The following is a 115,343-nucleotide window of genomic DNA, read 5'->3' on the forward strand; positions in this document are numbered from 1 at the left end:
ACAGCTTAATAAACATGGGGAACAAATTGACAGCTACAATAATCAGAATCACCGCGATCGAAGCTTCAAAATAAAACCCAGCTCCCGATGCGATACCAAGCGCTGATGCAGCCCAAACCATGGCAGCGGTTGTCAATCCTGAGATCACATCGTTCTGCCTTCTTAATATAACACCAGCCCCGATAAAACCGACTCCACTTACGATTTGGGCAGCAAGCCGCAGCGGATCCATATTGTTTTGCCCGGAGATTGCGTATTTGTGCGCCGCTTCAATCGACACAATGGTAATCAAGCAGCTCGCTACTGAAATAACCATGCTCGTTTTCATTCCTAAAGGCTTATGCTTCAACTGACGGTCTATACCGATCAGAAATCCCAGAAACAGCGACATACATAATTTAAAAACAACATCATACATCATTTACTGCAACACCTCTTCTCTCTCATCCCATGTAAAGCGCTTAAACTCAAGTTCTTTTTTTTGCTTAGTATAGAGGATAGCACCCCACTTAGCAATCCCTTTATGCAACAATGTTAGATTTGTTAACCTAGAAAAAATAAGAGGCTGTCCCTTTTGAGACAGCCCCATACTCAGCCTTACTTTAAAAACTGACGAACCAAGCCAATTAATAAGAGCCACGGATATTGGCGTGCACTTCTTGTTCATAAAATGCCCGCAGCCTCTCATGTTCTGTAGAGCTAAAGGATGCTGTGTCCAGCACTCCCAAATTGTCCTCAATCTGAGCAACATTCTTAAACCCAGGAATAACACATGTAATATTCGGGTTATCCAAAATCCAACGCAAGGCAGCCCGCGTCATGTTTCCTTTGCCCTCTGCAATCCAGGAAAGCTCGCGGCTCAAAGCAACGCCTTTCTTGAATGGTAGACCGGCAAACGTTTCTCCAACATTAAAGCTGTCACCATTTTGGTTATAATTACGATGGTCTTCTTCCTCAAACACCGCGTCTTCCTTGAATTTCCCTGTTAACAAACCGCTGGCTAAAGGCAGCCGAACCAATATTCCAACACCCTTCTCTTTGGCTTTCGGGAATAACTCCTCTTGCGGCTTTTGTCTGAAAATGTTATAGATAACCTGCAGCGCCTTCACATTAGGAGACTCCAGGCATACTAAGCCTTCCTCCACGCTTTCCACGCTAACGCCGTAATGCCTGATTTTACCTTCCTCTTGCAGCTTATCAAGCACACTGAACACGGATCCGTCACGTAAAATTTCAATCGGTGGGCAATGGATTTGATACAAATCAATACGCTCGCGCTGCAGCCGCTTTAAGCTTTGCTCACAGAAAGCTCTTACTGATTTTTCCGTATATAGGGCGGGATCATGAATATCGCCGGCACGGCAAAATTTTGTTGCAATATGAATATTGTCTTCTTTTCCTTTAGTTGCCTTTGCCAGCAGCTCTTCACTATGACCGCTCCCATACACATCTGCTGTATCAAAAAAGTTGACGCCCGCCTCCATTGCACGCTCCAAAGCACGCAACGATTCGTTGTCATCTACCTTTCCCCATGAACCTCCGATGGCCCAAGTGCCGAAGCTAACCTCGCTGACCGATAGCTCTGTCGAGCCCAATTGTCTGTATTTCATATATGGCTCCTCCTTATATTCAAGTCACAAGCTTATTACTGACTACTTTGCTCATTATACATGGTAGATAAAGAAGTCAAAATAACGCAATAATAGTTGACTTACTTACTTCAGAGTAAGTGACCCTCTATTAATCAGCTTTGCTGACGGAAGCAAGACGCAGCAAAGCATCGCCGCTCACTTTGGATAACTGATTAATGAATTCGATTTGGAAGCTGCCCGGTCCTTCATGCCCCTTCTTATCAGCAGCCACTTGGGCTGAGACACCATAATAAGCAAGTGCAGCCGTTGCAGCCAGAAGCTTGTCCTGCTCGACCGCGGCAAACGCACCGATTACAGAAGTGAGAAGACATCCTGTACCCGTCACTCTTGTAAGAAGCGCATCTCCATTGTTTACCAAATAGGTTGTAGAACCATCTGTAATAACATCGGTTTTACCTGTGACAACAGCCAGGCAGCCCAACTGGAGCGCAGCTTTTTGCGCCAGCTCCATTACATTTCCAGTGCCTTCGCCTGCATCTACCCCTTTGATTTTCCATTGCTCACCAACCACATTTGCAATTTCAGCAGCATTTCCGCGTATAACCGACACTTTCACTTCTTTCAAAATTTTTCTGGCTGTATCGGTTCTATAACGGGTTGCTCCCGCACCTACAGGGTCCAAAATAACAGGAACACCATGCTCATTGGCTGATTGGCCTGCGATGATCATAGCTTCTACTTCCGTTTCGTTCAAGGTTCCAATATTTAATACAAGTGCGCCCGCAATAGCGGCCATATCAGCAACCTCTTCCTTGGCATAAGCCATTACAGGCGATGCTCCGAGTGCAAGTAGTCCGTTAGCGGTAAAGTTCGTAACGACCACATTCGTTATGTTATGAACAAGGGGACTAACACTTCTAACCCGATTTAAGCAGTCAATAATTTGGTTAATTTCCACAATCATTCTCTCCTTTTGTCCTCTGCCGAATTCACTCTTATAGCAACTCGAGCATTGAACACTATTATAATTAAAAAGTGTACCACAATATGGAGCATCTTGATAAATACGAAATAAAATTTAACCCACATTTCCTACTTGAATTATCGGATTTAATATGTTACCATTTCACTATCCATTACACATAATGAAGCCAATTGGACCGCCAAAGGCTCCCCAGCTGTCAGATTTTCTGATCAAGCTTCCGGGGGCCTATTTTAATTCAGGGGTGAAATCGATCATGAGTAAATCTGACCGCAAGCTTCATCTTAATCTATTCATGAACAGTATGGGTCATCATGAAGCCGCATGGCGTCATCCCCATTCTGATGCTAATCTGGTTATTGATTTCTCACATTTTCAAAAACTCGCTCAAAAAGCCGAACGCGCAAAACTGGATTCGCTCTTTTTTGCCGATAGACTGTCAACAAGTTTAACCGCAGCAAAATACGGGGCAGTGGGCGGTCTTGAGCCTCTGACACTGCTAGCTGCTCTGGCAGTGGTGACTGAGCGGATCGGCCTGATCGCTACGTTATCAACCAGCTTTAACGAGCCTTTCAACATCGCACGACGTTTCGCTTCACTCGATCATCTTAGTGGAGGCAGGGCAGGATGGAATATAATCACCTCCGGTACCGACGGCGAAGCCCGTAATTTCAACTACGAGCATATCCCGGAGCATAGCAATCGATACGAGAGAGCCCATGAATTCGTTGATGTCGCTATCAAGCTATGGGACAGCTGGGAAGAGGATGCCCTCATCCGAGATAAGAATGCCGGCATTTATGCTGATAGCAGCAAGGTGCATGAACTAAACCATAAAGGTACTTTCTACTCGGTCAAAGGACCGCTCAATGTTACCCGCTCCCCTCAAGGTCGACCTGTTCTCGTGCAGGCAGGTTCTTCTGAGAATGGAAAAGAGTTCGCCGCTCAATATGCCGAAGCCATATTCACTGCACAGCAAACCTTTGAGGATGCCCGCGCCTTCTATGCCGACCTTAAATCGAAGCTTGCCCGGTACGGAAGATCTCCCGAGCATGTCAAAATTTTGCCGGGCATCTGCCCAATCATTGGGCAAACCGAGGCTGAGGCTAAGGAAAAAGAAGCTGAGCTCCACGAGCTGACGAATCCTGAGTACAGTCTGCAGCAGCTTTCCAACCGGATAGGCTTTGATTTATCCTCCTATCCATTGGATGGACCGCTTCCTGAATTACCGGATACCGAGCAGATCAACGGTCACCAAAGTCGAACCCAATTAATCAGGGAGCTAGCCCAAAGGGAACAATTGACGATTCGCCAGCTGCTGCTCCGTCTTGCCGGCGGTCGCGGTCACTACACGATTGCAGGCACCCCTAAGCAAATTGCCGATCAGCTGGAAGCATGGTTTGTGGGGGGAGCTGCTGACGGATTTAACATCATGCCTCAGCTAATGAACGGCGGCTTGGACGATTTTCTGGACTATATTGTCCCTGAGCTGCAGCGCAGAGGCTTATTCCGGACCGAATACAGCGGACGGACATTGCGTGATCACTATGGTCTTCCTTATCCCACAAACATTTATAGCCAAGAAAGCAAGCAGCACAAAGTAAACCACATCGTTTGAATTAGCAAGAAATTTAGTTAGGCAATTTAGTTAGGAAACAACCATTAAGAAAAGGGGATTGTAACTTATGAACAAGAAAAAATGGACCATTTCATCGCTTGCACTTATTACGGCATTATCATTTATCGTACTTACGGCTTGCGGAAAAACGGAGGCAACAGGTGCAGGGGCAAAAAGCCAAGCAGCGGGAAGCGATAAGCCCAAGGAAAAGGTTGTCGTGAATATCGGCGTTCAAGGTAAAACAGGTATTTTTCCATACGCTCGTGAAAAAGGATATTTCGAAAAAGCTTTTGCCAAAGTCGGTGCCGAGGTCAAATGGAGCGAATTTGCCAGCGGTCCTCCGCATTTTGAAGCTTTAACGGCAGGCAGGCTGGATTTTGGAGCCGTAGGCGGGACACCGGTTGTCTCCGGACAAACTGGGGACGTTGATTTCAAGGCGATTGCGGTAACAGCAGACGGTAAGAAAGGCAACTTTATTGTCGTGCCGAAGAATAGTCCAATCAAGGACCTCAAGGATTTGAAGGGGAAAAAAGTAGGGGTGGCTAAAGGCAGCAGCGCCTATAACTTTCTCTACATGGCCATTGATAAAGGAGGGCTAAAGGGCGATGATATTAAAGCCATTCAGCTCCAGCCTGACGAAGCAAGACCTGCATTAGACAGCGGGGCTCTGGATGCTTGGTCGATCTGGGAACCGTATGCCGCAACGGCTGTTTTCCAGACAGGGGCCAAAATATTGGTTAGCGGACAAGACTTGAATATTAATGCGCCCAGCTTTATCGTTGCTAGAACTAAATTTACACAGGAGCATCCCGATCTGACTGTGGCATTTCTGAAAGCCTACGAGGAAGCGCGTACTTATTACGTTGGACATTTGGATGAAGTAACCGATGATTTGGTCAAATCGCAAAAGCTGGACAAAGAAATTATTAGCACTGTTTTGAAAAATTCCGAGCCAATCCTTTCTCCAATAACACCTGAGTTTGCCAAAGCGCATCAAGAACAGGCAGACTTCCTTTTCTCAGTTGGAGCCATTAACAAGAAGCTGGACACATCTAAAGTGATGGAGAGCAAATTCGTGGAGCAGGCCTTAAAGGAAATCAAAGAGAAGAAGTAACCAGAGAGAAGCATTTAGAAAATAGAGAATATCTAAAAGAGGAATATGATTTGAGATGAAATGAAAGATGAGGGGAATGGTTCCCTCGTCTTTTTGTTCGTATAACTAATAAATAGCCAGCATACGGTATTAAAAACGTAACTAATTGGAGGTTATACATGTGCCGGATGCATTTGTAATACGGTCTATTGATGAAATACGTTTTTGGTCCCGCATAATGAAGGAGCATTCGCTCTTTCTAAGATTAGGCTTTCGCTGTGAAGATACACAACTTATTAATGAAGCCAATTATTTTTATAAATTGTTCGAAGGGATTGAGCAGCGTTCTCACGCCTTTGGTGTGGATACAGATCCTACAACTATTCAAAAATTCAACATCGAAGTTCACACGGCCGCATCTCATATTTGGGCTTTTAAAAGAAAAATATTAGGACTTATATTAACCTGTCAGCTTCCCGGACAAAATAACTTTCCCTTATTAGTAGATCATACAAGCCGAGAAGCGAATTATTTCAGGAATCGATTGGTGGAGCTTAACCAAGGGAAATTGGAGCCCTTGCAGGATGCTATTATTGATGAAAATGTGTTTTTCTTAAAAATCATGGCTGATCACGCCAAATTCATTGGGCATCTTCTGGATCCTTCAGAGCGCAAGCTAGTTGACCAGGCTCGAGAATTTAGCCATGATTTTGATCAATTACTGTTCCAGGCACAGGACTTGGATTCGATGCGGCCACAATCCCAAACACAACCTCTTTTAAATCAATTTCTAGACCAAAACAGAGTTTCTGTAAAAGCATTGCGTGATTTCAAGCAAACAGCTAGAGATTTAATTAATCAATGCAAAATTAAAAGCATTATCCATCCATTATTGGCGGATCATGTCTTCCGGGAAGCGGAGCGGTTTTTAGAAATTATTGATATGTTCGAAGGAGCGCTAACAGGTACGGACAAACGAGTAAGTTCAACTCACTAAGCCCCCCATCAAAGCAAATGCGGAACGACGATGCCTTATTTGTTCCAAAAGACCCTCCATCGTAGCAACTACGGAACGACGATGCCTTATTTGTTCCAAAAGACCCTATATCGTAGCAACTACGGAACAACGATGCCTTATTTTGCTATTTGCAGCCATATAGACGCAGATATGCTGAAATAAGGTACTGTCGTTCCGCTAAGGGCACGTTTTCATACCAAAAACCACAAATAACGAATCGTCGTTCCGCCTGCCGATGGCTCCCCGTTTCCTTTTCGTCCTATCGTTGTGGACAAGTCAAGCATAGAATGAAGACGCCTCTCTTCATTTTCAATTCCCTTGTCCTGAACGGTACAGTTCATCATAATCATCCGGTTCAAAGCTATACAATTGTTGGGACGGAATTCCGGAATCCCCATGAAGATCGCTTATCTCTTGAAACCGAAATACTTTTTGCAGCGCCCTCTCGACCTGATCCCCACGTCCGGACTGCTTGAGCAGCTGCATGAATTCGTAATCGCGAATCCCGCGCTGAAGCCACTTATATCGCAATGATAAGAGGGGTTTCCCGTTTGGCCCGGGGTACACGAAATTCGTATCACCAGCAGGCCACACCGTAGGACGGCAAATTATATTTTCAAGCGGCCGGTCCGTCCATGCAGTGTAGTTCCAACGCAAAAATCCATCCAACTTCAGCTTCTCCACCATCCACGGGATTACACGCGCCTCGATAGAGGGAGATTTCAGAAATGTATTTGGCCTGGAAGGCTCACAACATACATAGTATACCAGCTTTCCGGGAATGAGCGGACGCATGCTTTGAAGATACTCATATTCCGTCACAACAGCAGAGAACAAAGGCACGTAATCCTTAATACCTGTTGCCTCTTTACGTATAAACTCGACATGGTTGATAGCCGTCTTGTACGAAAAGGCCGGGGCAGCTTCCCTCAGAATGGTCATCCTTTGCTGAAACAGCTCCCAGTCGGCAGGCTCATCGGCAACAATCCTGACGCGGTCTATCCACTCTTTCTCCACACAATGTGTTTCCAGCGCCGAAATGTAATCCTTAACCTGAGCCGCCTCCCTCATAAACCGGTAGCAGCCGCCAGCTTCATCGTAATATCGAATTCGGATTGCATCGGGATACCCCTCTACAATGGCACCATACCCGGCATCCGGGTATTGCCAGTTGTTCAATAGTCCGAATATTTCGATTTCCGAAGTGATCCCGTATTTTTCACCTAAAGCTATGTAACGGTCAAGGAATGAAAAATCATAGAAGAATGTACCATCCGATGCTCTGCGAACCGGCACGATACTATATTCAAATAAATCATGAGGCTCCCTGTCGAGGTAGGTCTGCTGGCCGTTCCAAGCAGACTCGGAGATAAGTACGGACAACGCCTTTTGTCCCAGATCAGCCAGCTTTTGCAAATATTGCTCCAGAATACCAAAATGCTCATCAGACCAATACTCCACCTGGTATTTTCGTGCAATGTTACAGTTGTGCTGCCATAAATCGAGGTAAAAGGTGTAATCCCTTGCTTCAGGAAGCTGCTCCTCATTTACAGTAACAGTAAAGGTAAGCTCCTTTTCCAGTACCTCATCCTCAAAAAGCGTATGCGAATAAAACTTGAGCTTTCCCTCATAACTTCCAGCCGGCGTATTTTCCCCCGCTTCAAATTCAAGCCAGACCTGCTGTATTTGCCGCTTGCTCACGAAGATATGACGGTCTTCCAGAAGCACGTCTGATTTCAGCGACCGGTCATCGTCTTCGATGAATCCGACAAGCTTTACCTCGGAGGTTAACGAGCCTTCCATTTCAAGCTCCATCCTTACGATTTTGAGCGGCCCCCCTTTCCAAAAAAATGAATCCTTACTAACCGCCAGCACAAAATCTTCAACATCCGAGCAAACTACTGCCTGTAGAGCTGCACTATCCCTTCTATTGCAACATAAATTCATATTATAAACGGCTGTATCCTTGCGACCTTGATCCCAGAAATTTTTTGCCCAAGTATATTTGTAAAACATCGACTGCAAACCGAAGTGCATAGTTATCCCCCCAGCTTTTGGAAAATTCCTCTCCTTCCTACCCTACACTTTTTCCCATATCTGTGTCTATATAAAAAAATCCCCACAAAGTGGGGTTTTGCTTCGAAGTTGATTCAGATACTTTGCGGGGAGCCCCTAACATATAAATTCTGGCCGTAAAAAAAGCCAACCCGTCATGGATTGACTTCTTTCAGCTATAATTGTGCTTGCATCGTCCCCACACACTAATCAGCCAACGCTACGATGGAGCCCGGCAACCCGCTACTTTGCAGCCGATAATCATTATTCAGTCACCATCCAATCGCCAAACCGTCTCCCCGCGGATCTGCCGCCCCGCTCAATTGGCCGTCTGGGTGAATCATAATCCCTTGGGCTTGCCCTGTTGCAGGGTCCCATGTTTCTAATACTTCGACCCTATGCCCCCACGCGCGGAGTTGATTAATCGTGGAGTCCAGCTTGCGATTTTCCATCTTCAACGTATCGCTGTCCACCCCCCAGGTCCGTCCGTACACCCAACGAGGCAATGCAATGGCTTCTTGAATGGAGCAGTTGTAATCGAGCACGCCGGTTATCAACGAAAGCTGAGTTTGCGGCTGCCCTTCACCGCCCTGAGTACCCATAAGCAGGAAGGGTTTTCCTTCACGCAAAACCATTCCTGGCATTAAAGTATGGAAGGTTCGTTTGCCCGGAGCCAGCGCATTTACATCACTCGAGTCCAATGAAAAAAAAGAACCGCGGTTTTGCATAATGACTCCCGTATCACCCGCGGTATACGCGCTTCCGAAATCATAATACAAGCTTTGAATAAAGGACACCGCATTGCCTTCATCATCGACTGCCGCCGCATAAGCTGTATCTTGGCCCATAGCCTTGGATAAGAATGCTTCTCCCTCAGGAGGGGAGAGCTGAATTTTCCGGTAAAGCGTTCTTGCATACTCTTTGGACAATAACCGATCCAATGGAATTTCATTAAAATCAGGATCTGTCAAATAGGCATCGCGGTCACTGAACGCTTTCTTAACTACTTCCGTTAATAAATGGTAAAACTCAGCAGAATGCCGGGGAATTTCGGATAATTCCGTTTGTTCCAGCATATTCAGCATCATGAGTGCCGAAAAACCTTGCGAATTAGGAGGCATCTGGACAATGGTGCTGCCACGGTAAGTGCTTGAGACCGGCTTAACCCATTCGCCGCGATGGGAACGGAAGTCATCCTCGATGAGGATTCCTCCATCCTTGCGCATGGCATCGACTATGCGCTGCATAAGTTTGCCTTTATAGAAGACTTCCCTGCCTCCATCACTAATCATTTTTAATGTATCTGCAAGCTCGGGCTGAAGAAGCTTTTCTCCTATTTGAAGCGGTACGCCATTAGGCATGAACGTGCTCCGCATTGATTCCTGTGTAATAAGAATTTCTTTATCCTTAACGATCCACCGGTGCAAATCCCGGGAAACCGGTACACCTTTCTCCGCATATGCAATGGCTGGCTCCAGCAGCTTTTCCCAGGCAAGCTTTCCGTACTCGGACCATACCTCCCACCACGCATCAACCATACCCGGGACTGTAATGGAGCTTAGTACACCGCGCTGCGGGATAGCCTTCAACCCTTTGTCCAAATAAAACCCGGGTGATATCTGACTCCCCGAACGACCGCTCCCGTTAAATCCTTTCACTTCACCGCTTTTTGCATCATAGATGAGGAAGAAGGCGTCTCCGCCCAATCCCGTCATGTGGGGATAGACGACTGCTAGTGTCGCACTGACAGCAACTGAGGCATCGAATGCATTGCCCCCCTGCTGCAAAATCGAGCAGCCGACAACGCTGGCCAAATGCTGCGGCGAAGCAACCATGCCTCGATAAGCGACAGGCATAATATTATTCATCGAGTATCCCTCCCATACACATCAAGAGCAGCTTGAACCGCTTGGCCCGCATACACTTGAAAGCCATGACGAAGCAGCACAGCTTCGAGTGCTCCAAGAGTCAGCAGAACATTTTTCTTATTGCAGCTAAAACCCATGGTTCCAATTCTCCATATTCTCCCTTTTAGAGGGCCGAACGAGCTTGCAATTTCGATTCCAAATTCCTGAAGAAGCATGCTTCTGACAGATTCACCGTCCACTCCATCCGGAATAAGTAGGCAAGCAACAACCGGGAGCTTGCAGGATGGGTCGCCGAAGAGCGCAAGTCCCATAGCTTCGATACCAGCAATTAGCGCTTGCTCATGATAGGAATGGCGAGCAAAGCGTTCTGTCAAGCCTTCCTCCAGCACAAGTCTTAGTCCCTCACGGAGTGCATACAGCATGGAGGTGGCTTCCGTATGATGATTCAGCCTTGCTGAGCTCCAATAATCCTGAAGCTGGCTCAAGTCAAAATAATTGCTCCGCACTACAGCCCCTTCTGCAAAACCAGATGCGCCAGGGTCCCGAAGTCCACGCTCAATCCTTTTGCGCTTCAGCACTTTAGCCTCCGCTCTCTCATTGTAAGTAATCGGCGCCATACCAGCCGGAACCGACAGGCACTTCTGGGTGCCGCCTATTACAGCATCAAGCATCCACTCGTCTGTTTTCACTTCTGTTCCGCCAATAGTAGCCACTGCATCAACCACAAGTAACGCATCCAGCTCCCTGCAAGCTTTTCCTATATCGGTAAGCGGTTGAATTCGGCCAGTAGAGGTTTCCCCATGCACAATTGCAACTAGATCAGGACGTATTTCCCTGATGCGTTCAATGATAGCTGCGGGCTCAAATACAAGTCCCCACTCTTGCTCCATCGTTATTACCTCAGCGCCGCATCGTTCTGAAATTTCTACCAGCAGATGGCCGAAACGTCCAAAAATCGGCACCAGTACCCGGTCTCCCGGTTCGATTAAGCTGGTAAGCACCGCTTCAATACCCGAACGCGATGTCCCATCAATAGGAAAAGCCCACCGATTATTCGTTTGAAACAATTCCTTGAGCATCTCCATAGTTTCATTCATAATATCTGTAAATTCAGGATCGAACTGTCCCAAAATAGGGAGCGACATGGCGCGCAAAACGCGCGGATCAACCTCAACCGGTCCCGGGGTCATAATTATTCGTAAGGATGGGGCTAGATCTCTGTATTTTTTCATATTCCGCTTCCCCCTACATAGTTTCGCAAAAAATACTTCATGAACATTCCGTTGTATAGTTTGTTCGAGAATGCCCCATTGGTTCTCTCACTTGTATGCTAGTGAATAGAGCAGGTCCAGCAGCACAATGATTCCTGCACCAAGATCAGCCGGTTCCGTGTATTCAGCCGGTGAATGACTAATCCCTTTATGGCTTGGAACGAACAACATAGCTGTTGGGCATATCGGTGCGAACAATTGGGCGTCATGACCCGCCCCACTGTACATCTTTTTGAAGCTTAAATTCCGGGAATTACAGCTGCTTTGAAGCAAATCCGTTAATTCCGTATTCATTAGGATAGGAGCAGCGTCCATCCATTGTTGGGCGGATAAAGTGAGGCCGCAGCTCTCTGCGATTCGTTGCAGCTTATTTATTACAGTCGTGCAAAATCCATTCAATTCCATTTCACTAGTATGCCTGACATCCAAAGTGAATTTCACACATCCAGGCACTACATTGGATGCTCCCGAAACAACCTCAAGCTTACCAACCGTAGCCACCAACGGATCACCATAGTTAAGCGCTTCATTACGAATAGCAATGATCATTTCGCTTGCTCCGCATAATGCATCACGTCTGTAGCCCATTGGAGTCGTGCCAGCATGATTAGACTCACCTGTCACCTCAAGGGTAAACCTTCGTTGTCCAACAATTCCTTGTACGATTCCAATCGATTGACGCTCCCGTTCCAATACATTGCCTTGTTCTATGTGAAGCTCTATAAATGCAGCCCAGTCGGATCGATTGCCTGGCTGGTAATGACTCAATCCAAAGCCTGCTTGATACATGGCATTAGCCAATGTCACACCTTCGCTGTCGCAAACCTCAGGAGGAGTCTGTGTTGAGAACAAACCCGTCACATTGCCCGAGCCCCAAAAGGTTAACGGGAAGCGGCTTCCTTCCTCTTCCGCGAAGGATACGACCTCGATTGTACGCAGCGGTTGACCATACTGCTCCTTCAAATACTTTACGGCCAGAACAGCCGCCACAATGCCGTAAGCCCCGTCATAACGGCCTCCACTTAGCACAGTATCGATATGGGAGCCCGTTAGTACAGCCCCTGCTGCCGCCCGACTTCCTTCCATTCGTCCAAACAGGTTTCCCGCTTCATCATAATAGGGGCTAAGTCCTGAAGCCAGCATATGATCCTGTAATGCGGATTGCGCTTCCTGCCAGACCTGACTGTACAAAAGGCGAGTAACCCCTCCATCTGGGTCACCTCCGAATTGCGCTAACCACTCCAGCATACTGGCAGCTTCCGAAGCAAACCTGCGGACGAGTTCATCCTTGGATGAGGGAGCCTGATGTATACTTTTTTCCATAGATTCCTCCATTTCCGCATTGGCATTGACGCTTGGAGCAACTTGGGTTACTTGAAGTACTTCGAGTACTTGAATTACTCGGAGTCAAGAGCTATAAAGCAGCCACTTTCCTATTTCATCCGCTCCAGCGCCAGCCTGCATGCTTGCGTTATATACGAATTCGCCTCTCACAAGCGTGGCACTCACACGGCAGGAGAACATCCTGCCTTCATAAGGGCTATGAGGATGACGATGCTTCAACTGGTTAGCCTTTAATGTGTAGGAATGATTCAAATCGATGATGGCAAAATCCGCATCCGCTTCTAGGTTGATTTCACCCTTGCGAGGATATAGGCCGAATCTTTGTGCAGGGTTTAAAGACAGCAAACGACTAATCAACGGCATTGGAAGTCCACGCTTTATATGACCTTCATCCACCATTAGCTCAAGCGAGCTCTGTGCTCCGGCAATTCCGCCCCATGCCTCGAAGAAGCTCTCAGCCCGTTTCAATTCAGGCGGGCTTGGCGAATGGTCGGAAGCAATGAGATCAATCTGCCCGGCTGCCAGAGCGTTCCACAGCTTCTCCTGCTCTTCTTTGCTGCGCAAGGGAGGAGCGCACTTAGCTACAGGGCCGAGATTCACCATATCATCCTCGGTCAGAGTGAGATAGTGCGGACAAGTTTCCAGCGTCACATCAAGACCCTGCGCCTTCGCGGCATGAATGAGCTCCACGGCTGCAGCGCTACTGATATGAACAAAGTGCAGCGCACAGCCGGTGTGCTCCGCCATTAGCAGTGCCTGGCGCACCGCTTCACACTCTGCGGCAACGGGTCTTGATGCGGCGTAATCCAGTGCGCCGCTCTTACCGCTGCTGGCCGCTTGCTCAGCCAGCATAACCGTCATCGCCTCATCCTCGGCGTGCAGGGCAAGCACCCGATTCAGCTTGGCGATGCGCTTCATGCCCTCCAGCAGCGTGACGTCATCTACGCGCTGGAACCGTTCCTCGCCTTCACCTCCCGGCTCGGACATGAAAGCTTTAAAGCCGATAACTCCCGCATCTGCCAAAGGCTTCAGCTGGTCCAGCTTGCCGGGCACAAGTCCGCCCCATAAAGCGTAATCCACCCTGGAGCTTCCGGCAGCTGCCTTCAGTTTGCTCTCCATTGCAGCCACGGACACCGTGGGCGGCAGACCATTCAGCGGCATATCTATATAGGTTGTGCATCCACCGGCTGCCAAAGCTGCCGATCCCGTTGCAAAGCCTTCCCAATGCCCCATAGCTGGTTCATTAAAGTGAACATGCGCATCCACCATACCTGGCATTACATGCTTTCCATCAGCTTTATAGTGCCGGGCAGCAGCCTCGTCAACCAAGCTTTCTTCCAGCCGGACAACCCTGCCGTCCTTGACACCGATATCCAGACGCTTGACCTCATTGCGCAATACAACAAGTCCTCCGGTAATTATTAAATCCAGCATCGGCTTCCCCTCCTCGTTCCCAAGAAATTAACTGCCTCGATAGGTACTATATCCTCCAGGTGCAACCAACAGCGGGACATGATAATGCTGTTCTACATTACTTATTTGAAAACGAATCGGGACTTCTTCCAGAAACATCGGTGATTCTGTTGCTTGCCCTGCCCCTATACCTTTATTCCGGTAATAATCCCCCACATAAAACAACAATTCATACGAACCTGCTACCATGCCTTCTCCGCTTAAAAGCGGTCCATCCAGACGTCCATCACTGTTCGTTACCGCTTCTTGAAGCTCGACTGCCGCTCCTCCTTGCGAAAAGTAAAACAAGGCTACCCGCATTCCTTGTGCAGGTCTTCCTGCTGACAGCTCCAATACATGAGTCGTTAGCCGTCCGCTCATTTGAGCTCCGCCGAAGCAGCGGCCTCCAGTACATTGCGAGCCTCCTCCAAGTCGCTTTGCGTCAAAGAAAAGCCTTGAAAGCCATAAGGAGGACGAGGCTCGGTATACACTCTGCCCTCAGAGCCGGGAACATTTTCAACAATCGTTTCCCACGTCCGGTTATTGGACTCAAACCAAACCTTGCCAAGCTGCGGGAACCGCTCCAAAATCCGCAAGCCTATATCATAAATCAGCTTTTGAATAGAAGGGCTCTTGAGCTGGTGGAACAGGGTGTGGGCAATATCACTGATTTGTTCAGAAGCCACGTACTTAGCCTCACCTTCGCCCACTGCATCTTCATAATCCGCATACTCCCAGCCGATATTAAGATAAATGTATAAAGGACGGTCAAAGCTCTCCGGCAGCGTAGTATATTCATCGCGTACAAAACCGGCAAACATACTGCCTTTCACCTTGATCAAATGCAGGTTGGACAACAGCGCGGAATGTCCCAAAACTTCGTAACCCGTTTCTCCACGCTCCATCTTAAAAGTGAACACACCGCTCTCATTTCGGGAATGCCTGAAAACAAGCCCACTATCTGCGAAAGAATCTTCCCCCAATGGGACCCTTACTGAATCAAATGGAATACGCTCAGCAGACAGCTCAATGCCTGTTAGATGGGTATATTTGTCCATGAACAAGGTTGCCATATGCCGTAAATAAGCTTCAACCGTATTTCCAGTAAAATCAGCCGTATGCCGTAAAATAAAATTTTTCATCGAATCTGTAGCTACAACAGAGGTGTTGTCCCCTTCCGTAAACGAGGTCAGGAGAATATCTCCCCATACAGAGATTTTGACATTTAAGGCGAATATAACGTTATCCGTGCCCGTATAAGTGGATTCAGGCACCGGCTGAACACGAAGCGGTTTTGCAAATGTGCGATAAACCAATACGTCCCCTTTTCCATAATGCATAGTTCGTTTAGCTGTACTAGTCTCCATGGGTTGATCCCCTCCGTTATTAGTAATTATCAGGTCATTGATACGAAAGCGGGTGATGTCGGCGATCTGTCTTAACGCTTGTTGCTTTTCGGCTTCTTTTTCCAATGTTATTCTGTACTTCATCGCTTCCAAAATCATTGCCTTGGATTTCCCTTTAACCGCGATAATAAACGGAAACCCGAATTTCCGGGTGTACTCTGTATTGCAAGCTTGGAACTCGGCATATTCTTCCACTGTAAGATCCGATAGTCCGGATTGCCGTTGTTCATTTACCGACATTGAACTCATTTGCAAACGCCCTCCCAAATCAGGGTGAGCGCGGATCAGCTTCAGCTTCCTGTCCTCATGAGCTTGCTTTACAACGTTTAGCATAGCTTCGTGCAGCTGCTCTTTATCCTCAAATGGCCGGGAGGCCCAGGCTCCTTCGGCGACCCAAGGGGAATGCTCAAAAATATCTCCCAGCGTCTTTGTAAATAAGCTCTGATTCATACGGTTCAGCTCGTTGATGGTATAAGACTTCATGAGATTTCACACCTTTCTTGACCAGCCTGCCTTTTTAATCTCCCACTCAAATAGGTCCCGCCGCCTTGCAGCTGTTTCGCACAGCTGTCTCCGCCGCCCGCATAATACCTCCGTAACCCGTGCAGCGGCATATATTGCCGGATAACCCTTCTGTTAGATCATCATGAGTTGGCGCAGGGTTAGCACCCAATAAGCCAACAAGGGATATAACCATCCCCGGTGTACAGTACCCGCATTGAAAGCCGCCCTCCTCCAAAAAGGCCTGCTGCACGGGATGCAGCTCGCCACTAACGGCCAAACCTTCTATCGTAACGATTGAACGTCCCTCCAACTGGTAAGCCATCATTAGGCAAGCATTAACCGGTTGGCCGTCCATCAAAATCATGCAAGCTCCGCAGCGTCCAATTTCACATGAAATTTTAGTACCTGTCATGGCCAGATCGTCCCGTAATATATCGATGACACGACGGGATGGCGATGTATCCAGCTCAAGCGGCTTGCCGTTTAATTGAAAGGACAGCTTATTGTCTGGTATTGGTTGTATCATATGCCGTTCCCCCTACTTGAACATTTGATCGGACATTAGCTCCTCTGGCGCAATCGGAAGGTGCTGAACCCACTTGCCTACCGCTTGATGAACGGCGGCAATAATAGCCGGAGCTACGGCAACCGTACCAATTTCTCCTACACCTCGCGGACCGAAAGGATCTCCCTCCGGAAGCTCATCGATAGCATCCAATTGCAGGTGGTCCGGAACATCCTTGATTGTCGGAATTAGATAGGTATCGAAGTTATTCGTCAGGTACCGTCCATCCTTCATTACAGCATCCTCCGATAATGTAAATCCAAGAGCCATGCTGCTGGCACCTTCAATCTGCCCTACATACCCCATTGGATTCACAACAGGTCCGGCTGCAACCGCATGGTATTGATCCGTCACTTTTACTTTCCCGGTCAGCAAATTGACCTCTACTTCGACTGCCACTGCCGTATACGTATGCAAATAATGAGCTCCAAATATTTCATCGGGAGTCGTTGGAAAATCAAATTGCGACTCACACTCGATTGACTCGGCTTCAGTTTGCTCCGCAAGCTCACGATAGCTAATGACCGGTCTGGAACAGGTTTGAGACTCGATCAAGGCTCCTGCTTCGATGTTCTGCTTGCTTTGTGCAGCTTCATCTCGGTCTTGCTCCATTGTCTCCGGATACTTGCGCCAAATACCGCCCAAGCCGGTTGTCAGCGAAGCCGCCGAGATGCCAGTCAGCTCCGAAGCGGCTTCCAGCAGCTTTTCGGAAAACACAGGACCCATCCGAGCCAATGCCTGCCACATCATACTGGTCGCTCGTGAAGCCGTGCTTGATCCGCTATGCGGAACACGTGCTGTATCGCCAATTACAATTTCAATATCCTCTTTACCGCAGCCGAATCTTTCGATAAGTAAAATTTGTAAGGTAGCAATAAGCCCTTGCCCAAATTCTTCGTAGCCAAAGGATGCTTCAATCAGACCTTGCCTGTTCAGTCTTAGGCGACCCCCGGCAGGATCGGGCAATCCGTATCCAAGCCCCGACCCGTGCATAGCTATGGCAGCTCCAACTCCGTGCCGTATCCACGGCGGACTTGACTTATCTATGGATGCACGCTTTTTCATAAGCTCGGAGCCTGCCACCGACTCCCACACCTGCCGTGCTCCATCCGTAGGTACGATACGCTGCTCGAACGGTCCAAGATCAGTACTTTCCCGAAGGTTCAGACTTCTTAGCTTCCAGTAATCAAGTCCCGCGGCCTCTGCCAAACGGTTCATCTGTCCTTCAAGGGCAAAGATGATTTGATTGCCCCCAAAGCCGCGAAACTCACCCGATACACCATTATTGGTGTAGACGGATACCCCCTCTATAGATACATGAGGGATACGGTAGGGACCCTGCGCATGCTCAGTGGAAAAGTTAAGCACCGGAGCGCCCAGTGTCGCATAAGCGCCAGTATCGGCCACAATCTGTACCGTATGTGCCAACAGCTTGCCATCCTTATCCATGCCCGTCTTCATCGTGACGGTCATCGGATGCCGTTTCAATCCGGCTCTCACCGATTCAAAGCGCGATTGATGCAGCTTGACAGGACGGCCGCTATTGAATGCAAGCAGTGCTCCATACGGCTGCACGTTCAATTCATCCTTGCCGCCGAACGAACCGCCAATCGGGCTGGAAACGACACGTATTGCGGATTCCGGAATCGCAAGAATGCGCGATAGCTGCATCCTGTCCTTGTATCCGTGCTGAGTAGGAGCGTATACCGTTAATCCGCCATCCTTCTCAGGTACGAACAGTCCTCCCTCTGTTTCCATATAAGCATGCATTTGGCGGGGTGTCCGGTATGTGTTCTCTGTTACATAAGCACATTCTGCAAAAGCATCCATAGCGCCGCCCCGATGGTATTCAGTCCGGTGAAGCACATTGCCGTTCGGATGAAGCTTTGGCGAATCCGGATGCAGCCCCGCTTCAGGGCTATCTATTACCGGCAAAGGTTCATATAGGACATCAATCAATGAAAGGGCATATTCCGCTATCTCCACAGTTTCAGCCGCAACCGCCGCTACTGCATCTCCGATATATCGAACACGATCCTCGCAAAGCACCGGCTGATCGGGAGTAGCTATACCGAATAAATTCATTCCGGGAACATCCTTGTAAGTAATTACCGCGTGTACTCCCGAAAGCTGCTCCGCACGCTTAGTATCTATAGAAAGAATCCATGCATGAGGATGAGAGCTCCGCAAAATTTTGCCAAACAACATATCCGGTAACCTCATATCCGTCAAGTAGGTGAGCTTACCCGCCACTTTATCAATTCCATCAGGCCGGACATGCCACCTTGAACCAGCCGTTTCTTTATCAAGCAGCATAGCGCTCACTCCCTTCTCAGCGGTTTTGACTGGAAATCCGGCTCCATAGAGCAGCTGCAATCATATTTGCAGCGGCCTGCCTCCGGTACTCGTTCGAAGCAAAAGCATCCGCGCCTCCGTTAAATTGCTGCTTAATTAATGGGTGAGTATATTCGATCAGCCTGAGGCTGAGTTGTTGTCCTTCTAATAAGGCCTCCGCATCCGTTAGCCGCATTGCCATCGATGCAGCGCTGCCTGCGGCTAAGCGAATGCTTCGAATGTTGTTTTCTGTATCCGTATGAAGCTCCCCTGCGATTGTAACAACGGAGGGACAAAACGCTTCTCTTCTGCCCAGCTTTTCATAAAAAGAATCGACGAAACCATCCGTTGCAGCTATCCTGGGAACTATTATTTGCAGCAGCAACCTGGGTTCTTTAGTTAAAAGAGCTGCTCGTCGCTGCTGCAGCCATTCTGCTGTTGTTTGTGTGATCATGTTCTGCCCATTAAACCAAACCAAGCGGGCATCGGTTGCTAATAAGGCTGGAAGAGAGTCTCCAACAGTCGACATAATGTTCCCGCCCAAGGTGCCCATGTTTCGTATAGACGGTGCAGCAATATTCAGGCAGGCATTCTTCAATAGCGCCGGTGTCCTTAAATCCCGCAAGCAAGCTGCCAATGTGACAGCCGAGCCAATGCGAGTTTCTTGTTGATCCGACTGTATACCGTGTAATTCAGGGAGAGATTCGAGACTAATGAGATGCTGAGGCGGCAATAAGGCTCCAGATTCCCATTGCGTTCTTAGCAAAGTGCCTCCGGATACAAATACAGCCTGCTCCGCGAACTGCTGCTTCAACTGCCATGCCTCCACAATTGTTCGAGGTTGCCATACTTGCCTGGGAAATTCAGGATTCGAATACAGTTCCATGGCCATTTGATTTCCCTCCTTAGCAACTGGGTATCTAAACTATACAAACGCGTTATATATACGTCAATAAATATGACAAACATTCGTATTCGATAACAATTTGATCTATAGTTTTTGTAAAATATCCAATATTCCAAAGAAAAGCGTCATATTACATTACACAAACACTCAATTATTTATCGATACAGCTATACATTTCTACATCCTGAGGAGTATCCAAATCTACAAAAAGTCTTCGATCCGACTCCTCCAGCATCCTTCCCCGAAACTCCGGCTGCAGCAGGAGCTTACGTGCACCCTCATCGCCTTTCAGCCCTCTCAAAGCATCAAACATAGAAGCTGCTAATAACACCGGAGGTTTTGCCACTCCTTTATCACCACAAGCAACATAATCAAGAGAAGGATCCGATTCGAAAACATGGATTAAACGGTCCAGCATCTCAGTATTAATAAAAGGCTGATCTGCCAGTACCACTAGGATTGCATTAGGAACATCCTCTTCCACCGCCGCTTGCAAGCCCGCTTGAAGCGAGTAAGCCATCCCTCGCTCAGCTTCTGCCGCTACAACAAAGCTGCACTGATACTGCAGCACTGAATCATCTTCCTGATAGGGCAGCCAATCAGGCAGCCCCGCTTCTCTCAAAACTACTACAATACGGTTGAGCCCGGACTCCAAAGCTCTGGCAATCGCAAATCCGCCCATTTTCCCCTTATTGTTGAGCGGTATAGAAAGCTTCGGAACCCCCATACGCCGGCTTTGTCCAGCCGCCAAGTACACTCCCGTTACTTTGATTCCCATATGCGTTCACCCCTCGACCCAAATCAACTGCTTTACGCTTGACAGCTATCATTTCCGCAACTACGCTAATCGCAATTTCAACCGGACCTTGAGCTCGAATCGGCAATCCTACCGGATACCTGAGCCAAGCCGGCGGCGTGCGCCCTGCCAGCTGCTGTATCGCCCTTGTCCTCGACCCGAGAAGACCTACGTACCGAGGAGAGAGCGGCCATAGTGCTTCCAAGCATTGACGATCCCGTTCCAGCTGATGGCTCATTATTACAACGTAGTCATTCTCATTGATTCGCAGCTTCCCAACCAACTCATTGGGGGATCCAACGACCGTTTCACATGCTTCCGGGAATCTTCCACTGCAGCAAAGCGCCTCTCTCCAATCAGCCACAACAACGCGAAACCCCGCTTGCTTCGAAAGTGCAACCAGCGGCTGCGCATCCGTTCCAGCTCCAAACACTATTAACCGCGGGCGAGGTTCACAATAAAACTGGAGCGAAGTCCTTCCTGCTGCCGCTTGTAACCCATGCATAACAGCAGGCTCAATCTTGTAGCTAACATTACCTCCTGCATCCCACTCCCTGCTCAGCAAGCACACTTGCCCCAGATCAAGCATCTCCTTTACCGCAGACAGAACCAAGTCAAGCTTTTCCGTAATAGGCTCAACGAGCACATGAATGCTCCCTCCGCAGCCAATTGCTTCCCCCCAAGCAAAATCTTCCGCATTTCTCATGTCGTATTCAACATACAGAGCTCTTCCAAGCGCCAAAACTTCTGCAACCCTTTCATGGAGATCAGCCTCCAAGCAGCCGGGGCTTATGCCTCCTACCCTCTCCCCATTCTCAAACAACAGCATTGAAGCACCGATTTTACGGTATGCGTGGCCTTGAACCTTAACGATGGTTGCAAGAGCTGCTTTTCTCGCCAACTTCTCCCTATCCCAGCAGTCAAGCAAATCATGTAAATCCATAACAACTCCCCCTTTGTTATAAAATCCGCTTTCAGGTCTAAACCTTATTTCTTCTCTTCCAGCATTTTTCGAAAGACGAACGCCAGCTTCAGCCTCATCAGATCGTTAATTTTTTTAAAATCGACCCCCAGCATCTCTCCGATTTTCTCCAATCGATAAGCCGCGGTGTTCCGATGTACAAACAAATGCTTCGCCGCCTCATTAACTTGACCGTCATGCTCCAAAAACACCTCAAGCGTTCGCAGCATCTCTTGTGAATAATCAGGGTCCTTGGCCAGCAGCTCCGACAACACCTCGTCACTGTAAGCCTTCATCTTTTCTTTGGTCACATGCTGAAAAACATACGCCAGCTCAATGGAACCAAACTGGATAATCCGATCCGTCATCCCGAGCCTCCCTGACAGCTTCAACGCATCGGAGCATTCCAGATATGCTTGGCGCAGCATTTCCCGCTTCATTTTCTTAGCGCTTACCGACAGCTGAATTTGCGGCAGAATACTTTTATTCACTATAAATTCAAAGGATCGGGTCAATAAATTAGGCAGTTTACCCGCATTTTCGAACGTGTCTGCCCCAAAGATCGAGAACACCCCTTCTTCCACGAGAAAATGCACCACACTCAAATCGCGGAACACAGGATTGTATTCGTATTCCTCCCGAATCTCCTTTACTATCAGCTTTCGCCGGCCATCTCTGTCATCAGCATTAACCCTTGTCAATACACACTGGAATGCCCCTCCCAGCACTCGAATGCCCAAATCCTCCGCATAGTCCGCCAGCATCTCAATTGGAATATTTTGTTTTAAATAACGGGTAAACAACTCCCCCAAATCCTTGTTCAAAGACTGCTCAAGCGCATCTCTAAAAATATAACTCATATGGTGTGCAATCATTTCCGAGGTTTGATGGAACAGCCCCTCTTCCTCCTTCATAAGGAGCGTTTCAGGTGGAAAGAACAACACCGATCCTATACACTCTTGCTTGTAATCCAGTGAAATCCGGTAATGCCCCCCATATTCGGTACGGACCCACTGATCCTTTTTGTGCCAGGGCCATTGCTTTAACAATTGACCATCCGGATAAGCAGTTGCATTAAAAACCATTTGACCACGGGAGCTAACCACTGCAAAAGGATAACCGATAATAGCGAGCACCTTACTGAAAAAATCCGTTTCAAAGCTGGATTTCAGCGCGAACTGCATCAGTTTCTTTTGTTTTTCAAGCAGCTTGTGGAGCGAACGTGTATTGCGTTCCATCTCGGCATAGAACAAGCCGCTCATCTGATCGGAAAATGTAAACTGAAACGGGAGCTCTATTAGAGGAAATTGCAGCCGATCCGCCTCTTCGACGATAGGCTCAGGAATACTGGACCAAAATCGGCCCAGCTTGACGCCAAGTCCCGCAGATCCCCTGGCATCCAGCTTGCGGAGCAGCCCCACCGCCTCCTCAGGATGATCCTTCATAATATAAGCCGTTGTGAATAACATCTCGCCTTCTTTAATCCATTCTGTAATATCAGGGGCATCCATTACATTGACTGATTTCACGATCCGCGAAGCTCCACCTCTACCGGCAATTAACTTGCCTTCAGAAAGCGGGTAAATACCTAACGCCTGCTCCACTGTAATATTCATTCGGATCTCCCCCTTACAAGTTTGAATTTCAAAAAACATTCATGCTATAACAAATCGTCTTAACCAATGTAAGTTTATATAACATTATATTCAGATATAGAGAAAAGAACAATCATTAAAATCACATTTTATAGCTAGAAAACCTCCAAACAGCATAATCATGTGTCTTTTTAAAGAAAAATTAGTGAGATTTACAATATTTACACTTAATATATGTTATTTAATCTTACATATAATTGTCATAACAAACCCGCATTTTGCTTCACTTTCTAATTTACACCCCTCCCAACCTTCTACACCTAAAAAAACTGCCCGCTTCTCTACAAGAGAAACCAGACAGCTCTGATTACAATTTATTCATTTCCTATGGATGTAAAGAAGCTGGTGACCGCGGGGAGCGTCTCGGCGACAATACGCCCATTACTCACAACATAACGACACACCGGCTGTCGCCTAATAAGATCAACATAATCGGTTGCATCCACAAGCACGAAACTTGCCGGTTTATTAACCTCCACTCCATAGTCACCTTCAATTTGAAGCGTCTTGGCAGCACGTACCGTCACCATTCTCACAAGCTCAGCTACCTCTTCAAGTCCAGTCATATGAGCAAGATGCGCCGCCATATTAGCCGCTTGCAGCACACTCCCTGTACCGAGCGGGTAAAAAGGGCTCTGAATATCATCATGAGCAATACTAACATTCACACCCGCTTGCCACATTTCTTTGATTCTGGCAATACCGCGCCCCTTCGGATAGCTGTCTAATCTTCCCTGCATGGCACTGTTAATCAAAGGGCAGCAGACTACATTAATGCCAGAACGGGATAACAACCCCAGCAACTTCTGAAAATACGCCTCTCCATAATAAGCAGATGCATTGGCATGACTCGCAGTGACCCGTTCCCGCAATCCTGAAGTCATGGCGAGATGCGCTACCGTCTCTATAAAATTCGAATGCTCATCATCTATCTCATCACAGAAAACATGAACGAAGCATCCATGCTCCTTTGCGATCCGAAAACAAACTTCAAGCGACGCTATCCCTTCCTCGCGAGTCGGCTCCATATGCGGAATTGCACCAATTCCATCCGCCCCAAGCTTAAGCGCCTCCACAAGTCGGTGTTCATTATCCGGACAAGCTCGGATCCCATCCTGAGGAAAAGCAATCACCTGCAAATTGACATACGGCTTAACTCGCTCACGAAGCTCGAGCAGCGCACGTAAAGCGACAAGCTTCGGATCTGAGATATCAGCCTGTGTGCGTATGTGCAAAATACCGTGCGACACCTGAAGTCGAAGCACCCTTTCCGCACGCCTGAGCACATCCTCCACAGTCAGGCTTAGCTTACGCCGCTGCCACAAGCCAATCCCTTCAAATAGAGTACCACTCTCATTCCACGCAGGCTCCCCAGCTGTCAGCACCGTATCCAGATGTATGTGAGATTCAATAAACGGAGGCAGCACCAGCAACCCTCGACCATCCACATCCTGCAAGGAAGCTTTTTGGGGAACATCACCAATTAGAGCAATTTTCCCATCACGCAGTCCGATATCCACCAGCCTAGACTGCGTCCCTTCTGGAAGAAGCACGTTGCGGAACACCAAATCCAACATAAATTTCACCTTCTTTTTCGTACCGCATCATTTTTAATTTTCCTTACTCATTTCCGATTCATGCCAGGAGCTCAACATCCATTTTGCAAAAGCATTAACTATCAAGAAGAAGCCTATGCCAAGCACCGAGGCCGATAGCCCGCAAGCGAATAAATAAGCCGTTTTCAAACGAGCTGCCGCATACGTAATCGCATACCCAAGCCCACCTGCATCTCCGCCGATTCCGGCAATATACTCACCGACAATCGCTCCGATCACACATAGCGTACAGGAAATTTTTAATCCGGCTACTATATAAGGCAATGCAGCAGGTATGCGCAGCTTCCACATCGTCTGGAATGGATTGGCATTGTACAGGTAAAATAAATTGCTCATATTATGATCGGTTGCATTCAGGCCGATTAACGTATTCGACAGCATCGGAAAAAAACCGATAAGAAAAGCAATAATAACAATGGCATTCATGCCCGCGTCGAACCAAATGACGATAAGAGGAGCAATCGCTACTATTGGAATGGTCTGCAAAATAATGGCGTAAGGATACACGCTCCGCTCAATCATTTTCGAGCTGGCCAGCAGTATTGCACCCAACACCCCTAACACAACACTTAAGAAAAAACCTATTACCGCCTCTATAGTCGTTGTAGAAACTGAAACCCAGAGATCATGCCTATTGGCTATAGCCGCGCCTACAATATCCGTAGGTTTAGGAACAAGGTAGACAGGAATATTCAGCAAAGCAACAACCAGCTGCCACCCCCCAATAAAGACGATAAAAGCAATTAGCGGCGGCAATACACGCTTTATAAATTTATTAAGGGCGCCCCCGCTCATCACACCTTCATCTATTCTATAAGTCCAACCTGCACGCTCGCGAGGCGGAAAAATTTCTCCTTCAAATAGTTGCGCATAAGCTTTATCCATGGCCATAATAATTCCCCTCCCACTTACATGACATAATTAATTTTACCTGGATTAAGCAGGCCCTGCGGGTCATTCTGACGTTTTCTTCTTTCCATACTTCCCACTTCACCGCGCCCGCCGTTATCCAACACCCATGTATGAGGATCGAAAATTTTTACACCGATCGATTCGAAATAGCCGATAATTTCATAAAGCCTTTCCTCACTCTTATAAAAAACGAGCGGCAAGCAAGTCGGCGTAACATTCCCTCCGCTGCGAATCCACTCGAAGTGAAAGAGCACCTCATCCCCAAATTGCTTCTTAATTAAATCCATCTGTTCCATATAGGAGCCCAAATTAAAACCAGCTTGTAAATAAGTTAAAGTCGCATCGGTTTTCATTGCCCACAACGTTGTATGGTTCCAAGTAAAGTCAGAAACCCCAATCGTTTTCCGGTATTTCTCCGATTCTATCACATGCCCGATATGACCTCCATAGCTTTGCGCCAGCACCTCAACCTCCGGCAGCAGACCATCGGCAATCTCCAGCATAACCGCCGCCATATCCGATTCAATGACTTTGCTAAGCGGAGTGAAGTACGAGGGAACAGGCCATTCCATTGGACTGATCAAACGTTTGTGTATGGCACCATCTTTAGCCAAAGCTTCACTAAACCGCATGGATTGCTCGAATGAAGGAAACTGTGCAATCACCTGTACCCACTCCGTACGCGGAGCAAGAGGGATGGTCACCTCCGTCATAATTCCCGTCGTTCCATAATTATGAATATAATCATATAATTCCTTGCCGGCGACAACTAACCGTTTCGGCGTCTCTTCCATCGTATAAACGACAGCTTCCAGAACATTTCCGTCCCATAAATTCCCATAAGTAATGGAGCCAATCCCACCGGAACCTCCACTTACAAATCCGCCTACTGTTGCTTTTACATAAGTACTCGGATAAATTCGAATTTCTTGCCCTGCTTCACGAGCGGTTTTGTCCATCACCCCAAGACGTACCCCACATTGCAACCTAGCGAACCCTTCTCCAATTTCCAAAATTCGATCCATTCGACTCAAATCCAGCACAATGCCGCCTTGCAGCGGGACAGCCTGGCCATAATTGCCTGTGCCCGCTCCCCGGACCGTCACCGGAATCTGATAGCGGTACCCGAATGCAAGGACGGCAGCCACCTCCTCTTCATTACGAGGCAGAGCAACTCCATCAGCCGGTTTATTGTCCTTCAATCGGTTATCAAGCACTGGTGAATACCAGTAATAATCCTTTGATAATTTCTCTCTCGTAGCCATATCAAACACAACAACTTCTTCACCGAGCAGCTTCATCATTTCTTTTTCCCACTCTAAATCTGTAGCCATCAAAACCTCACTCCTTCTCTTAATGATGCAAGGCAGCAGACACTTGTCGAACAAGCTCATTGAATTGGGTAGAGGTTCTATATTCATCATCCCTGGGAAACGGGACAGGAATATCGATCTGCCCTGATATTTTGCCCGGACGTGCCGTCATAACAACCACACTGGTAGACAGGAACACAGATTCAAAAACATTATGAGTTACAAAAAGCACTGTCATTTTTTTATCCTGCTGCCATATATTTAACAGTTCGTTTTGCAGGGTTTGCCGTGTAATTTCATCCAAAGCTCCGAAAGGCTCATCCATCAACAGCAGCTTAGGCCTGGAAACTAGCGCTCTTGCTATAGATACACGCATTTTCATCCCGCCGGACAACTGTCTCGGCAGCACCTTCATATAATCCTTCAAACCAACCATTTCAAGAACACGCTCTGCTTCCTGCTTCTGTGTTTTTTTATCTACTCCGCGCAATTCCAGAGGAAGTCTAACATTGGATTCAACAGTCGACCAAGGCAAGAGGGTGTGATCCTGGAACACGAAGGAAATGTCACTTTGCTTGCGCGCCTCCTTAGGAGTAGTTCCAAAAACATCTAAAGTTCCCGTGCTAGGAGCGCTAAGTCCGGTAATGATTTTGAAAATGGTCGATTTCCCGCAGCCGGACGGGCCAACAAAACAGAGAAATTCTCCTTCATTTATCGTCAAGTTAACGTCTTGAAGAGCCACCGTACCATTGGGGTATATTTTCGACAAATTCTCCATGCTAACAAAGCCCTTTTTTGCGATAACATTGACCGGAGCCGCAAGGATTTCAGGTGCTTCCATAATGTCAGATTCATTCCGCATTCCAATCATCTCCCGTCCCTCTTGAATTAATCCATTTCTATCTTGAATGATTTCATATCAAATCTGGACATGTCCATCAACGCTTCAGCAAGATGCTCACCATACCGCTTTACCATCGCCTCACCCTTAGACACCGTTGCTTTAGAGGCATCACCGGATATCCCGGATCGAGACAGGTCATCCATTACCCAAGCGAAGGCGCGGCTACGAAATTGAAGATATCGCGAGTCAGGAAACTGAGGAAATTCTGTCGGAGCCAGCTCCATATGCACCCAATCAGGCTGCGCAGCAAGGACAAGAGAAGTTTCAACATCACCCGCATGAATCCCATACTGCTTCTCCACAGGTGTAATCCACCCATCCGCCGAACCAAGCCCTCCAGGATCCAGCCGAAAAACAGCCATGCCCGTTTCTACCCGAATCTCTCGCGCCATCATATTCAACAAATCCGTGTTGCCGCCATGGGTATTCACAAGAACCAACTTCTCAAACCGGCTCATTCGCAAGCTCTTGGCGATATCCATCAAGACTGCCATCAATGTAGTTGCAGATAACGAAATAGTGCCCGGATGACCCAAATGCTCCGTACTTTTTCCATACGGGATAGCTGGAAGGAGCCATATATTAGCATCGTCCGGCAATTGCTCGAACGCTTCAGTAAGAACCGTTTCGGAAATTAATGTATCCGTAAATACAGGCATATGCGGACCGTGCTGCTCAACAGCTCCTATCGGCAAAACTAGCAAAGCGTCATCCTTAGAGAGCCGCTCCACCTCCAGCTTGCTTAATCGAGGATAAAAACGTTGATCCCACGCCTTTCCCGCTCCCCTATATCTTCCAGTCTTCAAAAGCAACACCTCCCAAAAATCTTCCAATTCCAATCCAGTACTCTTAATCAAGCATTTATCAAGCTCTACAAACACAGCTCGCTGCAGCATTTGATTCATTTCAAATTTTGTATTGCTTTAAAGCAGCCGCCACATTCGCCACCCTTTCACCCAACCGGGCCGCCATAATTAATTCACGCTTATCTGGCAGCAATGAACTATCTGGCCCAGCCAAGGTTGAAGCACCGCAAGGTGAGCAACCAATTGCATCCGCCGTCAAATATTCAGGATTTTCTGTATAGGACAATCCCACAAAAATCATTCCAAAATGAAATAACGGAACCATCGAAGTTAAAATCGTCGCCTCATGCCCCGTATGAATCGAAGCCGTGCTATTAAAAATGCCCGTAGGTTTTCCCTCCAAGGCACCGTCAATACAAAGCTCCCCCGCAAACTCAAGGAATAACTTCACCTGAGCAGGCATCATTCCGTAGTAAGTAGGAAATCCCCATAAAATTCCGTCCGCCCACCGCAAATCTTCATTCGTCGCAACGGGAATTTCCCGCTGCTGCTCCAGCACAGCTTCATATTTACTGTAGCGATCCCTCAACCTAAATCTTCCCGATAATTCTCGCTCCGCCTCACCTTGGCCTGTTTTATCTTGCTTCAACTCAAACTCAGATTGTTCCGGTTGAACCTTTTCCTCTTCTTGCTTATTCCTATCCAAATTGATCGTCCGATTTAAAGGTGACTCCATCTCCGCAATCCGCACAATGCGAACTGCATTTCCATCCGCCCGTTCCGCCCCATCCGCAACAGCTTGCGCCATTTGGTAAACATGGCCGAACGCACTGTAATATACAACGAGTATATTTGCCATTACGAATATCCACCCCATTTCCGAAACGAAGAAGATGATTTCAAAAGAGAGCTTCCTTAATTATCCGAACGTTTCCGGAAAGAGACCTCCTCAATTGCCTGCTCCCAATATCCAGCTAATAGACTATCTTTCCATTGCGCCTTGCCCGCCGCCATACGAACCCACTTCCCTTGACTGTACACCCAGCGACGATCAGGCAGCAAAGTGAACAATTCTTCAGGAGATTGACAATCTATTATTACAAAATTAACATCACAACCGATTTTGACCCCATAGTGCTCAAGTCCAAGCACAGTTGCCGGTACGTCCGTAATCATCCGCAGCAAGGTACGAAGATCTGCCGGCCGCCCCATATGAGCTGCATACGATGCAATCAACGCAATCTGAACCAAATCACCCCGCCCGAACGGGTGAAACGGATCATGTATATTATCTGAAGCTACAGCTATCGAAATGCCCGCTTCCCAAATTTCCTTCAATCTGGTAACCCCTCGTCTAACCGGAAATCCCTCTCCTCTACCTTGCAGATACAGATTCACCGCAGGCAGCGAAACAGCCTTCAACCCCGAATCCGCCATTCGTTCAATTAATTCATGAGCATCCCTATCGGTCATTGAAGCAAGCGCACATAGATGGTCAACTGTAACTCGACCACTATACCCATATTCCTCCGTTCGCCTTGCAGTATGTTCAACCGTACGCATCATAGGATTATCCGTCTCATCCGAATGCAGATCAATAGGCAGATCATACTTCTCAGCCAGAGCAAAAATTCGATCAATATCTCCCTCCGGAGTCGGAGACAAGTGGGGAGCTCCCCCAATTCCATCTACCCCCATTCGCAGCGCCTCTTCAACCGTCTCGACCTCCAATTGGTTTAAGCCATAAGGAATCATCGGGAATAGCTGCAAACTGATATAAGGTGACAATACTTCTTTCGCCTCAAGCGCCGCTTCAATTGTGCGCAATGCCACTTCTCTTGAAGCTCTAATATTAAAATCAAGATGCGTGCGAATATATGTAGTACCAAAGGACAAAGCCTGCATGGATGAGCGCATGATTCTTGACTTGATTTCGGATTTAGTAAAAGCCGGAGACGCCACAGAGTAATTGCGGACCGCCTCCTCAAGTGTACCGCTTATATTTTCAACTGATGTTAATGAAAACGATTTATCCAGATGCATATGGGAATCAACAAAGCCCGGAAGCAGCATCTTTCCTTCCAAATCTATTTGGCAAACAGCGGAAACATCCGCCGCTTTACCAAGATCACACTTCTCCAACGAAACAAAATCAGGCTGTGCAGCATTGGCTTCCTGCGCCTCGATACGAGTCCATTTACCATCACGAACCGATACCCGGTACAACAAGGATTCATTTTCCATAGGAAGTCTTACATTCAGCAGATCCAAGTTCAACAACGAAGCCAATACCGCCACCCCCTGAGATTACTTACTTTTTAATCAGTCTATTTCTTTGGTAAAAATTTAGTCGTGAACACTTTATCAACATCCTCTTCCTTCTTCAAAACACCCACATCCACAAGCTGCTTTTGCACCTCAGCCCAACGCTCCTTGGTCATAATACCCGTTCCCTTAGTAGCAGCGTCGCCGCCGTACACAAAGTCCATTTCTTGCTGTGCACTAAACTTCATCATGTCTAAGCCCATATCAGGGTTTTTCTCTTTAATAGCCGGATGAATTTCTTCGGAATGATCTTTGTAATAATCCCAACCCTTAACCGTGGCCTCAACAAATGCTTTCACTTGATCAGGATGCTCAGCAATCATCTTTTCCGTAGTAAAGTACACACCTGCATAAATTCCATAACCGGAATCCGCAACCAACAGCGTACCAATATCCACATTTTGCTGCTTGAGTGTGAAGGGTTCAGAAGTAATGTAACCTTGCGTCAAAGCATTTGGATCGCTAACAAAGTTAACCAATTGGCCTGTATATTTCATTTCTTGCGCACTGTCCAGCTTGTATTTTTTCTTAATGAATTGCCAGAAGCTTGCAGTGGAAGCTACATACACCTTATGCCCATTCAAATCGCCGAAATCTTTAATGCCTTTATCCTCTTTGTGGTAAAAAATAGCTTGCGGACTCTTCTGCATGGATGTAGCAATAGCTACAATCGGAATCCCCTCTTGTCTTGCCACCAAAATATCATCACCGTTAGCCATACCGAATTGAGCTTTTCCGGAAGCAACAATCTGCGTTGCCGAAACCTGCGGACCGCCAGGCATAAGCGTCATGTCAAAGCCCGCATCCTTATAATACCCTTTAGCCAAAGCCGCAAAGTTACCTCCATGCTCAGGTTCGGCAAACCAGTTTAAAATCAACGTAGTTTTCACCAGTTCTTTTGGAGCAGGTGCAGGCGCTGGCGCAGCCGCATCAGCAGGCTTTGCAGCAGGTGCTGTTTCAGCCGGTTTGGCACTCCCGCAAGCTGACAGCACACCTAAAATCAACACTAAACAGAGTGACATAAACGCATTGCGTTTGACCAAAACCTTAGTAGCATGATTGAATAATTTCATTTCCTTTCCCCCTCCTAATTTTGATCAACTGATCTACCTCGGTATACATGTGTACCACCGTTGTTATGAACTAAAATATACGGTACGCGTCATGTATTAGTCAATATATATTACATAGCTTTGTGTTTTTTGCCAATAAAACGAACTATTTTTGTAAATTTTCATTTTAATGTTAATTATTCTTACATAGTATTAGGTTTTCTTTAATAATTTTTCTGATCCCCCCACACCTAACGCATGTTTACAATCAGAAAAAGACATCTTCCTTAGTCGTGAATTACGGTCAGGTCAAGAGACACAGCCCATTCACTGTAAGTTAGATGTCTTTTTTTATTCCACTGCTTAAATCGTGCCTACAACAACACCCAATTCATTCAACCAACGGCGATACGCAACCGAAAAAAGATCAACCCTATGATTTAATTCAACCTGCAAGTCAAGCGGAAGTAATTCCGGTTTCTGAGTTTCGATAATTCTGGCATCCTGATCAAATACAATATCTTGAAACTTAATAAAATTTTCATCCGGCACATCAAAGCCATAATTACGCGAGACGACCATAAATACCAGGCATTCTTCTGCGGTAACCGGCAGTACAGTAAGCATGATCCACAGAGTTTGACCGTTACTAGGGTCTGCTTTAGACAATCGCGCCGACAAAGGACGGTATACTTCTTTCATATATACATAAGTGGTACCCTCCTTCTTATCTGAGCCCGAATGTGCGACCGGCTGAAAGATAGGGATATTCTCGATGTAAATACGATCTTTTTCTTTGTTTACCTTAAAATCCGGCAGCTCCGCATAATCTGGATGGCCAAGCAAGCCTTGATGAACAAACATAAGATGTGCAAAATCAGTGAAATTCTCAATCACTCGTGTTCCAGCTGCATTTACTTTGTAGGGACCACAGGCCAAAGGACGAAACTCTTCGCTATCAAATTCTTCAAAATGAGGTAAATCAGCTGCCGGCTCGCCAATACATACCCAGATAAAGCCATACTTCTCCACACAGCCGTACGCATCTACTTTGGCCCTTGACGGGATAGCCTCACCTTTAGGCTGAGCAGGAATACAGACACATTGTCCCGATGTATCGTACTTCCAGCCATGATAAGGACAGACAAGCACCTCATCCTCAATTCGACCCTTGGAGAGCATAGCTCCCCGATGAATGCACAAATCTCTAACAGCATGCACCCCTTTATTCGTACGATAAATAGCTACACGTTCTCCCAACACTATTACACCAATCGGTTGATCCCTTAATTCAGAAGCAAGATAAACAGCATGCCAATCATTCTCTAACACGGGGTCCTGCAGACGCTGCAAATACATAGAAATCATCCTCTCCTGATTAGGGGTAATTATTTAATCAACACTTGAAAATATAGGGTATTTCGCAGCCAGTTTACTACGAAGAATATCAACCCTCGCCTGCGCCCGCGCAAGCACTTCGCGCTCATCTATCCATACAGACTCCCCATTCTCAACAACAACACTCCCCCCGACAATGACAAGTTCAACATCGTTGCCATTAGCATTGTAGACGATCGCCGAGGATGCCCGATGTAGAGGGCTTATATGGGCCTTCATCATGTCTATGGCCACCAGATCCGCCTTCTTCCCAACCTCCAAGCTTCCCAAGTCATGACTTCTGCCCATCGCCTTGGCTCCATTGATCGTAGCCATACGTAGCACATCCATCGGAGGCAGCAATGTTGCGTCTAGTGCATTTACTTTGTGCAAGCAAGCCGTAAACTTAAGAACCTCCAGATTATCCTGGCAATTATTGCTGCCCGGCCCATCCGTTCCCAATGCAACATTAATCCCCATACGCTGCATCTCAGGAACTCTGGCCACACCTGATGCAAGGTACATATTAGAAACAGGACAATGAACTACCGATGCTTTCTTAGCGCGAATAGTCTCCAGCTCACCATCATCAAGCCAAATACCATGGACTACCTGTGTATGCTCACCCAACAAGCCCACATCATTTAACAGCTCCAAGTTCCGTAATCCATAACGTTCCATAGTATTGTCAATTTGTCCGCTTGTCTCAGCTACATGAACATGAGAGATCAGCTTATGATCGCGGCTGAACTTGGCTGCATTCTCAAGGTACCCGCGCGAGCAGCCGTACAAATTAAGAGGCCCGAGGGCAATTTGAATTCGTCCCGATGCGGCGCCATCCCAGTCATCCAACAGCCTCTCGGTACTTGAGAATATTTGCTCCTCCGTTTCACGCAAGCGAGGCTCGTTACTTAAATCAGATCCACCACGTGCCAAGTGGCCCCTGATCCCGGAATCAACCATCGCCCTCAAAACCCCCGAATCATTTTGCGGAGAAGTGTGAATATAATGATGATCCATCACATAAGTCGCGCCGGACTTCAGATTCTCCATACACCCGACTAATGCAGCTAAATAAAAATCCTCCGGCTCCATCGACAAGCTAAGCGGCCATATAATTTCACGCAGCCATTGAGCAAGCGGCAAATGATCGGAAACCCCTCGCATAAAAGTCTGGAATAAATGCGTATGTGAATTCACAATCCCTGGAATGACCGCTTTCCCTGCAGCATTGTAAACAAATGTCGATTTGGCAATCAGATGATCCAGGCTGCCATCCGCTTTCCACTCCCCCACCTCTTTAATAACATCGTGTTCAACATAAACATACCCCGGTTTAAACACTCGATTACCCTCATCCATCGTCAGCACTGTACCGTTATAAATCAATTTACTGGCCACCAATTCACCTCCACGTCAGATTACATTACGCAATTGTATTAAAAATCCATTAATCAATAAGAATTTCTAGATCCAACTAATCTGTTGTTATATTTGTTAACACGATTATATGCAGGCAACAACATGTCGTCAACACCTTTTGTAATCTATAACATCTTGATTTCTTTCGTTTTGTAATTAATTACAATATTTTAGTTTTCAATTGGCAATAAATTATCAGATTGTTATTTCTTTTCGTTAATTATGATAAAATATTCAAAATACGCTTCAAGGGGGATGTACGATGCTGGAACTACCAAATTTGGATCAGATCGATCAAGAAATTATTAAATTACTGCATGAGAATGGTCGCATGTCGTATGCGAAGATCGGAGAACAACTGAATCTTTCTCGTGTAGCCATTCAAAAAAGAGTCGAGGCTTTGGTAGAAAATGAGATTATTGAGAACTTTACAATCCGACTCAACGCCACCAAGCTGGGGAAAGTCGTCAGCGCCTTCTTCGAGGTTGAAGTCGAGCCCCGTTTTGCCCAAAATGTTGGCAATTCCTTAAGCGCTGATCCCAATGTGATAAGCATTTACCAAATGACCGGCCCAAGCACCCTGCATATGCATGCTTTATTGAAGGATGAGGATGCTCTGGAGAAATTTCTATACCAGCACATCTATAACTTAGAGGGTGTCGTCCGAGTCAACACACAAGTTGTCATCAAGCGCTTTAAGCAAGGTACCGGACTGGAATTGTAAAGCATGAAAAAAAGGGGCGATCCTTCAGTCTGAATGACTGCCGGATCGCCCCTTTGCCTTATGGCTCCAAGAAAATTATGAATAGGATCAGTTAATGAACTCTACAAATTGCAGCAAGCGTTTAAGCATAACCGCAGCTTCTGCGCGAGTTGCTTGATTGTTAGGTGCATAGGATTTGTCCGTTATACCATTGACAATACCAGCGTTAACCGCACCCGCTACGGCATCCTTGGCCCAAGCGGAGATTCGGGAGCTATCCTCGAAGGCTGCCAGCTTTTGAGCATCTGTATTGCCTTTCTTGCCTGCAAGCTCAATCGCACGCACAATCATAACTGCAATTTGCTCACGAGTGATCGTTGCTCCCGGTTGGAACGTACCGTTCTCGAAACCGTCAACCAGACCGGCTTTGGCGGCTGCTCCAACAGCTCCGGCGAACCAATCATTCGCTTTTACATCGGAGAACTTCGTCGTTGCTTCTTCTGTAAGACCAGTAGCGCGCACTAGAAGAGCTGCGAATTCCGCTCGTGTGATTGGATTTGACGGCGCGAAGCTTTTCTCTGTCAAACCGTTAACAAGCAGCTTGGATGCAAGCAGCTCAATATCTGCTTTTGCCCAATGCTCATTAAGATCACTGAATGTTTTGTTCGCTTGTACAACGGAATAAATACTGTTGCCTGGACGAGTTATCGTTACCTTTGTGCTGCTTCCATTGGTGCTGAATTTAGTCGGAACAAAGGTCATCGTACCGGTAGTCGGGTTATACATAACCCCTGTAGCATTCTTCGTATCAACTGAGCTCGAAATCTCGAATGTTCTGGATACATATGTTTTTCCAAAGTCATTGACCGTTGTTTTCTTGCCGTTCGCTTCAGCCGTAACCGTGAAGTCTATAGCACCTGCCAGCTGGGTTGCCCCATTTTTGTTAGCAATCGCATCAATAGCTCCAGCGGCTGCACCGCTAACCTTTTCAACTGTTATGCTGAACTTCACGTCTTTGGCCTCTGCACCAAGTGACTTAGCTAAAGCTGTTATATCTACCGCTTTAACAGGTAAGTCGTAAGTAGTTCCATTAGCTTTGATAGACAAAATTGCGTTTGGCAATTTCGATGCCGCTTCAAGCACTGATGAAGCCGGAACTTGAACGATGGATACCTGCTCGGTTCCTTTTACTTCGATGGTGATTGTGTTTGCACTAGCTGTGAGTGTTTCAATCGCTTTAGTCAGCGCCGCTGCATCAAGTGTAACCTGCGCAGCTGATTTTCCATCTACGGTTACTTTTTGCGGCTCCGGACTAATTACAGCGTTAGTTGATGGAGTTGTAACAGAAGCTGCTCCACCGCCACCACTACCACTGCTGCCACTGGAACGATGGGAAACATTTTGTATGACAGGCGCTATGAATTTCAGGAAGTTTCCTAAGATGATATTACCTTCAGCATCTCTTTGATAAGGCAGAGCAGGCTGCAGGCTTGCAAAGTTAGCATCCGAAAGCGTTTGGCCTATACTGTTTACAGAGCTTGTTCCGTTAAACATAAAGTTGCTGTTGTCAATTAGCTCTGCTGGATAATTATCTTTAGCTGTGTAGCTTTTTTGGTAAGAAACAAAGCCATTAATTTTGAAATCAGTCGGAATACCTGTATACGTTGTAAAGTTCAAGTTTCCTTTTGCATTATTAAACGAAATATTATTGCTTTCAGCTCTAACGCCAGGGTTACTATTGCTCGCAAAGCCGTAAGCTCCATTCCCAAAAGCAATACTGTTGCGGATAATATGAGGTACGTGGATTCCTTCTCCCCCAAGCTTAAATCCGTTTTTGTCCCCTGCACCTACTGTTCCATCAGTCAAAGTACCGTTGTTATAGGCGATACTGTTTTCAATGATAACAGCTCCGATAGCTCCAGTTCCTACCTTGGTATATAGATCCCAACCATCATCAATATTGTTATGGGCGATATCACCTCTGAATATGTTGCCTACACCGGAAGTAAGCTTCGCGGCAAAGCCGTCTGCATTATTGTCCGCTGGGTCGCGGTTATCGAATGATTCGCAGTTCAGAATCAGGTTGTATGACGGCCAACTCGCCTTGTCTTCGGAATCATCGGTACGGCTGATCTGCAAACCAGTATCACCGTTCTCATAGAAACGGCTGCCTTCTACAGTATTGTAGCTTCCACCTACGGTAAAGCCTTTTGTGTTGCCTGCTGTGCGTGTAAAGTCTATGCCTTTCACATGCCAGTAGTTACCACTTAGTACTACACCTTCGGATTTCTTGTCGAAATCAATAATCGGTTTAGCGCCAGGAGCAGCTACAAGATACTTCTTGGCTGTCGCGGTACCGACGTTCCCTTTCTTGATCTCAATTTTGGAAGAACGTACGTATTTGCCATCCAGCATTAAGATTTTTTGTCCTTCTCTTACATAAGCGATGGCTGTATCCAGATCAAGAGGGCTGTTAATAGTACCATTACCCTTACTTGTACCAGCCGGAGATACGTAGATGTCTCCATTCTCCACATACGATTTCATATCGACAGTCAGGTTTTTGACCAGTTTGCCGATGGAGGCTAGATTCTGAGTGTCATCCGGTATAAAGCTTGCGCTAAAGTTTGTATACGTATTAGCTGTAACCGTAGTTTTCAGCGAAAGGGTTGCACCCGCTTGAACAACTGTATCCTTGGCAATAACGTTCTGACCTTGTTTGATCGTAAAGCTGCCTTTAACGTTCGATTTGACGCCTAATGTGTACGCCTCTTTAGAAACCTGGTTCAAAGAAACGAAGTTAAAATCAGGTGTAGCTTTTACAGGAGGCGCTTCCACCTTCGGTGAATCTGTTTGTGCAGCAGTTACTTTCAAATCAATATGACTAACCTCGATCGTCGCAAGACGAGCCGCAAAGAAACCGACATACATTTTAGAGTTTTGTACTTTTAGAATGTCCGGCTCGAAATAAAACGCCTCAGTTCCGTCCGTTGATTTACTATTACCATTTACTTTAGCTGTAAAGCCGCTGTTTGTTTTGACCAAAGTAAGCTTGTAGTCTTTAGCCGGGTACGTATTGGTTATAGCTGGCCTTTCATTGACAAGCATTGTGTTCAATACACTGCCTGTACCTTTGCGGATAAATAATTGCGTTCCATTTGCTTTGGTCGTTCCGCCGCTATATCCGCCAACAGCTGCAATATTGGATGTGAACACGCTGGAATCGCCTGCAGTACCGTTAGCATCTCTCGCCATGATACCGAAGGATTCTTGTCCGTCATATGGCGTTTTGGCGTATTCAATAACTTTGATGTCAGCTGATAATTCAAAATTATCCTGGTTTGCATCAAGCTCGGTATAGTAATAGGATATGCCATCATGATCCCCGGTTACTTTACCTCCGCCTTCCAAAGCGATAATTTGAACGGTTCCATCATCTTTCACGACTACTTTATTGCTGGCATCGGAAGTAGATTGTCCAAATCGGATTGATTTCCATTGATACTGAATCGCATCTTTCACTGTTGCTTTAATTGTGATGGGTGCAATCGACGTATTCAACGGGTTGATTGCAACATTATAGACTCCTGCTTTTGAACCGTCGAAAGCAGCTGGATTGATCGTATATTGACCTACCGGCAGCACTGTTTTATAGGTGCTATCGAAAACCGTCTTGTCATAAAGAGTAGATACTTCTAACCCAGCAGAGTCAAAAGCTTGGCCCACTTGATAGGTGGTCTTAGGATATTTCGTAACCTGAATTCCAGTAACTGCAGGCTGCTTCACATTAACGTCTACAATAGCTGTCTTGGTCTTATCCGTAATATGTGTAACTTTAATTTGCTTTGTACCCACTGTCGAAGAATTAAGAGCTTCAATCGAATATTCAGTGTCTCTCATAAGCCGCGCTTCAGAACCATCGCTATATTTAGCATAGACAATCATTCCGTCCGGCACGAATTGGTCGCCGACAAAATACTGTGTCCTCTTCGGCTGCTGTCTGATTTCAAGTCCAGTAAGCTGGACATTTTTGACCTCAATGTCGAAGCTTGTACTAGTGGTCGGAGTGACTGCAGAAGCGACTTTCACTGTTTTAATACCTGGAGTAGTGAAATACGTCGACTGTGTAACGGTAGAACCGGCAATAGAAAGCGTGTACTGATTGCTGGAGAGCTCTCCATTGACAGGTCCATTATTGTAACCGCCTAATACAGTTAATCCTTGCGAATCAAACAAGTCTCCCAGATTGTAAATGGTTTTGGCAGGGAAGTATTTGATTGCCATACCCGTTACAACTAACGGTTTAACATTTAAATTAATAGGCGCTGTTTTTCCATTGAAATTAACAGTTATTGTGTTAGTTCCAGTCCTGGTGTTGTCAAATCCTGTTACGATATAATCGCTTGGGCTAAGATCGTCCTCGTGTCCGTCCGCGTAAACTGCGGTTGCCTTTAAACCAGTTAAGTCGAGGCTGTCACTAACGAAATATTCGGTTTTCATGGAGGATGTATCCAACTTTAATTGAGTAGGTGTCCTTGAATCCACTGTCACAGCAAAGTTGCTGAAGGTGACTTCCGCATCCCTTGCAATATAAAAACCTGCGTATAACTTATTATTGTATACCGAAGCAGAGAACATATTGTCCAACTTTATTTTTTCACTTTTGCCATTAACAGAAACTTCATAACCATCCCCTGATTTTTTGATACTTAAATCGTATGTCTCTCCAGATGTAGGGGAATTAACACCACTAATCGTCACACTATTGGGGTTAGGTGGTGACGAGGTATTTTGACCGGATGTAAATACTGTCGTTACTCCCGTTTTGTACGTATATTTTATAATAGGCGAGGCACTAGCAACTCCAAAACCACCTATCGCTAAGTAATTAGAGGTTATTGCAGTAGTAGTATTGGGTGCATCAAATCCAAGATTACCTCTAATCATTAGGCCAAATGATGATTGTGCAGGAGTATTACTTGATACAGATAAACTCTTTACTACCGCTTTTGTACGAATCTCAAAATTGGCGTTTGCGGGTAATTGCTGATTATAGAAAGCCAGGCCCTCATCAGTGCTTGCAATTTTACCGCCATTAACACCTTGAAGGGTTATGGAACCATTACTATTTACAGACATCGTGTCTTTGGTATTACTTGTATTACCACCAAACACGTTAAATTGCCAAGCCGTAGCATCTGCCGACGCCGTAACTGGTAACATCGACATAATCAGACTCAAAGACATAATCAAAGAAAATAATCGTTTATAATTCCCTAGTTTCAATAAAATGCACCTCTCAAAATCATAGTTAATCATTAAGTAAATGCTTTCTTCTTCTCCTACTCCCGCAAACCGTTTTTTAATAATGTGACATAACAAGTATGTAACCACTACGCTTACCTCACACATCCTTGAAAATAAGCGCTATCATCCCCTGCCTCTCTTTCTAGCTGTATCAAGAAACAAAACATCAAAATCATCATATAAGGAAAGCTGCAATTTAACATCGCCATATTTTAACCAGTTATTAATCATGGCTAATATCCGACTTTTTCGGGGGATATGCTTATTTTAACCTGAGTATGCTGAAAGCAAATTATTGGCCACGAACAGCTTATAAACAATAAAGTAGCCACTTTTACAAAAGAAAAAAAGCCTAGGCACAATGCCCGGCTCTCTACGTTCCAGTATTACAAATGTGTAGGGAATGTTCTATCTCATCCCACTTTGAAAATATTCCCTCATACCTTCTTTGGCTTCTTCTATCGCAGGCAGCTCCAGCGTCAAATAAACTTGCAGATTGAAAAATTTAAGCAGCTGCGACAAATACATAAACACCTGCTCATTAGCAGCCCATATCTCCAAAGGAAGCAATCCCCTCTGTTCAACAATATTTATAAAACTGGCCACAGCTGCGTTAGGCATAAGAGACTGTTCCTCTAACGCTATATTCAGGATTTGTCCCGATCCCTGATCCACTATCATGAGCATCATTGGATAATACGGTTTGTCTCCATCTTTAATAGGAGTCGGTGCAAAGAAACAATCCATCTCCCAAATTCCGGCTGAGCCTTGAATACTCTTTTTAATTTTGGCTAATCGAAACTCGTCTATAGGATCAGCGGCTGGTATTGGAATATCATCAAGCTCCCTCGGCTGCTTCCATTCACTTGTCCAAGCCAGGCTACCATCCGATTTCATAGCAACTCTCGTAAGAAAGGCCTCATCCTCCCCTTCAATAAGAGCATCGGGGTTGGATTTAAATTCATTAGCAACTTCAATTGCCTGCTGCAGAACCAAAGTTAAGAAAACGACCTGTTCTTGGCTCTTGATCGGCCATGGAACAAATCCGGGTTCGTACTCCCTGAAGGTGGGCCAGGTTTTAGCTCCACGGAACGACAAGCCCAGCTCCTTAATCTGCTTCAGCTCCTGCGGATGCAGCTCCTTGCGATCATCAAAAGAAAGCATTAGACAATGCTGGCTGTATAAAGGGTCTTCATCCAACTCCCCCGTCAACATACCAACGAAGGTTTCCAGTCCCGCAGTACCCAAATATACAGCCAGACCAAACATCTCACCGCCATTGCCCATTACACAACAATACCCGATTTCGCCATCAACCGGATTTTCTACGCCGAATATATGTCCGTTAGAGAGCCATTCCCAACAGCCCACTCGCTTAAACTCCGCTGCAGCTTCATATAGTTGTTTCCATTGTTCTATTGAAGGTATCATCCTTTTACTCCTAATCGATAAATTTTTCCTGTTTATTTCATTATAACGGATAAGTATAGGATCTTACAAAAATCTACAAATAGAGCATGATGTTTGGCACACTGGATGATTTCCTTCGTTCCGAACATGGAGAAATTAAATAACCGAAGCGTCATAAGAGGTTCGGCTCAAAGGTATGAAGAGTATAAAAGTCGGCTTGGGCCATTGCTTTTCATAGTAACCAACTGCGCAGCCTCAGCATTGCTTGCAAATCCATTTACTTCCCAATAAATTCCTGCTGACACTTACTCAACTTAAATTAGTCTTTCGCCTTACTATATCTCAGGTTGCCGCTTTAAATCTGTATGGCTTATCACATAAACGTTAGTTTTTTCCAAATGATTTAAGAAAAGCTTCTTTCGAAATCATCCTTATGAAGACATATGTGTTTTAAAAAGCAGCTTAGTATACAATCTACGTTGGTGCGTTCGAAAAAAAATGGATCTGGGGATCCGGCCGCTGCTTGGGGAGGGAGGTGGGACTGAAGCCGCTGTAGAAGTCGTGTTCCTATGATAAGCAATCTTGCCACGATAGGAACACGTCTTGCACCAAAATCAAAACTTGACGAGGCAACAGGCAGATATCACAATAACTAGCAGGAAATCCTCCAGTTAATTCCAGTTGATGAGCGATTTTTTCACAAACAGCTGGAAATGATCCCGTTAATTCCAATAGTTTATTACATTTAATCTGAAAATCTCTATATTAGCATGATAATTTCCAGTTAAGTTCCTCAACATGCATATAACGGATGAATTAGCTCCAGAAATTCCAGTTAACCTCTCCCTCTACGGTTGGGAAAATCTATTCATAAAATACTTTCAACTCAATAAGGGATAAGCTCCCCTCACCCCAAAGCCTGTAAGTTCTGGCGACAAAAAAATGTCCAAGCCATGTCGGCCTGAACATCATTTGTTTACTCTTAGTTCTTCAGCAAATATTTTTCCAGATCGTCCAGCATCAAATTTGCTGAAATAATGCCACCGGATGAATTCCAAATCCCATCATACACCTTATGGATTTTTCCTTTTTTTACAACGTTCAGGTTATTCCAAAGCGGGTCCTTCTGCCACTCTTGCTCCGCTTTCACAGCCTCTCCCTTTTCGTTGTCATAGGTGAAATAAAACAAGATATCTCCTTCCATATCCGGAATTCTTTCCTTCGCCACATCATCGGCAAACTTGCTCTGATCCTGTACAGCTGGGCGCTTCAGCCCGATCTTTTTCAATAGAACCCCGGAGAATGTATCATTATAGTAAATGCGGACGATCCCGCCCGGATTAAAACGCACGATGGATACCGCGGTATTGATTTTATCCCCCAACTTAGTTCTGAGTCCGGATACCTTGCTCTCGAATTTAGCAAATTCGGCATTCCCTTCTTCCTTCTTATTCAACGCTTCCGCATATAGCTTGTAATTTATCTGCCAGTCTCCGTTAATCCGTTCCGAGAAAACCGTTGGCGCTATTCGGCTTAGCTGCTCATACACCTTTTCCTGCCTGAGTTTATTCCCAAGAATAAGATCAGGCTTCAAAGTGGCGATTAGCTCCAGGTTGGGCTGATTTTCATCCCCAATAATAGTTACATCCTTTAATTGCTCAGTAAGATGCTGATAAATCGGATCCATTCCCCATGCTTTGACGATCGCTATTGGCTTGATTCCAAGCGACAACGCAGCTTCTGTGCCTTCATTAGTCAGAACTACTACTCGTTTCGGAGTCCCTTTAATGGTTGTAGCACCCATAGCATGCTTTACCGTATATTCCTTCTCCGCATTCCCGACTCCGCCTGTCTTGGCTGCTTCTGTCGAAGACTGTGAGCCTATTGCAGACTTATCAGCCGAAGTTGATGCTGGCTCCTGCTTAGCTTGCCCCCCTCCACAACCGGACAAAACAATCGCTAATGAAAGCAGCATACCAACTATTGTCGAGACCATCTTGCTCTTTTGACGCATTTTTAACTTCTCTCCCTTTTAATTGAAAATGATAATTGTTATCATAGAAGAGAATATATCATGTGCACTTTCTGGCATCCATGCCTCTATGTGCCCGTTTTCTTGTCTAATAGTATCCTTTATCTGAAATAACCCGGTAAGGAGATCCCGTACGATGACCGCATTGTCCTTTAAAAATCGGAAGCTCTACCTGCTTTCATCTATCCGCCGAATTAATTTAACCAATAATAACACAACAAGATGCAGGACATCGCCCGCCCCAACGCTAGTTTTTTTCACCAAAGGAGACGTAAAACTTAGCACAAATGACAATCTATGGTTCGCGGAGCCGCTTCAATTATATTATTTCCCTTCAGGAATGCATGTTGAGGCTTCCATTCAATCCGAAGAAGTGGATTACTATATGCTCATCATTAAACCATTAACCATATCCCGGTCCAATAAGCAGTGGTTCTCCGACCTTTCTGCCGATGCACCATCTATGCTTACAGCGGGCCGTATTTCGCTTCGTGATACCGAGCAAGCATTATTGAGATTCGAACGTCTATATGAAGCGAGCCGCAACAGTTCAGACACTGGACATTTGGATTTACAGCTGCAAGAAATGCTGCATTTTATTGAAGGACAGTCATTAGTTCAAGAAAATACTCAACCATCGGACAATGGAATCGAGTTGAGCATAGCCTATATGCAGCGGCACTTTCATGAGAAGATTAGCAGAGAGACATTGGCCTCCATAGCCAATCTTACTCCAAGCTCCTATTGCCGCAGCTTTAAAAAAGCCAAAGGTTTGGCGCCAACCGACTATCTGAACCAAATACGCATCGAGCAGGCAAAAAAACAATTAGCATCCGGCCATTCCATCAAGGAGGTTGCCGAATCAGTTGGTTATGGGAACGAGTACTATCTTAGCCGGATATTCAAAAAAATTGCCGGAATTCCTCCAACTCTATATGTCAAAAGGAATTGCTTGAGAGTTGCCGCAGCTTCCCGCTTCGGTTTTCATGATAATTTGAACTCGGTCGGAGTGCGCCCGGTTGCTATGGTTGACTGCTACAGACATCCCGGACTGCAGGAAGCCGACTATGAACGGCGCCTGAAGACGCAGCTGGAAGAGCTAAAAATTGCACGCCCAGACCTGATTATCGGAGATTATTCCCATCTCGAGCATTATGAAGCCTTCAAACGGATCGCGCCAACCTTCATCCTCGATTTTAATCTGGATTGGCGCGTGCCTCATATGAAAGTTGCGGAGCTCGTAGGCCGTGAGAAGGAAGCACAGCAAACCTTTAATCAACTGGATAAAAAAATCACGGAGGCTCGTACCAGGCTGGATGCATCAGCAAATAACAAGAGCGTCGCTCTGCTGCAGATTATGCATGACCATGTTATGCTGCAGGGAACCGTTAATCACCCCCTAAACCAGCTTCTTTATACAGAATTGGGCTTGAAACCCGACAAGGCGGCTCCTATCAATAAAATGAGGCTTGAATTATTTCCGCAGGACGTTCCGAAGCTCACTGCCGATCATCTGTGGATTCGGATGTACATGGATCACACTGAGGTTGATCAAACGTTTGCTAAAATACGAAAGCTCGATTTCTGGAATTCGATTCCAGCTGTACAACATAATAAAATCCGGTTTATATCCAACTGGCTCATTATGAGCTGGACGCCTCAAGGAAGAAACAAAATCATCGATGAGGTTATCGAGCTGGTGGCCCCAGACGCTACATCCGGTTAAATCCCTGCTTAGCAGGGTTCTTGAGCCTGAAGCTTCACACCATCTGCCACCAGCTTTATCCGCGAACGCCACTCTAACTACCAGCTCCCCCTTTTCTTCCTCTATTACGAAAAGTTCGGACTGCTCCCATATCTTTCAGCAGTTAATTGCTTCCTCCTTACTCTCCAAGGTCAAACCTTGAAATGAATGTTCTCGCCTTATCACCGTTTACATATATACATAAAAGCTTATATTTCGCGTACGTGTATACCAAGAGAACTAGGGTCCTTTACCGAACTTCAGAAAATAGGCCTCCGTCCTACTCACATAACCCCCCGGGACTTGAATATATTTAGTAACAAGCACTTTTTTCAATCTGCTACTATTTATGTCACACCGCCTGTTTTATCGACTGCACAAATCAAGCAAGCCCATTTTGTATGCTACTTACTTTGTAGTCTTGCTTTCAACGCTTACGAAGCTAGCTTACCTACGAAAAGAAGAGCCCTCAGGAGGTGTCCCGCATGACAGAACCGCTGTTTATTGTATCCCGAGAGGATTGGTCCCTTCATCGCAAAGGTTATCAGGATCAAAACCGCCATCAAGAAAAAGTTCGCGACGCGATCAAACAAAACTTGCCGGACCTGGTTACCGACGAAAGCATTATCATGTCTGACGGCAAGCAAATCATCAAGGTTCCGATCCGTAGTCTGGATGAATATCGGCTTCGCTATAATTTCAATAAGAGCAAGCATGTTGGTCAGGGCGATGGAGATAGTCAAGTAGGCGACGTGCTGGGGGTGGACCCGACTCCTGCAAAAGGACCGGGTAAAGGAGAAGGCGCTGGCGACCAGCCTGGCGACGATTATTACGATGCAGAGGTGCAGATGGAAGAGCTGCAATCGATGCTGTTTGAAGAACTTGAGCTTCCTAATCTGCAGCAGAAGGAAAAGGATATCCTGACCACTAAAGATGTCATTTTTAACGATATCCGCAAAAAGGGCATCATGTCTAACATCGACAAGAAACGAACCATATTGGAAAATTTGCGCCGTAATGCTACGGCCGGTGTTCCCGGCATTCATGGCATCAATCCTGACGACCTTCGTTTCAAAACCTGGGATGAAGTTATTACCCCACAATCCAATGCTCTTATTATCGCTATGATGGATACGTCCGGTTCCATGGGCTCCTTCGAGAAATATATAGCGCGCAGCTTCTTTTTTTGGATGACGCGTTTTTTACGCACCAAATATGAGCATGTTGAGATCATTTTTATTGCTCACCATACAGAGGCAAAGGAGGTTACGGAGGAGGAATTTTTCACTAAGGGAGAGAGCGGCGGCACGATTTGTTCCTCGGCTTACCAATTGGCCTTAGAACTAATTGACCGACGCTATTCTCCGTCCAGATATAACATTTATCCTTTTCATTTCTCTGATGGTGATAACTTGACTTCGGATAACGAACGCTGCGTTAAGCTCATCAACGAGTTGATCAAGCGCTGCAACCTATTCGGTTATGGAGAAGTAAATCAATACAACCGGAGCAGCACGCTAATGTCGGCTTATCGCAATTTACATGATCCCAAGTTTGTCCATTATGTTATTCGTGAGAAAGGCGAGGTATATAAAGCTTTGAAAACCTTCTTCCCAAGATCGGAAAGGGGAATCGCACGATGAATGCCGATGATATCAAAAAACTTGAATATGCTATAGCGGAAATTACCGAGGTTGCGGATGGATTTGGATTGGATTATTTTCCGATGCGCTATGAAATATGTCCTGCTGACATCATCTATACATTCGGAGCATACGGCATGCCTACCCGATTCAGCCATTGGAGCTTTGGAAAAACCTTCAACAAAATGAAAATGCAGTATGATTTTGGACTTAGCAAAATTTATGAGCTGGTCATCAACTCCGACCCTTGCTACGCCTTTTTGTTAGATGGAAACTCGCTAATTCAGAACAAATTAATTGTCGCGCATGTGTTGGCACATTGTGACTTTTTTAAAAACAACGCCCGTTTTTCCAAAACCAACCGCAACATGGTCGAAAGCATGTCCGCCACAGCTGAACGTATCCGTCAATATGAAATTTTGTACGGTACGGACGAGGTTGAACGTTTCATTGATGCCGTTCTTGCCATCCAGGAACATGTTGATCCTCTGATTTCGAAGCCTTACGATGCAGAACGATATGGTAGAAATATGGAAAAATCTCGCAAAACAGAGACAAAGGAACGAAAGCTGGGTTATGAGGATTTATGGGATTTGGATAATCCTACCGAGATAGATGCGCCGCGCAAGCAGGAAGCAGTTAAATTTCCGGCTTCCCCGGACAAAGATCTCGTTTTGTTTATTGAAGAGCACGCCCCTTATATGACCGATTGGCAGCGTGACATCATGACGATGCTGCGCGACGAAATGCTCTATTTCTGGCCGCAGCTGGAGACGAAGATCATGAACGAAGGCTGGGCTTCTTACTGGCATCAACGTATCTTACGAGAGCTGGATCTGACTGTGGAAGAAACCATCGAGTACGCGAAGCTCAATTCATCCGTAGTTGTGCCCTCCCGTCATAGCTTGAACCCGTATTACTTAGGGTTGAAAATCTTTGAAGACATTGAGAAACGCTGGGAGAATCCATCCGCTGAAGATCGGGAACGGTTCGGCATCAAAGGTGGCGAAGGCCGGCAAAAGATGTTTGACGTACGGGAGTATGATTCAGATATTTCCTTTGTCCGCAATTATATGACGAAAAAGCTTGTGGATGAATTAGACTTATACGTGTTCGAGAAAAAGGGCCCCGAGTGGAAAATTACGGATAAATCTTGGGAGTCTATCCGCGATCAGCTCGTCTATTCCCGAGTCAACGGAGGATTCCCCTACATTGTCGTCGAGAATGGCAACTACGATAAGAACGGCGAGTTGTACTTAAAGCATGCTTACGAGGGTGTTGAGCTGGATTTGAAATATGTAGAACGAACCATACCTTACATTCAACAGCTGTGGGGCAGAACCGTTCATCTGGAAACAATCCTGGAATCAAAGCAGGTGCTATTCTCGTATGATGGCAAGAAGCATAACAGAAAGTTTTTGTAAGAGATGAATCTGGGCTGTTTCCAATGAAGCATTGGGAACGGCCTTTTAACTGTTGTTTCCCGCATCCACACGATGATGGATTCACCATATCCAACATGCTGTGATCGCTCGATTTTCATACAACGGAAATAAATCAGGCCCAACTCCATATTTTTATGGGTTGAGCCTGATATTATTGAATCGTCTTCACCATCAAATCACCATTTGATTGAGCAAAACTGATCGTAAAACTTCTTGCGTTGAATGCTTGCACAATGTTATGGAGATGCCACCACCATTCTTCATCACTTTTATTTTGATTGTGAAAATCGTAAACTAGTTTCATTTTTTCATAGAATTGTTGAGCATTCGAAATGAGGATCAGATCATATCGTGTGACTTCATTTTTCTCTTCGTCGGATAGTTCGTTAAAATAATGATGTATTTTACTTCTCAGATGCAGCATTTCCATCATCTCAAAGGCACTGGTTTCAAGGTCATTGACACCCATGCCATAATTCTTAATATCCGTTTGTTTAACCATGCTGGAGCACCTCCTTCTCTCAATCGACTTGAGATACCTTAATTTCATTATTACATACATTTAAACCATAACATTATTGCAGAACTACAATAAAAATTAAACAATTTACTTATATCCATTATAGTGATACGATATGTATCTATAGTAAAAATTTACTAGTAATAGGAGGAAAGAGTTAAATATGCTTATAGTTGCCTCTTTATTGATTTCTTTTCTATTAAGCCTATTATTCACTCCTATCGCCAAAAATATTGCTATAAGATTTATGATACTTGATGTATCTAACACCAGTCTAAAAACACATAAAATAAATACGCCCTATTTAGGTGGGCTATCGATCTTTGCTTCTGTTGTCATTGCATCCGCCTTCGTTATTTTTTTGTTTAAACTTATGATTCCAATCGCAGTTTACGGCTTACTTATTGCGTGTTTTATCATAATTGCAGTCGGCTTTACTGATGATATTTATAATCTCCACCCGCTAACTAAAATTTTTTTTCAAATCATAGCAGCATCCTTGGCATGGTTAAGCGGAATTAGGATAACCTTAATCGGACTAGAGCAATTTGATAGTATTTTAACGATTATATGGATCGTCGGCCTTTCCAATGCTTTTAATCTGATAGATATTATGGATGGCTTAGCCTCAGGTGTGGCAGCTATTTCATCTATTTTTCTGTCATTAATCTGTCTGGAGCTTGGTGAAATCATGAATGGTTTGTTGCTTTTATCTATAGCGGGAGCATGCTGCGGCTTTCTGAAATTCAATTTTAATCCTGCGCAAATTTTTATGGGAGACACCGGCAGTCTATTTCTGGGATTTTTAATCGCATGTTCAACTGCTCACATGTTCCAATTCAAACCATATGGCGACATTGTAATTCCAGTTATTATCCTTGGAATACCAATATTTGAAACGATATTCATCTCTTTATTGCGTATAAAATCTGGAATCGCCCCATGGAAAGGTACCAAAGATCATTTTGCATTACGGTTAGTTAGACTGGGCTTTTCGGTAAAGCACACGGTACTATTAACTTATTTATTTTGCGCATTTCTAGGGTCTGTCACATTAATTTTTTTCTATTTAGGCAGCTCCGTGTTGTATTGCTTCTTTGCAATCACCTTAATTTTGATCGGGATCGGGTGGGTCTTAAGTAAAGTTGATATTAGCAATTCACAGCATTCTTAATGGAGGAAATATGGCCAAAATTGTATGTATTGTTCCATATTCTAAGTACTATATCAATTTTAGTTGGGACCTGTTGAAAGACTTAAAACAAGAAGGAAATGAGATAGTAGCTTTAGCCGCGGATAGTATCTTTCAGCAGGAACTTGAAGCTATTGGAGTCACCTTAATAAAAATTCCACTCAATAACACAGGTTTAAATGTATTTTATGATAGTTACAGCTTACATATATTGGTTAAACAACTTAAAAGTCTACAGCCGGACATCGTAATTTGTTATTCAATAAAACCTGTCCTTTATGGGACCATCGCCTCACGGTTGGCAAAAATAAAAAATACCTTCTCGTTCATAACAGGTATAGGGTATGTTTTTATAGGAAATACGGTTTTGCAAAAAAATCTTTTAATTATTGTGAAAATGCTTTACAGGCTCTCATTAAAATTTAGCAATAAAATATTTTTTGAAAACCCGGATGACCTGTCTTTATTTAAATCACTTAAATTAATTGGCAAAAGCAAAGATGCTGTAATTGTAAATGGTTCTGGCGTTGATATCCATAAATTCACCTACTCCCCTCCTAAAGCTAATCCGATTTCCTTCCTGGTTATTTCAAGAATCATATTCGACAAAGGTATCATTGAATTTATAGAGGCGGCCAAGCTGCTCAAACAAAAATACCCCCAAGCTAAATTTAAAATTCTGGGGCCATTTGTCAAAAGTCCTAGTTCAATAAAAAGAGAAACAATAAATGAATGGGTCAATCAAGGAATAATAGAGTATTTGGGTGAAACAACAGATGTACGTCCATTCATAGCTGATTCAAGTGTGTTTGTTTTACCCTCTTATCGAGAAGGCACTCCTAAATCGACATTAGAAGCAATGGCAATGGGATTACCTGTCGTCACAACAGATTCCCCAGGCTGCAGAGAAACGGTTGTAAATAACGTAAATGGTTTTTTGATTCCTCCAAAAGATTATGTAGCACTTGCTATGGCCATGGAGAAGTTTATTACGAACCCTGACATCATTCGAGCAATGGGCATAATGAGCCGAGAAATCGCAGTTAGCAAATACGATGTCCGCAAAGTAAACCATTTTATAAAGAAAAGTATAGGGCTAGAATAGGGTGGGTGATACTGATGACTATTCATGTTATAGGAGCAGGAGTGACAGGATTATCATTTGCAAAGGCTTGCAGTGAAGAAGTTAATATACTTGAAGCATGTGAGAATGTGGGCGGGAAAGCTCTATCCTATAAGGTGGAGACAAAAGTGGGCACCTTTGGATTTGATATAGGTGGCCACTGGTTCCATTATAAAAGCACACCTGCCGTATTAGACATCCTGGAGGGTCTCGAGCTGCAAGCGCATACTCGCAATGCGTTTGTATACCTGCACGAGCATTTTTTTAAGTTCCCTATCCAGCAAAGTTATATTGGGCACCCCGACAAAAAATTTGTAAACGATGTTAAACAGGAGCTTCAATCGGTTAATAATTTCCAAGAATACAACAACTATGAAGAAATGCTTCTGCAATCCTATGGATTAACTTTATATGAGTCATTTTTTAAAGATTACAATTCAAAAATGTATGGTATTTATGATCTGTCTGCAATTGGCGTTGGAAAATTTGAAACCATCCGCAATGTTCGAACCCATAGAAATATCACTGGGTATAACGGTGACTTTCTATATCCAAAAGGAGATATAGGTGCGAGTGGAATTCCTTTTTTTTTAGCTGATAATCTGAAAATTAACTACAAAAAAAAGGTCAAGTCCATCAACATTAAAAATAAGACGATGGTCATTAATAATGAAAGAGTTTCATGGGACACCATTGTGTCAACCATTCCATTAAATTCATTAATCGGCATCATTAGTGATGTGGATGACCCTGTTCTGGAGTTATCGAAGCAATTAAAATCGAGCAGAGGTATGATTTTGAATCTAGGGGTGAAAAAAACTCATTTGCAAGGTGATATGAGCTGGGTTTATTTCCCCGACCCCAACTTGCATTTTTATCGTGTAGGTTTCTATAGCAATGTTGAATCCTCACTGGCACCAGTAGGGTATTGCTCTATGTATGTTGAGTGCTCTCCATTATTTTTTAGCAATAAAGAGGAAGCATTAGCTAACATACCGACAGTAATAAAGGAACTCATTGAAATTGGGTTTATCCGCAGTGCAGATGAGATCGTAACTACAAAAGCTTTTTATCTGGCTCAAAATTATTGCCTTCCTGATACATCAAAGACAAAAGTCATTCATCACTATCTGGAGAACGCTGGAATCTACAGCATTGGAAGATATGGGAGTTGGCATTGGTCGAGCCAGCATGAGGATATGCAGCAGGCGTGGGACTTAGCGAATAAATTAGCTTTACGTGATCTGACTAAAGCCAAAAAATTCCCTCAAGCATTAGTTACTAAAGCGTTTTGAGTAAGCAGTCAATTGAGGTGACGGCTAGGGAGGACGCTATCGCTCCTCCCCACTCACCCATTCCCTCTTTTGTTCTACCAAGTAAATCGGAATTAGTTTATTCAAGTTATTCCAGACTGAACAGTCTGCTCATGGGCACTTGTAAATCTTTAATTACGATAGATTGGATCGCTTCCTGCTCCGTATACAAATGGCGAGCCTGGTAACTGCCATCCTGCAGTGAATACACATGGGCTGTTCTATTCCCAGGATCGACAATCCAATATTCCTGTACCTTATACTTCTGATATAAGTTGAACTTCTCATTAAAGTCCTTCAATGCTGTAGATGGAGACAACACTTCAATAATTAACGTCGGCGCACCATGACACCCATTCTTGGCTATTTGACCCTTCGAACAAACAACGAAGAGGTCGGGCTGTGTGACATGATCGGGCGATTCATACTCTTCACTTTCACTGAGCAATACATCAAATGGAGCCACAAACACATAGCAGCTCCGGTTCTGAAAAAACGTCCGCAGAGCAAAATGAAGCTCTCCTACAATAAATTGATGCAGCGAGGTAGGAGCAGGAGACATATTATAGGCTTTGCCGTTAATTAACTCCCAGGATCCTTCCCAGGTCAACCAATCTTGATAGGTGTGGAAATTCTTTTCATCCGGATTTGACATAATGTTCGACCTCCTTCTGATATTTCGTTTGAACCTGTACTAATTGTACCATGATCAAACGGGTAGTTGCTAAACTTTTACTGATCATTAAGATTCGTATAACAGGATAAATTACTGGCTTCGCTTCATTCATCTTATCCAATTCTCTTTATATTCAGCCATTGAAGAGCAGATTTCCAAACCTGATTCTACCCGATAAACTCCAGCTGTAACATCTTTGTAACCAACTGCTTACTATTATCACTTATACTGAGTACATTAACACAACAGGGAGGCAGTCATTATGAAACATTCATTCAAAATGCTCACATTAAGTATAACAGGCTGCTGCTTCATAGCAGCTTCGGCTACTCAGGTATCTTACGCAAGCAGCTTGCAGGAAGCAGTTGTCACCTCGGCAGCTACGGTTATCCCTATATCCGCGTCATTAAATCAACAGCAAGGAATCAAGGTTACTGGCAAAGCGGTTAAGGAACAAACTGCTGAATATCAGGTGGACATCGTGATCCCGATCATTGAAGGAATGAAGGATACACAATACCAGGATCAGCTTAACGATATCATTTCCCGCCAGGCCATGGAGGATTTGGCTAACATCAAGAAGCTCGCAAGCGATGCCGCGGTAAATGCGCAAGAAGCAGGCTACGAAATGAGACCTCATACTTTAAATATCCAATATGAAGTTAAAGCTAACGGAGGAGCGGCCAATGCCAACCTTCTTTCGATCAAAATGACAACCTATACTTACACTGGCGGAGCAAACGGAATGCCGCGGATAGATACTTATAATGTGTTAGACGAAGCACAAGCTAAGCGGATCGAGCTGAAGGACTTATTAGGAGATAGCTATAAAGAGATCGTTAACGGGCATATTCAGCAGGAAATTGCCAAACATCCTGAAAACTTTTTCAATGGCGAGGAAGGCTTCCAAGGAATATCGGATACACAATCATTCTACATCGAGAAAGGGTCCGCGGTTATTCTTTTTCAAAAGTACCAAATCGCCCCAGGCTCGTCAGGTTCTCCTGAATTCCCTATTTCACTTAACAATAATACAAGCCAGGAGCAGCGTAACGTAAAAATAACAACAAAAACCGTAAAAGAGGACTCCGGCAATGTCACTTCTAACGTGAACATCCCGGTCTTCGATGGACTTAAGGATATAAGCTATCAAGCACAGCTCAATGATATTATCGAGCGGCATGCGATGGACGATCTGGATAATCTGAAGAAGCAAGCAAAAGCAGATGAGGCTACAGCGAACGAATCCGGCATTACAATGAGACCTTATTCGCTCACCATTTTGTTCGAGGTTAAAGCTGATGGAGGGGACGCTAACAGCAGCATGGTCTCTGTCAAAATAATAACCGATACCTACACAGGTGGAGCACATGGAATACAGCGGGTGGATACTTACACATTTCGTGACGAGCCGCAGGCCTCCCCGGTTGAATTAAAGGATTTATTCGGAGACAGCTACAAGGAGCACATTAATGAACAGATACGGCAGCAAATAGCCCAGCATCCTGAGAATTTTTTCAAGGACAGCTTTAAAGGAATTTCGGATACTCAGTCCTTTTATATTGAAAAAGGCGAAGCCGTTATTCTGTTCGAACCATATGAAATAGCTCCGTATTCAACAGGCATCCCTGAATTTCGCATAGCGCTGGTGAAAAATTCGAATGTATCCGCACCTGCCCGGCTAACGGTAGGCGGTACAGAGCTATCTTCCGTTGAGGCTTCAGTCTATATGAGCGACAATGGAACAACCTTAGTCCCTCTTCGCATCATCGCTGAGAGATTGGGCTATAGCGTGAAATGGAATGAGGAAACACGATTAGTTGAGATCAATAAAGGTGCTCAATGGACTAGCCTGCAGGCAGGCAAAGATTCGTATATATTTAATAAAATGGCTCCGTTCCCGTTAGGCCAAGCTCCTGTGATCAAGGAAGACGGACTGATGTATGTACCCGTAGACTTCTTCTCCATGGTGTTAAAAGCAGAGGTTAACTCCGATTCCGGTTCTGTCAGCATTAAATAAGACCTATCGAGCAAGCAAAAGCCGTCTCATTAAAGGTAAATTCCCCTTAAGAGACGGCTTTTTTATTTGGCCAAGCCCTACTTCTTACCAGCTTTTGCATAAGCTTCTTCATATTCCTTGATCAGCTTATCGCCGCCGGCTTTGCGCCATTTCTCCACTTCAGCCAGCCAGCCTGCTTCATCTATTTTACCCATTATATATTTGGTTTGCGCATCATTGATCATTTGCTCAAGCTCCTTGCCCCGCTCCGAATATGTCACAGACGACAAGGTTAAAGCCGGATTCGGTATCGCATAGTTGGCGTTTTCCATAGCTATCTTAGTCCCTTTTTCACCAAGCGGCGTATCCTTTAGAGAAGCAACATTATACCCCTCCAAATTGAGCAAATTATCACGGTAAGGCTTAACTTCACGCTGAAAAGCGTTGAAATCTTTAATTTCGACCTCATTGTTCTCCAGTTTGGTAAAATGCTTCCCTTCGATCCCCCGCATCTGCAAGGTCGACATCGGCTCATCCATCAGCTTATCAAGAAAAGAAAGGATCTTTTTCAGCTGCGTTTCATCCTTAATTTTGGACTTAGGCAGTAAATAGAACCCGCTATTGCCTGTTTCACCGGAAACACGAATTCCCCGCGGTCCAGTCATCGGCATCATATCGAATACACCGCTTGGAACCGTCTTGACAAGGCGCTCCTGCATGCTCTTCGCGTTGCCTGTAACGGCGATCCGAACACCTGCCCTGCCGGAATCATATATTTTTTCAATTTCCGAATCATCAATTACTGCAAAATCCGTATTCATCAGCTTTTCATCATACAGCCGTTTAAGAAGCTTCGTTACATCATTAAATTCTTTTGTCATAAAATCAGGCGTGAACTTGCCGTTCTGAACGGCCCATTTGTTGGGAGCGCCAAGGGCTACGGACAGGCGAGTCGTCAACGCTGCACTGCCTTCGTTATATTTTTTGGACAAAGCCATTCCATAGGTATCGTTCTTCCCATTCTTGTCAGGGTCGTTCAAAGTCATAGCTTTGAGCACCTTGTACCACTCATCGACGGTTATCGGCGGCTTCATTCCCAAATTGTCCAGCCAATCCTTGCGGTAAATAACCGATGCTCGTCCGATATCGCGATAGGTCGGGATGCCATATATTTTTCCATTGACCGAAATATTATCATAGTACTGCTGATTTTGGGCAGCCAAATTTTTGTAGTCTTTTAAATAAGGCCCGATTTCCCAAAACAATCCCGATTCAATAGCGCTAATAATGGTCGGAATATATTTCACCTTAAGCAAAGTCGGCATTTCATTCGAAGCAATCATAATATTTACTTTCTCATCATAGGCTGCATTGGGCAGCCATTGAATATCGAGTTTGGTATTCGTATAGCTCTCGATAGCCCGCTCCACTTCATTTCCTTTAGCTGGAATATCATTGACTTGCGTCATAGCTATACTGATGGCCAGAGGACCGCTATCCGCTGCAGTTTCACCGGCTTTCTTCGTATTCCCCTCTGAGCTTGCATGATTGCCGCATCCTGCTGTTAGGCTTGCTGTAAGCAGAGCAATGCCAATCATCAGCGCAGACCCTCTATTGAACCTCATTAATACAACCTCCTTCGGCAGCACGGAGTATAACCCGGCCAAATGACCGATATCAACATACATAGCCATATTTTATCATGTTCATGCTTCATAACCACAATTCCATTTATGCCAACAAAAAAGTCTCCATTCCATAGTCCAACTGGAACAGAGACACAAGTCGCTTTACAGCTAACGATTACTTTGACCTGGATGCTTCCTTATCTAGGAAAGGATAAATTTATAACCAACGCCGTGCACATTAATAATATACTGGGGATTTGAAGGGTCAGGCTCTATCTTTTTGCGCAAATTGCTGACATGGACAATAATAGTGCGGGTATCATTAAAGCTCTCCTGCCCCCAAATCTCACGGAAAAGCTCTTCATGACTAAACGTTTGACCCGGCCGCCCAGCCAAAAACTTCAATAAATCGAATTCTTTTTTGGACAATACGATCTCGATTTCATTTACTTTGACTGTTCTGCTCAGCAGATCAATATATAAGGCTCCAAACTCCAGTTTAGTTGGATGTGATGTTGGGTTATTAGAAAAATATGGCCTGCGCAAATTCGCTTGAACACGGGCAATTAATTCATTCGGGCTAAATGGCTTCGTTATATAATCATCGCCGCCCAGAGTAAGACCCGTTATCTTATCCTGCTCTTCTTTCTTGCAGCTCAAAAATAGAACAGGAACAGAAGTCTCCTGGCGAATTTCCTTGCATACTTCAAATCCATCTTTTCCGGGGAGCAGAACATCCAGAATAATTAGGTCAGGCTGCACAGTCCGAACCAGCTGAAGCGCCTCATCGCCACGATCCGCCAAGGCAACAGTAAACTTGTGCTTTTCCAAATATAATCGGATGACATCGCGGATTTCCGGATCATCCTCTACAACCAAAATAGTTTGTCCAGCCAATTTATATAGCACCACCATTACTTATTAATGAGAAAATCTTCCATTCAAAGCCCTTTTGGCGAGTATCCATTTATGTCTTAGCGGCAGCTTTTCTTACAATATCAGAATAGTTCAGCTCCACAACTGTGGTTAGAATAATTATCATAGATCTTATTAATTCGAGCTATTAGTTCAAGAATAGACAAATGACAGCAACTGGTCAAGAAGTTTGTACAGGAATTGTAAAGCAAATTTCGGTTCCGGCATTTAATACCGAGCGTCCCACCCAAATTTTCCCGCCATGGGATTCAATAATTTCCTTAGATATGGACAATCCCAGTCCTTTCCCCCCTGACACCGAATTGCGTGATCTGTTGCTAGTGTAGAAACGGTCAAAAATAAACGGCATATCATTCTCCGTAATTCCAGCTCCTGTATCCGAAATACGGCATAACATCTCCTTATCGCCATCATCGATCATCTCCACCTGGATCTCCCCGCCTGCCTGTGTGAATTTAATCGAATTATAAATAAGATTGGAGAAGACCTGATGGAGCCGTTCGACATCTACTTGAACTGTGGAGAAATTCCCGCTTTCTGCCGCATTGCCACTAATTATTAATTGGTAGCTGATACCAGCATTTCTAGCATCCAGCTCATACCGGGAGAATAGCGAATGAATTAAAGTCTCGGTAGTTAAGTAAAGCTTTTGAAAAGCAACCTGCCTAGCCTCTAATTGAGACAACTGAAATAAGTCCTCAATCAGCCTGCCCATGCCGAGCACTTTTCCATGAATCAGCTGAATATACTGCTTACGCTGCTCCTCCGTATCCACTATACCGTCGAGTATAGCCTCTACGTAGCACTGAATCGTCGTAAGCGGCGTTCCCAGGTCATGTGAAATATTGCTTAAAAGATGGCTTCGCGATATTTCCAAACGGGACATCTCACTGTTTCTAACCATAAGCTCATCGTTAACCAGCTCCAGGTCAGCTGTACGCTCTTTAATTTTGACACTCAAGCTGCTGTTCATCTGAGCCAATACCGCCGACATTTTCTCCTCATTGGAAAAAGCGCGTGAAAGCTTCATCGACAGCACGCCCGACTGGCAAATAATAAAAAATAATAAGCCAAAACCGGATGCACGCCCTGTTGTACTTAGCCATTCGTTGGCGTAAATCATATCATTTATGATGGATACCGCAAATACGAAGCTGGCCACTAAAATAATGGAGCAGCCTGGCCTCTGTAGATACCATGCCCGCATTAGTACATAAAGCTCAAATACAATCGCGAATCCTAAAACTACGTGGAAGCTAAGTAAAAATCGTGAATAAACAATCGTAGGGCTTACAACTGTCAGCACCGTGTAACAGATTGAGATGAGAATAAAACATCGTTGAATTTTCCTGCTGCTTTCATTCGGAAACAATTCACCGATGAATAGAACGAAAAAGGCTAGTGCCAAATATGCGCTAATATATTCAAGCTTCAATTCGAGCTCCCATGGAAACGCCGGAAATACCTTTAGAAGCACAATTTCCCCTATTACAATGGTTCTGAGCGCAATCAATATACAAAATAATCCAAAATATAAGGTAGAGCGATCATTTGATCGAATGGAAAATAGACCTAGATGATAAAGCCCCATGATCATCAAGCTGCCGAACAGCAGCATATCAAAGCCTACGCTAATTTCTTTTTGAGGAACGATTTGATCGAAAAGGCCCAATTCAAACGGCTGGCGCAGCCCTCCCTTCATATGATGGAAATTAGATACCTGAAGCAAAATTTCAATCTCTGAGCTATTCGAGTGGAAGCCTATTGTCTTGGTTGAATACATGGCGAAGGAATCCTCGTAGGAAGTTCCAACCTTACCCGCTTCTGCCAAAAGTTCTCCATTGATCCATAAACGATACGCTGACGTGATAAAGGGAACGCTCATTGCATAGGTGCGGCCGCTCGTTGGGAGCATCACCTTTAATCGGTAAGTCACATAGCCTGATCCCGAATAGGATTTAGAATTGATAGGCTGTCTATTCCACGAACCAGGAACAACAGCCATCTCGGGTGCTTGAATAGTAGTCTTGGCGGCAAAGCTTTCTGGCGTATACAGCTGTGCCCAATAAAACTCCCATTCCCCATTGAGTCTCAAGCTTCCCTTTTCTTTAAAATTCCAATCCGCCAAATTCATAACGCCCTGAGAGGCCTTGGGGGAATTTCCCTTGAGCCATTCCTCTGGTTTACCCTGAATCTCAGGCAGTGTAAGCACTGCCACTATCATTAAGAGGAAGAAGAGGAGTATCCAACCACTAAGCTTACTCTTAATCCATAACACTCGAGCTAATCCTCCTTTTGAACCATGTATAGTTCGATCCCTACGGCGATAGATTCCGCCAACTGCAACTGATAATCCGGATCGGACATGTCTTCATCCTCCGAAGGATTTGTCATGAAGCCCATTTCAACTAGCACAACGGGTACCGTTGACCAGTTGAATCCTGTTAAATCTTTTCGCGGCTGCAACCCTCTTGATGAAGCGTTCGTACCAGCCTTCAAAGCTCCTAATATCGATTCAGCAGCAAGCAGGCTATCCGCCTGAATGCTTCGGGTTACACTAACCGATTTGTCAGGATAAAGCACAGAATAACCCTTAGCTTTGGTCGAGTCATTACCGTCGGCATGAATCCTTACAGCCAACCGTGCATGAGCAGCATTGGCCATCTCGGCCCGTTCCACGTTGCTGAGATTCACTTCATGATCCTCGCGGGTCATTAATACCTCGAATCCCCGTTTGATAAGAGCTTCCTTCAGCAGCAAAGCCACCTCCAGGTTCAACACATATTCCGGTTTCCCCGTAGAAACGCCTGTTGTTCCTCCTGTAACCCTCGCCTTCGTTGCACTGGAATTCGGGGAGATGGGCTCCTGCCTGGAATCCCCCTTGCGCTGGTGGCCGGGATCCAAGTATATCAAGCCGCGAGAGACTGCTGCTTCATTCGCCGTATTCGCCGGATTCCCCGAATCCTTCTCTGATACAGGCGCTGTTGCTTCCGGGATCGTCTCCGACTCCTGTGATTTTTCCAGATTGAGATTCGCAGGAACAGAAGGAGTAGAAGCTTGAATACTTGACGGCATAATAGAAGCTGCAATAGGTACCTCGCGACCTCTACTTGAATCCTCCTTCACTGAATTGGGCTGATGGGCATAAGTGAGCGCAAAAAAGGCTACTGCGGCGGCGACAATTGCAGTGATACCACTTGCATGCAGTTTTTTCAAAGTATGCATCCCTCCTGGATGTTATATTGTGGAATTCGTTACATGCAGAATAAGCCCGCAGATCGGGTGTCTCTGCGGGCTCTTGGGTGTGTGTTGCGATCTGCTGTAGTTCGTTAGTGGTAATTCTGCGGTTCGTCTGTGCTCCCTTTATACTTTAACCAATAAAGGCTTCAGTTCCAATGGATCCATAGGCTTGCTGAACAAGTATCCTTGTCCCTCCGTACATTGCTGCTCCCTTAAAAACTGCAGCTGCTCCTCATTCTCCACCCCTTCTGCAATGACACTGAATCTTAAATTCCGTGCCATCGAGATGATCATGGAAATGATTTCTGCATCGTCGCGGTCATGCATCACATGAGCGACGAAGGATTTATCAATCTTTAATGAATCAATGGGAAACTTTTTTAAGTAGCTTAATGAAGAGTACCCTGTGCCGAAATCATCAATGGATATTTTAATGCCCAAGCTTTTTAAATCGTGAAGCTTGGTGATGACTAATCCTTCGTTAAACATGGCTACACTCTCGGTTATCTCAAGGTCCAAATATTGGGCTGGCATGCCGGTATCATCCAAAATACGCGCTATAACATCCACCAAATTTTGCTGTTGAAACTGACGAGCAGACAAATTAACAGCAACCCTCATTGGTGAGAGCCCTGCATCCAGCCATTCTTTATTTTGCAAGCAGGCTTTCCGGAGAATCCATTCCCCTATCGGTACGATCATTCCATTTTCTTCGGCAAGCGGCACAAATTCTGCTGGCGATACGTTGCCAAGCTCGGGATGGGACCAACGCAGCAGCGCTTCCATGCCTGTAATTTTGCCTGAATCCAGATCGACCTGAGGCTGATAATGAACCGACAGCTCCTGCCGCTCCAACGCTTTGCGAAGACCTTTCTCCAGCTCCACCTGCTTGGTCATCCGCTCGTTCATATCCGATGTGTAGAACCTGTAATGATTCCGCCCCTGCTCCTTGGCCAAATACATAGCCGTGTCGGCATGCTTCACCAACGTCTCCACATCGGTACCGTCAACGGGAAACATACTAATTCCCATACTCGGTGTAACATAAAACTCATTGCCTTCAAGTACAAACGGCTTCGAAAGCTCGTCAATTAGCAGCTGCGCAGTCAGCATAGTCTCTTCTCTATCTGAATCTGGCAGCAGCAATACGAATTCATCGCCTTCTATCCGTGAAACGATATCATTCGAACGGATATGCTGCAATAGCCTTCTTGCTACAGCCCGCAGCAGATCGTCCCCTTTGGTATGGCCGAACATATCATTGATGATTTTAAAGCGGTCCAAGTCAAGAAACAAGACAGCCGCCGTTGGTTTCTCATGTCTACTGGATTGATCCAGAGCATTGCTGCAAAGCTCTTTAAACAGTAGTCGATTGGGTAAGCCTGTCAGAAAGTCATGGTGAGAATAAAAATCGATCTGTTTACTTTTGCTCATCAGCTCATCTTGGTATTGATGCATCTGCTGGCGGATAAAATCGATATGTTCAGCGACCGCATCCAGTTCGTCAATGGGCCTGCCCAGCTTTTCACCTTGCAGCCTCTTATTCAGTCCACGGATAGGCCGTACTAAATATTCAGCCATACAGTAGCCGATAATCAAGGCTGGAGGTACTATCGCAATAGATAGCAGATAAGGGGAAAATCCCGCATCCAAGGCTAGTGCTGCAAGCCTGTGAAGCAGGATATCGTTCATAGCAATCAGCAGCAGAACAGCCGATGTAAACAAAGCAATAATTTTATTTCTAAACGACATTGCAAAATGCCTCCTATGTTGTAGCTTTTCCCTTTGTCCGGCATCTTCAACGCCTTATTCATTTTCGACATCATGTACTAGAAATCACGCAAGTTCGTCACGCTTGGAATAATTCGCCACAGCTTGAGTAAATCCTTCTTTTTACCTAGACAAATCGCTCCTCTCCCCCGTACAAGAAGAAAAAGACCCTGCTGCTGCACAAGGAGAGGGCAGCCAGGATCCTTTTTGTATGGTAAGAGAAGTTTCAAGTGAGCCATGAGGCCTACTTGCTTTCAAACGACAGCGCAGTATCCACAAAACCGTCTTGCAGTTTAACAAGGGCCAAATCCGTTTTTCCATTCCCGTCCAAATCAACCGTAATTAGTTTCGAGCCCGGGCTTCCCCAAGGGCCGAATACAGATAGCAGCTGATACTCGTCTGTTCCCTTTAAGAGGTATACGGTAAATCGTTTGAGCTCGGAATTCCAACGCAATATGTCCTCTTTCCCGTCTCCGTTGAAGTCTCCGAAACGAATTTCCCCATCCTCATTAGGAATATTCAACTCAACCTTCTTGAGCTTCCATGACATAGCAGCTTGATCCAAGCTAAGCTCAAGTCCATTGACCGCACCCGATCTTGCATAAAACAGCGACTTGGTCCCATCTTCTTGCGTACGGAGCTGCATCTCGTTTTTCAATTCATTTTTAAATTTGTAGGGCTTGAGCGGCTTGATTCCCCCGTCCTTGTTCACATAATACCCGAATAAATTCAATCGATCCGATGATAATCCAGCGATAACTTTATCTCCGCCACCCATTGGAATCACATATAGATTAGCGTAGCTGCGGGGTGCTATCTTCCATTCTTTCTGGAGCTTAAATTGACCGTTCTCCGAGTCGTACCGCTGCAGCAGTCCGGTTGGATCCATGATCCATAAGCCATTCCTCTTCCCCTCTGCAGCAGCTTTGTCTTCCAATGCTGCCGCAGCTCCGTTCCTGTAAGGTACATTTGCCCACACGGAAGATGCTGCCTGAGCGTCATTGCGCATACCTTTGAATGAGCCGGGTATCACCGTAATGTTTCCGTTCTTGGAATCCCAATTCACTATATCGCTCTGTCCGTCTCCAGTAACATCCCCAAGAAGCAGTTTATCCTGCAGACTTCCCGGATTGATCTGAATGCTTTGCGATGGGGTGAAAGGAACATAATCCTGAATGGAGTAGAATTTATAACCTTTTGCCTTTAATCCCAATACAAGCTTTTGCAGCAAGCTTTTATCCTGTGCGGGATACCGGAATTCCGGTAAACCGTCTCGTACTACCGGCTCGCCCTCATCATTGGTTACCGGTACCAGATACTTAAAATCAAGAAAAGGATGATAGAAAAAAGAGCTGATATTATTAGACTTGCCCACACGGTCGATAATCAATTTCTCATCTTTGTTATAAGGAATATAATCAAAAGGTGTTGGGATATAAGCAGCCCCTAGCGTTGGAGCGCCGTAACCTCTGTTACGCTCATTTACATATTGGGCGACCGGTGTATTGCGGTCCGTTTGCACATCTGCCTGATAATGAAGTCCAAAGTAGTTACGGAACAGCTGATCTTGCTCCGGTGTGGATCGGTAGTGCGGCGCCTCCCAGAACTGCGGCTTCAGTCCTGCATTCTTAAAGATGGCCAGTCCTGCCTTCAAGCGCGGCTCAGCGAAAGAAGCCGTCAGCGTCTCATCAGAGCCTGGCACATTAAACTCATTGCCAATACCTGATTCTTGATGCCCGTCATCTCTTCGTACATTCCCGACCTGATGGGTGTATCCATGCATCCCAAGAGTAGCTCCGGCTCCAACAGCCTGCTTCAGAACCTTCTGGTATGCTTCTACATACGTATTTCCAGTTTGATCTAGTGAGACATCGTACCGAGCTCCATCTGCCGAAACATCCACCCAGCGAGGGATGACTGCCAGATGGTAATTAACGTGCTGCTCACGCAAATATTCCAGTACCGCCCGCAGCTTACCAAGCTGTTCCATAGATCCATACTGCCCGCCCGGACCGATATCCTCGAGCCGCATAAGCACAAAGCGAGGATTGCTCGACTCGCCTTCAACTGTGATAATATGGTAAGCAGTGAACAATACGCATACAACTAATGCAGATAAAACGAATTTCAGCCATTTCAATTTAATTAAGTATGTCACAGTATGCCGGCTCCCTTCTGGCTGTCTAAAAGCGATAAATTTAAAGCGTTTACATTTTAGTTAAACTACGATGATTGTACCAAATTTTCTTTGCTCCGAACATCACTTTTTTAAAATAAAATAAAGGAACAAAGTGCTGTCAGTCACTTTATTCCTTTATTGTTTATTGCTGGAACGATTGCCCTGTATCAGATCATTCTTCCCGCTCCGAGCACAGCGGAAAACCTTAGCCTGCGGTAATCAGCAATCCAATGTTGTCCATTGTATAGCTCCCTTTCCAGCAGCTTGCTGCAGCGTGCGTAGGCCTCACGCTTCGGCTCTTCCGCAAGCCCTGCAAAAAACATCCCTGCAAAGGCGTCAAGCCAATGCTCAAGCCCACCCTCACCGTCATCGAGCTCCGTTGGTCGATCGTACAGCTCCATCCAGCGCACCTCAAACCCTTGCGCTTCCAGCAAGCCGCTGTATTCGCTCACACTAGGGAAATACCAGGGATTGCGCTCTTCAGCATCTATCCCGTAATCCCCTAATACTTTGGCTATCGCCTCATAGATACGTCCCACGTTTCGTTTGCCTCCGAATTCAGCAACGAATCTTCCCCCTTCGTGAAGCGCCAGCCGAACCGATTCAATTACACGCTCCGGCTGCTTCATCCAGTGCAGCGCTGCATTGGAGAACACCGCATCGACCGGCTTATCCAATCGAAATTCATGTCCATCCATAACTTCAAAGGATATCGACGGATACTTATGTCTGGCTTTTCCTACCATATCTGCCGATTCGTCTATGCCTATACAGCTAGCTCCAAGCTGTGCAATAACATGAGTCAGATCACCTGTACCGCAGCCCAAATCTATGATACGCTCATTCGGCTGTGGATTAAGCAGCTCTACAACTCCTTTACCCAAACGTGATACGTATCCGATCTTACTATCATACAATCCGGCATTCCATCCCTGATTTACAGGTTTCTCCATAAAATTCAGCTCCTTTAAATCCTATTATGGTCGTTGATCATTAATTCCGGAAATATATAATAACAATCACTTTAATAGTTTATACCTATAATTAAACGTGAGCAGGTCCATTTTCATATATAATTATTAACGAAACAATTAAAAGATTTCATTTACTTATGAATTCTTCTGACGATATAATGAATTCATTGTGTTCTAAATATTCTTTCGGATCTTCCGCATGAGCTTGGCCGCCTCGATTATGCACACCAACAGCATATTACTTAATATTGCTTCCACATTGTGGTCTACGGTCTACGGTTTAAATACGCCGGCTTCACCTCTACCTTCCATATCTGTCATGACTGGCGCGCTTGCCATTTGTACCACACGCATATCAGGAGTCTTTTCGGAAACGTTTGTGTAGGCTAACGGTCATCAACCGTTATACTTCGGGCCCCCATAATTACATCTATCGTTCCCCTTGCCGCGTTGATTTAATTGCATTTTTTTGATCACACTGCTTGGTTTATATGTGCGGCTTTGTTATGAATTAGATCCGATTGTTATCTTTAATTGATGTAGGCAGGCAGGTGATCAGAACTAAATGCAGAAAATTCCAGTCACAAGAGACGGCAAAAAAGGATCCGATATCTTAATCATTCATTCGGATGATGTAGTTAAAATCGAGTCAGTGAAAGAAAAGGAACTTGTCATTCACACTGCGAATAACAAATACTACTGGGCTGCAACATTGGAAGCTTTCGAGGAGTGGATGTATGAGGAAGGCTTTCGCTTAATCGACCAAATGAACGTAGTTAATATGAATCATGTTTCGGAATATGATCTCAAGAAAGGGATCGTATCCTTGCGCCCCGAACATGAGACACAATCCAAAACAGCCTCAGCCGCATGGATTCACAAGGATCATATTATTAATGTGATGAACATGCTTGAAGAGTTGAAGAAGCTGGATAAAAGCACCGACCCTGATGAATTTCAGGATGATATTTTAGAATCGATATTAGCTCAGGAGGAAGATAGCCGTTTTGCTCGTTCTTACGCTATGATTCAAGCCATCTTCGAAAAGAAAAAGGCAGAAAAGCAATTGGAACAAAGCGAGCAGCGATATAAATCTTTGTTCCGCCATAATCCGGATCCTATCTGCTCCTTCGACCGCAATGGGTTCTGCACCAGCGCTAATCCGGCCTTGTTCTCCATGACAGGGTATACGGAGGAGGAGCTTCTTCATAAATCGATCCACCATTTAATTGTTCCGGATCAATTGGAGCGTTGGCATGATTACTTTGCAGATACACTCCAAGGGCAGACCCGTCATTATGAAGTGACCTTCTTACACAAAAATGGAAGCTACGTGGAATTAAGTATTTTAAATGTTCCTATAGTTGTGAACGGTCAATTTAATGGCGTTTATATGATCGGCAAAGATATCAGCGAGCGCAAGCGAGCCGAAGAAATGTTAATCCGTTCGGAGAAATTGTCAATTGTCGGTCAATTAGCGGCAGGAGTAGCCCACGAAATACGTAATCCTTTAACCTCTTTAAAAGGCTTTGTTCAATTGATGCAAAATAAAGTAAACGGTTATGACTCCTATTTCGAAATTATGAAAGATGAGTTGGAGCGGATTAATTTTATTGTCAGTGAATTTCTTGTCATTGCGAAGCCGCAATCCGTCCGTTATGAAGCGAAGGATGCGATGCAAATCTTGCAAAATACCATCGTACTTTTGAGCTCACAGGCAATGATTCACAAAGTAAAGCTTGTTACTGAAGAAGCGCAAGACAACTTAGCCAAAATTAATTGCGATGAAAATCAAATTAAACAGGTGTTCATCAACATATTGAACAATTCTATGGATGCGATGCCCGATGGCGGCAATATCCGCATGGAGCTCCTTAATTATGATCACCAGCATATTATGATACGTTTCACAGATGAAGGATGCGGTATACCCGAAGAGCGCATTCCTCGTTTAGGTGAGCCTTTTTATACAACTAAAGAAAAGGGCACGGGGCTGGGTCTGATGGTCACATTTAAAATCATCGAAAGCCATGGGGGCCGTATGCGAATTCATAGCAAGGTCAACGAGGGAACAACCGTTGAAATTATATTGCCCACAGCGCCCGGCCACTCAGCTCAACCGAAGCTGCAGGGAAATTGAATGCAAGCATTTCACAATAAAAACACCTCTGACCACTTCATTTTATGTGATCGAGAGGTGTTTTTTTGAATAGGTGAGGTTTAGTAACCAGGATATCCATAAGGCGAATATGGATACTGAGATGGGTACTCATCTTGGTACGGATAAGGATATGGGTATGGATACGGGTATGGATATGGCGCATAGTACGGTTGTGTCAAAAATGGAGTCACAGCAATTAGAGGCAGGAGTGAGTTATTGAACCCTCCATGGAATCCTCCCCCTCCACCATGAAAGCCTCCGCCATGGAATCCTCCTCCTTGATGGCCTCCTCCTCCACCATGAAAGCCTCCTCCTTGATGACCTCCTCCGTGAAAAGGCGGCCGTACCAGATGCTGCTCAGGTCTGTTAGCTGGCACCTGCACAGCTGTCACGGTCACTTGCTTTTGTTTTTCCCGTTGTTTCGGTTGGTTAGACATATCTGTTCTCCCTTTTCATGTTGAGATAGCGATCTACTAAAATATATGTACGATCGCCTAAGGGGTGAATGCCTACCTGAAAAAATGGGCGAATATCCTGGTCTTTGTCTAACGGTTAAGCAGGCTGCCTACATATCGGAGCAGCTCATTGGCAGAAGCTGTCGAATACCCGTGTTCTTCAACCAAACGCTTGATAACTTCATTGATCCTCTTAAGTTGGTTGCCATCCGGCGTTTTGGTTGAGGTAGTTATTTTTACAACATCCTTCATATCGGCAAACAGTTTTTTCTCAATAGCTTCGCGCAGCCTTTCATGACTGCTGTAGTTAAACCTGTGACCTTTGCGCGAGTATGAAGATAGACGGATTAGAATTTCCTCACGGAATGCCTTCTTCGCATTTTCCGATATTCCGATCTGTTCCTCTATGGAACGCATCAGCCTCTCATCCGGATCCATGTCTTCTCCGGTCATCGGGTCCTTAACTTTGCCCCAGTTGCAATATGACTCAATATTATCCAGATAATTATTAAACAGCGTTTTCGCAGACTCCTCGAACGAGTACACAAAAGCCTTTTGAACTTCCTTCTTAGCCAGCTCATCATATTCTTTACGCGCAACAGAGATGAAGTTCAAGTAGCGTTCACGCTCTTCCTTCGTAATCGATGGATGCTGATCCAGACCGTCTTTCAAAGCTCGCAGAACATCCAATGCGTTTATAAATTCGAGTCCTTGCCGGATCAACGCGCTGGATATGCGGTTAATGACATACCTTGGATCTATCCCCGACATTCCTTCTTCCAAGTATTCACTTTGCATTTCCTTCAAATCAGCTTCCTTATAACCCTCGACTTCTTCCCCATCGTACATGCGCATCTTTTTAACAAGATCCATACCTTGCTTCTTCGATTCCTTTAACCGGGTCAGGATGGAAAAGATAGCCGCTGCCCGCAAAGAATGCGGGGCAATATGAACATGTGCCATATCGCTCTGCTTGATTAGCTTCGTATAAATTTTCTCTTCTTCCGACACCTTCAGATTATAAGGAATCGGCATCACAATCATCCTGGATTGAAGCGCCTCGTTCTTCTTGTTGGAAATAAACGATTTATACTCGGACTCATTCGTATGTGCAATGATCAGCTCATCAGCCGATATTAAAGCGAAGCGGCCCGCTTTGAAATTCCCCTCCTGCGTCAATGACAGCAGGTTCCACAGAAACTTTTCGTCACACTTTAACATCTCCTGAAACTCCATGATGCCCCGGTTCGCTTTATTCAGTTCTCCATCAAACCGATAAGCGCGGGGATCGGATTCCGAGCCGAATTCCGTAATGGTTGAAAAGTCGATGCTTCCCGTTAAATCAGCAATATCTTGTGACTTGGGATCTGAAGGACTGAAAGTTCCGATCCCTGTCCGTGAATCCTCAGAAATAAGCACGCGCTCTACCTGTACATCCTCAATGCGCCCTCCATACTCCGTTTTTAGCCTCATTTGGCAGGAAGGACATAGGTTCCCTTCAATCTTCACCCCAAGCTCCTGCTCGACCTCCGGACGCAGCTCCAGCGGAATCAAATGCAGAGGCTCCTCGTGCATGGGGCAACCTTTTATTGCATAAACAGCACCTTCATCCGTACGAGAAAACTGCTCCAAACCACGTTTAAGCAGAGTGACAATGGTTGATTTGCCCCCACTAACTGGCCCCATGAGAAGGAGGATACGCTTACGGACGTCGAGGCGTCTTGCTGCAGAATGGAAGTATTCTTCAACAAGCTTTTCAATTGCCAGATCCAATCCGAATATTTCCTGTTCAAAGAAATGGTACCTGCGTCTACCGTTATCATCTCCTACACCTTTCGAAGCGATCATTTTATAAACTCGACTGTGAGCGGTCATCGCCAAGCTAGGGTTCTTGTGAACCATTACGATATATTGCGCAAAGGTTCCCGTCCATGCCAATCTGTCGGTTTCTGTGCGGTAATCCGAAATTTTCTTGAATATGTCCATGAGTCAACCTCCTCCGTACGGTGCTTTTGCTATGACAACATCAAAGAAATGAAGTGTAGTAAATACCTATGCAAGTTAGGGGGATAAGTTGCCCGAAAATTTAATATTAAATTAGAGTTGAGTGTATGCTTTCAAATTCATACAAGCCCATAAGTCTGACTTCACAACCGGAAAGCAGGGCGAATGCCAGATTGGATGTCGAACACGCTTTCCCGAAAACTTTTTGATCATATGGTGCATATTGAATCCTTTTTAAGTCGATAAAAAAAAGCCTTCCTCCCGCTGATTCCTGAGTCAGGAAAATCTTGCGGTCAGAAGACTGCTTGCAGTGGCTGCTAGAGCCATTGATGAAGCCGTATGATGGTGTAACGGTTACGGACGTACTTGGCATATTTCAAGCTATCTTCCAGCAGCTCAGGCTCAACGCCCAGCTCATCGACCGTCGTTGGGCCTCCAACGCGCCGCAGTGCATCTGCCAGCTGCCCGGAGGGCGGCACGTTGCCGCACACAGCGCGGACTTCGTCCCAACGCTCGATGATCCACTGCGGCAGCTCCTGCTGCTCCGCTGACTCTGTCGCGTCAAGCGCTGCCAGCCCGTTCTCCGCCAGCACCTGATCGGCGATGCTCCCGTAGCCCGCCTGGATCTGCTCGCGCATCCGCTCGGGCGTCAGCACATCGCCGCGAGCCTGCCGCTCAGCTATCGCCGCAGCGACAGCTTCCTTCGACAGCGCGGCCGCTGCCTCGTAAAGCTTCGCCATCTGCACAGCGGCGACGCCGACCTTGGCCCCGTGCAGCAGAGCTCTGCGCCGCTGCTGAATGAACCGCATCTCCCAGTAATGGGAGAGGTGATGCTCTCCGCCCGAGGCCGGGCGGGAATGGCCTACAAGCAGCATGGAGATGCCTGACAGCGTCAGGCCCTCCATCAGCTTGCGCATGCCCAGCTCGCTGCCCTCGGCGATCTCGTCGACATAGTCGACGCACATGGCGAGACCCTGCCGCGTCATTTCATCCGCGAGCTCGCAGTGGGGCTCGCCGAACAGCACTCGCCCCAGCTGCCAGTCGGCCAGCGACGTGTACTTGCCCAGCATATCGCCGAATCCGGCAGCGATCAGAGCTTTCGGCGACTTGGCCAGCAGCGCCAAGTCGGCGAAGATCGCTTCCGGCGCGCAGGCCGCGATCGTCTGCTTGAAGCCGCCGATAATTAGCGGCGCTCCGACAGAGGCGAAGCCGTCGACCGAAGGGGCCGTCGGCACCGAGAAGAACGCGCGGTCCATTTTGTGCGACACAAAACGGACCACATCGTGGATCGTGCCCGAGCCTACGGCCACGATGGCCTGCACCGCAGGCGTCACGTTCAGCATCAGCTGTACGATGACGCGCTCGTCGGCGGCGAGCTCCCCGCGCTCGTCAGCACCTAGCACACACAAGGACACGTTCAGATGAGCCGCTTTACACAGCCCAAGCAGCTCGCGTCCAGCCGCGTCCAGCGTGTTCTTGTCGACCACTAGAAGAAGCTCACTATACCCACGCTCCTGCGCATAGGAAGGCAGCGCGTCTAACGCTCCGCGCTCAATAACGACTTTGCGAATGGATACGGAATGCGTTTTACCGCAAGCGCATTCCACACTTTGTCCCAACCATGGGTCTATTTGACCTGCTTGTTCTACGGATAACATAAACAAGAACCTCCTACAATACCTCATTGTAATTTTTGAAAAGCTTGTAACTCCGCTCCTCCTTGTAAAGAGCTCACAAAGCGAGTTTTCTACGAAAACTAATACTTTCACGGTGCTACAAAGCAGACTGTTTGAACACGCACTTTATAGATTTTGTCTGATCCTATAACAAAACCTCGAACGTTGTCATCTATAGAGAAGCTGCCGCTTTTTTTAACAGGTTAATATGCTTTATAGCAGTGACTACTAATCCAATACTACCAAACTTATGATATAATTACATTAATTTAGATGGAAATGGAAATCCGATTGAGTAATATCCACTCATAATTCGATCCCATCACTATGCTCAAAGGAGACGGAAAGACTGTGGCGATCAAAACAGAGACAGAGCTTTACGCACCAGTCAAATCGTATTTCGAACAGCTGGGGTATAGCGTTAAAGGTGAAGTGCGCCATTGTGACTTAGTTGCGATGAGAGGCGACGAACCGCCAGTTATTGTTGAACTGAAAAAAAACTTCTCAATCCCGCTGCTTTTACAAGGGATCAACAGACTGCGGCTAACCCGCCAGGTATACGTCGCTTTCGAGCTTCCCAATAAAGGCCGTGCTCCTCACGGAGCCAGTTGGCCAGAGCTTCGCAACCTTTGCCAAATGCTCGGAGTGGGCATGATAACGGTACAATTTTTCAAACGAAAAAAACCAACCGTCCTTTTGGAATGCCATCCGCCTGTCGCATCCCTCACTCATCATGATGGCCCCAAGCCGGTTGAAGCTGAACCTGAGCCCGTGCCTGCTCCCGCTATTTTGCCGCGTCATAACAAGCGCGCTGCGGATAGGATCGTCTATGAATTCAAGGAACGCCGGTCGGATTACAATGTAGGCGGGAGTACGAAGCTTAAACTGATGACGTCTTACCGTGAAAAAGCGCTCCACATAGCTTACTTACTCAATCAGCATGGACCTCTAAGCCCACGTCGCCTGCGTGAATTGACAGGTAATCCTCACACGGCTGGTCAGCTCCAAAAAAACTATTACCGTTGGTTTCAGCGTGTGGAACGCGGTGTATATAAGGTTACACCACAAGGTGAAGAGGCTCTTAGAACCTACGCCAATGTCGTTGAAGAGCTTCCTCCAATGAATCAGCTATAGGCTTACCTCCTTTTTACTTTTTATAATTTAGACATCTGCAGTCATAATCCATTCTATCGCAGGATATGCATAGAGTAATAGATTATCCATGAAGGAGTCTGTGCCTATGAAACATCCGACACTTCCAGCTCAAGCAGCCCTTAAAGCACTTCTTCGGCATCGTTGGTACTTTACCGTACTATTCTGTCTGGTGGTGGTTAGCTTCTCCATGCTACCTGCTCTTGCCCAAGCACCTGATAAAGCAGTCTTTGGGCATTCTTCCGTCGGAAGCGTGAATAAGCCCACTCCCCTGATTGCTCCATTATATAATCCCGATTCGGATCCATTTGCTCTTTGGTTTGATTCTCCCTTCAGGTCCCCGATAGCTATTTCTTCAACCACTGGGCCTGCTATCAATGCTATGTCTGGGTTACTTTCTTATGCAAATCCCGATATGGTTACCGATTCGATTCCTGATGATTCTGCGGATCGTCCCGATGCAGATCCTGCACTAGCATCCGCAAGTTCAGTCCGTACTCACTTCTCTGCAATTCCCGCAGCTTCTGCGGCCCCAGCAACACCTGCAATACCTGCAACACCACCTGTAAAACCAGATAAGCCCGCGCGTATTCCAGTTCTTAATTACCACAGCATTACCGTAGACCCGGGCAACACCGCCACCATTACACCTGAGAAATTTGCCGCACAAATGCAGTACTTGGCTGATAAAGGCTATACCCCCCTAACTTTAAAGCAATTTTCTGACATGATGGAAGGAATCGATAAAGGTCCCGATAAACCGATACTTCTGACCTTTGATGATGGCTATGCGGATAATTATGAGCATGCGATGCCGATTTTGAAGAAGCTGGGTTTTCACGCAACTTTATTTATGTCTCCAGGCACGGTAGAGGACGGCTACTTTCTGAATTGGGATCAAATAAAGGAAATGCACGAAGCAGGCTGGGATATTCAGCCCCATGGCATGACGCATCCTCATTTGCCTACACTCAACGCTAAAAGCCAAACTTTCGAAATTACGGAGGCAAAGGCCCAGATTGAGCAGATCGTTGGAACGACAGCCGATGTATACTGTTATCCTTACGGTGAATGGGACGCAACGACACTGAAGATTTTAAAAGAGCATTATTTCCGTTATGCATTTACTATAGATCAAGGTATCACAACACCAAGCCAAGATAATCTAAAGCTCAAACGCATTTTTGTTAATGGAGAGGAGTCGATGGATAAGTGGAGGTACAGATTCGAAAAATAGTGATCCAATTGCAAAAAGACCCGATTCCAACCAAAAAGCGCTGGATTCCGATCTCATTCCACTTTTGGATATTATCTTACTAAAGGGCTTAACCTCAAAATCGGTTCTTGACCCTCCGCCGACCATCAGACATTACAAAATCCTGCAATCACGCAGTTATTTTCTACCGGAATTGCTGTAGAGAGCACATACCTGCGAAAGTACATCCATTTTCATAGAAAACACTCCGGTTCAGCTAGGAATGAAGAAATAAATGCACATTTGCATGAATTCAATAAGATTTCGGATATACCGGCCCAAAGGCTGTATAGATGCAGGTTTTTGGCAGAAGGCAATGGCTTTGAATCGAATAAAGTCGTGTATGCTGTCACTGCCGTTCTTAAGTTTTGGTCTAGGGCTGGGCACAGAGACGAAATCAAAATTGACTTCGTCCAAGCACTGATTTCGGATTTGAGCCACTAAAAGAACAGCTTTATCTTATTAAGGCGGGTTTACTAGATCGCTTCAACAGCTCCTTATGAATCCAAATGGCCGCTTGAGCCCCTTCACCCATTGCTATAGTCAGCTGCTCTGCATGGACTCCGACATCCCCAGCCGCCCATACGCCAGGAACACTTGTCATCTTGGTTCTCGGGTCGGTTACAATATGCTTGTTTTCCAGACGTTCTATACGAAGCTGCGAGGCCAGTTCAGACTGCACCTCATTACCGCCAAAGGCAATAAATCCGCGCGCTCCGTTTATTTCTTGTCCATCTATCATACGAACTCCATGAAAGATTCCGTCTCCCGATGTTATAACCTCGTCAATAGTCTGTCCATAATAGACAATCCCCTTATCAATGAGCTTCTCCATCATTGCCTTGCTTACCGGCGCTATCGCCGCTTCATGATTGATATAGATTAAATCAGAGGTCCAATACAACAGATGCAGCGCCATCGATGCCCCCACATCCCCTGACCCCATTACAATGGTGCGGTGGCCCTGGGTTTCATATCCGTCACAATCCGGGCAAACGTACACGCTGCTTCCCAAGCAGTTTATAAGCCCTGGAAGCTTAGGAAAGCGGTCCAGCAGCCCTGTTGCCAGCAGCAATGTATCTGCCTTGATCGCTTGGGATTCTCCACTTATCTCTACACTGAAGACATCTTCCTGCCTATTTAATCGTGCCACCGCACCTTTAATAAACTGAACTCCCAACCTTTCGGCCTGAAGCTTTCCCAAGCGGCGCAGCTCTTCCCCGGAAACTCCATCCGGCCATCCGAGTACATTATGATAGCTTCTACATAATGTCGACCTGCCATAACCCTTATCGACCACAAGAGTACGATGCTTATAGCGGCCAAGCTGAATCGCTCCTTGCAACCCTGCTATGCCGCCTCCGATGACTACACAGTCATAATGAGAAGCCATATTGTGGAGCGCCCCTTAATGAATAGATGATTTCCTTCAAGCTTACCAACCAAATAGCTTTCAAAGGATTCCCAAAAAAGCTAACGACTATTCAAAGTCTTAGGGCTATCACATATTCAGTTTTTTGCCTGGGGCTGCTGATTCCTTAGGTTCTTTTGCTTCCTTAGCTTCATTTGACCGTAACAACCACACTAAATTAATTTGCACGATGGCGGCTCCAAAAACCACCCAAGGGAGTGTTTCTTCACCCACATAGCGGCTCAAACCGATTAATATTAAAATAGCTATGACCCGGCCGCAGTTAACAAATATCTCACGCACTACCACCGACTCTACCCGCAATTGTCCCTTTAACGGCATCATGCTGATCAAGCGGAAATAATGTGTCGTCATCGTGTTACCCTGCAAAGGTGCACAAATAGAATATATAATCATAAACAAAATGACCGTAAGCAGTGACAAGCTCCAAACAATTAATAACGTACCTGCTATAAAACCAACCGTGGAAATGAGGAGAAACAGCTTTGCCAAATCCTCTCGACCATATTTAGAAATAAATAATCCGGTACCAATGCTCACACTTGCATACATCACACCCAGGTAGCCTACCAAATCCTCACGTCCAACAATCTGGAATAACAATATTGTAGGCAAAAAAAGCATAATACCTTGCAGCATCCCGAGCACCGAGAATCCGAACAACGATCCCGTCCAGATCTTGTTTTTACGCATTAATAATCCTGTAAACTTCAAATAATAAGCCTTATGATGAGAAAGCTTGGATTTTATTTTAAAGCTGCCTATTGTTGCAAGCAGGAACATAAAGAACGCTACGGAAAATACAAAGGTGTACCCCTGAAGTCCATCATTTTGCCTTATTATAAACCCTGCCAAGGCTGGGCCGATTAATCCTGCGAGTGTAAAAATAATCATATTGGTTGCCAAGTATCGAATTCGATTCTGTTCTGTGGATACATCGTACATTAGAGTCAAATATCCTACCCAATAGAAGGAGGAGGCCAGTCCCCCAAATACAGCAAATAACACATAGTAATCTACAACCCGCTCCTGAGCGAAAACAACGACCAAATAGAACAACGCGATCAACGCAATTCCAAACCGGTATGTGAACATCCGGTCCTTCCGTTTGATCAGCCACCCGCCTAATGCAAAAGCAAGCGGGGTTGCCGCATAAGTAACAACATAATACATCCCGTTAATCCAAAGGCTATGCGTTAACCTCCATAAATATAAAGTCAGGAACACGCTGGACATCGATGCGCCGAACTGAAAGCAGAAGTGTATGAATAACGACACGACAGCTTCCTTTGATAATTTTTTATCCTCAGAAACCGCATGTTTTCTCGCCTCGAGCCATTCTCTGAAGCTTGTTGCAAGACGTGTAGCCATCCTCATCCTCCGTTAGCCTAACCATTAATTACCTTCCATTGTAACAGCGTGGCATAGCTAAAGTTAAATGCATAAAGCGCCTTCAAACAGGATAAAAACGCTTTAGTTAGGATATCCCTTCATTTCTCCTTACTATTAGGTATAGTGCAACGCTTTTGGCACCTATGCTCTCAATTGCGCTTGCTGCTGGAAATAAACGACCGCTCTTGAAGTCGTGTTACTGGAAAAGAAGCTTGCAGCCGTGCTTTCCTTTACTGGAGACTAATTCTTTCCCAATGAATTAGTGGAAGCATTAACGGAAGTAGTTATTCCGTTATGTCATGAAAAGCACAACAAACAGAGAAATAACGGAATAGCTATTTCCGTTATCTCTCTGTTTTTGTTCATTGTGCCTCTATTCGCAGCATATAACGGAATTCCGACTTCCGCTATTGTCTCTAATTGGAGGCCGCAGATTAAATAACGGAATTTTCTGTTCCGTTCAGGACCTTTAATGCACTACACCGATCTTTTCTGTTCTACTCTGTGCTTTGGCGTTGCTATTAAAAACGCGTATTTCGGTGACTTCATGAAAAGATAATGTAAAGCCCCAGCACGTTTGTGCCGGGGCTCGAAATATTACTTTTTCAGACTATCCCATGTTTTTTGGAATTCATCAAACATCTGATCCTTCGTTTTCTGCTTAGCTACATAGGCCTGCATTGTCGCCGCAAATTTCTTGCTGCTTGCTTCGCCGCCAGGGAACTTGAACCAGTTCCAGCTCAATGTTTTATTGTCTTTACTGTATTTGATAATATCAGCTGCCAATGGGCCTAATATTTTTTCATCAGCAGGGATATTTGTAAAGGCAGGAATGAATTTGAATTCTTCAGTAATATACTTTTTACCAATATCTGAAGAAACGAGCCAGTTCAAGAATTTCTTAGCTTCTTCTTTGTTGGCAGAGTTTTTGTTAATTACCCAGTTGTTTGGAACTCCGACAGGAAGCTTGTCGCTTGCCGCTGCATCATCACTAATAGGCATTGGCAGGAATCCAACCTTGATATTCGGGTTCGTTTGCGTAATTTGCAATTGCGTCCAGTTCCCTTGTTGCGTCATTGCTGCTTTACCTGTCGCAAATTCAGTCACCTGTGTCTTATAGTCGGTTTGCAGCGGGTTTTTGTTGCCGTATTTCAATTGCAGATCAAACAGCTTCACCCAGTTTTCGAATGCCGGGTTACCAACCATTTTACCAGTACCTTTGTTTAAGCTGTCGATGAATGCGTTAGGATCAGGCTGGTAAGCAAATGGAAGGTTAACGAAATGGTTACCTAACACCCACCACTCAGCATAGCCGTTAACAAAAGGCGTTACGCCTGAAGCCTGCAGCTTCTGAGCCGCTGCATCCAGCTGTGTCAATGTTTTTGGCAGCTCAGTAATGCCAGCTTTGGCAAATAAATCTTTGTTATAAATAAAGCCATAGCCTTCCAGATTAAGCGGTTGGCCGTATAGCTTACCGTCCTTCGTCATTGGTTCTTTCGCAACAGTTACCATATCTTTAACCCAAGGCTGATCGGATAAATCCTCCAAATGCTCAATCCATTTATCCAAGTCAGAGAATCCACCGTTATTGAAAATATCCGGCTTGTCGCCTGAATTGAATTTCGCCATAAGCGCAGCGCCGTAATCGGAACCGCCTCCTACAGTGTCAATCTGGATTTTTACTCCCGGGTTCGCTTTCTCATATTCGGCAGCAAGCTTAGCCAGAGGCTCGGCGATTTCCACTTTAAACTGGAACATCTTAAGCGTTACATTCTTGCCTCCTGCAGCACCACCCGCGTTTGTGCCTCCTGGGCTTGGAGCTGGTTCTTTCTTTGCACAACCGGCTAGAATGGAAAGAACCAGTATAGCAACCATGCTAATAATTGTTAATTTTTTCATATTCGAAATGCCTCCCTTTTTCTTCTTATTTTCCCTTACTTCATTTATTTTAAAAAATGCATGAACAACCGAACACGGACAATATTGAACATTAAGGGGTAACTTATTGACCGTATCTCCCTGTTTCCCCTTGAAATGTCAGGCATATTGGGATCAACCTTTTATAGAACCGGCTGTAATCCCTTCAATAATATGTCGTTGCATCGATAGAAAAAAGATGACGATAGGCAATACACCAAGAACAAGCGCTGCCAAAGCCAAATCCCACTGTTTCGTATATTGACCGAAGAAAGAATAAGTAGCTAATGGAATCGTTCTAAGCTCCGGCTTGCTTAAAATAAGCATCGGCAGCAGGAAGTCGTTCCAAATCCATAGACTGTTAAGAAGAACAATGGTTACCGTCATCGGCTTAAGCAGAGGGAATACAATTTTCCAAAAGACTCCATATGGCGAGCAACCGTCTACCCTTGCCGATTCTTCGATTTCCAGAGGAACCGACTTAATAAATCCATGGTACAAGAACACATTCAGCGAAACACCGAAGCCAAAATAACAAATGACCAAGCCCGTAATACTGTCCATCAAGCCAACCTGACTTGCCACCCTTACCAAAGGAATCATAATCGATTGAAAAGGGATAACCATAGCCGCAACAAACGCCATGAAGATTAAATTATTGAAACGGGTTGGAAACCGTACCAATCGATAAGCTGCCATGGAGCTAATGACCACCAAGCCAATATTACTGAATACAGTGATCAGCAGCGAGTTCCAAAACACCTTCGGAAACTTCATAATGTCCCAAACTTTACCGTAATTCGCAAAATTAAGAGAATGGGGCAAGCTGGCAGAGTTAATAAGAATGTCTCCAAAGCTTTTCATCGAATTCACAATGACGAAGTAAAAAGGTACCAGGAACAGCAGACCAAGTACAAGTCCGACTATTTCAAGCACAAATATCCGCGGCCCGTAAGAAGATTTAACTTCCATTATACCTCAACCTCCTTTTTCTTCGTCACCCATACTTGAATCGATGTAATTACTGCAACCACTATGAAAAAGACTAATGACTTGGCTGTTCCTAATCCATAACGGTTGTTACGGAACGCTTCTTCATAGATGTTAAGGGCAACGGACTGCGTAGAATTGAAAGGTCCGCCTTGAGTTAACGACACATTGAGGTCATACATTTTAAATGCCCAGGAGATCGTTAAAAACAAACATACTGTGACCGCAGGCATGATGAGCGGAACCGTAATATGGCGCAATACCTGAAGTCGGGTTGCTCCGTCAATGTAAGCCGCTTCTGTAATATCCTTCGGAACATTGGCGAGTGCGGCAATATAGATAACCATCAGGTATCCGGCCGTCTGCCATACACTTACTATCACAAGCCCCCAGAAAGCGGTAGGTGCATCTCCCAGCCATGGGAGTTTAAAAAAAGCAAGATCCGTCAGCTCCCCAATGGTTGTGAAGCCTTTGACAAAAATAAATTGCCAAATAAATCCTAGCAGCAAGCCGCCAATCACATTAGGAAGGAAAAAAACCGTCCGCAATATGTTGCGCGATTTCAACTTTTGCGTTAGCAGCAAAGCTAAGGAAAAACCTACAAGATTGGCTAACAATACATTCGTTACTGAGAAGCGTACGGTAAACCAGAACGATTTATGAAAATCTTCATCCGCTACAATAATCCGCTTGAAGTTATCGATTCCGACCCATTTCATATCCGAGGTAACGCCGTTCCATTCCGTGAACGAATAGTAGATGCTCAACAGAAACGGAGCAATAACGATCAATGCGAAAAAGATAACCGCTGGGCCAACGAAAACCGTCTGGTGAATCCAATTCGATGAACGGCTTTTGGCTTTCATAGAAATCTCCCCCCTTTGTATAAGTTCGTGTTCAAAAGTCACGGTTGAGCGTATCGACTTTTGGAACATCGTTTATAAGTTATCTTAAGTATAGAAATGGATGCCTTGGAAAAACACCGACTCTCGTGACCCATCAGGTGGAATTTATTGATATCCATTGATACAATGTTCATGCAGGCTGGTTGGGCTGAGCTATTAATGGGAGGACTTTCCAATGATTCGCAACAGTTTTCGTAATAAACTTATCGTGTTCCTTCTTGCCGCTACAATCATGCCTATCTCCACATCAATAGTTATCACTTACTATTTTACTAAGCAGGCCGTTTCCAATGAGACCATTCAGAGCAACTCCAACCTGATTTATCAAGGCAAGACGAATATCATGAACTATTTAAAAGCGATTGAGCAAAATTCTTTAAACGTCTACAATGACAATACCCTTTATACGATCATTGAAAACGGAGATACGGATTATTTAAGCTACAACGAGACGGTTAGAGGTCTTCAAACGATTGTCAATTCGGTTAAGGAGATCAAGCAAATTTACTTGTATATTGCCAAAAACAACCGCTCCATATTAATTTCTCAAGGAAATCCCAATCGAAATGATGGTCCGGGACCGAAATACCAGCCTGAAATGGACAACGCCGAATTAAAGCTGCAGCCCACTCACTGGAACCATGACTATAAAGTTGGGAGTTTATTTTATCTTCCCCAAACAACAGTCGTAACTATGCACCGAACTCTGCTTAACTCCTTGTCCCAAAAAAGACTGGGCATACTGTCCATCGATTTCAGCATTGAGGTTATAAAGTCCATCTGCCAGCAACTATACACTCTCGGACAAGACGAGCTGTATATACTGGATAATGACGGGGCTATTATTTATGGCCCAAATCCTGAGCAATGGGGGCAAGTCCTTCATGAGCCATGGGTTGACCATTTACTATCGATGCCAGACTCTTCAGGAAGCTTTGAATGGACGAGCAAGCCGTTCACTGGCATTCATATTTATGATCGCATGAGCACTCCTTATATGGAATGGACACTGGTAAAACGGATTCCTTATGAGCATCTCTACAAAAATGCCCGTGATTTAACCAAAATCAATGCATTAATTTTCATCCTATTTATGGTTATCGTCATTTCCGCGACACTCTACATTTCCTTTAAGTTCACCACGCCTATCAAAAATTTAATGGGCTATATTAGTAAAATTCAGTCCGGAAACATGCAGGTGGATATTCAAGTAACCAGCAATGATGAAATCGGTATATTAGCTCGCCGTTTTCGCATGATGATGCAAACGATCAACAACCTGATCGAAAGAGAATACAAATTGGACATTGCCAATAAAACGAATCAATTGAAGGCATTCAGGCGCAAATTAATCCCCATTTCCTGTATAATGGTTTACAGTCCATCGGGACGCTAGCTCTCCAGCATCAAGCTCCCAAAATTTATTCACTTATATCCTCACTCGCCAGGATGATGCGCTACAATATGAACACTAATGAAACTTTGGTGCCGCTCAAGCAGGAAATCGATCATATTAAATCCTATTTGGAGCTGCAGATGCAGCGGTTTGAGGACGAGCTTGATGTGACCTTTCAGGTTACTGAGCAAACCTTAACGATTCAAATTCCCAAAATGATACTCCAGCCCTTGGTTGAAAATTATTTCAAGCATGGCTTTGACCCGCGAGAAAAAAAGGGAAAGCTCCTTATAGCGGGTACTATAACGGACGATCATCAATTAACGCTGGTTGTTGAAGATAACGGAAGAGGTATCGATCCGGAGCAATTGATTATTTTGCAAAAGCAATTAAGCCTCCACCCGGACAACATTGGGGAAGCTTCAGAAAGCATAGGATTGATAAACGTTAAATTGCGCCTCCAGCTCTATTTCCAAGGCGCATCCATGAAACTGGAGCCGTGTTATCCATCAGGCGTCCGTGTTACACTGGTTATACCTATTGCGCAACAAATATCTTCTTAGGAGGTTGCTGTCACTGTGAAAGCCATCATCGTAGATGATGAAAAGCATGTCCGTGAAGCTATCCGGCTGTTGGTTCCTTGGGAAGAGCTTGAAATCAACGAAATACTGGAGGCTCCTGACGGTCAGTCTGCTATTTCTTTAATTGAGGAACATAAACCGCAAATTATTTTCACGGATATGATTATGCCCGTTATGGGCGGAGCCCAGCTGCTTGAGTGGCTGCATGCTCATTATCCATCCGGCAAAACTATTGTAATCAGCGGGTTCGATGATTTTCAGCTTGTACGCCATACCGTTCAGTACGGTGGCTTGGATTATATACTAAAGCCTATTGACGCCGAGCAGCTGCATTCCGCGGTATTTAAAGCCGCTGCCAGCTGGCGGCAGGATGAAAGTGAGCGCCAGCGCGAGCAGCAGCTTAATATCGAAATGAATCAGATTCGTCCAGCTTATTGGGATAAGATGCTGTCTAACTTAATAACCGAACCCTCCGGGTTTGATGCTGTGACCCAATCATTTGCCAATGAGTTTGGATTGGATCGGAATGTTCGGGAATGCCGCGTTGCTATCTTATCGTTAGATACGATTAGCTCCAGTCTTAAACAAAAGTTCGAGTCCAATATGGACCTTCTTTTCTTTTCCATCACGAATATATGTAATGAGTTTCTTCATGCCTCCCAGCAAGGGATCGCTTACCGCTACTGGAACAGTGATGACGCCATTCTTGTTTTGTTATATGGGCAAGGCTCGGCCGAACAGATTATGTCCAAAATACTGCAAGGTATATGGACTGTTCTTCACAGTAAAGTCGAAATAGGCATAAGCAGCCTTCAGCCTGTTCCATCAGGCTTGTTCTTAGCTTATACGGAGGCTAAGAATGCCTTACATATGCGTAATTTGCTGCTTAAGGATAGGCGCATTCATATTTATACAGGGCAAACTCCCAGCTTGCCGCCATTATTATACTTCAGCGATTATGCGGAGCCCATCCATCTCGCAGTGCGCAGCGGCAGCGCTGAACAGATTCGTAAATCTGTTCAAGTGTGGATTGATGCGGTTAAGCTGCTTGATGTTATAGATGTAGGGCTGCTTGAACTGTGGTGGCAGGAATATATTGTGCTGCGCAACCGTTGGCTCAATGAGTGGTTCGGAGATCAGCAGCCAGACATCAAAACCGAATCAGACTCTTCCCGTTTCCAGATGCCTGTCGATAAGGATGGCTTCTTCTCTGTCTCGCTCTGGCAAGACCAGCTGACAGCTGGTCTCATTGAGCTTTCCAAGCAGCTGCTTGCTCATCAGCATCAGGACAGCAACGTCATCTTTGAGATTGCAAAGTATATTCAAAACCATTATCATCAGGATATTACGCTCCAAGAGATTGCCAATCATTTCTATTTAAGTCGTGAATATATATCCCGTAAATTCAAGCAGCAGTTTCAAGTGAATTTATCAGATTACCTTAGCGGCATCCGTTTGGAAAAAGCGAAGCTGCTCCTGCTCAACCCTCACTTGCGAATCGCTCAAGTTGCGGAGATGGTCGGCTATGACGATGAGAAATATTTCAGTAAAGTATTTAAGAAAATGAACGGCTTCTCGCCGAATGAATACAGGAAGGTGAATCAACCATGAATACGCCCATAGAACCTGCGGCTTCAGAGCAGCCCATGGCGCGAACTGGAAAACCGAGCAAAGCAAAAGGAAGAGGAAGAACCTATCTATTCTTATTTATGGGGTGGACCCTGCTTATCGCTTCTGGAATTCTTGGCGCCAAGATGTACACGGATCAGCTGCGCCAGCAAATTGCGCAAGATATTGCCGCACAAACCGAGCAGCAGCTGCAAGCCGTTCAGGAGGATTACCAGAAGCAAATTTCCCAGCTCAAAGATAATGTCAGCGGCGACCTTGTAAAAATGCAAAGCAAAATCGATTCGTTAAACGAGCTGCTTGCCTTTACCAAGGACAGCGCCAATAGCAAGACGGACAATAGCAACCAGCTGTATACCCAGCTTGGTGAAGTAAAGAAGAAGCTTGACGATCTGAAGAAAAGCCTAGATGTACTGCAATAAGGATGTGATCTACCAATGAATCCGATCCCGTTAATTAATCGTACACTGTTGCTTGCTGTCGCACCTTTTATAGGTATCCTTGGCTTTTTGTATGTTTCACAGCTTTCCATTGCGCTCCCGGAATTCCAGCGTTATACCAAAACAGAGTTTTCCATTCAAAGTCAGCTTCAGCAAGCTTCACAGCAGCTCGACAAGGCAAAGGCCGATGCCGCTCAAACGCGGACCACTATTGAACGCTTCTTTCAGCTATATGAGAAAAGCGCAACAGATGTCGCCAATATGGCCAAAACAGCCGACGCTGCTGCAACCAAGCCTGCGGCCATCTTTGATACGCGAATCAGCACCAAGCTTGGAGCCAAGCCATCCAAACAGACGAACAGCTCTAATCTGGATATGAAGCTTTATTATTTGAATGAATCGAATTACAAAGCTTATGCGCTTAAAATTGATATGAAAACCGATAAAGCGTTGAAGATGGTGCTTGGCAAAGATAAAATTGGCAGCAGTGAAACTACGCTGGAAGCTGCACGCCGTTACGGAGCTGTAGCCGGGATTAATGCAGGAGGGTTCGCTGACGACAATAAGACGGGCAGACGTTATCCCCTAAGCAACACTATTATGAATGGCAAATTCGTATATGGCTTTGAACCAACCTTTGAGGATTTGGCGTTTATAGGGTTGAGCACAGATCGTAAGCTGATTGGCGGCAGATTTGCCCGACAGGAGGATCTGGACAAGCTTAAGCCGTCCTTCGGCGCAACCTTCGTTCCTGTATTGCTGCAAAACGGCAAAAAGCAGGCGATTCCTGCACAATGGCAAACCTCGCCTGCTCGAGCTCCACGCACGGTTGTAGGTAATTTCAAAAACGATCAGCTGTTGTTTCTGGTTACGGATGGCTACGATGAGAGAGGGAATTCCGGGGCGACGCTCGCGGAGCTGCAGGACAAGCTTCTTCAGCTTGGGGTCAAGGATGCCTATAATCTGGACGGTGGCGGATCCTCCAGCTTGATCTATGAAGGGCAAGTAATCAACCGTCCATCCGATGGTAAACTTCGGCCGCTTCCTACGCACTTTTTATTTTTTAAATAAATGTTCACTTTTATAAGTTTTCTTTTCATTAACGGTTGGTTATAATAATAGGGCAGGGGGGTGCAAACGATGTCAGCAACATTTTGGATTATGAACTTGGTATTTTTGATTTTTATCGTGGCCATACTCACTTCTTCTTACAATGATGATAAAACAAAAGGTCTGTAATTGATCCATTCAACCAATAATTCCAGACACTTATTAAAAAGCATCACGTTCCTCTAACCAAGGAATACGTGATGCTTTCTGATGTTTTACATATTCTCTGATCTTCTTCACTACGTTCTTTCTACCAATCCACTCATCTCGCCAAGACATTCTCCGCATATATGCCGTTCTTTAAATTCACTAACTTGCTCCATCGAACTGCAAAATACACATCTCGGACGATATCTCTCCAAAATAATATGATCACCGCTTACCAATATTTCAACGGGATCCCCTTCGTTCATTTGGTATCTTTTTCTTAGAGATTTGGGGAGCACGATTCGTCCTAATTGATCGACTTTTCTCACAACACCAGCTGGTTTCATTATAAATTCACCTCACTTTCACACAAAAAAACGAACAGTACAGCCAAGCGATTAAGGAGAACCTCCCTTCAAGTGCTTGCTTTAATACTATTCGTTACTTATGTTAAAATTCCTGCCATATTCGACTTGTTTTGTTGTTTATTTCAACCCCGGAAAACCGGTCTGCCGCAGCCCTTCGAACAATACAATCGCCGCAGAATTCGACAAATTCAATGATCTTACCGCATCGGTCATAGGCATCCGAATCAAATGATCTGGATGTTCCGCAATGATTTCGGGAGCCAGTCCTTTCGTTTCCTTACCGAAAACAAAGAAATCACCATCCTGAAATGTAAACTCAGTGTAAACGCGCTTAGCTTTGGTTGTTGCCAAAAAGAATCTGCCTTCCGCGTACTTATCCTTTACTTCCTGGAATGAATCGTGATATTCAATATTAACGGCATGCCAATAATCAAGCCCTGCCCGCTTTAAGGTTCTGTCATCTGTCAAGAAACCCAGTGGGCGAACCAAATGCAGCCAGGTTCCTGTTGCTGCGCATGTTCTAGCTATATTTCCAGTATTTGCCGGTATTTCAGGCTCTACTAATACAATATGAAAAGCCATAGTCTGTTATCACCTCACTTGAGTCTTTCATTATACTACAATAAACGTACAAATTTAACACTCACTTTACCTTTCATTAATATACGGTTGATAGTGCTCTGCAATAATAAGAGTATCAAGTGTTTTAAGTAAAGGAGATCCGAGAGATGAAGAAGAAGATTCTTGTTGTTGACGACGAACCTTCCATTTCGATGCTAATAGAATTTAACCTGAAGCTGGTCGGCTTCGAGGTACATTGTGTTTATGATGGCGAAGCTGTATTTCAAGCGATTCAACATTTCCGTCCTGACGTCATTGTGCTCGATCTGATGCTTCCTAAGATGGATGGTATTCAAGTATGCCGCAAACTGCGCAGTCAGAATAATTTGGTGCCGATCATTATGCTCACAGCTATGCAGGACTTGTCCGACAAAATCGCCGGCCTTGACAATGGGGCTGATGATTATATGACGAAGCCATTCAGTCCTCAAGAGCTGATTTCCAGAATTCAAGCTATTTTACGACGTATCCAGACACTTCCATCTGCAACCGAAAGTGCTTCGGTTACGATTGGCCAGATCGTGATCCAACCTGACCAAAGGGAAGTTTCTTTGAAGGGAGAAGCCATAGAGCTAACTCCAAAAGAATTCGATCTCTTGTTATTTTTATGCAAACACCGCGGAAAAGTATTAAGCCGCCAACAATTGCTGCATGGCGTTTGGGACTATCATTTTCTTGGTGATACACGTATTGTTGACGTCCATATTAGCCATCTGCGCGATAAAATTGAAGGCAATGCCAGAACCCCTGAATATATTGTCACTATACGTAACGTTGGATATAAGCTGACTGAGCCCTCTCTGAAGGAATCCTTTGCCTAACAGAATAACTTCATGGGTCCCTAAAAGGATGAAAAGATGAATGCCGTATAATTTAAGCGGCGCTCATCTTTTTTTGCGTAAAAAAACAGCCCTGCCATTGATCTCAGGGCTGCTGACAGCCAAATTAACCGTTACGCTTCTGGAAATCGGACATAAAGTCAGCTAAAGCTTTACAAGCCTCGTACGGCACTGGAATGTAAGCTGAGGCACGAATCCCACCAACACTGCGATGTCCAGCCAAGCCTACAAAGTTATTTTGCTCCGATTCTTTAACAAACTTCTTTTCCAGCTCTTCGCTTGGTAAACGGAACGTCATATTCATAATGGAGCGGCTATCCGCATCAATATTACCTGTGTAGAAGCCACCACTTCCGTCGATTGCATCATAAACAAGCTTACTTTTCTCGATGCTCTTCTTCTCCATGGCTGCTACGCCACCGTTGTTTTTAATCCATTTCAACACCAGATTCATCATATAAATCGAGTGAACTGGAGGGGTGTTGTAGAGCGAACTGTTTTTCGCATGGTTAGAATAACGAAGGATTACTGGAATATGCTTAGGCTCTTCCTTCAACATCTCATCGCTTATAACGGCTACCGTTACACCGGCCGGTCCAAGATTTTTTTGTGCGCCTGCATAGATCATTGCGTACTTCTTGGCATCGATCGGACGGCTCAGAATACCACTTGTCATATCACCAATCAATGGAATATTTCCCGTTTCCGGTATGTACGAGAACTGGGAGCCCTCAATCGTATTGTTCGTTGTCATATGCACGTAAGCGGAATTTGGATCTATTGTAATGTCGGAAGCTTTCGGGAGGCTTCTCCATTTGCCCTCTTTGTTCGAAGCTGCAATTACCGATTCACCAACTATCCGGCCTTCATCATAGGCTTTCTCCGAGAAGCTGCCTGTAATGATGTAACTGCCGACTTTGCCGGGCTTTAAGAAGTTCAAAGGAATCGTTGCAAATTGCGTGCTTGCTCCCCCACCCATGAACAGTACTTGATAGCCTGACTCCAGTCCTAGCAATTCAAGCAACAGCTGCTGTGTTTCGGAATTGATAGCCTCGTATTCTTTACTCCGATGGGAAATTTCCATCAAAGACATTCCAATCCCATTATAATCTACAAACTGTTCCTGAGCTTGCTGCAATACTTCCAACGGAAGCGCTGCAGGACCCGGATTGAAATTGTACGCACGTTTAGTCATGAGTTCACACCTTCGCCTAGTTTTCAAATCGCATCTTTTGATATGATATGGTTAATGATAGCAAAGTTTATCCCTATCCATCAAGTAGTTATGCTCATTCTTCACATCATTGATACATATTTTCAATATTATCGGATACCCTTTAAGTAATATTCTGCATCTTAAGGAGCTGTCCTGTCATGAATAAAGACCGATTATTTCTTGCTCTCCCTCTTGGCGAGGAACAAAGCTCCTTCCTTCAGCAGCTTATGGAAACACTACAGCCTACGCTTAGCTTTCAAAAATGGGTTCACAAGGACGATCTGCACATCACTCTTAAATTTCTCGGGGATACTCCTGCGGCTGCATTGTCTGGCATTCAATCACACATGAAGAAGGTTGCAGCCTCTGTATCAACCTTTCAGCTGTCATTAGACTCGCTGGGCATCTTTGGCAAGCCCTTTGCTCCCAGTGTTTTGTGGATCAGAGTTGGAGGTCATTTAACAGCTTTGAACGCACTTCACGCACAGACAGAGGCTTCTATGAAATCAGTGGATTTCCCATTGGAAGGCCGGTCTTACAGTCCTCACATAACCATAGCTAGAAAATATTCGGGGGAAGCCGCTTTTACCAAAGCAGCTTTAGCCTCGGCAAATAATGAATTGAAGTCATCACCGATGCAGTGGACAGCAAACCGGATTGTTCTGTACCGCAGTTATCTAGGGCGTAGACCCATGTATGAAGCAATAGACACTTATTCTCTCAGCCAAGAGGGAGCGCGGATCGGCAGCTTGCTGTGACAGAAATCCTCACCAAAATGCTTATGCTTTAATTAATTTAGAGCCTTCATAGCCCCACCTCGCCAGTAGCAATATGTGCTTATAAATCCCAGTACACCAATCACGATGAACAAAGGTAAAATACCCCAATGGGACAATATCGGCATTCCTATGACCGGCCCCATAAACCGGCCAAGCTCTTTGCAATTTTGCGCACCCAAATAGGCGCCTCTTAAGGACGTTGGAGCAATACGAATCATTAGTTCATTTCCCGCGGGAAAGCACAATATTTCTCCTAGGGAGAAAACGATCATTGATAGTACCATCAGCCACCAATTTGGTGCTACAGCGAATCCGATCCCCCCGGCTGCATATAATAGGTTACCGGCTTTTACTGTAGATAAAGGAGATTTTTTTTCTAAATAATTACTTATTGGGAGCTGTAAGCCGACTACCGTAAGAGCATTAACTGTTAACAGGCAGGAGTATAACCAAACTCCATTTTCAAAATATTCAGTGACATAAGCCGAAAGAGTGGAAAGCTGAGAATAGGTAAACTCAACTAGGATTCCTCCAGACAAAAATAAAAGCAGCGCACGGTCACATGCAAGCGCTTTTACCGCAGTACCTAAACTCACATCCTTCTGTACATCTGGCAATCCGGAAACGGAATTTTTGCATCTATAAGCTTTGAGCAGTAAACAAAATGTAATTCCATAAACTAAATAAAAGCAACCCGTAATGAGAAAAGCAAGCCCCCCGCCGGAAATACCGCAAGCTGTACCGATCAATGGCCCGACAGCAAATCCAATGTTAGCTGCAGTATACCGGATAGAGAATGCTCTGAATCGGCTTTCACGCGGCGTCAGATCACTGATCAAAGCTACAGAAACCGGCTCAAATGCCGATTTGCAAAGACCGTTTAATAGATTTAACAGTACAAAAATCCATGTATATGGATTCCACGCAAATAAGAAAAATACAGCGGACCAGACAAACAGGGATATCTTCATAACAGGTACTCTACCGAATTTATCAGACAGAATTCCGCCAAAAAAACCGAATAACATGCTTGCCAACGAAGCTGAGCCGATGGTAAGACCTATCTCCACCGAGCTCATTGACGAATACTTAATCATGTAAACGGTAAGAAAAGGAAGGGTCATCGATGTTGCGATCCGCGACATAGCTGTTCCTACAAAAAGGTACTGCACAATAGGATGAAACTTGTAAGTAATTGCTGTATTTTTCAAAACTGAAGATTCCTCCCATTATTTTGTATGTAATGTAAAACACAAAGGGCCGGCTTCACACCCCGTTAGGGATATGAAACCGGCCCAAGACAAACATTCTTGAGAGTGAATACTAGCCTTTTAGCACAGTATCCACGGTTTATCAGTTCATACAGCTACTTTTTATAATATAAATATTATTATAAATAACATGTAGCAATTGTAAAGTAATAAATGCAAAAGGATACGTTTTATTGACCATAAACTAAATAAAACCAAGCTTTTCATAAGCTCCATTCATTACGGTGTTCGCATCACCCTTAAGCCAACTATCAACGAGGGTATAGTATACGGAACGGAAATCAACCTCATACTTCAGATCGCCGTTATCTAAGTTTGTAAGGCTTGGCATAACCCCGTATAAGCCGCCTTTAACCTTACCGCCAAAGATCAAAACCGGAGCAGCCGTACCATGGTCTGTACCGCCGTTCCCATTTTCCTTCACGCGACGGCCAAATTCAGAGAAAGCCATCGTTACAACACGTTCATGCAAGCCCTGAGTTTCCAGATCCGCATAAAATGAACCAATCGCCTCATCAAGCTGCTTCAATAACTTGGCATGCTGTTCTTTTTCCTGTATATGATCATCGAAGCCTCCAAGCTCTACATAAAACACTCGTGTACCTGAATTACCAGCTAATAGTTTGCTTACTAACTGTAAATCTTTAGCAATATTAGTTTTTGGATACTCCACTTTATTTTGATATCCATTCGTCAAGCTGTGAATGGCCTCTACACTTTGATAGGCATCTGTTCCGCGTTGACATGTCACTTTAACTTGTGTGCCTTGACGCTCGGGATCATACATATCCAGAAAAGCTTTGGCCAAACGGTTCTGGTCCGCTTTCGGAGTTTTGGGATCGAACAGGTTATAGCTTTCAATCGATTGAATAACAGGAACATTGATACGATCTGAATTGAACGCTTTATTCGCATTATTTCCTACCTGCAGCGCCCTTAAATAGTTTCTGTCCTTGGACAAAGACGATTCGATATAACGTCCCAGCCAACCGGAGCGTATATATTTATCGGGCATTGCTGTCTGCCAAATCTCCATCGATCGGAAATGCGAATGATCCGGCTTGGGATACCCGACTCCCTGTATAATCGCCAGCTTGCCTCCCTTGTACAGCTCATTTAAGCGCATCAAACTGGGATGAAGTCCAACTTCATTATTGATTGCAAGCACTTCGCTCTGAGTAATATTCAATGTAGGCCGGGAATCAAAGTATCCACCCATTCCATATGGTATCAGCGTGTTGATGCCGTCATTTCCTCCAGACATTTGTATTACAACAAGCACTGGGGATTCAACACCTGGGTCAATCTCTGCAGTATTGCTTATGGGCTGCTCGCCCTCTGCGAAAATCATGGGTCCCCCGAATCCTAATGTAGCGAGAAGTGCAGTGCCCTTTATTAGAAAATCTCTCCGTGTCAGCTTCATACCGACTCCCCATCCCTTTCCCTCACTCTATTTCATTTGCGCTTCAGGGCTTACCATAATGAGCTGCAGCAGTCCTTTCATACCATTCGTCTTTTGCGTGGAATAAATAAAAGTATCCTCTGCAAATTTGGATAGTATTTTCACTGTTTGCTCTCCAAGGAACCATGTACCTGCATTTCTCGAAAATTGTAGCACCCAGTCCTCAGGTTTAGCTTGCGTGCTCAATGTATAGTCTGTACCGCCAAGCACTTTGCTGTTTAACCGCTTCGCCACTGATTCGGCAAATTGGTAGCGAGATAATAAGCTCGTGGTCATAAGCCACGTGTCTCCGCCCCTCCAGCCTGCAACATCCGGCGGTAAATACAGCTCCTGGCCCATCTTTCTGGCCGCTTGAGTGAAGCCTTTGGATAATGGAATATCGAATGATTTCAAAATGCCCACTACGTATTCTATCGGGGTTTTGATTAAGCTGCCCAACAGATCAGAGCTATAAAAAGCATCGGATAAAAACAGTTTGGTCAACACCTCGCCAATATGCCCTGACTTCGCAAAATCAGCGGCTACCAGATCAATCCATTCTTTAGAAGGATCAGCTGCCGCAAAAAACTTCAACAGCTTACCCGCCATAAAATGAGGCAAAGAATCCTGCTTAAAGAGAACGTCAATTGCAGTTGTCTCGTCAAAATTTCCTTTTTCCCCAAGAATCGTTTTCACGTTGGAATCATGCTGCCCTTTATTGAATGTAACCTCATCCGTCTTCTTATTATAAGACCAACCGGTGAAAGCTCGGGCTGTTTCCTTTATATCCTGCTCTGTATAATTGCCGATTCCAAGCGTGAACAGCTCCATCACTTCTCTTGCATAATTCTCATTGGGCTTGCCTTTTCTATTATTATTGAAATCCAGATATAACATCATCGCAGGGTCTTTCCCCACTTCCAGAACAAGCTCATGAAAATTGCCCAGCGCATGCTTCCGAAAAAGCTCATTTTGCCTAAGAATCAACGGGATTTCTCTCACTTTTTGATATGAGGTTGCAAAATGTCCATGCCAAAATAATGTCATTTTCTCAACCAAAGGAGCTTCCGAATGAATCATCCTATACAGCCAATAGGTTTGTTGATCACCAATCGAATCCGCTTTCATCTCTTTACCATCAGCCAGAAGCTTCTCCAAAGGCTCGATCTGCTCCGTTTTTCCGGTTAACGATTCTCCAGCTATGAGCCTTCGTACCGTCTCCTCTATGCCTAATTCCAGGCTAGCAGCGACTTCGTTTTTACCTGCATTAAAAGCTGCCCGGTTCAACAGATGTACCGCTTCTTTTTCCGTCCATTGTATTCCCATCAGTAACCCCCTCAACCTCTGGTTTTGATAGTTTTATTATAATGGAGGTTTATTACAAAATGGTGACAATGGGGAGAATAATTGAGAAAAAAATCGGTGAGGTTCAAGAAGTGTAAAGGAGATAGCAGGTAGTCGAGGCTGCGTGCTTTGTCAGTTTCTCCGATCGCTGTTGTCAGTGGATTGCTTCTATATATAAAAGCTGCCAAGGTTGCAATCCACCGACAAAGGCGACCACTATCGTTTCTACGAAACTGCAAAGCACTCCGCCTCGACTTGAGCTATCGCTCAAGCGAGGCCCATTTTCTCTCAATTATTTATTGAGAGGTAGAGAACAGGAAAGAGCCCCGGGGTACCGGGGCTCTGCCTTTGAAACTATAAACCATAAACCAAAACTTCTATAAAGATAGGATAAGTTCGATAGAACCTAAAAATCTTACAGGTCGAAATACAAGGAGTACTCATGCGGATGAATACGGATAGCAACTGCTTTAGCTTCGTCACGTTTCAAACCGATGTAGTTATCGATAAAGTCTTTAGTGAATACGCCGCCTTCAGTCAAGAATTCGAAGTCTGCTTCCAAAGCATCCAAAGCTTCGTCTAATGAACCTGGTACGCTGCGGATTTCACCTTTCTCTGCATCGGACAATTCGTAGATGTTTTTATCCAACGGACCGTATCCCAATGCGCGAGGATCGATTTTTTTCTTGATTCCGTCCAAACCTGCCATCAGCATTGCTGCGAATGCCAAGTAAGGGTTAGCCGTGGAATCCGGTGTACGGAATTCAATACGACAGCCTTTAGGTGTAACAGCAGCAACCGGAATACGAACAGCTGCAGAACGGTTACCTTTGGAGAATACCAAGTTAACAGGAGCTTCATAACCAGGAACCAAACGCTTAAAGGAGTTGGTTGACGGGTTAGTAAGAGCGATCAAAGCTGGTGCATGGTACAAAATACCGCCGATATAGTTCAAAGCCATTTCACTCAGGTTAGCATATCCGCCTTTTTCATAGAAAAGAGGCTCGCTGCCGTTGAAGATGGATTGGTGAACGTGCATACCGCTACCGTTGTCGCCAAACAATGGTTTTGGCATGAAAGTTGCCACTTTGCCATATTGTCTAGCTGTGTTTTGTACGATGTATTTATATTTCAAAAGGTTATCAGCTGTTTTAGTCAATGTGTCAAAACGGAAGTTAATTTCGCCTTGACCTGCAGTAGCAACTTCGTGGTGATGACGCTCGATGCGAAGACCGGATTCGATCAACAAACGGCACATTTCACTACGGATGTCTTGTTGAGAATCAGTAGGACCTACAGGCACATATCCGCCTTTGTGACCAACTTTAAAGCCAAGGTTGCCGCCTTCTTCTTTCTTGTTAGTGTTCCAATGAGCTTCTTCGGAATCAACGAAATAAGAAGATTTATTTTGCCCGCTTTCGAAACGAACTTCATCAAAAATGAAAAACTCAGATTCAGGAGCGAAGTACGCCGTTGTACCAACACCTGCAGTTTGAAGATACTCTTCCGCTTTTTGAGCGATGCTGCGCGGGTCACGATCATAACGATCTCCATCTGGAGTATGGATGTTACACATAATAACCAAAGTAGGATGCGCAGTGAAAGGATCTACAAATACTGACTCCGTATCTGGAAGCATAACCATGTCGGACTCTTCAATACCTTTAAAGCCTGGAATGGAGGAACCGTCAAATGCTACACCGTTCACAAATGTTTCTTCCTCAACTTCGGAAGCAGGTAAAGAGATATGGTGAGCTCTACCTGAAAGATCTACGAAACGAAAGTCTACCCACTCGATGCCTTTTTCTTTGATGATATTTAATACGTTTTGAGCTGACATTGAATTACTAACCTCCTAAATTCCGAACATTTTTCATTGTTTGTTCGAACATTGTTCAAGTTTTTGTTAATCATGGTCATATTATAAAACTTTTCAGCGACAATCGTCAATATCTATGTAAGGTATTTTTTACGAGTGTGTAAGGTATGCTCACACCTCTCCAAATTCTGTTCACAGTTTCGACAAAAAGAAAACTTGGTCCCCTTTTTATCAAAGGAACCAAGTCGAGTTTTGCCTTATTTTACGAATATTCTTAAGACGTAAAGACTTCTTTCTTCGTATCAAATCTTCTGCCGCAGAGCGGTGCCAGCTTCTCCAAGTCAACCATAAGCTTAGCAAATTGTTCAGGGAACAATGATTGAACACCATCACCTGTCATCGAGTTATCAGGATCGGTATGCATTTCAACAATTAGTCCATTTGCACCTGCAGCAACGGATGCTTTGCACATTGGCTCGACCAATTCACGGCGGCCGGTACCATGACTAGGGTCTGAGATAACAGGCAAATGGCTTAAAGTTTGCAAAGCAGGGATAGCAGCCAAGTCTAAAGTGTTTCTCGTGTAAGATTCGAACGTTCGGATTCCGCGTTCACACAGCATAACGTTCGGATTCCCTCCCGCAAGAATATATTCAGCCGCATTCAGGAATTCATCGTAAGTAGAGCTGAAGCCGCGCTTCAATAAAACCGGAGTTTTGATTGTTCCTAATTTACGAAGCAAATCAAAATTCTGCATATTACGTGTACCCACTTGCAGAATATCAGCGTACTCAGCGCATACATCAACGTATTCCGGAGTCATAACCTCGGTAATCGTCAGCAAGCCATGCTTCCTGCCGGCATCCGCCATCATAACTAAACCTTCCACACCAACTCCTTGAAAGCTATACGGTCCTGTTCTCGGCTTAAATGCTCCTCCACGAAGCACTTGTGCACCTGCGGCTTTGACAAGACGTGCAATTTCATCGATCTGTTCTGCAGTTTCCACCGCACAGGGGCCACCCATGATTACGAGCTGCTCGCCGCCGATCTCAACATCTTTAATTTTGATAATGGTATCATCCGGATGGAAATCTCTGCTTGCCAGCTTGTAGGATTTAGAGATCTTAACCACTTGCTCAACACCTGACAGCTGACGAAGCTGTTCGCTCAGCTTAGGATCTGCTTGGCCGATGATTCCAATAACAGTACGGTCCACACCTCTGGATACATGAGCCTGAACACCATTTTTTTCAATATGCTGAACGATTTCGCCTATACGTTCCTCGGATACTTTATTAGAAATGATAACGATCATAATAACAACACTCCCGCTCATTAAGTTTTTGTCCCAAACACTTACACGCTTCAACGCTTATACGCTTTTAAGCTTTTAATCACTAAAGTAACTATATAACAGAGCCGTGTTTCCGTCAAGATAAAAAAATCTTCCCGAACTCCTTTTTAGGTAAAAAAAGCGTCTGATCGAAGCCCTTTCGAGGAAGATACATTCGTGTCTTAGCGGTGGCTTTTCTTGCAATATTAGAAAGGTGAACCTCCGGTTCAAACTTATACTTTCTGAGATATTATAAGAAAAATGCATTACGGCGTCCTTGGTGTACGATCTACGTTTGTGCGCTTTGGAGGGATGGGTGTGGGATTAAAGCCACTGTTGAAATCATGTTCCTTTGAATGGAATGCTTTAAGTGAAGGGCAATGCGGAAGTAATTGTTCCTTTATCACCTGAAAATTCCAAAAATCAGAGGGATACGGGAACAGCCAGTTCCGTTATTGCTCTATTTTTATCCATACATGCTCCATTCGGCCAACATAACGGAATTCCTACTTCCGCTATCGCCCCAGATTGGAGGCGGCAGTTGGAATAACGGAACTCTCCGTTCCGTACAAAATCCTCCAGGACTCATCGCCGCCGCTATCCCTATAAAAATCCACCTTGATCATGAAGATCTTAAGCTCTTATGTAGCTCTAATCTAAGCAAGGCAGGCAGGTTACTAGCTCATTCTTCTTCATTCCTTCGAAAGCTTTCTGATCGAACCTCTTTCATTGCGGATACTTTTCGATCTTAAAGCAGCTTATCTTCGAGATAAATAGGGTTTACTCGGCAAACTTATATTATAAAGGGTATCTTGCTTTAGCGCTGTAAAGCACTTAAACTTTCTTACATGGCAAAAAAAAATCGACTCAAGGAGTCGATTCTGTTCCAACAACAAGCTCGGCTTTTCTATTTTTACGCTTTTCTTTGCGTTTCTCATGGTAGTATTCGAGGCCCCACTTGATTGGAAAATAGAACAGCAAGCCTAAAAGAAGTCCGTCTATAAGCCCCCCGACAAAAAGCTTCAAGTTGGATTTAATAAATACATCCATCCAATCGGGTAAAAAATTTAGTAAATGCCGGCCTGTGCCGCGAGGCAGCACCATACCTCCTACCTTAATATGAACGTAGGTCAACGGTAAATAAATAATTTTGCCAAATACAAAACCGATTAATGCAGCCGCCATACTTGCCCTGAACAAATAAACTAACGGAAATATTAGAAAGAATGCTAATCCAGCGGTAGGAAGAGTGAACATTTCGACAGACAAGCCAATGGAAAATCCCATGGCTACTATGCCTGGACCTCCCTTGGCTCGGGTCAGCAGCAAGTACTTGTATTTAAACCAGCGTTTAATATTTCGAAATTTAAAAGCTTTCTTGCCTTTTGTCACCTGCTCCTGCTGCATATCCCTTCCCCTATTCCAAATTTCTTTATTGACTTACGGCTTTCTGTTTGGCTGTTGGGATCAACTTGCTCATGTTAATGGTACGTTTAATTTCCCACGTCGAAGGGTTTTCTAAATCAAATTGCTCCAGGTAATTAATGACTTCCTTGGTAATTGGCGTAGGTGTGGATGCACCGGATGTAACGCCTATCCTGCGAACAGGCTTAAGCCATTCGAGCTTCAGCTCTGAAACATCTGCAATTCGATAAGCCTTCACACCGGCTATCTCCTCAGATACCTGAGCCAGTCGGTTGGAGTTATTGCTGCGAGGATCTCCCACAACCAGCACCAAATCGGCATCCTTCGCCTGCTCAGCTACTGCCTCTTGACGAACCTGAGTTGCCAAGCATATTTCATTATGAATTTCCGCCCGTGGAAACCGCTCCAAAAGTCGATTCATAATATGCTTAATATCCCATTGACTCATCGTTGTTTGATTAGTAATTGTGATCTTTTTGTCCGATATATTCAACTCATCAACTTCTTCAAGCTTTTCGATCAAATGAACCCGTTCAGGATTAATCCCGACGGCACCTTCTGGCTCTGGATGACCCTTTTTCCCGATATAAATAATATGGTAGTCCTCAGCTGTCTTTTCCCTGATCAAATCATGAGTTTTCGTAACATCAGGGCATGTGGCATCCACCACTGTAAGACCTTTATCGCGCGCACGTTTTCTAACATCAGGGGAAACGCCGTGTGCCGTAAATATAACGGTCCCGGTTTCAATAGTTTCCAGAATTTCCAGCCGGTTCGGACCATCAAGTGTAATGACGCCTTCTTTATCAAAATAATCAGTTACATGGGCGTTATGCACGATCATGCCTAATATATATACAGGTCTTGGCAGGTTAAGGTTTTTTGCCGTTTGCATGGCAAGTGCCATAGCATCTACAACCCCATAGCAGTATCCGCGGGGCGAGATTTTAATGATATCCATTTCTGCACCTACCTCTTTTTATGTGCCTATAAGCAGCTTATTGAAGGGAAAACATATCCCCGACTATTCTATTATACTCGATTCCAAGGATGTAGGAAATGCCGCTGGAAGCACATTGTCAGAAACTTCACTAACCGGCAGCCAAATAATAAAGGTACTGCCTTCTCCTTCGCATGTTGTTACTTCAATGGAGCCTTGATGCTCATCAATAATCCATTTGGCAATAGATAAACCAAGCCCGGTACCGGATGTTTTGCCGCGTGATACATCTGCCCGATAGAATCTTTCAAATATCAAGGGTACCTCTTCTATGTCCATTCCAATACCCGTATCTTCAATACGTATCCCGATTTGTTTCTCCATCAATATAGCATCAAGCTTTACAAAACCCTGTTCGGTGTATTTGAAAGCATTTTCCAAAAAAATGTAAATTAATTGTTGAATATAATCCCTGTTTCCATAAACATAAACTCCTTGCAAAGCGGATAAATCCCCTTGCCTCCATTCGACCTCCCGCGGGAATAGGTAGGCTCTACGGTTAACCTCCTCCACAAGGGGCAGCAGCTCAATGTTGGTCTTCGACATTTGAAAGCCTGCATCAGCTCGGGCAAGAGATAGAAGATCATTGACCAAACGAGTCATCCGCTCCGCCTCGCCTGCTATATCCTGCATCGCTTCAAGCGACAGCTCCAACTGCTGCCGATCCTGCTCCGTACCTATAGAAGCTGTCTTTCTCCACATTTTCTCCAATAAATCGACATTTCCACGAATAGTGGTCAGCGGTGTACGAAGCTCATGAGAAGCGTCTGATACAAATCTCCGCTGCCTCCGGTAAGACTCTTCCAAATCAAAATATACTTTCTGCAAACGCTCCAGCATATCATTGATTGTATTTGTAAGACGTCCGATTTCATCATTAGGGCCATTATAATTGATCCTGTTTTCAAGATCAGAGCCCTTGCTTATAGAATTGGCCGCCACGATAACCTGTTCTATAGGCTTCAGTGCCTTTCTTGCCAAAAACCAGCCAAAGGAAGCAGCCAGCAGCACAGCCACCAGAGCGGTAAAAGCCAATATTCGCTGCACGAGCGAAAATAAATTCTCGGAAGTATCAATCAGAACAGCGGCCTGAAAAACACCTGCCAGCTCCTGTTGACCATTCTTTACTACTATAATGGGCTTGTTATAGATGAGGAATGCCAGATTTTCAACTCTGGTTTTCTCAAATAAATATTTATCGTTAACCAGCTTTTGCCGTTTCGCATCTGTCAGTTCAGGGACGGGCAAAGTCAAATTAGCTTCAGACAAATTAGTCGATGGACGAATGATCCCATTTTCAAAATTCGTTATTTGATAAAACTTCCCGGCACTCCCAATATTGTCTCTTCCCTGCAAGGCAAAATCAAAGCTGATTCCGCCTCCCAATGTCGGAGTCATCCGAGGCTGAATTCGTGAATATACATTCTCGCCTTGCTGCTGCAGCTCGTCCTCAATAAAGCTGTAGTAATTATAATGAAGCAGCCAATACAGTCCAATGCCGAAAAGCATTAATGTAACGGATAAAATTGCAGTATACCACAATGTCAGGCGCAGCCTAATGGACACGTCAACTCTCTCCTCTCATCACATATCCAGCGCCGCGAACCGTCTGTATCATCCGCTTATGCCCATATTCCTCCGTTTTTTGACGTAAAAGTGCGATATAAACCTCAAGAACATTCGATTCACCGCTGTAATCATATCCCCATATTTTTTCCATTATTACATCACGAGACAACACCCGTTTCGGATTTTGCATAAACAAATGAAGCAGCTCGAACTCTTTAGTCGTCAATTCTATCAATTGACTCCCACGAAACACCTCGCGTGTATCCATATCCATAAACACATCCTGGAATTGCAGTCGGTTTGTTTGCTGCTCGGCTTTCTCAGCACTTTTTCTGCGCAGCAGAACCCGAACCCTCGCCAACAGCTCCTCTAAGGCGAAAGGCTTGACCAAATAATCGTCAGCCCCAAGATCCAATCCTTTAACCCGCTCGCCAATTTCGTCTTTAGCTGTGAGCATTAATACGGGTACTGTTGCTCCCCCCTCACGAATACGCCGAACTACCTCCCACCCATCCAGCTGAGGCATCATGACATCCAAAATAACTGTATCCGGATCATGCTCCAAAATTTGCTTCAATCCATCCATACCATGCTGTGCAGTAAAAACGGTATATCCTTCAAAAGCTAATGATCGCCTAAGCATGGAAGTGATTTTTTCATCATCGTCTATAACTAATATTTTTTCTCTCATATGCAGCACCGCCTTCATTTTTAAACACGAACCTAATTGTAGTTCTATTTTATCATCAAATTAGTTGGATACAAAAAGAAACAGAGCTTCACCAAATTTCGCTCCGCTCTGAGTCTTTTTTGTGTTCATTTTATTCTAACCTTTTTCTCTATTCTAGTTGTAAGAAATCTTCTGATCGAGGTCATAAAATTTATTTAGCTTCTGCGTTGCGGTCACCAATCGTCACTGTGATGCTTTCCTTTTTACCGTCACGCATAATAGTCAGGTTTGCTTGGTCGTTCACTTTCAATGCTTTGATTTTGTCAACGAGATCCTGAGATTTCTTCACCTTGGCTCCATTAACCTCAGTAATCACATCATAAGGACGAATGCCGGCAATAAAGCCTGGGCTTTTACGCTCTACCTCAGAAACGATAGCACCTTCAGTATTTTGCAGCTTTAATTCAGTCAACCAATCTTTGTCGATATCCGACAACTTAACACCAATATAAGGTAATGGTTCTTTTGGAATTTTCACGTTATTTTTCAAATTATCCAGCACCGACGAAATCGTACTTGTAGGAATAGCAAAACCAATCCCTTGCGCTTGTGCGCTTACTGCTGTGTTAATCCCTATTACTTCCCCATTCAGGTTCAATAGCGGTCCACCCGAGTTCCCTGGATTAATTGAAGCGTCTGTTTGCAGCAAGTGCTTGTATTCGCGAGTACCTTGTGTGTCAGGAATGGAAATTGGACGTTCGCGTGCGCTCAATACACCGACAGTTACTGTGTGATCAAAGCCGTATGGGTTACCGATAGCAACTACCCAGTCACCGACTTTAGTATCTTCCGCTTTACCAAGCGGCAAAGCAGCAAACTCCTTGTCGCCATCTATCTTCAATGCTGCCAAGTCAAGATCATAGCTGTTACCTAGCAAGGTTGCCTTGAACGGCTTATCATAGCCTTCTACGGTTACCCAAATTTCGTCCGCTCCGTCAATAACATGTTCATTGGTTAAAATGTAACCCGATTTTTCAAAAATAAATCCGGTCCCCATTCCTCCAGGCTGAAGTTGTCCGGAATCGCTCTTGGGCTGTTGCTTGCTGCCACCGCCATTATCTCCGAAAAATTGTCGGAAGAACGGATCGTCTAACAGAGAGCTTCCACCGCGACTGCTCGCCTTGGCCTTAACCTTAGTCTCGATTTTAACAACTGCCGGGCCCGATTGCTCAGCTATTTGAGCGATGTTCTCCGGTCTGCCACCAAGATCGAATGCTGTGGGCTTGACCGTTCCTCCTCCGCTTGATCCAGTCGTTGTTTGGCCTGTAGCTGCTGATGCTTTGTTAGACATAACGCCTTGAGGGCCTGTAAACCAGTTCATTTTGTCCGAAGCGAACATTAAGCTTCCCACAACCAGCGCTCCTGCTAAAAAGGCAGTGAAACCGGTTCTTAGTGAAGATCCTTTTTTCTTGTGCTCATTTTGCTGCCAGCCATTCATCTGATCATGCATAGGCTTATCAGTTACGTTGTAAGAGAATGGTCTCATGGGCCGCGGCGGCGTCATTTCTACCTGTGCAGCTTCTACCCCATCGCTTCTCATACCTGAGTCCGGCTCATTATGTCCCAAATCTGATTTATAAGGCCCATACGAATAGTAGTGGGACGGACGCTCTTGCCTTGGCTCATTTGCTTCTGATTGTCCGGCTTGTTCGTTAGACGAACTATTAGATTCGCCATTCGACCGGCGAAAGAAATCATCATAACCGCGTTTGTTGTCATCCATAGTAAAATTCCTCCGTTCAAATATGATTTGAATGATAATGTATTGTTACTTGCTATCCTTGACTATATATTGGACTCGTAACCTTAAAGTAACCTTAAAATAAAATAAACGAAAAGTTAAATTTCAATCCCCCCATACCCCCCTTGTTCTTCAAGGGGGGCTCCGGGCGCTGCGCCCCTGGACCCAGCGTGAGAGACTGTTGAGCAACCGAAGCGCTTCCTATGTACTTATGATGTTGGAACGCGTTCGTTCTATAAAGAAGAAGCCTTGCGCTGCAAAGCTTCTTCCTTTATAGAACACGCTATACGTTTATGCTCTTGCACTTTCTCTTAGTCCTTAAATACTGCTAAGCGTGTCCGGGAAAACTTTGCAAGGCAAAGTAGCCCGGACAAACGCGCTCCTATGCTCTCAAGTCGCTCCACGCTCTAGCCCGTTCCCGCACGCATGCAAGCGTGGAGGGGCTACCTTCGCGTCAGTCAAAGGAGCCCCGACCAACGCGTTCCATCCACCAACGTCCCATCGAAGCAACCAATAACCTCTCTCCACCAAGCTTGCGGGGTTCAGGGGCGCTAGCGCCCTGGGGCCCCCTTTGGAGAAAAGGGGGGGGTGGGGGGATTGACAAAACTTAAGCGTGGAGGCGCTACCTTCGCGTTAGACAAAGGAGCCCCGACCAACGCGTTCCATCCACCAACGTTCCCATCGAAGCACCAAATAACCTCTCTCCACCAAGCTTGCGGGGTCCAGGGGCGCTAGCGCCCTGGGGCCCCCCTTTGGAGAAAGGGGGGGGTTGGGGGGATTGATAACCTCAAGCGTGTCCGGGCAAACTTTGCAAAGCAAAGCAGCCCGGACAAACGCGCTCCTATGCACTCAAGTCTCTCCACGCTCTAGCCCGTTCCCGCACGCATGCAAGCGTGGAGGGGCTACCTTCGCGTCAGCCAAAAGAGCCCCGACCGACGCGTTCCATCCACCAGCGTTCCCATCGAAGCACCAAATAACCTCTCTCCACCAAACTTGCGGGGTCCAGGGGCGCCAGCGCCCTGGGGCCCCCCTTTGGAGAAAGGGGGGGTTGGGGGGATTGATAACCTCAAGCGTGGAGGGGCTACCTTCGCGTTAGACAAAGGAGCCCCGACCAACGCGTTCCACCCACCAACGTTCCCATCGAAGCACCAAACAACCTCTCTCCACCAACCTTGCGGGGTCCAGGGGCGCTAGCGCCCTGGGGCCCCTCTTTGGAGAAAGGGGGGGTTGGGGGGATTTCAATTTTAGGACGGAAATGTACTCTCCACTTGACTCAGCAGGTCCTGAGCTTTATCTACCCATTGCGCCTCCACAGGTGCATCCTTATCAACCGGCTCCTGAAACTGATCAATCAAAGCTCCGGTAAAATTAACCTTGGCTTCCTTATCCAAGCCTTCGTTATATACGTGTTTCAATACAAATGGAGTCCCCAAGTGAATAATCGCATCCGTTGAGTCGGCATCTCCATCCAATGCTCCGTGTGTCACCTCAAAAGGAATACGCAGCCACACTTTGTTCGCTTCATCTAAGCTACGGTCAAAATAGCCGTGTTCATAATCCCAATTGCCACCTAACGAAAAATCAAATTCATGCAAATAATTGCGAACTTCATCAAATGCTTCCTCGCGGTCAACTAATTCAAATTTCAAAGGGATCATTTGTAAATCCTCCAGTTAATTTTATTAATAGAATGATCGTAAAATGCAAAAATTATGCTGTAAAAGGATAACTGAACATTATTAGCTGCATGTCATTATATCTTACGTAATTCGTTGACATAACTACCATCAAAAACGTATAATAATGGGCGGAGTAAGCGCATTATTTGCGTATAACAAGGAGATGAGCTCTATGGATATTTCCACGTTGGCTAGTGGATTAGACACCATCTGGGTGGTTCTTACCGCAGCGATGATTTTGTTGATGGAAGGCGGATTCGCCTTGCTGGAGGCCGGTTTTGTAAGACAGAAAAATGCAGTCAGCATCATTATGAAAGTATTTGTCGATATTACATTCGGGGCACTTGTCTTTTATTTTATTGGTTTCGCTTTCATGTATGGAAAAGATTTCAACGGATTAATCGGAACAAGCGGCTTTATGATGGGAGGAGACCTCACACATATCAAGCTTACGATTACTAATGACACCTATTGGTTATTTCAATGCGCTTTTGTTATCGCCGTTATTTCCATTGTATCCGGTGCAGTGGCAGAGCGAATTAACTTCCACGCCTATATTCTTTATACAATTGCTATGACAGGACTTATTTATCCTATCGCAGGACATTGGGTTTGGAGCGTGGGAGGCTGGCTTGGCAGCCTTGGGATGATCGATTTCGCCGGCTCCGCTGTTATTCATGCTCTAGGTGGCGCCTCTGCATTAGCAGCTGCAATGTTCATCGGGCCGCGTATCGGGAAGTTTTCGGAAAATGGTACTCCTAATATCGTGCCACCATCCAATCTTCCCCTAGCTTCAGTCGGCGCTTTTATTCTCTGGTTCGGCTGGTTCGGCTTTAACTCCGGCAGCACACTAAGTGCAACTAACGGCTCTATAGGCCATATAGCCGTCACAACCATGCTGGCCGCCGCATCAGGTGGCGCCACTTGTATTTTGTTCACAATGTTCCGCTACCGGAAAGCTGATCCACCTATGGTCATCAACGGCTCTCTGGCTGGTTTGGTTGGAATCACAGCTGGTTGTGCTTTTGTCAGTGACGTTGTTGCCATTGTGATTGGAGCCGTCTGCGGTATAGCAATGGTATTTGCAACAGAGTTTTTGGAATCCAAACGTATTGACGATCCAGTTGGCGCTTTTGCTGTGCACGGAGTAAGCGGGAGCATCGGAGCCTTGGCTCTAGGCTTATTCGCAAAACCGGAACTCACAGAAGGTATTGGCCAAGGTTACAGCGGGCTTTTCTATGGAGGCGGCTGGAGTCTCCTCGGAGTACAGGCCCTGGGCCTCATCATTGTCCTCGTATGGGGCTTTGGAATGACATGGATCGCTTTTAAGCTGATCAATCTTTTCGTTCCTGCACGTGTCAGCCGCGATGAAGAACTGGTCGGCCTTGATGTTGGAACTCATGGAGTGCCGGCATACAGTCAAGACAATGATTTCATTGAGTTAACCAAATTAAAGAACAGCTAACCCACATATCACTTAACAAAAAAAGTGTGTCCCCACTGGTCTGCAACGACCTGAGGAACACACTTTTTTCCATACAAATACATTCATTAGGACTAATCAACCCGACTTATTCAGTACTTTACCATTTCTAAAGGTAACATTCATGTTCTGACCATCTTTTGTTTTGTACTGATAAGTTTGGAAAACATTCATGCCACTATCATCTTTACTTTCTGACGTTAACTTCCCTATTTGCCCCATTTTTTTCGAGACTTCATCATAAGTCATTCCGAAATCAACAGAATCTAACTGTTCCTTGGTTGCGATAGGCTGCTCTTTCGCTCCCTTTGGCGCTTCTACCGGAGCAGGATCTGTTTTACCTGAATCAGGCTTGGAAGCATCGGCATTGTTTGCTGGTGGAGTCACTGGCGTATTGTTCCCGCTAGGTGCTGTAGCCGGTGGTTGAATACCGCTTGGAGAACTGACGGGTGGTTCTGTATTTTGAGCTGGTTTATTTTCTTGCTTAGTACATGCTGTCCCCACTAACAGTAAAGCCAGGAGTCCAATGTATAGTTTATTCATTTTCATATTCAAATCTCCTCCATCCATATTATCGTACAAGAGAAAATTTGCCAGCTCCACACTTGCATGCCGTAGTCACATTATATCGAATCTTGTCTTATAAATCAAAAGCACCTCCTCTATGATGGCAACAGAGCCTTAAATTGAAAACTCATAGGCATACAAAACATACGCAAAAAACCGGACCCCCCAAGGAATCCGGCCATTACGTTAACTAAAATCTAAACTAGTTCCTTCTCCAAATCATCACTGATTGTTACCAGATCAGCAGGATCACTATTGTTCAAAATTAACCTGGCATTCTCCAGCTCCGCACGCAGCTGCCGAATCTGCTGCAACGGCTTCTTAACATAGTGGATATATTCAACTGCTAGATGATGATCCGGTTTTTTCCCCGTAAACATCCGGCGTAAAGGTGACATCGATTGGTAGCTTCTTTCTTCCATCTGACGCTTTTTCTCGTAACGCTCAATAACCTGTTCAATCTCCGCAATTTGCTCTTCTTTACGAACCATATACTTCTCCAAAAACGGATACACTTCGGCTGCTTTTCGTTTATTCACTGGAATCGTACTCCCTGTTAACAGAGCATTCAGCATGGAATATCACCTGTCTTTTCATGTTAACTATCATCACAATAATAATATTTTACACCAAAGCAGCCGCTTTGAAAACATTTATTTTAAATAAAAATGCCAGAGCTGCACATTTATATGCAACCCTGGCACTTTTACTTACACCACTTAATCAATGACTATTGTTTTGAACTTTCATTCGTGCTTTGACTTGGATTATTTTGCGCAGCACGCTTTACGTTATTAGCCAAAACCTCTTCAGAAAACTCTGTATCATTTTGTTGTTGCTGTTGGTTATTATTGTTGTTGAACTTATTGTTGTTTTTGTTTTTTGCCATGGTTTATCACCTCCCCTTACACAACTATAGTATGGGACGAACAACCATGTTTTATGTTGGAAATTTAAAACAATATTTCGTTTTGCAGCTGATTCCACATGACCTCGGTAATTTTCCCTCCGCCTTGTTTAACGATAAAGACATTCAAGGTTTTTTTGCCCCATTCCTTGTAGACCTGGTCTTTCGTCTCGAAGTAAAGGTCAATCCGATTTCCTTTAATGGCTCCGCCTGTATCAGCAACAACACCATAACCGTAGCCAGGAATCCACAATACGGTTCCTATCGGAAATACCGAAGGGTCGGCCGCTATAGTGGACAGAGAGTTTTTATTACGCTTTACCTTCATACCCGAATAGGTAACCCCGTACTCAGGATGCCCAGGATTTTTCCCTGTCGATTCCTTGCCAGCATAATACCCAGTAGCCACCACTTCCACAGCTTTTAGCCGGGACAAGTCATGGTTTAAATTAGGTATGACGTTATATTTATTCGATTTTTGTTTATTCTCTGCTTGGAGGTTATAGCTTACAGTGGACACAGCCCTCGTCTCATTGCTTTTAGGATCCTGATCTTGTATTTTACTGACTGGGTCTCGAGCTTGCTCCTGCTCCCGGTTAAGCACCGGATACATTTGCGAGGCCTCACTGACCTGATCCCGTTGCTCCTGCACGAACAGAAGAAACAACACCAGCAAAACAGCAAACAAAAAGATCCACCTTGCATGATTTACGGCTTTAGGTAACATAGCTTCTTTAAACCACCCCTTATTTATAAGAGGCTGTCCATTAATTGAAGGAAATATACGTAAAATCCATTTAGAGTACCGCTGACACTAACCTCTAAAAATTTAAATGCTCCATATTGAATGCCCGATAAACAGTCGTTTCTTACAAAAAACGGGGTTGTGCAAGTAACTTGAGCTTTTAGAGGACAGCACTTTGGGGGATATTATTATACTTGATGGAGCGAAAACGAATGTTCGAATATTGCTTATATCCTAGAGGAGATGGGAGTTGGGGAGATTGGGATTTTGGGTAATTGCCGAAGGAAATAGATGGAAATCCTCACGTTAATCCAGCCTGGATATCGTTTGAAATCAATATAACTGGAAAAACTAACGCTAATATAGCCGATATTGGTGATATCATTAAAAATCAGTAAAATTAGCATGAGAAATTCCAGCTATAGGGCTGGGAACGCCATTTTTCGGTGCAATTAACCTGACATTTTCCTGTTATTTGCGTGGGATTCACTTGGATGCGATGCAATGACGTAACTGAACTCTGAGCTCTGAACACTGAACTCCGAACTCCGATACCCGAGATTAGCATTCGCGCGCGAATTGGCCTCATCTCTGCATTTCGCTAATAAGACCCAAATATGGGGCGCCTCAAAAGGGTACTTCCTACACCATAGTGATTAAATCATAAAATGTGCAAAAGAACCCTTCAAATCCACTATCAAAGTTGGAATTGAGGGTTGCTTTTTGCAACATATATTCAGGATAAAGTGGTGGATGGACTGTCCCAATATGACTTTTGAGGCAGACCTGTTTCATCCATTAGTCGATTTGTTTTGTTCTAATTGCCGTTTCAATTAAACTCACAACACTATCCAAGCTCTGAACGCCCAGATCGCCTTCTCCACGCTTACGTACGGATACGCTTGAGCTGTTCATTTCATTTTCCCCTACAACAAGCATATAAGGAATTTTCTCCAGCTGAGCCTCACGTATTTTATAGCCCAGCTTCTCGTTGCGAAGATCGGATTCCACGCGTACGCCAGCCAGCTGAAGCTTCTCAGCAACCTCTTTAGCATAGTTCTCGAACGCTGTTGAAACCGGGATCACCTTCGCTTGTACCGGGCATAACCATGTTGGCAAAGCTCCAGCGAAATTTTCCAGAAGGAATGCTGTCATACGTTCCATTGTTGAGATGACGCCGCGATGAATAACAACAGGACGGTGCTTCTGCCCATCATCTCCAACGTATTCAAGCTCAAAACGCTCAGGCAGCAAGAAATCCAATTGGGCCGTACCCAAAGTCTCTTCCTTCTTCAGTGCAGTTTTGATCTGAACATCAAGCTTCGGTCCGTAGAAGGCAGCTTCACCCTCTGCTTCATAGAACGGTAATCCCAATTCCTCAACTACCTCGCGCAGCATGCGCTGTGACATCTCCCACATCTCATCATTCGGGAAATACTTCTCAGTATCCTTAGGATCCCGGTAGGATAAGCGGAAGCGGTATTCCTTAATACCGAAATCTTCATAAACATGGCGAATTAAATTAACGACTCGTGCAAACTCTTCCTTGATTTGATCAGGACGGCAGAAGATATGCGCATCATTCAATGTCATAGCCCTTACCCGATGAAGCCCAGTCAATGCTCCTGACATTTCATAACGGTGCATGGTCCCAAGCTCCGCAATTCGTACCGGAAGATCTCTATAGCTGCGCATATCGCTTTTATATACCATCATATGATGAGGACAGTTCATTGGACGAAGGACAAGCTCTTCATTGTCCATAATCATTTTCGGGAACATATCCTCCTGATAGTGCTCCCAGTGGCCGGATGTTTTGTATAATTCAACATTAGCGAGCACTGGTGTATACACATGCTGGTAGCCAAGACGCTCTTCCAAATCAACGATGTAACGTTCCATGGTTCGGCGTACTTTGGCACCATGAGGCAGCCACAACGGCAAGCCTTGGCCAACTTCACGGGAGAAGGTGAACATTTGCAATTCTTTGCCTAGCTTACGGTGGTCACGTTTCTTGGCTTCCTCCAATAAATGAAGATGCTCATCCAAGTCCGCTTTTTTCGGGAAAGCTGTTCCATAAATACGCTGAAGCATTTTATTTTTCGAATCACCACGCCAGTAGGCTCCTGCTACACTTAGAAGCTTGAACGCTTTAATACGTCCTGTTGAAGGCAAATGTGGTCCGCGGCAAAGGTCAAAAAACTCCCCTTGATCATAAATAGTCAGTTCAGCGTCTTCCGGCAAATCACGGATTAATTCAAGCTTCAATGGATCCTCAAGCTCGGAAAAAATACGATTGGCTTCTTCACGGCTGACCACACGTCTGCGGATTGGCAGGTTTTCCTGGGCAACCTTTTCCATCTCCTTCTCAATCTTAACCAGATCATCCGGTGTTAGCGGTGTTTCCAGATCAATATCATAATAAAAGCCATCTTCGATTACAGGACCGATTCCAAGCTTTACCGCCTTCTCACCATAGATGCGTTTTATCGCCTGAGCCATAAGATGAGCTGTACTATGTCGATATACTTCCAAGCCATCCTCACTGTCCAATGTGACAATAGATACCGCAGCATCCTGCTCCAAAGCTGTGTTCAGATCCACCGCTTTTCCATTAAGTTTACCAATCACTGCATTCTTCTTAAGCCCTGAGCTGATTGAACCAGCAATATCTTCGATTGTAGTTCCTTGCTCATACTCCCTAACTGCTCCATCCGGAAATGTTACCTTTACTGCCATTTCATTTCAGCCTCCATTCTTTTTTTGCAAACAAAAAAAGCGCATCATCCCAGAAAGGGACGAGTGCGCTTGGTCTCGTGGTTCCACCCTAATTCGATTCGCAATCTTTCCTGATGTATGCAGGCCGATCAACAAATCCTCAATAAGCATCTGATAACGGAAATGAACCGGAGAGTTATACTAGTCAGGCTACAATGGCCAGCGTTCCAACTCTCAACTACAAAGGGGTAAAGGAATGTCGTTTAACTGAAGGAGCTTCCAGCCAAGTCTCCTCTCTCTGTGCAGTGCTTCATCCTTATTGTCTTTGATTTCAGTCTTATCCTTTATTATAATCAGATGCAGCCGAACGGTCAAGATTTTGGCATAACCTGCAATATTCACATATCTCAACACGGTTTTCAAAAATTTGCTTAATGGTTTGGATTATTTGTACATCCGGGTCTCTTGTGTGAATATAAATAAGCTGTGGGGATACGGATATCAAAGTACTTACAATGACATCCTCGAAATTAATATCTTTTTCAAGCATTTCGATGGTCAATGTTGTATCACCGGATGTATCGATTTTCTCCATTTCTTCGTTAAAAAGCAAAAACTCATTGCCGCCTTTATGTATTAAATGGGCAAGCGGGATTTTGGCCTCCTGAATGTAAACAAAATATTGAAGCAGTGAAATAAACTCCCGGTATTGTTGATCCATCAAAAACTCATCAATGGCATATTCAGCGATTTCCCGAAGCTCTTCAGTGTACTCATCTAATCTAAATCTCATGAAACCATCGATGTTTAGGACTGTATTTTCCTGTAAAAAGCTTTGAATGCCCTGGCGAATTTTCTCCTTACGGCGCAGTACCATCTCACGCTGCTCCCAGAATTCATTCGTCTTCTCGACCAGAAGCATTTGTCTATAGTAGCCTAGAATGGAATTAATATCAGTTTCTTGTTTGTAATCAAATTCTTTTAAAATCAGAGCCCTCAGCAATTCCTCTTCCTTATCGCTTATTACCCAATCAGCAATTTTCTCAGAAACCTTCTGAATTAGCGCGTCCATACGTTTGTCCAATTGAAATCGAGGCATAACCCCATTAACTTCAATTATGGAACAGGTTTTATCATGCTGTAGTTCAATTACCGCATTGTGTTTATAAGAATCCCATACCGCAGCTGCAACCGATTCATGAAGTCGTTGAACCGATTCTTCCGGTACTTTCATTAAAGTCAAAGCAAACAGCTTCATACCATTCACTCCCTTCTTACCTAGTAGCTCCTACTTAAAGTATATGGTCACTTGAAGGCATATATACAAACAACAATTTCCCATGGTATAGTTAAGTAATTAGAAAGCCGCAATAATGGAGTGACAACTGAATGGGGTTTGACTTTATACAATTGGTTAACTTGCCTCTATGGAACCGTAAGATTATAAATGGTTATTGGATTATTATAGGCCTTGCTGTCTTGCTCTCCATCTTTAATAATGTGATTAGTTACTTTACTAAACAATATGATTCGGTTCCTATAATCACTCTTGGTGTCGTGTGGGTTCTTGGAGTGGCGGCTTTGGAAGCTGCCAATTATTGGATAAAGAAAGGGCTCGATTATATTATTATTACGGGCGCTTTCATCATTCCGGTCAGTTTGATTTATTCGTTTCCTGAAGACAGCGTTTTATTAACAACACTATACCTTCCCATTCTAATCTCCGTGTTGTATTTTCAGCTCCGTAAGGTTATTTTCTCGGCTATCCTAAGTTTAATTAGCTTTTATGCTCTTTACTTATTGTGCTTAAGTGAAACTGCTTTGTATTCAACCAACGACCTCATCATCATGACCTGTGTTCTTCTCTGTGGCGCCATTGTTGCAATAAGTGTCATGAGCCGCGGGTCCGAGCTATTGAAGCATTTGCAAACTTCACTCGCATCCAGCCAAGATCTACTTGTAAAAAATGTAATAATGGACAAGCAGATAAAAACCGATGCGCTAACCGGATTATATAACCATATGTCCTTCCATGAATATTTGGATAAGTTGATTGAGCAAGGGGAAAAGTATAATCTTTCCTTCCAGCTTGCCGTTCTGGATATCGACCACTTCAAGAAAGTG

General features: G+C 44.9%; 89 protein-coding genes (2 of these 89 cut by a window edge). 23 read left to right on the forward strand and 66 right to left on the reverse strand.

Annotation, left to right across the window (positions count from 1 at the left end; all coding sequences use genetic code 11):
- The 3 genes from NV381_RS19190 to thiM form a co-directional block, all read right to left on the reverse strand.
- Positions 1 to 421: the 5' portion of an MgtC/SapB family protein gene (locus tag NV381_RS19190; protein WP_258214889.1), read on the reverse strand. The gene continues 263 nt to the left of window position 1, outside the view; 421 of the gene's 684 nt are visible here — the first part of the coding sequence; the start codon lies at positions 419 to 421; its stop codon lies beyond the left edge, outside the window.
- Between the two features lie 205 nt (positions 422 to 626).
- Positions 627 to 1,610, reverse strand: coding sequence for an aldo/keto reductase (locus tag NV381_RS19195; RefSeq protein WP_258214890.1), 984 nt, complete (start codon positions 1,608 to 1,610; stop codon positions 627 to 629).
- A gap of 130 nt (positions 1,611 to 1,740) precedes the next feature.
- Positions 1,741 to 2,550, reverse strand: coding sequence for a hydroxyethylthiazole kinase (gene thiM, locus NV381_RS19200; RefSeq protein WP_258214891.1), 810 nt, complete (start codon positions 2,548 to 2,550; stop codon positions 1,741 to 1,743).
- A gap of 280 nt (positions 2,551 to 2,830) precedes the next feature.
- Here thiM and NV381_RS19205 point away from each other — a divergent pair, with 280 nt between their 5' ends.
- The 3 genes from NV381_RS19205 (at position 2,831) to NV381_RS19215 (ending at position 6,282) form a co-directional block, all read left to right on the forward strand.
- Positions 2,831 to 4,192 carry an LLM class flavin-dependent oxidoreductase gene (locus tag NV381_RS19205; RefSeq protein ID WP_258214892.1) on the forward strand — a complete coding sequence of 454 codons (1,362 nt, stop codon included), beginning with the start codon at positions 2,831 to 2,833 and terminating at the stop codon, positions 4,190 to 4,192.
- Between the two features lie 67 nt (positions 4,193 to 4,259).
- Complete coding sequence (locus NV381_RS19210; RefSeq protein ID WP_258214893.1) at positions 4,260 to 5,306, forward strand: aliphatic sulfonate ABC transporter substrate-binding protein; 1,047 nt, start codon at positions 4,260 to 4,262, stop codon at positions 5,304 to 5,306.
- Positions 5,307 to 5,466: 160 nt separating this feature from the next.
- Positions 5,467 to 6,282: a DUF2935 domain-containing protein gene (locus NV381_RS19215; RefSeq protein WP_258214894.1), complete on the forward strand. Its 816-nt coding sequence runs from the start codon at positions 5,467 to 5,469 to the stop codon at positions 6,280 to 6,282.
- Positions 6,283 to 6,612: 330 nt separating this feature from the next.
- Here NV381_RS19215 and NV381_RS19220 read toward each other — a convergent pair whose 3' ends face one another.
- From NV381_RS19220 to NV381_RS19330, 23 genes are all read right to left on the reverse strand, one after another.
- Positions 6,613 to 8,340, reverse strand: coding sequence for a DUF4091 domain-containing protein (locus NV381_RS19220; protein WP_258214895.1), 1,728 nt, complete (start codon positions 8,338 to 8,340; stop codon positions 6,613 to 6,615).
- A gap of 290 nt (positions 8,341 to 8,630) precedes the next feature.
- Positions 8,631 to 10,226 (reverse strand): gamma-glutamyltransferase, encoded by a 1,596-nt coding sequence (gene ggt / locus NV381_RS19225; protein WP_258214896.1) that lies wholly within the window; start codon positions 10,224 to 10,226, stop codon positions 8,631 to 8,633.
- Complete coding sequence (locus NV381_RS19230) at positions 10,223 to 11,458, reverse strand: pyridoxal-phosphate-dependent aminotransferase family protein (protein ID WP_258214897.1); 1,236 nt, start codon at positions 11,456 to 11,458, stop codon at positions 10,223 to 10,225. The genes ggt and NV381_RS19230 overlap by 4 nt, the downstream gene beginning before the upstream one ends.
- Before the next feature lie 87 nt (positions 11,459 to 11,545).
- Positions 11,546 to 12,820 carry an allantoate deiminase gene (gene allC / locus NV381_RS19235; RefSeq protein WP_258214898.1) on the reverse strand — a complete coding sequence of 425 codons (1,275 nt, stop codon included), beginning with the start codon at positions 12,818 to 12,820 and terminating at the stop codon, positions 11,546 to 11,548.
- 84 nt (positions 12,821 to 12,904) lie between these two features.
- On the reverse strand, positions 12,905 to 14,275 hold the full coding sequence (locus NV381_RS19240) for an allantoinase (protein WP_258214899.1): 1,371 nt from the start codon (positions 14,273 to 14,275) through the stop codon (positions 12,905 to 12,907).
- 27 nt (positions 14,276 to 14,302) lie between these two features.
- A complete protein-coding gene (gene uraH, locus NV381_RS19245) occupies positions 14,303 to 14,674 on the reverse strand; it encodes a hydroxyisourate hydrolase (RefSeq protein WP_258214900.1) in 372 nt (123 codons plus the stop codon).
- On the reverse strand, positions 14,671 to 16,182 hold the full coding sequence (gene pucL, locus NV381_RS19250; protein ID WP_258214901.1) for a factor-independent urate hydroxylase: 1,512 nt from the start codon (positions 16,180 to 16,182) through the stop codon (positions 14,671 to 14,673). The genes uraH and pucL overlap by 4 nt, the downstream gene beginning before the upstream one ends.
- A 46-nt stretch (positions 16,183 to 16,228) precedes the next feature.
- Positions 16,229 to 16,729, reverse strand: coding sequence for a (2Fe-2S)-binding protein (locus NV381_RS19255; RefSeq protein WP_258214902.1), 501 nt, complete (start codon positions 16,727 to 16,729; stop codon positions 16,229 to 16,231).
- Positions 16,730 to 16,741: 12 nt separating this feature from the next.
- A complete protein-coding gene (gene pucD, locus NV381_RS19260; protein WP_258214903.1) occupies positions 16,742 to 19,084 on the reverse strand; it encodes a xanthine dehydrogenase subunit D in 2,343 nt (780 codons plus the stop codon).
- 16 nt (positions 19,085 to 19,100) lie between these two features.
- Positions 19,101 to 19,994 (reverse strand): FAD binding domain-containing protein, encoded by an 894-nt coding sequence (locus NV381_RS19265; protein WP_258214904.1) that lies wholly within the window; start codon positions 19,992 to 19,994, stop codon positions 19,101 to 19,103.
- A 166-nt stretch (positions 19,995 to 20,160) separates the two neighbouring features.
- Positions 20,161 to 20,787: a nucleotidyltransferase family protein gene (locus NV381_RS19270; protein ID WP_258214905.1), complete on the reverse strand. Its 627-nt coding sequence runs from the start codon at positions 20,785 to 20,787 to the stop codon at positions 20,161 to 20,163.
- Positions 20,699 to 21,748 carry an XdhC family protein gene (locus NV381_RS19275; RefSeq protein ID WP_258214906.1) on the reverse strand — a complete coding sequence of 350 codons (1,050 nt, stop codon included), beginning with the start codon at positions 21,746 to 21,748 and terminating at the stop codon, positions 20,699 to 20,701. Before NV381_RS19275 ends, NV381_RS19270 begins: the two co-directional genes overlap by 89 nt.
- A gap of 44 nt (positions 21,749 to 21,792) precedes the next feature.
- The gene (locus NV381_RS19280; RefSeq protein WP_258214907.1) at positions 21,793 to 23,382 is read right to left on the reverse strand and encodes a PucR family transcriptional regulator; all 1,590 of its coding nucleotides are present in this window, start codon (positions 23,380 to 23,382) and stop codon (positions 21,793 to 21,795) included.
- Between the two features lie 353 nt (positions 23,383 to 23,735).
- The gene (locus NV381_RS19285) at positions 23,736 to 24,998 is read right to left on the reverse strand and encodes an amidohydrolase family protein (protein WP_258214908.1); all 1,263 of its coding nucleotides are present in this window, start codon (positions 24,996 to 24,998) and stop codon (positions 23,736 to 23,738) included.
- A 33-nt stretch (positions 24,999 to 25,031) separates the two neighbouring features.
- Positions 25,032 to 25,832 (reverse strand): ABC transporter permease, encoded by an 801-nt coding sequence (locus tag NV381_RS19290; protein WP_258215011.1) that lies wholly within the window; start codon positions 25,830 to 25,832, stop codon positions 25,032 to 25,034.
- Positions 25,833 to 25,945: 113 nt separating this feature from the next.
- A complete protein-coding gene (locus NV381_RS19295; RefSeq protein ID WP_258214909.1) occupies positions 25,946 to 27,283 on the reverse strand; it encodes an FAD-binding oxidoreductase in 1,338 nt (445 codons plus the stop codon).
- A 19-nt stretch (positions 27,284 to 27,302) separates the two neighbouring features.
- On the reverse strand, positions 27,303 to 28,103 hold the full coding sequence (locus NV381_RS19300) for an ABC transporter ATP-binding protein (protein ID WP_258215012.1): 801 nt from the start codon (positions 28,101 to 28,103) through the stop codon (positions 27,303 to 27,305).
- Between the two features lie 47 nt (positions 28,104 to 28,150).
- Positions 28,151 to 28,972: a creatininase family protein gene (locus NV381_RS19305; RefSeq protein ID WP_258214910.1), complete on the reverse strand. Its 822-nt coding sequence runs from the start codon at positions 28,970 to 28,972 to the stop codon at positions 28,151 to 28,153.
- A 100-nt stretch (positions 28,973 to 29,072) separates the two neighbouring features.
- Entirely contained in the window at positions 29,073 to 29,831 is a 759-nt protein-coding gene (locus NV381_RS19310; protein ID WP_258214911.1) for an NAD(P)H-dependent oxidoreductase, read from the reverse strand.
- 56 nt (positions 29,832 to 29,887) lie between these two features.
- Positions 29,888 to 31,261, reverse strand: a complete 1,374-nt coding sequence (locus NV381_RS19315; RefSeq protein ID WP_258214912.1) for an amidohydrolase family protein — start codon at positions 31,259 to 31,261, stop codon at positions 29,888 to 29,890.
- A 38-nt stretch (positions 31,262 to 31,299) separates the two neighbouring features.
- Positions 31,300 to 32,370: an ABC transporter substrate-binding protein gene (locus NV381_RS19320; RefSeq protein ID WP_258214913.1), complete on the reverse strand. Its 1,071-nt coding sequence runs from the start codon at positions 32,368 to 32,370 to the stop codon at positions 31,300 to 31,302.
- Between the two features lie 342 nt (positions 32,371 to 32,712).
- Positions 32,713 to 33,708, reverse strand: coding sequence for an aromatic ring-hydroxylating oxygenase subunit alpha (locus NV381_RS19325; RefSeq protein ID WP_258214914.1), 996 nt, complete (start codon positions 33,706 to 33,708; stop codon positions 32,713 to 32,715).
- A 33-nt stretch (positions 33,709 to 33,741) separates the two neighbouring features.
- Positions 33,742 to 35,127, reverse strand: coding sequence for an amidohydrolase (locus NV381_RS19330; protein ID WP_258214915.1), 1,386 nt, complete (start codon positions 35,125 to 35,127; stop codon positions 33,742 to 33,744).
- Positions 35,128 to 35,410: 283 nt separating this feature from the next.
- On the opposite strand from NV381_RS19330, the gene NV381_RS19335 reads away from it, so the two are divergent.
- Positions 35,411 to 35,872, forward strand: coding sequence for an Lrp/AsnC family transcriptional regulator (locus tag NV381_RS19335; RefSeq protein WP_258214916.1), 462 nt, complete (start codon positions 35,411 to 35,413; stop codon positions 35,870 to 35,872).
- 87 nt (positions 35,873 to 35,959) lie between these two features.
- On the opposite strand, the gene NV381_RS19340 is transcribed toward NV381_RS19335, so the two are convergent.
- From NV381_RS19340 to NV381_RS19350, 3 genes are all read right to left on the reverse strand, one after another.
- Entirely contained in the window at positions 35,960 to 41,080 is a 5,121-nt protein-coding gene (locus NV381_RS19340; protein ID WP_258214917.1) for an S-layer homology domain-containing protein, read from the reverse strand.
- Between the two features lie 486 nt (positions 41,081 to 41,566).
- Positions 41,567 to 42,589 (reverse strand): DUF7309 domain-containing protein, encoded by a 1,023-nt coding sequence (locus NV381_RS19345; RefSeq protein ID WP_258214918.1) that lies wholly within the window; start codon positions 42,587 to 42,589, stop codon positions 41,567 to 41,569.
- A 961-nt stretch (positions 42,590 to 43,550) separates the two neighbouring features.
- Positions 43,551 to 44,582 (reverse strand): ABC transporter substrate-binding protein, encoded by a 1,032-nt coding sequence (locus NV381_RS19350; protein ID WP_258214919.1) that lies wholly within the window; start codon positions 44,580 to 44,582, stop codon positions 43,551 to 43,553.
- A 154-nt stretch (positions 44,583 to 44,736) separates the two neighbouring features.
- Between NV381_RS19350 and NV381_RS19355 the strand changes: the two genes are divergently transcribed.
- The 3 genes from NV381_RS19355 (at position 44,737) to NV381_RS19365 (ending at position 49,411) form a co-directional block, all read left to right on the forward strand.
- A complete protein-coding gene (locus tag NV381_RS19355; protein WP_258214920.1) occupies positions 44,737 to 46,326 on the forward strand; it encodes an AraC family transcriptional regulator in 1,590 nt (529 codons plus the stop codon).
- Between the two features lie 503 nt (positions 46,327 to 46,829).
- On the forward strand, positions 46,830 to 47,987 hold the full coding sequence (yhbH, locus tag NV381_RS19360; protein WP_258214921.1) for a sporulation protein YhbH: 1,158 nt from the start codon (positions 46,830 to 46,832) through the stop codon (positions 47,985 to 47,987).
- The gene (locus tag NV381_RS19365; protein ID WP_258214922.1) at positions 47,984 to 49,411 is read left to right on the forward strand and encodes a SpoVR family protein; all 1,428 of its coding nucleotides are present in this window, start codon (positions 47,984 to 47,986) and stop codon (positions 49,409 to 49,411) included. Before yhbH ends, NV381_RS19365 begins: the two co-directional genes overlap by 4 nt.
- Before the next feature lie 172 nt (positions 49,412 to 49,583).
- On the opposite strand, the gene NV381_RS19370 is transcribed toward NV381_RS19365, so the two are convergent.
- Positions 49,584 to 49,934, reverse strand: a complete 351-nt coding sequence (locus NV381_RS19370; RefSeq protein WP_258214923.1) for a hypothetical protein — start codon at positions 49,932 to 49,934, stop codon at positions 49,584 to 49,586.
- Positions 49,935 to 50,115: 181 nt separating this feature from the next.
- Here NV381_RS19370 and NV381_RS19375 point away from each other — a divergent pair, with 181 nt between their 5' ends.
- Genes NV381_RS19375 through NV381_RS19385 form a run of 3 tightly spaced genes read left to right on the forward strand, consistent with a single transcriptional unit; the run spans position 50,116 to position 53,562 of the window.
- Complete coding sequence (locus NV381_RS19375; RefSeq protein WP_258214924.1) at positions 50,116 to 51,126, forward strand: MraY family glycosyltransferase; 1,011 nt, start codon at positions 50,116 to 50,118, stop codon at positions 51,124 to 51,126.
- A 10-nt stretch (positions 51,127 to 51,136) separates the two neighbouring features.
- Complete coding sequence (locus NV381_RS19380) at positions 51,137 to 52,249, forward strand: glycosyltransferase family 4 protein (RefSeq protein WP_258214925.1); 1,113 nt, start codon at positions 51,137 to 51,139, stop codon at positions 52,247 to 52,249.
- 14 nt (positions 52,250 to 52,263) lie between these two features.
- Positions 52,264 to 53,562 (forward strand): protoporphyrinogen/coproporphyrinogen oxidase, encoded by a 1,299-nt coding sequence (locus NV381_RS19385; protein WP_258214926.1) that lies wholly within the window; start codon positions 52,264 to 52,266, stop codon positions 53,560 to 53,562.
- 106 nt (positions 53,563 to 53,668) lie between these two features.
- Here the strand turns inward: NV381_RS19385 and NV381_RS19390 are convergent, their stop codons facing one another.
- Positions 53,669 to 54,235 (reverse strand): Uma2 family endonuclease, encoded by a 567-nt coding sequence (locus NV381_RS19390; RefSeq protein WP_258214927.1) that lies wholly within the window; start codon positions 54,233 to 54,235, stop codon positions 53,669 to 53,671.
- A gap of 283 nt (positions 54,236 to 54,518) precedes the next feature.
- Here NV381_RS19390 and NV381_RS19395 point away from each other — a divergent pair, with 283 nt between their 5' ends.
- Positions 54,519 to 56,276, forward strand: a complete 1,758-nt coding sequence (locus tag NV381_RS19395) for a PdaC/SigV domain-containing protein (protein WP_258214928.1) — start codon at positions 54,519 to 54,521, stop codon at positions 56,274 to 56,276.
- A gap of 77 nt (positions 56,277 to 56,353) precedes the next feature.
- On the opposite strand, the gene NV381_RS19400 is transcribed toward NV381_RS19395, so the two are convergent.
- The 7 genes from NV381_RS19400 to NV381_RS19430 form a co-directional block, all read right to left on the reverse strand.
- Positions 56,354 to 57,880, reverse strand: coding sequence for an extracellular solute-binding protein (locus NV381_RS19400; RefSeq protein ID WP_258214929.1), 1,527 nt, complete (start codon positions 57,878 to 57,880; stop codon positions 56,354 to 56,356).
- Between the two features lie 204 nt (positions 57,881 to 58,084).
- The gene (locus NV381_RS19405; RefSeq protein ID WP_258214930.1) at positions 58,085 to 58,780 is read right to left on the reverse strand and encodes a response regulator transcription factor; all 696 of its coding nucleotides are present in this window, start codon (positions 58,778 to 58,780) and stop codon (positions 58,085 to 58,087) included.
- Between the two features lie 199 nt (positions 58,781 to 58,979).
- Entirely contained in the window at positions 58,980 to 61,097 is a 2,118-nt protein-coding gene (locus NV381_RS19410) for an ATP-binding protein (protein ID WP_258214931.1), read from the reverse strand.
- 5 nt (positions 61,098 to 61,102) lie between these two features.
- Entirely contained in the window at positions 61,103 to 62,035 is a 933-nt protein-coding gene (locus tag NV381_RS19415; protein ID WP_258214932.1) for an N-acetylmuramoyl-L-alanine amidase family protein, read from the reverse strand.
- 147 nt (positions 62,036 to 62,182) lie between these two features.
- Positions 62,183 to 63,811: a putative bifunctional diguanylate cyclase/phosphodiesterase gene (locus NV381_RS19420; RefSeq protein ID WP_258214933.1), complete on the reverse strand. Its 1,629-nt coding sequence runs from the start codon at positions 63,809 to 63,811 to the stop codon at positions 62,183 to 62,185.
- A gap of 262 nt (positions 63,812 to 64,073) precedes the next feature.
- Positions 64,074 to 65,987, reverse strand: coding sequence for a DUF2334 domain-containing protein (locus NV381_RS19425; RefSeq protein WP_258214934.1), 1,914 nt, complete (start codon positions 65,985 to 65,987; stop codon positions 64,074 to 64,076).
- 188 nt (positions 65,988 to 66,175) lie between these two features.
- Positions 66,176 to 66,961, reverse strand: coding sequence for a methyltransferase domain-containing protein (locus tag NV381_RS19430; protein WP_258214935.1), 786 nt, complete (start codon positions 66,959 to 66,961; stop codon positions 66,176 to 66,178).
- Between the two features lie 586 nt (positions 66,962 to 67,547).
- Here NV381_RS19430 and NV381_RS19435 point away from each other — a divergent pair.
- Positions 67,548 to 69,122, forward strand: a complete 1,575-nt coding sequence (locus NV381_RS19435) for a PAS domain S-box protein (protein ID WP_258214936.1) — start codon at positions 67,548 to 67,550, stop codon at positions 69,120 to 69,122.
- Positions 69,123 to 69,202: 80 nt separating this feature from the next.
- On the opposite strand, the gene NV381_RS19440 is transcribed toward NV381_RS19435, so the two are convergent.
- From NV381_RS19440 to NV381_RS19450, 3 genes are all read right to left on the reverse strand, one after another.
- Positions 69,203 to 69,580: a hypothetical protein gene (locus NV381_RS19440; RefSeq protein ID WP_258214937.1), complete on the reverse strand. Its 378-nt coding sequence runs from the start codon at positions 69,578 to 69,580 to the stop codon at positions 69,203 to 69,205.
- A gap of 108 nt (positions 69,581 to 69,688) precedes the next feature.
- Complete coding sequence (locus NV381_RS19445) at positions 69,689 to 71,584, reverse strand: PrkA family serine protein kinase (protein WP_258214938.1); 1,896 nt, start codon at positions 71,582 to 71,584, stop codon at positions 69,689 to 69,691.
- Between the two features lie 335 nt (positions 71,585 to 71,919).
- Complete coding sequence (locus NV381_RS19450) at positions 71,920 to 73,260, reverse strand: sn-glycerol-1-phosphate dehydrogenase (RefSeq protein ID WP_258214939.1); 1,341 nt, start codon at positions 73,258 to 73,260, stop codon at positions 71,920 to 71,922.
- Between the two features lie 369 nt (positions 73,261 to 73,629).
- Here NV381_RS19450 and NV381_RS19455 point away from each other — a divergent pair, with 369 nt between their 5' ends.
- Both NV381_RS19455 and NV381_RS19460 read left to right on the forward strand, forming a co-directional pair.
- Positions 73,630 to 74,412 (forward strand): DUF2161 family putative PD-(D/E)XK-type phosphodiesterase, encoded by a 783-nt coding sequence (locus NV381_RS19455; RefSeq protein WP_258214940.1) that lies wholly within the window; start codon positions 73,630 to 73,632, stop codon positions 74,410 to 74,412.
- Between the two features lie 106 nt (positions 74,413 to 74,518).
- On the forward strand, positions 74,519 to 75,667 hold the full coding sequence (locus NV381_RS19460; protein ID WP_258214941.1) for a polysaccharide deacetylase family protein: 1,149 nt from the start codon (positions 74,519 to 74,521) through the stop codon (positions 75,665 to 75,667).
- A 472-nt stretch (positions 75,668 to 76,139) separates the two neighbouring features.
- Here NV381_RS19460 and NV381_RS19465 read toward each other — a convergent pair whose 3' ends face one another.
- The 5 genes from NV381_RS19465 to NV381_RS19485 form a co-directional block, all read right to left on the reverse strand.
- Entirely contained in the window at positions 76,140 to 77,078 is a 939-nt protein-coding gene (locus tag NV381_RS19465; protein WP_258214942.1) for an NAD(P)/FAD-dependent oxidoreductase, read from the reverse strand.
- Positions 77,079 to 77,186: 108 nt separating this feature from the next.
- The gene (locus NV381_RS19470) at positions 77,187 to 78,488 is read right to left on the reverse strand and encodes an MFS transporter (RefSeq protein WP_258214943.1); all 1,302 of its coding nucleotides are present in this window, start codon (positions 78,486 to 78,488) and stop codon (positions 77,187 to 77,189) included.
- 618 nt (positions 78,489 to 79,106) lie between these two features.
- A complete protein-coding gene (locus NV381_RS19475) occupies positions 79,107 to 80,408 on the reverse strand; it encodes an ABC transporter substrate-binding protein (RefSeq protein WP_258214944.1) in 1,302 nt (433 codons plus the stop codon).
- 153 nt (positions 80,409 to 80,561) lie between these two features.
- Positions 80,562 to 81,398, reverse strand: coding sequence for a carbohydrate ABC transporter permease (locus NV381_RS19480; RefSeq protein ID WP_258214945.1), 837 nt, complete (start codon positions 81,396 to 81,398; stop codon positions 80,562 to 80,564).
- Complete coding sequence (locus NV381_RS19485) at positions 81,398 to 82,282, reverse strand: carbohydrate ABC transporter permease (protein ID WP_258214946.1); 885 nt, start codon at positions 82,280 to 82,282, stop codon at positions 81,398 to 81,400. The genes NV381_RS19480 and NV381_RS19485 overlap by 1 nt, the downstream gene beginning before the upstream one ends.
- Before the next feature lie 214 nt (positions 82,283 to 82,496).
- On the opposite strand from NV381_RS19485, the gene NV381_RS19490 reads away from it, so the two are divergent.
- The 5 genes from NV381_RS19490 to NV381_RS19510 are packed head-to-tail and all read left to right on the forward strand — an operon-like array spanning position 82,497 to position 87,435.
- Positions 82,497 to 83,717 carry a cache domain-containing sensor histidine kinase gene (locus NV381_RS19490; RefSeq protein ID WP_258214947.1) on the forward strand — a complete coding sequence of 407 codons (1,221 nt, stop codon included), beginning with the start codon at positions 82,497 to 82,499 and terminating at the stop codon, positions 83,715 to 83,717.
- Positions 83,705 to 84,280: a sensor histidine kinase gene (locus tag NV381_RS19495; RefSeq protein WP_258215013.1), complete on the forward strand. Its 576-nt coding sequence runs from the start codon at positions 83,705 to 83,707 to the stop codon at positions 84,278 to 84,280. Before NV381_RS19490 ends, NV381_RS19495 begins: the two co-directional genes overlap by 13 nt.
- Positions 84,281 to 84,295: 15 nt before the next feature.
- Positions 84,296 to 85,909 carry a response regulator gene (locus tag NV381_RS19500; RefSeq protein WP_258214948.1) on the forward strand — a complete coding sequence of 538 codons (1,614 nt, stop codon included), beginning with the start codon at positions 84,296 to 84,298 and terminating at the stop codon, positions 85,907 to 85,909.
- A complete protein-coding gene (locus tag NV381_RS19505; RefSeq protein ID WP_258214949.1) occupies positions 85,906 to 86,346 on the forward strand; it encodes a hypothetical protein in 441 nt (146 codons plus the stop codon). Before NV381_RS19500 ends, NV381_RS19505 begins: the two co-directional genes overlap by 4 nt.
- Positions 86,347 to 86,361: 15 nt before the next feature.
- Positions 86,362 to 87,435, forward strand: a complete 1,074-nt coding sequence (locus NV381_RS19510) for a phosphodiester glycosidase family protein (protein WP_258214950.1) — start codon at positions 86,362 to 86,364, stop codon at positions 87,433 to 87,435.
- A 278-nt stretch (positions 87,436 to 87,713) separates the two neighbouring features.
- On the opposite strand, the gene NV381_RS19515 is transcribed toward NV381_RS19510, so the two are convergent.
- Together NV381_RS19515 and trmL are read right to left on the reverse strand one after the other, a co-directional pair.
- Entirely contained in the window at positions 87,714 to 87,968 is a 255-nt protein-coding gene (locus NV381_RS19515; protein WP_258214951.1) for an AbrB/MazE/SpoVT family DNA-binding domain-containing protein, read from the reverse strand.
- 138 nt (positions 87,969 to 88,106) lie between these two features.
- Positions 88,107 to 88,571, reverse strand: coding sequence for a tRNA (uridine(34)/cytosine(34)/5-carboxymethylaminomethyluridine(34)-2'-O)-methyltransferase TrmL (gene trmL, locus NV381_RS19520; RefSeq protein ID WP_258214952.1), 465 nt, complete (start codon positions 88,569 to 88,571; stop codon positions 88,107 to 88,109).
- Between the two features lie 146 nt (positions 88,572 to 88,717).
- On the opposite strand from trmL, the gene NV381_RS19525 reads away from it, so the two are divergent.
- The gene (locus NV381_RS19525) at positions 88,718 to 89,431 is read left to right on the forward strand and encodes a response regulator transcription factor (protein WP_258214953.1); all 714 of its coding nucleotides are present in this window, start codon (positions 88,718 to 88,720) and stop codon (positions 89,429 to 89,431) included.
- 124 nt (positions 89,432 to 89,555) lie between these two features.
- Here the strand turns inward: NV381_RS19525 and serC are convergent, their stop codons facing one another.
- On the reverse strand, positions 89,556 to 90,644 hold the full coding sequence (gene serC, locus NV381_RS19530) for a 3-phosphoserine/phosphohydroxythreonine transaminase (protein ID WP_258214954.1): 1,089 nt from the start codon (positions 90,642 to 90,644) through the stop codon (positions 89,556 to 89,558).
- A gap of 179 nt (positions 90,645 to 90,823) precedes the next feature.
- Here serC and thpR point away from each other — a divergent pair, with 179 nt between their 5' ends.
- Positions 90,824 to 91,423: an RNA 2',3'-cyclic phosphodiesterase gene (thpR, locus tag NV381_RS19535; protein WP_258214955.1), complete on the forward strand. Its 600-nt coding sequence runs from the start codon at positions 90,824 to 90,826 to the stop codon at positions 91,421 to 91,423.
- Between the two features lie 32 nt (positions 91,424 to 91,455).
- Here the strand turns inward: thpR and NV381_RS19540 are convergent, their stop codons facing one another.
- The 11 genes from NV381_RS19540 to NV381_RS19590 all read right to left on the reverse strand — a co-directional run bounded on the left by NV381_RS19540 (position 91,456) and on the right by NV381_RS19590 (position 106,778).
- On the reverse strand, positions 91,456 to 92,655 hold the full coding sequence (locus NV381_RS19540; protein ID WP_258214956.1) for an MDR family MFS transporter: 1,200 nt from the start codon (positions 92,653 to 92,655) through the stop codon (positions 91,456 to 91,458).
- A gap of 244 nt (positions 92,656 to 92,899) precedes the next feature.
- Positions 92,900 to 94,138 carry a DUF1501 domain-containing protein gene (locus tag NV381_RS19545; protein WP_258214957.1) on the reverse strand — a complete coding sequence of 413 codons (1,239 nt, stop codon included), beginning with the start codon at positions 94,136 to 94,138 and terminating at the stop codon, positions 92,900 to 92,902.
- A 27-nt stretch (positions 94,139 to 94,165) separates the two neighbouring features.
- Entirely contained in the window at positions 94,166 to 95,482 is a 1,317-nt protein-coding gene (locus NV381_RS19550) for a DUF1800 domain-containing protein (protein ID WP_258214958.1), read from the reverse strand.
- Positions 95,483 to 95,915: 433 nt separating this feature from the next.
- Positions 95,916 to 97,340, reverse strand: a complete 1,425-nt coding sequence (glnA, locus tag NV381_RS19555; RefSeq protein ID WP_258214959.1) for a type I glutamate--ammonia ligase — start codon at positions 97,338 to 97,340, stop codon at positions 95,916 to 95,918.
- Between the two features lie 253 nt (positions 97,341 to 97,593).
- A complete protein-coding gene (gene aroF / locus NV381_RS19560) occupies positions 97,594 to 98,637 on the reverse strand; it encodes a 3-deoxy-7-phosphoheptulonate synthase (protein ID WP_258214960.1) in 1,044 nt (347 codons plus the stop codon).
- Between the two features lie 885 nt (positions 98,638 to 99,522).
- Positions 99,523 to 100,062 carry a DUF2062 domain-containing protein gene (locus NV381_RS19565; protein WP_258214961.1) on the reverse strand — a complete coding sequence of 180 codons (540 nt, stop codon included), beginning with the start codon at positions 100,060 to 100,062 and terminating at the stop codon, positions 99,523 to 99,525.
- 25 nt (positions 100,063 to 100,087) lie between these two features.
- On the reverse strand, positions 100,088 to 101,041 hold the full coding sequence (locus NV381_RS19570) for a 4-hydroxy-3-methylbut-2-enyl diphosphate reductase (protein WP_258214962.1): 954 nt from the start codon (positions 101,039 to 101,041) through the stop codon (positions 100,088 to 100,090).
- Between the two features lie 63 nt (positions 101,042 to 101,104).
- Positions 101,105 to 102,646, reverse strand: a complete 1,542-nt coding sequence (locus NV381_RS19575) for a sensor histidine kinase (protein WP_258214963.1) — start codon at positions 102,644 to 102,646, stop codon at positions 101,105 to 101,107.
- Position 102,647: 1 nt separating this feature from the next.
- Positions 102,648 to 103,340 (reverse strand): response regulator transcription factor, encoded by a 693-nt coding sequence (locus NV381_RS19580; RefSeq protein ID WP_258214964.1) that lies wholly within the window; start codon positions 103,338 to 103,340, stop codon positions 102,648 to 102,650.
- Between the two features lie 190 nt (positions 103,341 to 103,530).
- Entirely contained in the window at positions 103,531 to 105,102 is a 1,572-nt protein-coding gene (locus NV381_RS19585) for a S1C family serine protease (protein WP_258214965.1), read from the reverse strand.
- Positions 105,103 to 106,364: 1,262 nt separating this feature from the next.
- Complete coding sequence (locus NV381_RS19590; RefSeq protein ID WP_258214966.1) at positions 106,365 to 106,778, reverse strand: YugN-like family protein; 414 nt, start codon at positions 106,776 to 106,778, stop codon at positions 106,365 to 106,367.
- Positions 106,779 to 106,971: 193 nt separating this feature from the next.
- Here NV381_RS19590 and NV381_RS19595 point away from each other — a divergent pair, with 193 nt between their 5' ends.
- The gene (locus NV381_RS19595) at positions 106,972 to 108,264 is read left to right on the forward strand and encodes an ammonium transporter (protein ID WP_258214967.1); all 1,293 of its coding nucleotides are present in this window, start codon (positions 106,972 to 106,974) and stop codon (positions 108,262 to 108,264) included.
- A 96-nt stretch (positions 108,265 to 108,360) separates the two neighbouring features.
- On the opposite strand, the gene NV381_RS19600 is transcribed toward NV381_RS19595, so the two are convergent.
- From NV381_RS19600 to ytxC, 6 genes are all read right to left on the reverse strand, one after another.
- Positions 108,361 to 108,831, reverse strand: coding sequence for a hypothetical protein (locus NV381_RS19600; protein ID WP_258214968.1), 471 nt, complete (start codon positions 108,829 to 108,831; stop codon positions 108,361 to 108,363).
- A 215-nt stretch (positions 108,832 to 109,046) separates the two neighbouring features.
- Positions 109,047 to 109,388, reverse strand: a complete 342-nt coding sequence (locus NV381_RS19605; RefSeq protein ID WP_258214969.1) for a hypothetical protein — start codon at positions 109,386 to 109,388, stop codon at positions 109,047 to 109,049.
- A gap of 191 nt (positions 109,389 to 109,579) precedes the next feature.
- Positions 109,580 to 109,738 (reverse strand): hypothetical protein, encoded by a 159-nt coding sequence (locus tag NV381_RS19610; protein WP_258214970.1) that lies wholly within the window; start codon positions 109,736 to 109,738, stop codon positions 109,580 to 109,582.
- A gap of 64 nt (positions 109,739 to 109,802) precedes the next feature.
- Positions 109,803 to 110,483 (reverse strand): 3D domain-containing protein, encoded by a 681-nt coding sequence (locus tag NV381_RS19615; protein WP_258214971.1) that lies wholly within the window; start codon positions 110,481 to 110,483, stop codon positions 109,803 to 109,805.
- 816 nt (positions 110,484 to 111,299) lie between these two features.
- Positions 111,300 to 113,240: a threonine--tRNA ligase gene (gene thrS / locus NV381_RS19620; RefSeq protein ID WP_258214972.1), complete on the reverse strand. Its 1,941-nt coding sequence runs from the start codon at positions 113,238 to 113,240 to the stop codon at positions 111,300 to 111,302.
- A 316-nt stretch (positions 113,241 to 113,556) separates the two neighbouring features.
- On the reverse strand, positions 113,557 to 114,477 hold the full coding sequence (ytxC, locus tag NV381_RS19625) for a putative sporulation protein YtxC (protein WP_258214973.1): 921 nt from the start codon (positions 114,475 to 114,477) through the stop codon (positions 113,557 to 113,559).
- A gap of 131 nt (positions 114,478 to 114,608) precedes the next feature.
- Between ytxC and NV381_RS19630 the strand changes: the two genes are divergently transcribed.
- Positions 114,609 to 115,343, forward strand: the 5' portion of a protein-coding gene (locus tag NV381_RS19630) for a GGDEF domain-containing protein (protein WP_258214974.1). Its footprint extends 375 nt past the window's final position; only the first 735 of its 1,110 coding nucleotides appear in the window; the start codon lies at positions 114,609 to 114,611; the stop codon falls past the right edge of the window.

This window comes from Paenibacillus radicis (ex Xue et al. 2023), from assembly GCF_024722015.1.
GTDB lineage: Bacteria > Bacillota > Bacilli > Paenibacillales > NBRC-103111 > Paenibacillus_S.

Coding starts and splice junctions, on each gene's coding strand:
- NV381_RS19310 (WP_258214911.1), bottom strand. CDS start 29,831: ATGGCAAATATACTCGTTGTATATTACAGTGCGTTCGGCCATGTTTAC.
- ytxC (WP_258214973.1), bottom strand. CDS start 114,477: ATGAAGCTGTTTGCTTTGACTTTAATGAAAGTACCGGAAGAATCGGTT.
- NV381_RS19505 (WP_258214949.1), top strand. CDS start 85,906: ATGAATACGCCCATAGAACCTGCGGCTTCAGAGCAGCCCATGGCGCGA.
- NV381_RS19300 (WP_258215012.1), bottom strand. CDS start 28,103: ATGGAAGCACCTGAAATCCTTGCGGCTCCGGTCAATGTTATCGCAAAA.
- NV381_RS19350 (WP_258214919.1), bottom strand. CDS start 44,582: ATGCGTCAAAAGAGCAAGATGGTCTCGACAATAGTTGGTATGCTGCTT.
- NV381_RS19285 (WP_258214908.1), bottom strand. CDS start 24,998: ATGTTGGATTTGGTGTTCCGCAACGTGCTTCTTCCAGAAGGGACGCAG.
- trmL (WP_258214952.1), bottom strand. CDS start 88,571: ATGGCTTTTCATATTGTATTAGTAGAGCCTGAAATACCGGCAAATACT.
- NV381_RS19295 (WP_258214909.1), bottom strand. CDS start 27,283: ATGGCTACAGATTTAGAGTGGGAAAAAGAAATGATGAAGCTGCTCGGT.
- NV381_RS19265 (WP_258214904.1), bottom strand. CDS start 19,994: ATGGCCATGGAACTGTATTCGAATCCTGAATTTCCCAGGCAAGTATGG.
- allC (WP_258214898.1), bottom strand. CDS start 12,820: ATGGAAAAAAGTATACATCAGGCTCCCTCATCCAAGGATGAACTCGTC.
- NV381_RS19335 (WP_258214916.1), top strand. CDS start 35,411: ATGCTGGAACTACCAAATTTGGATCAGATCGATCAAGAAATTATTAAA.
- NV381_RS19510 (WP_258214950.1), top strand. CDS start 86,362: ATGAATCCGATCCCGTTAATTAATCGTACACTGTTGCTTGCTGTCGCA.
- NV381_RS19400 (WP_258214929.1), bottom strand. CDS start 57,880: ATGAGGTTCAATAGAGGGTCTGCGCTGATGATTGGCATTGCTCTGCTT.
- NV381_RS19545 (WP_258214957.1), bottom strand. CDS start 94,138: ATGAAGCTGACACGGAGAGATTTTCTAATAAAGGGCACTGCACTTCTC.
- NV381_RS19340 (WP_258214917.1), bottom strand. CDS start 41,080: ATGTCGATGTTACCAGTTACGGCGTCGGCAGATGCTACGGCTTGGCAA.
- NV381_RS19275 (WP_258214906.1), bottom strand. CDS start 21,748: ATGGATTTACATGATTTGCTTGACTGCTGGGATAGGGAGAAGTTGGCG.
- NV381_RS19590 (WP_258214966.1), bottom strand. CDS start 106,778: ATGATCCCTTTGAAATTTGAATTAGTTGACCGCGAGGAAGCATTTGAT.
- NV381_RS19440 (WP_258214937.1), bottom strand. CDS start 69,580: ATGTCTAACCAACCGAAACAACGGGAAAAACAAAAGCAAGTGACCGTG.
- NV381_RS19550 (WP_258214958.1), bottom strand. CDS start 95,482: ATGGGAATACAATGGACGGAAAAAGAAGCGGTACATCTGTTGAACCGG.
- aroF (WP_258214960.1), bottom strand. CDS start 98,637: ATGATCGTTATCATTTCTAATAAAGTATCCGAGGAACGTATAGGCGAA.
- NV381_RS19585 (WP_258214965.1), bottom strand. CDS start 105,102: ATGGATGACAACAAACGCGGTTATGATGATTTCTTTCGCCGGTCGAAT.
- serC (WP_258214954.1), bottom strand. CDS start 90,644: ATGACTAAACGTGCGTACAATTTCAATCCGGGTCCTGCAGCGCTTCCG.
- NV381_RS19450 (WP_258214939.1), bottom strand. CDS start 73,260: ATGTTATCCGTAGAACAAGCAGGTCAAATAGACCCATGGTTGGGACAA.
- NV381_RS19465 (WP_258214942.1), bottom strand. CDS start 77,078: ATGGCTTCTCATTATGACTGTGTAGTCATCGGAGGCGGCATAGCAGGG.
- NV381_RS19390 (WP_258214927.1), bottom strand. CDS start 54,235: ATGTCAAATCCGGATGAAAAGAATTTCCACACCTATCAAGATTGGTTG.
- pucD (WP_258214903.1), bottom strand. CDS start 19,084: ATGCTGCTTGATAAAGAAACGGCTGGTTCAAGGTGGCATGTCCGGCCT.
- NV381_RS19570 (WP_258214962.1), bottom strand. CDS start 101,041: ATGGATATCATTAAAATCTCGCCCCGCGGATACTGCTATGGGGTTGTA.
- glnA (WP_258214959.1), bottom strand. CDS start 97,340: ATGTCAGCTCAAAACGTATTAAATATCATCAAAGAAAAAGGCATCGAG.
- NV381_RS19475 (WP_258214944.1), bottom strand. CDS start 80,408: ATGAAAAAATTAACAATTATTAGCATGGTTGCTATACTGGTTCTTTCC.
- thpR (WP_258214955.1), top strand. CDS start 90,824: ATGAATAAAGACCGATTATTTCTTGCTCTCCCTCTTGGCGAGGAACAA.
- NV381_RS19395 (WP_258214928.1), top strand. CDS start 54,519: ATGAAACATTCATTCAAAATGCTCACATTAAGTATAACAGGCTGCTGC.
- NV381_RS19195 (WP_258214890.1), bottom strand. CDS start 1,610: ATGAAATACAGACAATTGGGCTCGACAGAGCTATCGGTCAGCGAGGTT.
- yhbH (WP_258214921.1), top strand. CDS start 46,830: ATGACAGAACCGCTGTTTATTGTATCCCGAGAGGATTGGTCCCTTCAT.
- NV381_RS19565 (WP_258214961.1), bottom strand. CDS start 100,062: ATGCAGCAGGAGCAGGTGACAAAAGGCAAGAAAGCTTTTAAATTTCGA.
- thrS (WP_258214972.1), bottom strand. CDS start 113,240: ATGGCAGTAAAGGTAACATTTCCGGATGGAGCAGTTAGGGAGTATGAG.
- NV381_RS19490 (WP_258214947.1), top strand. CDS start 82,497: ATGATTCGCAACAGTTTTCGTAATAAACTTATCGTGTTCCTTCTTGCC.
- NV381_RS19365 (WP_258214922.1), top strand. CDS start 47,984: ATGAATGCCGATGATATCAAAAAACTTGAATATGCTATAGCGGAAATT.
- NV381_RS19220 (WP_258214895.1), bottom strand. CDS start 8,340: ATGCACTTCGGTTTGCAGTCGATGTTTTACAAATATACTTGGGCAAAA.
- NV381_RS19385 (WP_258214926.1), top strand. CDS start 52,264: ATGACTATTCATGTTATAGGAGCAGGAGTGACAGGATTATCATTTGCA.
- NV381_RS19600 (WP_258214968.1), bottom strand. CDS start 108,831: ATGAAAATGAATAAACTATACATTGGACTCCTGGCTTTACTGTTAGTG.
- NV381_RS19290 (WP_258215011.1), bottom strand. CDS start 25,832: ATGAGCGGGGGCGCCCTTAATAAATTTATAAAGCGTGTATTGCCGCCG.
- NV381_RS19355 (WP_258214920.1), top strand. CDS start 44,737: ATGACCGCATTGTCCTTTAAAAATCGGAAGCTCTACCTGCTTTCATCT.
- NV381_RS19470 (WP_258214943.1), bottom strand. CDS start 78,488: ATGGCTACACGTCTTGCAACAAGCTTCAGAGAATGGCTCGAGGCGAGA.
- NV381_RS19230 (WP_258214897.1), bottom strand. CDS start 11,458: ATGAAAAAATACAGAGATCTAGCCCCATCCTTACGAATAATTATGACC.
- NV381_RS19270 (WP_258214905.1), bottom strand. CDS start 20,787: ATGGGAATCAAAGTAACGGGAGTGTACTTGGCGGCTGGACAAAGCCGG.
- NV381_RS19430 (WP_258214935.1), bottom strand. CDS start 66,961: ATGGAGAAACCTGTAAATCAGGGATGGAATGCCGGATTGTATGATAGT.
- NV381_RS19445 (WP_258214938.1), bottom strand. CDS start 71,584: ATGGACATATTCAAGAAAATTTCGGATTACCGCACAGAAACCGACAGA.
- NV381_RS19420 (WP_258214933.1), bottom strand. CDS start 63,811: ATGTCGTTTAGAAATAAAATTATTGCTTTGTTTACATCGGCTGTTCTG.
- pucL (WP_258214901.1), bottom strand. CDS start 16,182: ATGAAGTCTTATACCATCAACGAGCTGAACCGTATGAATCAGAGCTTA.
- NV381_RS19435 (WP_258214936.1), top strand. CDS start 67,548: ATGCAGAAAATTCCAGTCACAAGAGACGGCAAAAAAGGATCCGATATC.
- NV381_RS19320 (WP_258214913.1), bottom strand. CDS start 32,370: ATGAAATTATTCAATCATGCTACTAAGGTTTTGGTCAAACGCAATGCG.
- NV381_RS19380 (WP_258214925.1), top strand. CDS start 51,137: ATGGCCAAAATTGTATGTATTGTTCCATATTCTAAGTACTATATCAAT.
- NV381_RS19460 (WP_258214941.1), top strand. CDS start 74,519: ATGAAACATCCGACACTTCCAGCTCAAGCAGCCCTTAAAGCACTTCTT.
- NV381_RS19280 (WP_258214907.1), bottom strand. CDS start 23,382: ATGAATATTACAGTGGAGCAGGCGTTAGGTATTTACCCGCTTTCTGAA.
- NV381_RS19210 (WP_258214893.1), top strand. CDS start 4,260: ATGAACAAGAAAAAATGGACCATTTCATCGCTTGCACTTATTACGGCA.
- NV381_RS19525 (WP_258214953.1), top strand. CDS start 88,718: ATGAAGAAGAAGATTCTTGTTGTTGACGACGAACCTTCCATTTCGATG.
- NV381_RS19595 (WP_258214967.1), top strand. CDS start 106,972: ATGGATATTTCCACGTTGGCTAGTGGATTAGACACCATCTGGGTGGTT.
- NV381_RS19610 (WP_258214970.1), bottom strand. CDS start 109,738: ATGGCAAAAAACAAAAACAACAATAAGTTCAACAACAATAATAACCAA.
- NV381_RS19205 (WP_258214892.1), top strand. CDS start 2,831: ATGAGTAAATCTGACCGCAAGCTTCATCTTAATCTATTCATGAACAGT.
- NV381_RS19370 (WP_258214923.1), bottom strand. CDS start 49,934: ATGGTTAAACAAACGGATATTAAGAATTATGGCATGGGTGTCAATGAC.
- NV381_RS19325 (WP_258214914.1), bottom strand. CDS start 33,708: ATGTATTTGCAGCGTCTGCAGGACCCCGTGTTAGAGAATGATTGGCAT.
- ggt (WP_258214896.1), bottom strand. CDS start 10,226: ATGAATAATATTATGCCTGTCGCTTATCGAGGCATGGTTGCTTCGCCG.
- NV381_RS19240 (WP_258214899.1), bottom strand. CDS start 14,275: ATGCTGGATTTAATAATTACCGGAGGACTTGTTGTATTGCGCAATGAG.
- NV381_RS19480 (WP_258214945.1), bottom strand. CDS start 81,398: ATGGAAGTTAAATCTTCTTACGGGCCGCGGATATTTGTGCTTGAAATA.
- NV381_RS19580 (WP_258214964.1), bottom strand. CDS start 103,340: ATGAGAGAAAAAATATTAGTTATAGACGATGATGAAAAAATCACTTCC.
- NV381_RS19375 (WP_258214924.1), top strand. CDS start 50,116: ATGCTTATAGTTGCCTCTTTATTGATTTCTTTTCTATTAAGCCTATTA.
- NV381_RS19345 (WP_258214918.1), bottom strand. CDS start 42,589: ATGATACCTTCAATAGAACAATGGAAACAACTATATGAAGCTGCAGCG.
- NV381_RS19615 (WP_258214971.1), bottom strand. CDS start 110,483: ATGTTACCTAAAGCCGTAAATCATGCAAGGTGGATCTTTTTGTTTGCT.
- NV381_RS19515 (WP_258214951.1), bottom strand. CDS start 87,968: ATGAAACCAGCTGGTGTTGTGAGAAAAGTCGATCAATTAGGACGAATC.
- NV381_RS19255 (WP_258214902.1), bottom strand. CDS start 16,729: ATGATACAACCAATACCAGACAATAAGCTGTCCTTTCAATTAAACGGC.
- uraH (WP_258214900.1), bottom strand. CDS start 14,674: ATGAGCGGACGGCTAACGACTCATGTATTGGAGCTGTCAGCAGGAAGA.
- NV381_RS19485 (WP_258214946.1), bottom strand. CDS start 82,282: ATGAAAGCCAAAAGCCGTTCATCGAATTGGATTCACCAGACGGTTTTC.